Origin of the sequence: Paraburkholderia sp. D15, from assembly GCF_029910215.1 — a bacterium.
Lineage (GTDB): Bacteria > Pseudomonadota > Gammaproteobacteria > Burkholderiales > Burkholderiaceae > Paraburkholderia.
On sequence record NZ_CP110396.1, the window covers coordinates 510,505 to 623,409 of the forward strand.

A 112,905-nucleotide genomic window follows, 5' to 3' on the forward strand; every position below is an offset into this window, starting at 1 on the left:
GCCGCCGTCCCTGCATGATGCCATCTGATCTTTGTCATTTCGGTTCTCATGGATTGAAAGGGTACTGCCCCTTCAATCTACGGGCGGCGAGTGACAACGTGGTGAAGTGCGCGCAAATGGCCGGCGGAATCCGCGCCTTGACTCGACGTAGATATGAAGGTAACCTTCAAAGGTAGCCTTCATAGTTTGAGCATGTGCCTGAACCTGGCTTGAAGCCATATCTGCCTACCCTCCTTCGCATGTCCATTACGTCTTCATTCACGTCATGACCCGGCGCGACACTTCATCCGCCCCCGACACCGACGCCCTGCACGCCATGGCGGAAGACCTGCGCGTGGTGACCGGCAAGCTGCGCCGGCGGCTGCGCGAAGAGGCGCACATCGGCGATTTCACGCCGTCGCAGATTCAGGTGCTGGGCCTGCTGGAACGAGAGGGCTCGGCCACCGTCAGCGAGCTTGCACGTCTGCACGGCATGCGTCCGCAATCCATGGGCGAAAAGCTGTCGGTGCTGAAAGCCGCCGGTCTCGTCAGCGGCGCGCCCGATCCGAACGACGGCCGGCAGACGGTGCTCTCGCTCACGCCCGCTTTCCGCAAGAAGGTCAAGGCCAGCCGCGCGGCACGCGAAGACTGGCTGTTTCGCACCATCCAAAGCCACTTTTCGGCGGCCGAACAGCAGCAGCTCGCGGTCGGCGTCGAACTACTCAAACGCCTCATCGACTCGTAACGCAGGAGAAAACACCATGGCACTCACCACGCTCGACGCGAAGACCGCACTGGTCGTCATCGATCTCCAGCGCGGCATCGTCGCGCTGCCCACCGCGCACTCCACCGCGGAGGTCGTCCAGCGCGCCGCGCAACTGACCGAAGCGTTCCGCCGTCATGGTCTGCCCGTGGTGCTGGTGAACGTGGCCGGCAGCGCGCAGGGCCGCGCGGACCAGACGGGCCCCAAGGGCGATTTCCCGGCCGCCTTCACGGAGCTGATGCCCGAGCTGAACCAGCAGCCGTCGGACCATCTCGTCACCAAACGCACGTGGGGCGCGTTCACCAACACCGATCTGCACGCGCATCTGCAAGCGCAAGGCGTCACGCAGATCGTGCTGCTCGGCGTCGCGACCAGCATCGGCGTCGAATCCACCGCGCGCCACGCGCATGAACTCGGCCTGAACGTCACGCTGGTGGTGGATGCGATGACCGATATGCATCTGGACGCGCACAACAACACGCTCGCGCGCATCTTCCCGCGCATCGGCGAGACCGGCACCACGCAGGAGGTGCTGGACCTGCTCGAACGCACGCACGGCTAATGCACCCACTGCGCACGCATCAGGCGCGCATCACGCACCCATGAGCCAATCCATCGCGCCGCGTGCACGCCGCACGACCGGCGCATCCTTGAGCCACTCTCCCAGGACGACCCCGTGACAGGCACGTTCCGTTCGCTGCGCACGTACAACTACCGGGTCTGGGCGAGCGGTGCGATCGTCTCCAACATCGGCACGTGGATGCAGCGCACGGCGCAGGACTGGCTGGTGCTCACGGGGCTCACGCATCACAATGCGACGGCCGTGGGCATCGTCATGTCGTTGCAGTTCGGCCCGCAGATGCTGCTGTTGCCGCTCACCGGCTACGCGGCCGATCACTTCGACCGCCGCAAGCTGCTGTTCGCCACGCAGGCCTCGATGGGCACGCTCGCGCTGCTGCTCGGACTGCTGACCGTCACTGGTCTCGTGCAGCTCTGGCAGGTGTACGTGTTCGCGGGTTTGCTCGGCTGCGTGACCGCGTTCGACTCGCCCGCGCGTCAAACTTTCGTGTCCGATCTGGTCGGCGAGGCCGACCTCGCCAACGCGGTCGGTCTGAACTCCACGTCGTTCAACGCCGCGCGCATGATCGGCCCGGCTGTCGCGGGCTTGCTGATCGCGTCGGTGGGCACGGGTTGGGTGTTCCTCATCAACGCGCTGTCGTTTATCGCGGTGCTCGGCGCGCTGCGCATGCTGCGGCTCGACCAGCTGTATCTGAAGCCACGCGCGAAACGCGCGCGCGGCAGTTTCGTGGAAGGCTTCAAATATGTATGGCGCCGGCCCGATCTGAAGGCCGCGCTGCTGATGCTGTTCCTGATCGGCACGTTCGGGCTGAACTTCCCGATCTTCATCTCGACCATGTCCGTCACCGCGTTTCATGCGGGCGCGGGCGAATACGGCGTACTGAGTTCGACCATGGCGATCGGCTCGGTGACCGGCGCGCTGCTCGCGGCGCGCCGCTCGAAACCGCGCATGGCGTTGTTGCTCGGCGCGGCGACGGTATTCGGCGTGGGCTGCACGGTGGCCTCGCTGATGCCGAACTACGTGCTGTTCGGCATCGTGCTGATCGCGGTCGGCGTATCGACGCAAACCTTCACCACGTCGACGAACAGCCTCGTGCAACTGACCACCGAACCCGCGATGCGCGGCCGCGTGATCGCGATTTTGCTGGCCATCGCGCTGGGGGGCACGCCGCTCGGCGCGCCGGTGGTCGGCTGGGTCGCGGATCGCTTCGGTCCGCGCTGGGCGCTCGGCGTGGGCGCCGCGTCGGGTTTCGCGGCGGCGCTGGTCGGCTTGCTGTATCTCGTGAAGTACCGGCAGTTGCGCGTGTACGTGGAGAATGGATGGCTGCGCTACAGCATCGACGATCCGCGTCAGGCGCCGCCGCAGGTCAGTCCGGCCATGGCGGTGCAGAACGCGGTGTTGAATGAAGCGGAAGAGGATACGTCGTCGAGCGTTTGATGGTTTGCCTGGAGGTTGTTCAATGAAAAAAATTTTCGGTTTTGCACTGGCATGCGCGCTAGCCTGCTCGATGCCGATCGCGAACGCGAACGCGGCACAACCGGGCGCGTCCGTCCTGGCAAAGCAGCTTGACGACAAAGGCGCAAAAGCCACGGTGAGCGGCATGTCGGAGTCCGAGTGGGACAACGTCCTGACTCGCATCGATGCCGGCAACGCAGCATGGGTTGCGCTCGCGCCGAAGCTGGCCGAAGGAACGGATGGCGGATATTCCGAAGACCTTGGAATTGGACTCGCATTCGCGCTGCCAAAGAATCCCAAGGCGGTACTCAAAGCCATTGATCCCAACAACGGTCCGGTACTTGGCGTTGGTCGAGTTTGCTCTGCACCGTTCATCGAAGATACGGTCAAAGACATTCCGGCCTACATCAAGCGCGCTAAAGCGGCGTTGCATGGCGTACATGACCCGGCGTTGCAAAACGTGAGGGACGCCTGTCTGGCAGAACTGGCGAAGCCATAGACAGAAAAGCTCGCGACGAAGGCCGGCCTGTTGCAGCAGGAACACAAAAAAGCCGCGCCCGACCGGATTCGTTTCCGGCCAGGCGCGGCTTTTTAACTAACGCGCTGAAACTATCGTCCCGGCGTCACTTCGCCACCGGCATCGTAAACTCCGCGCCCTTCGCGATGCTATCGGGCCAGCGCTGCATGATGCTCTTATAGCGCGTATAGAAACGCACGCCCTCTTCGCCGTACGCATGATGGTCGCCGAACAGCGACTTCTTCCAGCCGCCGAATGAGTGCCAGGCCATCGGCACCGGAATCGGCACATTGATGCCGACCATACCCACCTGAATCTGCCGGCCGAACGCGCGCGCGACGCCGCCGTCGGACGTGAACAGCGACACGCCGTTGCCGAACTCGTGCGCGTTGATCAGCGCGACCGCGCTGGCGAAATCGGGCACGCGCACCACCGCCAGCACCGGGCCGAAAATCTCCTCGCGATAGATCTTCATCTCCGTGCCGACATTGTCGAACAGCGTGCCGCCGATGAAGAAGCCCGCCTCGCCCGCCACCGGATGCGCGCGGCCATCGACGATCAGCTTCGCGCCTTCCGCCTCGCCCGACGCGATATACGCCGCCACCTTCGCCTTATGTTCCGCCGTCACCAACGGTCCCATCTCAGCGTCCAGATGCTCGCCGTTCTTGATCACCAGCGACTTCACGCGCGGCACCAGCTTCTCGATCAGCGTATCGGCCACATTGCCCACTGCCACCGCGACCGAGATCGCCATGCAGCGCTCGCCGGCCGAACCGTACGCGGCGCCGATCAACGCATCGACGGCCTGATCGAGATCGGCGTCGGGCATCACCACCAGATGGTTCTTCGCGCCGCCAAGCGCCTGCACGCGCTTGCCGCGCTTCGACGCTTCCGTATGAATGTATTCGGCGATCGGCGTGGAGCCGACGAAGGACAGCGCGGCCACGTCCGGGTGCTCGATCAGCGCATCCACCGCGACCTTGTCGCCGTTCACGACGTTGAACACACCATCCGGCAGACCGGCTTCCTTCAGCAGTTCGGCGATCCGCAGCGACGCCGACGGATCGCGTTCCGACGGCTTCAGCACGAACGTGTTGCCGCATGCGAGCGCGACCGGGAACATCCACATCGGCACCATCACCGGGAAATTGAACGGCGTGATCCCAGCGACCACACCGAGCGGCTGACGCAGATTCCAGTTGTCGATGCCGCCGCCGATCTGATCGGTGAAATCGGTCTTCAGCAGATTCGGAATGCCGCACGCGAACTCGACCACCTCGATGCCGCGCACCACTTCGCCTTGCGCGTCCGTGAACACCTTGCCGTGTTCGCGCGTGATCAGCATCGCAAGTTCGTCGTGATGCCGGTTCAGCAATTCCTTGAACTTGAACAGGATGCGTGCGCGCTTGATCGGCGCGGTCTCGCTCCACGCGGCAAACGCGGCTTTCGCGGCCTGCACCGCCGCGTCCACTTCCGCGACCGACGCCAGCGCAACCGAGCCCGTGACCTCGCCGGTGGCGGGGTTGAACACGTCCTTGAAGCGACCGCTCGACGGCGCGGCCGGCGCGCCGCCGATGTAGTGGCCCAATTGCTGCACCGTCAGCTTCGCTTGTTCGTTCACTGCATTCATGTCCTTACCTCGGGTTCGGGATCGGCCGCGGCGTGGAGAGCCGGGCAAAAAAGATCGGGCTTGCGTCGCGCGGCGCGGGCGGTATCGCATTCGCTCGCCGGGCCGCCAAGACCCGCAGACTGTAGCGACGGCGTCGCGTGGATTCCCGATACAGCGCGGTAGAACCGCGCCTCACTGTATTGTTTTTGGCGCGGAAACTGTATTGGTGAAGCGGGTTCTCAACGCCACAAATCGGTCAGCTCGTTGGCCAGCACCATCTTTTCGCGCACCCGTTCGATGAACGCCGCGTCGCTCACGCCTTGCGCCTTGAGGAATTTCAGCGCGGCGGAGTGCACGGCGCGCATCGCGCGTCCGTCGATCCCGCCGATGCGCGCCGCGCTACGCCGCGTCTCGTCGACCAGGTCGCGCGCGCTGCCGAAGTCGGGCGACAGACCGCATTGCGCCTGGAACGCGGCGCTCAGATTGCCCGCATACTCGCGCGATTGCCCGAGCTGGTCGATGTCGACCAGCAGATCCACGCCATCCGCCATTTTCAACGCGCACAGCATCCACAACGCGACGAACGCGCGGTACGCGTTGCTGCCCTCGACGCTGCGCGCATATTGCTCGCAGGCGAGCGCGTACGCGTCCTCGTTCGAGTTCGGCGCGACCGGCGGCAGCGTCACGCCGCAGACCGCGATCGCTTCCCTCACCAGCGGATCGCTCTGATTCAACCCCAGCACGCGAAACGGCGCCGCGACGAAGAACGCGTTGCTCCATTGCTGGTTGAGCACCCAGCCCGACGCGAACTGCGAGGCCGGATTGCGCAATACGCCGACGTGCATCACCTGCGGGAACGCCTGCTTCAGCCAGGGCAAGCGGCCCGACGACCGGCAAAACTTGAAGACCGGCACCTGTCCATGCTCCAGCGTGCGCTCGCACAGCGTATGCAGATACGCCTGCAACGCGGGAAATTCCGCATCCGGCACCGCAGCGAAACGATCGATGCCGAAGCGCTTCCGGTAGCCATCGACACCGCGTGCGCCGTCCCGCAGAAACGGCCGGTATTCGTCGAAATAGGGCCTGGCGAGCGGCGGATGACCGGAGGTCAGCGTGGGCCGCGACGCATCGACATCGGCGAGACTCAGGTCCGCGAGCACGTTGCTGAGCGGCTCGTAGAAACCGGTGGCGGCGTCGAGCGCGCGCAGACGCGACCAGACCCATGTGCCCGCGCTGCGCCAGCCGGTGTGCAGAAATATCCCTTGTTTTAGGGCTTTTTCGTGCGTGGACGTTTGCGATTGCTGGCTGGATGGGTGGGACATGGCGGGCTTCGACGGGTCGGGTGACAACGTCATGGGACTTTTCTTCCAATGAAAGCGGCAACGATTTCGGTGCGCAACCGAGGCCGCCCGCGCGGCTGCGAAACGGGCAAGGCCGGCGACATCGGCGCGTACTTTAGCGGGTCAAGCTGTCGGCTGCGTTACAGGAACGTCACTTTACCCTGCATCGTCCGCGTGGTTCGCGCAGCGGCGTAATGGCGAACGCAGCGACTCGTCACCGGCGCGCCGGTGGAACCGCGCATCCAAACCCTTTAATCTTCCACACTCGCTTCCACACTCGCTGCCACACTCCCGCCAACCCAGCCGCCACCATGACCGACTCCACCGATATCCGCTTCCTGCTGACCATCCGCGAAAGCGGCAGTCTGATCGCCGCCGCGCGAAAGCTGGGCCTGTCGCCATCGGCGGTCACGCAGCGGCTCCAGCAACTGGAGAAGCGGATCGGCACGCAACTGGTCAACCGCAGCGCGCGCCGCCTGCAATTCACCGAGGAAGGCGCGCTGCTGTGCGAGCGCGGCGCGGAACTCGTCCAGCAGTTCGACGCGCTGTTCGACGACGTGCAGACACGCCGCGGCGGTCTGATCGGCACGTTGAAGATCAATGCGCCGCTGGGTTTCGGACGCCGCCATCTGGCGCCGGCAATCGCCGCGTTCCAGCAGGAAAATCCGGACGTCGACGTCGCGCTCACGCTCTCCGATCAGCCGCTGACCGACCGGATGGACCGCTTCGATATCGTCGTGCATATTGGCGAGGTGCCGGTGTCGAACCTGGTCGGCTACACGATCGCGCCGAACGCGCGCTTCGTCTGCGCGGCGCCTGCGTTGATCCGCCGCGCCGGCATGCCGGAAACGCCGGCGGATCTGGACCGGCTGCCTTGCATCGTGCTGCGCGAAAACAACGAGGACGTCACGCTCTGGCAGTTCAGCAAGGGGCGCACGCGCCAAAGCGTGCGCGTATCGCCGCGACTCAGTTGCAACGACGGCGACGTGATCCGCCAGTGGGCCTGCGAAGGGCGTGGCGTGATCCTGCGTTCCGAGTGGGATGTCGCCGAGGACATCGCGAAAGGCAGACTGGTGCGCGTGCTGCCGGGGTGGAAAACACCGGACGCCAATGTGATCGCGCTCACGCATCAGCGCACCGGACTGCCCGCGCGAACGCGGCATTTCATGCAGTATCTGCAGGCGCGCTTCAAGCCGCAACCGCCATGGCGGCGCTGAATGATCTGTGGAAGAACCGCGGACCATGTACAGCTGGAGGTGACAATCAAGATTCAAAAAAATCGAATCTATGAATCAATCCCGCTAAACGCCGGTGCGAAGCGACAAACCTATAATCGGTTCATCCCCTTCACCACACCGGACCACCCGACGCCGGCCCCATCATGACCGATACGCCATCCGGCGACACCGCCGACGCCTACCCGAAAGCCGTCCTCTTCGACCTGCTGACCGCCCTGCTCGATTCGTGGACGTCGTGGAATCGCGCCGCCGGCTCCGAAGCCGCCGGCCGTGCGTGGCGCGCCGCGTATCTGCGTTTGACCTACGGTTGCGGCCGCTACATTCCGTATGAACAACTGGTGCGCGACGCGGCCCGCGAAGTCGGCCTCGCCGAAGCCGCGCCGCTCGCGCTCGAAGCCGGTTGGTCCAACCTGGCACCGTGGCAAGGCGCCGTCGATGCGTTGCAGGCGCTCGCGCCGCATTGCAAACTCGCCGTGGTCACCAACTGCTCCGCGCATCTCGGCCGGCAGGCGGCCGCATTGCTGCCGGTCCGCTGGGACGCGCTCGTCACCGCCGAGGAAGCCGGCGTCTACAAGCCCGACCCGCTGCCGTATCGTCTCGCGCTCGACAAGCTCGGCGTGGCGCCGCACGAAGCCGCATTCGTCGCCGGCTCCAGTTACGACATGTTCGGCACCGCCGTCGTCGGCTTGCGGACATACTGGCATAACCGCATCGGCCTGCCGCTCGTGAGCGGCGCGCAGGCGCCCGCCATCGAGGCGCCGACGCTCGACCCGCTGGTGCCGTGGCTGCGCCGCTTCGGCCGCCGCTGAACCGCCCTCCCCTCTGGTGAAAGCATGAAACTCGAACACCTGGACACCCCCGCCGCGCTGATCGACGTCGCGCGAATGCAGAAGAACATCGCGCGGATGCAGGGGCATATGAATACGCTCGGCGTCGCGTTCCGGCCGCATGTGAAGACCACCAAATGCATCGACGTGGTACGCGCGCAGATTGCCGCGGGCGCGCGCGGCATCACGGTCTCGACGTTGAAGGAGGCGGAGGCGTTCTTCGCGGCGGGCGTGACCGACATTCTGTACGCGGTCAGCATGGCGCCGGGCAAGCTGCCGCGCGCGCTAGCGTTGCGGCGCCAGGGCTGCGATCTGAAACTGGTGGTGGACAACCCCAGCGCCGCGTCCGCGCTGGCCGGCTTCGGCGCGCAACACGGCGAAACTTTCGAGGTGTGGATCGAGGTCGATACGGACGGCCATCGCTCGGGTATCACGCCCGACCAGGACACGTTGCTCGATGTCGGGCGGATTCTGCACGAGAACGGCGTGCGGGTAGGCGGCGTGATGACTCACGCGGGTTCCAGCTACGAACTCGACACGCCGCAGGCACTCGCCGCGCTCGCCGAGCAGGAGCGCGCGGGTTGCGTGCGCGCCGCGCAACGGCTGCGCGATGCCGGCATTCCGTGCCCGGCGGTCAGCGTGGGTTCGACGCCGACCGCGCTGGCCGCCGCGCAACTGGACGGCGTCACCGAGGTGCGCGCGGGCGTCTATGTGCTGTTCGATCTGGTCATGCACAACGTCGGCGTGTGCGCGCTCGACGATATCGCGCTGAGCGTGCTCGCCACCGTGATCGGCCATCAACCCGACAAAGGCTGGGCGATTCTCGACGCGGGCTGGATGGCATTAAGCCGCGACCGGGGCACGTCGAAGCAGGCGCACGACTTCGGCTACGGCCAGCCTTGTCTGCTGAACGGCACGCTGTTGCCGGGTTATGTGGTGAGCGGCGCGAATCAGGAGCACGGCATTCTGTCGGCGATCGGGCAAGAGGCAAACGCTGACGCTGACGCAAACGCGAACCCAGACACAAACGCTGGCACGCACGCGACGGCATCCCCCCGCGACGACATCACGCAGCGCTTCCCGCTCGGCATGAAGCTGCGCATTCTGCCGAATCACGCGTGCGCAACGGGCGCGCAGTTCCCCGAGTATCACGCGGTGACGCCGGACGGCGACAGCGTGGAATGGCGGCGCTTTCACGGCTGGTAAAGCCGGGGCCGGATCCAGGGCCAAGACGCGGGCTATCACCGCCCGCGCCGCCCTTCACGCGTCCTCTTCCTCCAGTCCGGCCAGCAGATCGTCCACCGCCCGGTACACGCGCTCGACGATCTCCGGCCCGACCTTGCGCTCCAGTTCGCGGTAGTGCGCTTCCAGATCTTTCGAAATCACCCGCACCAGGTCCACGCTGGTGTCGGTCAACGACACCAGCACGCGCCGCTGGTCTTCCGCGAAACGCTCCTTCGTCACCAGCTCCATGCTCTCCATGCGCGCGAGCACGCCCGCCATGCTCGGGCTCGAAATCGTGCAGATGTCGGAAATATGGCGCGGCTCCATCGGACCATGCTCGTTGAGCGCGCGGATCACGCGCCATTGCTGCTCGGTCAGTCCGTGCGCGGTGATCAACGGGCGGAACCGCTCCATCATTTTTTCTCGGGCACGCAACAACAGCATCGGCAGGTTGCGGTGCAAAACTCGGGTGGAAGCAGCGGACATGTTCGGGGAAAAATTAAAGGCAGCCGTCGGAGCTTAAGGGAAAACCCGCGATCGGCCGACATGGCTATTGACCGGGGATGATATCAAGCGCAATACTACTAACATGTTAGTGTTTTCGCCGAGAGACCGCCAGTCCATGTTTGCCCTTGCCGATCATCTGCTGCATCCCGAAGGCGACGCCCTGCCTCGCGACGTGGATGCCGCCACCGCAGCCGCGCTGCTGGCCGGCGGCATGGCGTGCCGCGCGCCCGTCAGCGGCGCCGTTTACGGAACCTTGCTGAACGACCGCGCCGCGCTCGCGGCATTGGGCGACGCGATGCACGCCGCGCCGTACAAGGCGCCGCCGCAAGCGCCGGTGCTGTATCTGAAGCCACGCAACACGTTCGCCGGGCACCGCGCGCGCATCGTCGTGCCGGACGACACGCTCGGCGTGGAAGTCGGCGCATCGCTCGGCATCGTGATCGGCCGCACTGCAACACGCGTTTCCGTGGCGCATGCGCTTGACTACGTGGCGGGCTACACGCTGATCGGCGACCTCAGCGTGCCGCATGCGAGCGTGTACCGTCCCTCGGTGCGGTTCCGCGCACGCGACGGCTTCTGCGCGATCGGCCCGGTCGTCGTTGCAGCGCGTCATGTGGCGACACCGGACGCTTTGCCGATCGCCGTCTCGTTGAACGGCGCAGCCGTGTTCAGCGCAACGACCGCCAGCTCGGTGCGCGGTGTCGCGCAACTGCTCGCCGACGTCACCGATTTCATGACGCTAAGCGCGGGCGACGTGATCACGCTCGGCGTGCCGCACGGCTCGCCGGTCGCGCATATCGGCGACACCGTCACGCTGTCCGTCGGCGGCTTGCCGCCCCTCACCCTGTCGTTCGCCGGCGCAACCTCCGGCGCCGTGCAACCCGTGGGAGAACCGTCATGATGCGCGGCCGTGTAGCGTATGCAGGGGCGATTCACGAATGCTATCCGGACCCGCGCGGCGTGCGTCTCGCCGATGGCCGCGTGCGTCGCGAGGATGAAGTGGTGTGGCTCGCGCCGCTCGAGGTCGGCACGATTTTCGCGCTTGGTCTGAACTACGCCGAGCATGCGAAGGAGTTGCAGTTCAACAAACAGGAAGAGCCGCTCGTGTTTCTCAAGGGACCGGGCACGGTGATCGGTCATCGCGGCGTCACACGCCGTCCGGATGGCGTCGCCTTCATGCACTACGAATGCGAGCTGGCGGTCGTGATCGGCCGCACGGCGCGCGACGTGACGCGCGAACGCGCGCTGGATTACGTGGCCGGCTACACGATCGCCAACGACTACGCGATCCGCGACTACCTGGAAAATTACTACCGCCCCAACCTGCGCGTAAAGAATCGCGACGGCGGCACGGTGCTCGGCCCGTGGTTCGTCGACGCCGCCGACATCCACGACACCGGTGACGTCGTGCACCTCGAACTGCGCACGTTCGTGAACGGCACGCGCCAGCAGCACGGCAATACGCGCGATCTCGTCACCGGCATTCCCGCACTGATCGAATACCTCAGCAGCTTCATGACCCTCGCGCCCGGCGACGTGATCCTGACCGGCACGCCGGAAGGCATCGTCAACGTGAATGCCGGCGACGAAGTGGTCTGCGAAATCGACGGTCTCGGCCGTCTCGTCAACACGATTGCCTCCGACGCGGACTTCGGCCGCGCGTGACCGAACGCTATTCAGGAACAGGACAAGCCATGCGAATCGAGCATCTGATCGACGGTAAAACGAGCGCCGCGCAGGATTACTTCGAAACGGTCAATCCGGCCACCCAGGACGTCCTCGCGGAAGTCGCGCGCGGCGGAGCACAGGAAGTCGACGCCGCGGTAAGCGCCGCCAAACGCGCGTTTCCGGCATGGGCCGCGAAACCCGCCGCCGAACGCGCGAAACTGATTCGCAAGCTCGGCGAGCTGATCGCGAAGAACGTGCCGGAGATCTCCGAGACCGAGACGAAGGACACCGGCCAGACGATCTCGCAAACGCGCAAGCAACTCGTGCCGCGCGCCGCCGACAATTTCAGCTACTTCGCCGAGATGTGCACGCGCGTCGACGGTCACACGTATCCGACCGACACGCATCTGAACTACACGCTGTTCCACCCGGTCGGCGTGTGCGCGCTGATCTCGCCGTGGAACGTGCCGTTCATGACGGCCACGTGGAAGGTCGCGCCCTGCCTCGCGTTCGGCAACACGGCGGTATTGAAGATGAGCGAGCTGTCGCCGCTCACCGCGTCGATGCTCGGCCAGCTCGCGCTCGAAGCCGGCATTCCCGCCGGCGTGCTGAACGTCGTGCACGGTTTTGGCAAGGACACCGGCGAGCCGCTGGTCGCGCATCCGGACGTGCACGCGGTGTCGTTCACGGGCTCCACCGCAACGGGCAACCGCATCGTGCAGACCGCGGGCCTGAAAAAGTTTTCGATGGAACTGGGCGGCAAATCGCCGTTCGTGATTTTCGACGACGCCGACTTCGAACGCGCGCTCGACGCCGCCGTGTTCATGATCTTCTCGAACAACGGCGAACGCTGCACGGCCGGCTCGCGCATTCTCGTGCAGCGCTCGATCTACGCGCGTTTCGCGGAGCGTTTCGTCGAACGTGCGAAGCGGCTGACGGTGGGCGATCCGCTCGCCGACGGCACGATCGTCGGTCCGATGATCAGCCAGGGGCATCTCGCGAAAGTGCGTAGCTATATCGAGCTGGGTCCGAAGGAAGGCGCGACGCTCGCGTGCGGCGGACTCGATACGCCGGATCTGCCGGAAGCGCTGCGCAAGGGCAACTTCGTCACGCCGACCGTATTCGTGGATGTCGACAACCGCATGCGCATCGCGCAGGAAGAGATTTTCGGCCCGGTCGCGTGCCTGATCCCGTTCGACGACGAAGCCGACGCGATCAAGCTCGCCAACGACATCTCGTACGGACTGTCGAGCTATATCTGGACCGAGAGCACCGGCCGCGCGCTGCGCGTCGCGGCGGCTGTCGAGGCCGGCATGTGCTTCGTCAACAGCCAGAACGTGCGCGATCTGCGTCAGCCGTTCGGCGGCACGAAGGCATCCGGCACCGGCCGCGAAGGCGGCACGTGGAGCTACGAAGTGTTCCTCGAACCGAAGAACGTGTGCGTGTCGCTGGGCTCGCATCATATTCCGCGCTGGGGCGTTTAACGAGAGTCGGACGCTAGCGTCGTCTCGCCTCGACAGGCGATACACCAACATTGGAGACCGAGGTGGGCAAACTCGCGTTGGCTGCAAAAGTGACACACGTTCCGTCGTTGTATCTGTCCGAACTCGACGGTCCGCATAAAGGTTGCCGTCAGCCGGCAATCGACGGCCATCATGAAATCGGCCGGCGTTGTCGCGAACTGGGCGTGGATACGATCGTCGTGTTCGACGTGCATTGGCTCGTGAACAGCGAATACCACATCAATTGCGCGCCGGCTTTCGAAGGCGTGTACACCAGCAACGAACTGCCGCACTTCATCAAGAACATGCCGTACGCGTACCCCGGCAATGTCGGGCTCGGCCAGTCGATCGCCGAAGTCGCGAACGAAATGGGCGTGAAAAGCCGCGCGCACAGCGAGACCACGCTCGAACTCGAATACGGCACGCTGGTGCCGATGCGTTACATGAATGGCGACCGGCACTTCAAGACCGTCTCGGTGGCGGGCTGGTGCATGTGGCACGACCTCGCGACCAGCGCACGCTTCGGCCTCGCGGTACGCAAGGCGATCGAGGAACGCTACGACGGTACCGTCGCAATCCTGGCGAGCGGCTCGCTCAGCCATCACTTCGCCGACAACGGCACCGCCGAGCAATACATGCACAAGGTCTGGAATCCGTTTCTCGAACAGATGGACCGCAAGGTGGTCGATCTGTGGGAAGCCGGCGACTGGGCGACCTTCTGCGAGATGCTGCCGCTGTACAACGAGAAATGCTGGGGCGAAGGCGGCATGCACGACACCGCGATGCTGCTCGGCGCGCTCGGCTGGGATCGTTACGACGGCAAGGTCGAAGTCGTCACGCCGTACTTCGGCAGTTCGGGCACCGGCCAGATCAACGCGATCTTCCCGGTCACGCCGCTGCCCGCCTGAATCGGAACAAGGAGCCTGACGTGCCCCATCTGACACTCGAATACAGCGCCAATCTCGCCGACGCGGACAGCCTCGGTCAACTGTGCGGCGCGCTCGCGCAATGCCTCGACGCGCAGCGCGATGGCGAGCAGCGCGTCTATCCGCTCGGCGGTATCCGCGTGCGCGCGTTGCGCTGCGAGCAGTACTGCATCGCCGACGGCCGTCCCGACGCGGCGTTCCTGCACGCGAACCTGAAGATCGGCGCGGGCCGTTCGGACGCCGTCAAGAAGGCCACCGGCGACGCGCTGTTCGCGCTGATCAAACGGCATTTCGCCGACGCGTTCGAGCAGCACGGGCTCGCGTTGTCGCTGGAGATCGGCGAGTTCAGCGAGGCCGGCACGTGGAAGCACAACAACCTGCACGCACGGCTGAAGGGTTGACACGGCAAACCCCACGCGGCGCCAAAGCTTCCTCGCCGGGATTGACAGGCCAGTTTCACAGCCGTACTCCGGCTCATCGAGAACCGACATGCTAGACGAACACACCATCCATGCACTCGCGGCAGAACTCGACCACGCCGAGAAAACCCGCACGCAGGTGCGCCATTTCTCCGCCCGCTACCCGTCCATGACCGTCGCGGACGGTTACGCGATCCAGCGCGAGTGGGTCAAGCTCAAACTCGCCGAAGGACACGTGATCAAGGGCCGCAAGATCGGCCTCACGTCGCGCGCGATGCAGCGCTCGTCGCAGATCGACGAACCCGACTACGCGCCGCTGCTCGACAGCATGTTCATCGAGGCGGGCCAGGACATCCGCGTGGACCGTTTCATCGCGCCGCGCGTGGAAGTGGAACTCGCGTTCGTGTTGAGTAAGCCGCTCAAGGGCCCCGGCGTCACGCTGTTCGACGTGCTCGACGCGACCGCCTACGTGACGCCCGCAGTGGAAATCATCGACGCGCGCATCGAGCAGTTCGATCGCGACACCAAGGCGCCGCGCAAGGTCTACGACACGATCTCGGACTTCGCGGCGAACGCGGGCATCGTGCTGGGTGGGCGTCCGGTGCGTCCGCTCGATGTCGATCTGCGCTGGGTCGGCGCGCTGCTCTACAAGAACGGCGCGGTCGAGGAAAGCGGCCTCGCGGCCGCGGTGCTGAATCATCCGGCGACCGGCGTGGCCTGGCTCGCGAACAAGATCGCGCCGTACGACGAGTCGCTGAACGCCAACGACGTGATTCTCAGCGGCTCGTTCACGACGCCGATTCCCGCGCGCGCCGGCGACACGTTCCACGTCGATTACGGCCCGCTCGGCGGAATCGGCTTGAACTTCGTCTGAGTGCCGCCTGAAAGTTTTATCCGGCTATTCAGGCCCACCACCCTGATTCCTCGCTCAAAGACCACATATCGCCATGTCCCTACCGCACAACGCCTTCAAGCGCGCGATCCGCGAAGGCCAGCCGCAATTCGGCCTGTGGGCCGCGCTCGCCGATGCCTACGTGACCGAAGTGCTCGCCACGGCCGGCTTCGACTGGCTGCTGATCGACAACGAACACGCGCCGAACGACGTGCGCAGCACGCTCGCGCAATTGCAGGCGGTGGCCGCCTATCCGTCGCATCCGGTGGTGCGGCCGGTGCGCAGCGACAGCGCGCTGATCAAGCAGTTGCTCGATATCGGCGCGCAAACGCTGCTGCTGCCGATGATCGATACCGCCGGCCAGGCCGCCGACGCGGTCGCCGCGACCCGTTATCCGCCGCAGGGAATTCGCGGGGTCGGTAGCGCGTTGGCGCGCGCGTCGCGCTGGAATCGCATTCCTGACTATCTGCATGCGGCCGCCGGTGAGTTGTGCGTGCTGGTGCAGGTGGAGAGTCTGCAAGGGCTGGAGAATCTGGCGGCGATCGCGGCGGTGGACGGTGTCGACGGCGTGTTTTTCGGGCCGGCGGATCTGAGCGCGTCGATGGGTTTGCTGGGCCAGCCTGGCCACGCCAGCGTGCGCGACGCGATCCGTCAGGGCATCGACACGGTGCGTCGCGCGGGCAAGGCGGCCGGCGTGCTGGCGCCGGACCCGGCGATCGCGGCCGACTACCTCGCCGCAGGCGCGACCTTCGTCGCAGTCGGCACGGACACCGGCTTGTTGAGCCGCGCGGCGGCGGACCTGGCCGCGTCGTACAAGAACACCGCGAGCGCGGCGGCGCCAGTCAAGGGCGGATATTAAAGTTAAACGCGAGGGGCTTCATGCGCGAAGATTAACCGCGAGGTTTGACCCCGACGGTCAAGCGCAAAGCCAACCGCGAGAGCCAGCGCCGAACACCCGCCGCTCACTCCCCCGCCGGCCACGGCAAGCCCAGCGCCGACCAGTCCAGCTCGACGCCGATCACCGAGCGCTCCGCCGGGAACTGCAACGCCAGCGTCACCGCGATGCACGGCCGGCCGCTCGCGAGCGACAGATAAGGATTGCTCGCCACCGCGACACCCGGCAGCAGCACCGCATTACGGAAATACGGCCGATGGTCCCAGCGCGCGTCGCGCGGATTCGCGACCGGATGCAGCGACGCGCCGTCGCTGCTCCACGCCGGCCCCGGCAACTCATGGCCGATCTGCCGTCCCGAATCGTCGAGAATGAAGCAGCTGATGCAGCGCTCGAAAGTCGACAGCGACGCGAACGCCTGCTCCATCGCGACACCGCCGCGCAGCGCATCCGCGACCTGCCGCAGCGCCTCGCGATACGGCTCGACCTCGGACTCGAACATCGCATGCTGATGCGCGCGGCCTTGCGCGATCACGTCGAACGCGTCGTCGATGCGCCGGTGCACCGAGTCCGGCGGCACGATCTCCGCCGCCGGGCGGCCGAGCAGATAACCCTGCGCGAAATCCACGTTCGATTCCACCGCGAGAATCAGTTCCTCGGTCGTCTCGACTCCTTCGACCACCACCAGCATCCCTGCCTGATGCAGCAGCGACACGAGCTTAGGCAGGATCGGCTGCTCGGTGCCGGGACTGGTCGCGCGAATCAGTTCGCCGTCGAGCTTGACGAGGTCCGGACGGATGCGCAGCAGGCGGTCGAGATTCGACTGCCCCGCGCCGAAATCGTCGACGGCGATCAGGAAGCCGTGCTCGCGATACAGCGCCGCCGCCCGCGACATGTCGTCGACGCTGCCGCCGTGCGATTCGAGAATCTCCAGAATCACGCGCTCGGGCTCCAGCCCGACCGAGCGCACGATCTTCGCGAGCTGGTCCGCGTAGCCGTCCGCGATGAAGGTGGCCGGCAGAATGTTGAGGAACAGCCACGCGTCGCCGGGCAGCGACTTGCGCGCATTGCCCAGATGCACCGCATGACTCGCGCGGTCGAGCGCGCCTTCGTCGCTGGAAGGCTTCGGCGCGAACATCACGACCGGCGGCACCAGCGAGCCGTCGTCCTGCTCGCCGCGCAGCAGCGCCTCGAAACCGACCTGCTTCTGATGCGACAGACTGTAGAGCGGCTGGAAATGCGAAGTCAGGTAATAGTCTTCCCAGCGATGCCGGCGCGCGCCGCCATCCGCCGCGGTCTCGTCGCCGAGTAGCTGCAGCGCTTCGAGCGGCAGCGCGCGTTCGGCGCAGACGCGGTTGCGGCCCGAGTGCTTGGCGCGCAGCAGCGCCTCGTCGGCGCGATCGAGCAACACCATGATGCTTTCGCCGCGCCGGTGCTCGGCCACGCCGAAGCTCGCGGTCAGATGACCGTCCGGCCGCTCGATACCGGCGATCGCGCCGCGCAGCCGCTCGGCCAGATCCAGCGCGCCGCTCAGACCGTCGCGCCGCAGCACCGCGAACTCCTCGCCGCCGATCCGGCTCACGCTGTCGTCCGCCGAGGTCTCTTCCATCAGCACCTGCGCGACCTGGTACAGCGCGTGGTCGCCGACCGCGTGACCGAAGCGGTCGTTCAACGACTTGAAACTGTCGATGTCGAGAAAGATCGCGCTGATCCGTTCGTCGGATGCGTTCATGTCGAGCCGGCGCTCGGCCTGCTTGACGAACGCGCGGCGGTTTTGCAGACCGGTCAGCGGATCGGTCGCCGCGAGTTGCGCGAGCTGGCTTTCGAGCAGGAAGTGGTTACGCCGGAAACGATAGAAACCGAAGTGGAACACCGCCGAGGTCGGCATGCCGATCGCCGCGATCCACATCCACACGACCACGTCGACGTCGTGCGGGCGCGGCGCGCCGGACAGCAGCGCGAAGGCCGCCGCGTAGAACAGCACGGTGCCGGTGAAGTAATGCGTGGGCGTGAGCCACAGCGGCGCCGCGCAGATCGGAATCACCGCCATGGCCGGCAGCACCCACAGCAACGGCGCATCGACTCCCGCGACGTTCAGCGCCATGCCGCCCACCAGCACCTGCAGGTAGACCACGCCGATCACGCCGAACAGCCAGATCGATTTCGCGCGCGGCACCGCCAGCACCAGCAGCGCGAGCACGAGCGCGCACAGAAGCCGGTAGCCGAGCGGCGACGCCGGTCCGCCGACCAGATTGCGCGCGCCGACGAAGCACAGGAACGCGACCACGGTGAACGCCATCGTCACCGTGGAAAGCGGACGCTGATGTTCGAGCGAGCGCCGATGGAAGCGCTCGCGTAATCCGGAATCGGACAGATGTTGCGTGGAGTTGGAAAGCATATCGATAGATATCAGGCTGGTTCCGGTTACTCTGCCACTGGTTATCGGCAAACACCTGATGAATATTTAACCTTTCCACGCACCTTATGCTGTTCATGCGAACGGACGTTCGCTTCGGGTTGTTCCGTCCTTTCTCTTCTTATCCCTTCCCTTCGCGTTTCGGCTCGTTTCGTTTCGCCCTACGCCGTTTCGGTCGCGGCGGCCATCACGCGATTGCGGCCCGCGGCCTTGGCCGCATACAACGCGCCGTCCGCGCGCGCCATCAACTGCGCGAGCGATTCGCCGCGCCGATACTCGTCCACGCCGACGCTGAACGTGTAGCGCAAGCCGCCCGGCAGATCGGCCGCGGCGGTCGCGGCCAGGCTCGCACGCAGCCGGTCCAGTTGCTCGACCGCATCGGCGGCGTCGGTCGCGGGACACAGCACGCCGAATTCCTCGCCGCCCAGGCGCCCGAACAGATCGCCCTCGCGCAGACCGGCCGCGACGAACGCCGCGAAATGGCCGAGCGTGCGGTCGCCCGCCGCATGACCATGACGGTCGTTGACGGCCTTGAACGAATCGATGTCGATGATCGCCGCCGCCAGCGGCGTGCCGTCCTGCCGCGCGGCGTCGAGCAGCGCCTCGCCGCGCGTGATGAACGCGCGGCGCGCGAGCACGCCGGTCAGATCGTCGACGTTCGCGAGCCGTTCGAGCCGCTCGGCAAGCCGGTCGTGCGCGAGCATCACCACGCCGATCGACAGACACGGCGCCGCCAGCACGCCGAGCGCGAGAAAAATGATGTTCGACGGCGTGACCTGCATCAAACTGTTCTGCGACAGATGGCCCAGGCCATACAGCAGACCGCGGAAACTATGGCCGGCGCACAGCAGAACGGACGCTATCGCCACGAAGTAGTAGTTGTAGCGCGGCCGGTCCTTCGGCCGATAGCGCAATATCGTCGCGGCTAGCACGGCGTAGAGCGCCGCATGGAACGCCGACGCCACCACAACGCGGGCGGCGAAATCCGGCACGGCGAAGGTCCAGTAGATCATGCCCACGCAGACGGCGGCCACACCGGAATAGCCCAGCCACGCGCGCGGCGGACGGCCGAGAAAATGCCGGCAGCCCACTACCACCAGCCACAGCGACGCGGCCAGCAGCGTGTTCGACGCGATGAAGGTCAGCCAGCGCGGCCCGATGCCTTGCAGCGAAAACGCGAGCAGCGCGACGATCGCGAGCGCGTTGGCAACGATCCAGTGGCCGACGCCAGGAATGGCAACCCGCCATAGCGAGCCGAGGACGGCCATCGCCATCGCGCTCGATAAAACGGTGACCAGCAGGATACTGAGTGGATTGAGCATTGCAATATGTGGGTCGAACGATGTCGCGATGATGCCGGGCTGCGTTCAGCGCTGCCCCAATCATAGTTTGAGTGCGCATGACGATGGAAAGAATCGGCAAGAATTTCTACATAGACAAAACCCGCATTGCCGTTTAACCAGTTGCTCACTCGCCACGCATTCGCCATTGAAAAGAAAAGCTAAATGCCCGCGCGAAAACGGCCGTTATCACGGATAGGTCGCATGCGAAGCGGGCGGAATTACATCGGGTCGTCATGCAAAGGCGGTATCGCGCTGCAATCAGGAAAAATTACGTAATCGGAATGCATCCGCCGCAATCGATTGCGCGTATAAAAGCAGACGATTGGGAAGTGGATAAAAGTTAATGTCTTAAGTAGACTCCTGCCGAACTGGGTCGGACCCACCTGGCAGACCGGTAAAACTAACCTAAGGTGCGCGCAAACCCCGCTTTCCCGAAACACTTTTGCTTTGCCCGCTCCCCGACTCATTGCCGCCGTCTGAACCGGCAGGCGCAACGGCTCTTTCCGGAAACCATGGTCCCCATTCTCGATTACCTGCTGGAACGTCAAATTTCGCCACAATGGCGCGGCATGCTGAACGCCCTGGCGACCGAATTCGAAGCACAGATCGGCGGCGCCGAATTGCGGCAATTGATGCATCGCGTCGGTACCCGTTTCGCGGCTGCGCATCCGCTGCCCGCCTGCGGCTCGACTGCCGAACTCGAACGCACGTTGAATCTGGCCTGGCACGAGATGGATTGGGGTTACGTCGAACTGGCGGACGAAGCCGAGTCGTTGCGGATCGTCCACTATTGCTCGCCGCTGCTGGCATTCGGCGGCTCCGCTCTGACGTGGACGCCGGCCTTTCTCGAAGGCGTGTATCAGACGTGGTTGAGCGCGCTCGGTGCGCAAGGTTTGTCGGTCGCGCAAACGAGCGGCTATGGCGAGGACACCGCGATCGAATTTCGTCTCGGGCGTCATCCGGTCTGAGCGCGTCCGGCGGTCAGTCATTGATTAAGACGGTGGCACTATGAGTTCATCCAGCGACATCGAAAAACTCTTCGATCATTTCGGCGGCGACGCCAATGCGTACCAGGAAATCGGCCGCGAGAACGAGGCGCGTTCGGCGCGCACCCGCTGGCCGCTGCTGGTGACGCTGGATCTGAGTCAGCCGGCCATTCCCGCGATCGGGCAGCAGCGCGCGGCACGGCCGCAGGCACCGGTCGCTGCAACCCAGGCGGACGATGCGTCGGGCGTCGCTGCGTCCGCCGATACGACGCCCAAGGATGCCGCTTCGGTGACGCGCGCGAAGGCGCCGTTGTTCACGCGCTCGCACCGGCGCGATATTCCGCCGGTGGTGACGCCGGTCGCGCAGCCGGCGACGCCGCGCGGCGCATCGCGTTTCGGCGACTTCGACGCGCTCGATACGCTCGCGAAAATCGACGCGGTGACGCAAGGGATGCCGGCAGCAGCAAGGGGCGACGCGGCGGCGGCTCAATCGGCAAATCAGTCGGCCACTCAACCGGCCGCGCCGGCAGCCGCGCACAACGCAGCATCTTCGCAGCAAGCTGCGGCGCCGATTGCACCGCAACCCGTTCAGGCCACGCCGCCAGCGATTCCTCCGGTGCAACAGGCTGGGCCTGTTGCATCTGTTGCGCCGATTGCGCCGATCGCACCGGTCACGCCCGTTGCGCCAGCCGCGCCCGTTGCCTCGATCGCGCAGCCCGCCGCGCCAGCGTCCGCGTCCGCGTTTGCCGCGCTGGCCCGCGCCCCGGCTAGCGCCGTGCCGCCCGCCGTGCGCGTTCCATTCCACGCAGCGGCCGCGCAACCCGCCCCCCCGGCGCAACCCGCCGCGCAACCGTGGACGCAGCCGCAAACTTCATCCACGACGCCATCATGGCTGCAGGCGCGCGCGCAAACGCCATCGCCGGCACCCGCGCCCGCGGCGCCCGCCGCGCCGGCCTCGATTCTCGGCAAACTGTTCGCCACGCAATCCACGGCGTCACGGCAACCGGCTCCCGCCGCCTCCACCGGTTCGGCGCCGTTGCAATCGGTGTTCGACCGTCTGCGCGGCACGCCCGCCCAGCCGGTTGCCGCGCCGGCCGGCGCTCCGCGCGCCGCCGCGCTCGCCCCCTCCAACTCGTGGCTGGTCAACGGCCCTCGTCGCTCATGAAAGTCATCGCGGTGGTGTCCGCCAAAGGCGGGGTTGGCAAGACCACCCTCGCCGCCAATCTCGCTTCCGTGCTGGCCGCCGGCGGCCGCCGCGTGATCGCGATCGACCTCGATCCGCAGAACGCGCTGCGTCTGCACTTCGGCGTGCCGCTCGACAGCATCGACGGTCTGTCGCGCGCCACGCTGACCGGCGACGCGTGGCAGTCGGTGCTGTTCGACGGCGTCGACGGCGTGACCGTGTTGCCCTATGGCGCGGTGCTGGAAGAAGACCGCCGTCGTTTCGAGGCGCACATCGACCAGGACCCGCGCTGGCTCGCGCAGGCCTTGCAGAACCTGCGGCTCGACGCGTCGGACGTGGTCGTCATCGACACGCCGCCGGGTTCGTCCGCCTACGTGCGCGCCGCGCTGAGCACGGCGACCTTCGCGCTGAACGTGGTGCTCGCCGACGCCGCCTCGTACGCGGCGATTCCGCTGATGGAGCGGCTGATCGACACCTACGCCGCGCCGCGCGCGGAGTTCGGCGGCGAAGGCTACGTGGTCAACCAGATCGACCAGTCGCGCCAGTTGACCAAGGACGTGCTGAAGGTCTTGCGCCAGATGCTCGGCGAGAAGCTGTTCCCCGGCGTGATCCATCTGGACGAAGGCGTAAGCGAAGCGCTCGCCTGCGACACCACGCTGATTCACTACGATCCACTCAGCCAGGCCGCCGCCGATTTCCGCGCGTGCGGCACCTGGCTGATGGCGGCGGTCGATGCGATCGCCGTCTCGCCGAGGAACGTCGCATGAGCACGGCACCGTCGCAGGACCTCGAAGGCGCTGAAAACTCGCGGCTCGAACATTTCGTCGACGCGCGCTTCTGGAACAGCCGCATCGTCACCGGCCTGGTCACGCTGTTCGCGCTGGTCATGCTGTACTTCGTGTTCACGGTGCCGCTCGCGTTCTACGAGCAACTGACCTTCGCGACCTGCTGTTTCATCACCGCGCTGCTGTTCCGCCGCCTGCCGGGCCGTTACGCGACGATGGTGATGATCATGCTGTCGGTGGTCACCTCGGGCCGCTACATGTACTGGCGGCTGACCGCGACCACCTACTGGGAACATCCGCTCGACGCCGCCTGGGGTCTGCTGCTGGTGTCCGCCGAAGTCTATTCGACGCTCGTGCTGATGCTCGGCTACTTCCAGACCGCGTGGCCGCTCAAGCGCAAGCCGATGCCGCTGCCCGCCTCGCGCGACCAGTGGCCGACCGTCGACGTGTTCATTCCGACCTATAACGAGCCGCTGTCGGTGGTGAAGCCGACCATCTACGCGGCGCTCGCGCTGGACTACCCCGCCGAGAAGATCGCGATCCACGTGCTCGACGACGGCCGCCGTCCCGAGTTCAAGGCGTTCTGCGAGGACGTCGGCGTCAACTGGACGATCCGCACGCACAACCGCCACGCGAAGGCCGGCAACATCAACGAAGCGTTGAAGATCACCAGCGGCGAATACCTCGCGATCTTCGACTGCGATCACATTCCGACCCGCTCGTTCCTGCAGATCGGCCTCGGCTGGTTCCTGCGCGACAAGCTGCTGTCGATGCTGCAGACGCCGCACCATTTCTTCTCCGCCGACCCGTTCGAACGCAATCTCGGCACCTTCCGCAAGGTGCCGAACGAAGGCGAACTGTTCTACGGCCTCGTGCAGGACGGCAACGACTTGTGGAACGCGACCTTCTTCTGCGGTTCGTGCGCGCTGCTGCGCCGGAATATGGTGGAAGAGATCGGCGGCATCGCGGTCGAAACCGTCACCGAAGACGCGCATACCGCGCTGAAGCTGCACCGTCTCGGCTACACCACCGCCTATCTGGCGATTCCGCAGGCGGCCGGGCTCGCGACCGAATCGCTGTCGGGCCACATCGGCCAGCGGATTCGCTGGGCGCGCGGCATGACGCAGATCTTCCGGATCGACAATCCGCTCGCCGGCAAGGGCCTGAAAATCGGTCAGCGCTTGTGCTATCTGAACGCGATGATGCACTTCTTCTACGGCATCCCGCGTCTGGTGTTCCTGACCGCGCCGCTGTCGTATCTGTTCTTCGGCGCGCACGTGATCGAAGCCGCCGCCAGCACGATCGCGATCTACGCGCTGCCGCACATGATGCACGCGAGCATCACCAACTCGCGGATGCAGCGCTCGTTCCGCCATTCGTTCTGGGCCGAGGTCTACGAATCGGTGCTGGCCTCGTACATCACCGCGCCGACCCTGCTCGCGCTGATCAACCCCAAGCTCGGCAAGTTCAACGTGACGGCCAAGGGCGGTCAGATCGAGAAGAACTATTTCGACTGGGCGATCTCGCGGCCGTATCTGTTCCTGCTGCTGCTGAACCTGATCGGCTTCTGCGTGGGCATCGTCCATATCTATTTCAACTGGCATCTGCGCAGCGTGGTGCAGACCACCGTGCTGAACCTCGGCTGGACCACCTACAACATGCTGATTCTCGGCGCGAGCGTGGCCGCCGCGAGCGAGCGCCGGCAGATTCGCGCGGTGCACCGCGTGGCGATGCAGATGCCGGTGATGCTGAAGTTCTCGACCGGCCGCACGCTCGCCTGCGAAACCATCGACTACTCCGAAGGCGGCGTCGGCGTCGCGCTGCCCGCCGCGATCCAGGTGCCGATGCACGAACGCGTGACCGTCTCGCTGTTTCGCGGCGACGAGGAATACGCGTTCCCCGCGACGGTCGGTTTCACCGCGCCGGGCCGCGTCGGTTTGCGCTTTTCGCAGTTGACGCGCGAGCAGGAGTACGAATTCGTGAAGACCACCTTCGCCCGCGCCGATGCATGGACCGGCTGGGCCGAGGGGCGTCAGCAGGACACGCCGCTGCGCGGCCTGTCGCATGTGCTGTCGGTCGGCGCGCGCGGCATTCTGGGTCTGTTCGAGCATCTTTACGCCGACCTTCGCAGTTCGATGAAAAGCCGTCCTGTGGACGTCAAGAAGCTAAAAACCAAAGACTGACCTATGCGTAACCGGATGGCGAAGGCACACAACGAACGCTCGCACGACGAGCGCGACGGCAACGAGGCAGCAGCGCGACCGGACGCGCTTCATGGCAGACGTCATGAAGCGGTGCGTGACGCGCTTCATGGCGCGACGCGCGGCGAGACCCGCGGTTTTTCCGGCAGCGTCGGCTCGCGGCGTCTGATGCGCGGGCTCGCCTGCTGGCTCGCGCTGCAGACCGCATTGGCGGCGCCGCTCGCATCGGCGGCGGAAACCATCGCGGCGGCGGCCGGCGGCGCGACGCAAGCCGGCCAGATCGCGCAGATGCCGGCCGGCGCGCAGTCCGCGGCCGGCGCGGCGGCCCTGCCCGCCGCCACCGGCGTCGGCAGCGTGCCGCCGCCGAGCCCCGCCGTGCCCTACGATCCGAACACGCTCGCGCAAGCCGCCCTCGCCACGCCGACGCCCGCGCTCGCCGCGTCGTCGGTGAAGGCGCTGGGCATCAAGACGCCGACCACCGCCGAGCCGGGCACGCTGGTGCCGGGCGGCCGCCGTCAGACGCTGAACTTCGCCGATCTCGGCGCGCTCGATCCGCTGCAATTGCGCGGCACCGACGGCCAGAACGGCGTCGCGTTCTCGGTGCGCAACGACGAAGTGGTGACCGGCGCGATCCTGCATCTGGTGTACAGCTATTCGCCCGCGCTGCTGCCGAATCTCTCGCAACTGAAAGTGCTGGTGAACGGCGAAGTGGCCGCCACCCTGCCCGTGCCGCACGAACAGTCCGGCATGCTGGTGGCGCGCGACGTGTCGATCGATCCGCGCTTCATCACCGAGTTCAACCACCTGAACGTGCAGTTGATCGGCCACTACACGACGCGCTGCGAAGACCCGGCCAACTCGTCGCTGTGGGCCACCGTCAGCAATGCGAGTTCGCTCGACCTGACCTACGCGTCGCTCGCCAGCAAGGCGGATCTGGCCGCGCTGCCGCAGCCGTTCTTCGACCGCCGCGACGTGCGCCGTCTCGAACTGCCGTTCGTGTTCCCGCAGAAACCGGGCGCCGCGACCCTCGAAGCGGGCGGCATCGTCGCGTCGTGGTTCGGCGCGCTCGCCGGCTATCGCGGCGCGGTGTTCCCCGCGCAACTGGACAACGCGCCGCTGTCGGGCAACGCGGTGGTGTTCGCCACCTCGGACCAGCGCCCGGCCGGCGTCGACATTCCGCCCATCTCCGGGCCGACCATCGCCGTGGTGGATCGCGTCGCGCCCGCGCGCGGCCGCCTGCTGCTCGTGCTCGGGCGTACCGAAGCCGAACTGAAGACCGCCGCGAAGGCGCTCGGCATCGGCCAGAACACGCTGACGGGGGCGAGCGCCACCATCACGCAGTTGAACGAACTCGCGCCGCGCGCGCCGTACGACGCGCCGAACTGGCTGCCGACCAACCGTCCGGTGCGCTTCGGCGAACTCGCGGACGCGCGCGACCTGACCGTCTCCGGCTACGACGCCGACGCGGTGCGCGTGAATCTGCGCGTGCCGCCCGATCTGTTCATGTGGCACACCAAGGGCGCGCCGATCGATCTGCGTTACCGCTACACGGTGCGGCCGCACGTCGACCGTTCGTCGCTGAACGTGAGCATGAACAGCGGCTTCGTGCAGTCGCTGCCGATTCCGGCCGAGTCGGCCTCGGTGTTCGATCTGAGCCATTACTTCGCACGCGTGCTGCCGGACAAGACCGCCGAGGCCCGCCGCACCGTCTACATTCCGCCGCTGCTGCTCACGCCGCGCTCGCAGGTGCGTCTGCACTTCTACTACGACATTCCCGACACCGGCGAATGCCACGGCCGCCTGCTCGACAACGTGGTCGGCGCGATCGATCCGAACTCGACCATCGACCTGTCGTCGTTCCCGCACTACATGGCGCTGCCGGATCTGGCCGCGTTCGCCAACAGCGGCTTCCCGTTCACGCGCATGGCGGACCTCTCCGAGACCGCGGTGATCCTGCCGAACGACGCCGATTCGAGCGACTACAGCCTGTATCTGCTGACCATGGGGCGGATGGGCGCCTCGACCGGCTACCCGGTGAACGGCGTGAGCGTCGATACGGCCGATAACGTCGACAAGTTCGCCGACAAGGATCTGCTGATCTTCGGCGCGCCGGGCAAACAGCCGCTGCTGCAACGCTGGGCCAAGTCGATGCCGTTCTCCAGCGACGGCGATTCGCGCACCTTCCAGCTCTCCGACATCGTCTTCAAGCTGGAGGACTGGTGGCACGGCGAACGCGGCGTCGAGCGCACGCCCGCACGCGCCGACCTGACGCTCGTCAGTTCGAACGGCGACGCGCTGCTGACCGGCTTCGAATCGCCGCTGAAGAAGAACCGCAGCGCGGTCGCGCTGGTGAGCGCGGCCGGCCAGTCCGACGCCGATCTCTCCGCCGCCCTGCTCGACGCCGACGTGCTGCCGGAAATTCAAGGCGCGATGGCCGTGATCCACGGCCGCAGCGTGACCATCACGTCGAACGGCGACGCGTACTATGTCGGCCATTTGTCGCCGCAGGAGTATCTGCGCTGGGCGCTGTCGTCGCATCCGCTGCTGTTGATGCTGGGCGGCGTGCTCGCCGCGCTGATCATCGCGGGTCTGTTCTACCGGACGCTGCGCGCGATCGCCGCGCGTCGCCTGAAGGACTGAGGGCTGTTTATGCGGTTTCGAATCAGCAGGAAAACCTGTCTCGCGCTGACGCTCGGCCTCGCCGCGTCGGCGAGCTTCGCCAACATCGTGAAGGTCGCGCAAACCTCTGCCGGACCGGCCGCCTGTGGCGACTGGACCGGCTACCGGACGTTCGTCGAGCGTTTCGTGCAGGCTGACGGCCGCGTGATCGACTACTCGACGCCGACCCAGCAGACCACGTCCGAAGGCCAGTCGTACGGAATGTTCTTCGCGCTGGTCGCGAACGACCGCCCGACCTTCGACCGGCTGCTCGCGTGGACCCGCACCAACCTCGCGGGCAACCAGTTCGACGCGCAGAACATGCGCCTGCCGTCATGGCAATGGGGCCGGAAAGCGGACGGCTCGTACGGCGTGCTCGATCCGAATTCGGCGTCCGACTCCGACCTGTGGATCGCCTACGACCTGCTGCAGGCCGGCCGTCTGTGGAAAGAGCCCAGCTACACGCAACTTGGCCAGGCGCTCGCCACGCAGATCGCGCGCGAGGAAATGACCACGCTGCCGGGCGTCGGCCCGATGCTGCTGCCCGGACCGCAAGGCTTCAAGACCGGCGGCGTGACGCGGCTCAATCCGAGCTATCTACCGCTGCCGGTGATCCGCGCGCTTTCGCACGAGCAGCCGAACGGTCCGTGGGGCAAGCTCGCCGACAGCGCGCTCAAGCTGATCAAGACGACCGCGCCGCAAGGCTTCGCGCCCGACTGGGCGGCGTGGCAGAACGGCCAGTTCGTGGTCGATCCGAAAAACGGCGACACCGGCAGCTACGACGCGATCCGCGTCTATCTGTGGGCCGGCCTGACCTCCGCCGCCGATCCGCTCGCCAAACCGTGGCTCGCGGCACTCGGCGGCATGCGCACGAAGGTCGCGCAAACCGGCATTCCGCCGGAGAAAGTCTCGTCGACCAGCGGCACCGCCAGCGGCGAAGGTCCGCTCAGCTACTGGGGCGCGCTCGCGCCGTACTTCAAGGCGCTCGGCGACGAGCGCGGACTCGGCCTCGCGCGCACGCATCTCGCGGCGCTCGACGCCAGCGTGCCCGGCCGCGAGCCGGTTTACTACGATCGTGTGCTGGGCTTGTTCGGCACGGGGTTTATCGACGGCCGCTACCGCTTCGACGAAGCCGGCCGTCTCGTGCCTGCCTGGAGAAACGCATGCGACTGAGCGCCCTCGCGTTGTCACTGCGCTACGCGCTGAGCGTCACGGCCGTCTGCTATGTGGCGATGGCCGCGCCCGACGCGCTCGCGCAAGCACCGAAAGATCCGTTGAGCGTGCTGATCGATCAGGGCAAGTACTGGCAGTCGCATCAGCGCGGCGACCTCGCCGAGCAGGCGTGGCTGAAAGTGCTGCGCCTCGATCCGAAACAGCCCGACGCGCTCTACGGGATGGGCATGGTGCTCGCCGACCGCAAGGACGGCGCGGGCGCGCAGCAATATCTGGCGCGCCTGAAAGCGGTCGCGCCGAGCTATCCGAATCTGGATGAACTCGGCCGCCGGCTCGGCGAATCGAGTCTGCGCGACCAGACCGTGAACGACGCGCGGCGCCTCGCGCAAAGCGGCCAGAGCGCGAGCGCGGTGCAGGAGTATCAGCGCGCGCTCGCCGGCAAACCGGCCACGCCCGAACTGCAGCTGGAGTACTACCAGGCGCTGTCGGCGACGCCGCAGGGTTGGGACCAGGCGCGCCGCGGCCTCGAACAGCTCGCGCGCGACAACCCCGACGACCCGCGCTATGCCCTCGCCTACGCGCAGCATCTGACCTATCGCGACGTGACGCGGCGCGACGGCATCGCGCGCCTGCAGAAACTGGCGACGGACAACACGGTCGGCGCATCCGCGAAAAAGAGCTGGCGCCAGGCGTTGCTGTGGCTCGACGCGCGTCCTTCGGACTCCGCGCTGTACGAGTCGTATCTGCAAAGCGCCGGCGACGACGCCGCCGTCAAGGCGCGCTTCGATTCGATGGTGCAGCAGGACAAGGCGGCCCGCGAACGCGCGCAGGAAAACGCCGCGACCGACGCGCGCGGCCGCACCATCGCCGACGGCTTCGCCGCGCTCGACAAGGACGACGTCGCGACCGCCCGCGCGAAATTTTCCGCGGTGCTCGCCACCAGTCCGAACGACGCGGACGCGCTCGGCGGCATGGGCGTCGCCGCGCTGAAGCAGGAGCATTTCGCCGAGGCACGCAACTATCTGGAGCGCGCGTCGCGCAGCGGCAATCCCGCGCGCTGGAAAACCGCGCTCGACAGCGCGACCTACTGGACCTACACCAGCGACGCGATCGGCGCGCGCAGCAACGGCGAGTTCGCGAAGGCGAAGTCGCTGTTCGAGCGCGCGATCGCGATGAATCCGTCCGATGTCACCGCCCAGGTGCTGCTCGGCGAGATGCTGCTCGCCAACGGCGACCCGAGCGGCGCCGAACAGGCGTACCGGATGGCGCTGCGCCGTCAGGCCGACAACCCCGACGCGGTGCGCGGACTGGTCGGCGCGCTCGCCGCGCAGGGTCGCGGCGACGAGGCGCTGCAATTCGCCAATCAGTTGAACGCCGAACAGCAGACCAAGGCCGGCGGCATCAACCGTCTGCGTGGCGAAGCGCAGGCGGCCCAGGCGCGCGCCGCCGAAGCGCGCGGCGACCTCGGCAGCGCGCGCAGCCTGTTCGAGGACGCGCTGCTGAATACGCCCGACGACCCGTGGCTGCGTCTCGATCTCGCGCGCATCTACGTGCGCCAGGGCGCGGTCGCGAACGCGCGCAGCATGATGGACGGCCTGCTCGCCGCGCATCCCGACATGACCGACGCGCTGTATGCGAGCGCGTTGCTGTCGGCGGAAACCCAGGACTGGTCGGCGGGTCTTGCGCAGCTCGAACGGATTCCGGCCGCGCAGCGCACCGACGCGATGACGACCTTGCAGCATCGGCTGTGGGTGCATCAGCAGGCCGATCTCGCGACGCGCATGGCGCGCGCCGGCCAGAACCCGCAGGCGCTGGCGACGCTGCATGCGGCCGAACCGGTCGCCGGCAACAGTCCCGAACTGATCGGCGTGATCGCCGCCGCCTACCAGCAGGCCGGCGACCCGAACCGCGCGCTCGGCCTCGTGCGCAGCGCGATGAACGCGGCGCCGGGCAACACCGATCTGTTGCTGCAATACGCGGGCATTCTGTCGGCCACGCATCAGGAAGCCGAACTCGGCTCGGTGATGCGCCGCCTCGCCGCGATGCCATTGACGCCGCAACAGCGCACCGATTTCGGCAATCTGAATCTCGGCATCGTCATCAAGCAGTGCGATACGGTGCGTCAGCGCGGCGACCTCGCCAGCGCGTACGACGTGATCGCGCCGTGGCTCGCGGCCATGCCGGACAACCCCGATCTGCAGGCCGCGCTCGGCCGTCTCTATACCAGCGCGGGCGACGATCGCAACGCGCTCGCCAGCTACCGCGTCGCGTTGCAACGCAAGCCCGACGACCTCGATCTGGTGCAGGCGGCGATTCCCGCCGCGGTCGGCGCGAAGCAGTTCAGCTACGCCGAGACGCTCGCGAATCAGGCGCTGCGCGCGGCGCCCGGCGATCCGGCCGTGCTCGCCACGGTCGGCCGCATGTATCGCGCGGAAGGCAAGCTGTCGCTCGCGCAGACGTATCTGCAACGCTCGCTGGTCGCCGCCAATACGCCGCTGATGGCCAACGCGCCGCGCACGCCGGCGAGCAACGTGCCGCGCGGCTGGGAAGTGGCGATGCGCCGGATCGGCGCGACGCCGCTGCCGGGCACCAATCCGTTCGAAGGCAAAACCGCTACCGTCACCCCGTCCGACGCCGACGCCGCCGCGCTGGCCGGCGGCAATTACTCCGCCGCGCGCGCCGCGCTTCCGTACTCGCAGTCTTCCTTGCCGACACAGACCGTGCCGAACTATCCGCCGCCCACGCAGCCCGCGCCGTACGTCGCGCCTTATTCGGCGCCCGCGCAGCCTTATGCGCCGAACGCCGCGCCCGCCACCCTGCCGTACAACGCCCCGCGTCCCGCCGTGAATTCGGGCGGGTATGGTCAGGACACTTACGGGTCGAGCCAGTCGGGCGCGCCGTTGCAGCCGTATCCGGGACAGGGGGCGGCGCCGGGGGCTTATCAGCAGCAAGCGCCGCAGCAGGCACAGGTGCCGCAGCAGCCGCAGCAGCCGTATAACGCGGGGTATGCGCAGCCGCAGTCCGGTTACGCGCAGCCGCAGCAGCCGTATAACGGCGGCTATGCGCAGCAGCAGCCGTATCCGCAGCAGGCGCCGGACGGCTACGCCGCCACGCCCTGGCCGATGTCGCCGGCTGCGCGCGAAGCGCAGGCCAACGGCGGATCGATGCAGACGCAACCGTATGCGCCGTACGGTTCGACGGCAAAACGCACCACGACTAAAAAGCAGACCACCGCGAAGAACAAACGCGCTTCGACGACATACGCCCAGGCGCCCTACGGGCAACAGCAAGGTTATCCGCAGCAGCAGGGTTATTACGCCCAGCAGCCGTATCCGCAGCAACAACAGGGTTACGCGCAACAGCCGTATCAACCGTACCCGCCGCAGCAGCAAGGCTACGGGCAGCCGTACCAGCCGCAACCGCCGCAGGCCTATCCGAATCAGGGCTACTACGGGCAGCAGCAGCCGTACATTCCGCAGCCGCCGACCGGTTATGCGCAGGCGTACTACCCGCAGCAAGGCGCCGCGGACGGCAGCAACTACGCGCCGTCGAACGTGGCGAACACGCAGACGCTCGGCGTCGCGGAAGAACTCGCGCAGGTCAATCGCGAGCAGTCGAGCAGCGTGTCCGGCGGGATCGTGTTCCGCAACCGCTCCGGCGAGGACGGCCTGTCCACTCTCACCGACATCGAAGCGCCGGTGCAGGGACGCATCAAGGCGGGCAACGGCCACATCGTCGTGACGGCCACGCCCGTCACGCTCGACGCGGGTACGGCGGCCGGCAGCACGTCGACGCTCGCGCGCTTCGGCGCGGGTCTGTCGAACAACACGTCGGCCACCGCGGCGATCGCCGGCAGCAATACGTACGGCAGCCAGACCGCGAGCGGCGTGGGCCTGTCGCTCGGCTACGAGAACCGCAGCGTCAGCGCCGACGTCGGCGTGACGCCGCTCGGCTTCCCGCAGAAGAACATCGTCGGCGGCGCGCAGTACAACGGCGCGATCACCGACAAGGTCACCTACTCGCTCGCGATCGCGCGCCGTGCGGTGACCGACAGTCTGCTGTCGTACGCGGGTGCACGCGATGCGGGCTCGGGCCTCGAATGGGGCGGCGTCACGTCGAACGGCGGCCTCGCGAGCCTCGCGTGGGACGACGGCACGAGCGGGCTGTATGTGAACGCGTCGTTCCAGCACTACATGGGCCAGAACGTCCAGAGCAACAACTCGTACAAGGGCGGCGGCGGCGTTTATACGCGTCTGTTGAAGGACGCCGATCAAACGCTCACGGTCGGCGTGAACACGACGCTGATGACGTACAACAACAACCTGTCGTACTTCACGTACGGGCAAGGCGGTTACTTCAGTCCGCAGCAGTACATGATCCTGAACCTGCCGGTCGAATGGATGGGCCGCAACGGCGCGTTTACTTACGACGTGAAGGGTTCGATCGGCGTGCAGCACTATCGTGAAGATGCATCGAACTACTTCCCGCAGAACCCGGATATGCAACGAAATGCGGCGGGATTCGCGCAACTGGTCGGCTCGACCGTGGACAGCGGCGCGGTTTATCCTGGCCAGAGCAAGACCGGCGTGTCGTATTCGTTGAGCGCCGTCGGCGAGTATCAACTCGCGCCGCAACTGGCGTTCGGCGCGACCGCGTCGCTCGGCAATGCGTATGAATACCGCGAGTGGCTTGCGGCGATTTACGTGCGTTATAGCTTCAGCAAGCAGACCGGCTTGCAGCCGTTCCCGCCGACGCCGCTGACTTCGCCTTATCTGTCGTTGTCGAATTGATGGTGCGGGCGGGTGAAGGGTGAGCGTTAAGGATAAGGACTGAAGACTGCAGGCTGACGCGAGGTTTCGCGCCTCGTGGTTTTCGGGTGGTACGCGGCGGCGGTGTGAGTGGTTTTTCACACCGCCGCCGTTGCGTTTACGGCGGTCTTTTTTTCTGACCGCCTGGTTTCGTCGTTCAGGTATCCCGGCGTTCGGTCGCGTAACGCCGGCAATGTTCCAGATAGCCGGCCGAGTGACTGCTCACCAGTTCGACGATGCTTTTCCAGAGCCAGCCGGGCGCATCCAGGGTCTTCGAGCGATTGCGCCGCAGTTCGGTCAGCCAGGCTTTGCGTTCGACGCTATCCATCTGCCGCGCGTGCGCGTTACCCACTACCAGCGCGAGAAAGCGTGCCGCCTTCATCGCTTCGTCGCGGGTCAGCTGTTCGATGGTCAGCTTCATGTCCTGCGGCAGCAACTCGCGAATCACCACCGCGCGGTCCTGCAGACGCGCCGCCCGCATCCGTTCGCCCAGCGATGGCGACAGATGCCGCGCGCCCTCCACCACCCGCTCGGCGTTATCGCGCGGCATCCGCACGCCGGGATAGCGCGGCGCCGCGGCCTGCGCCGCTTCCTTGATGTCGATCAGGCAGAGGTCGTCGCCCTCCATCGCGGCGCCGTCGATGTCGAGCAGCACCGCGTAACGCAAGCGTCCCAGCGAGCTGCAGCCTTTGACCCAATATGCGGCGTCGAGGACGTCGACGTCGGCATCGTCGCCCGCGCCGCGCAGCATGGTCGCAAGCCGTACCAGCGAGCCTTTCTCGAACAGCTTGCCGATCTCGCGCCGCTCGCTCTTGCCCAGCGGCCAGAAGCGCGCGCCGAGCGGGATGCTCGGTTCGATGTCTTCGATCCGCTCCTCCGCCAGATGACGCCATGAGCGGCGCACCGCCTCCTTCATCACCACGCGCACCGCCTCGGGTTTTTCCGCGTGGATGTCGGCGTCGCCGGCGGCTTCGTCGAACGCGCGCTCGTAGCCGTCCGCGAGCGCTTCCATCATGCGCACCGTCGTTACGCCGGGCAGATCGGAGCCGCGTGCAGCCGTCGCCAGCGAGAGGCCAAGGCGGATCAGATCGTGCGCCGGGTTGCCGATCACGGTCTGATCGAGATCGCGAATCTGGATTTCGACGCGACCTTGCGCATCGGCGACCGGGCCGAGATTGCCGGTGTGGCAATCGCCGCAGATCCAGATCGCGGGGCCCTCCGGCAAGGTGTGACTCTCCATGCCGTCGAGCCATTCGTAGAACTTGCCGGTGTTGCCGCGTACGTAGGCGTGCGCCGAGCGCGCCATGCGTGCGTTGCGGCGCGTGATGAGCAGCGCCTGGCGGGCGTCGGGTTTCGGGAGTTTGCTGCGTGGGGATGTTTTCTTCGGCATCTTCGGGTCCGCTTTTTATTGGTGTTCGAGGTGTGCGTGTTGGGTGTGCGTTGGTGTTTGTCTGTTCTGCGTTTGGTGTGTCTGCTCTGCGCTTTTTTTCGCTTGTTCTGCCTCAGCTTGCGCCCGGCGGCGTGGGCGGGCAAGTGTCCGGAGCAGGAAATGGGCCCGAGGCTTTCGTTTTCAGTTCAGCAGTGCGACGGGCGCTATTGAGCGCTTGAAACGACGGGCGCGATGAGCGAGCGCGATGGGTGACCGCGATGCCGACGTCACAACGTTGTGACCTACAATGATTCGACCCGCCCGGTCGGTGCGCACGCTTTGACACTCGGGACTTCGATCATGGACATCCTCTGCGGCACCGCCGGTTGGACCGATAAGACGCTGATCGCCTGCAAGCGCTTCTACCCGCGCGGCAGTAATAGCGCCGAAGCGCGTCTGCGGTTTTACGCGTCGCAATTCCCGCTGGTCGAAGTCGATTCCGCTTATTACGCGATGCCTTCGGCCAGCAACGCGCAGTTGTGGACCGAGCGCACGCCTGATGGATTCACGTTCAATTTCAAGGCGTTCCGGTTGTTCACCGGACACCAGACCTCGCCGGATGCGCTACCCAAGGACATTGCGATGGCGTTGCCCGCGGGTATCGTCGGCCCCCGCAAAAAGAACGTGTACTACCGCGATCTGCCCGCCGATATCCTCGATGAATTGTGGCGCCGCTATCGCGAAGCGCTTGAACCGTTGCGCTTGAGTGGCCGGCTCGGCGCGGTGCTGTTTCAGTTCGCGCCGTGGATTACGCGCGCGCCAGAGGGTGTTGCGCTTGTCGATGAATGCAGAAGCCGTATGGCGGGCTATCTGATCGCTGCGGAGTTTCGCAATCAGTCATGGTTCGATGCGGAGCATGTGGCATGGTCGCTGGAATTTCTGCGTGAACGCGGCATCGTGCATGTGATCGTCGATGCGCCGCCGGATGTGACGAATCGCGTGCATACGGTGTGGGAAGTGACGCATCCTGAGTTGGCGATGGTGCGATTGCATGGACGCAATACGCAAACGTGGAGCGCGACGGGCGCAGCGAGCGCGGCGGATCGGTTTGATTACGATTACAGCGAGGAGGAGTTGCGTGAGCTTGCGGAGCCGATTCGGGCGATTGCGACGAAGGCCGGAAGGACACATGTGATTTTTAATAACTGCTTTGAGGATCAGGGACAGAGGAATGCGAGAGTGTTGGGGGGGATTTTGGGGGTGCTACGGGGTTGAGCGTGGATCGCGCGACTGTCGGCCACCTTGAGACATTCGGCCTGGTCGCCGCTGCAAAGACATAGATGTTCCGATATAGAATTTCGAATGCTTTCCGAAATCATTTTTCAACGTCCGAACGCTCGTTGCCGCGAATGACACCAGACTACAAATCGAAAAAAATGAGCCGGCTCCCGCTCGCGATGATTGCTTTCGGATTGCTGATATTGATGTTATTCGTCCTGTTGCCGGACTCACCGATCCGGCTGTCTGGAATATGCAAGGTGGGCGAAGATGGGAGCGTTGTACCAACGAAGGTTGCTGAAGGGCTCCTGTCTGGCGCCGATGGTATGTACTCTGTCGAGGAATCCGGCAACAACGTCGTACTTCTGTCTGGCTGTGTGGGCAAAGGGGTCTGCGGTCCTTTTGAGAGCGGCTTATTCGTCGGCCATGAAGGCTCGCCAGTGCGGGCGGAATTCTGTGGAAAACATGCGGTACGGTTATTAATTTCCGGTGTGGAAGTGTTTCGGTTGACGCAGGCTGGGCTTGACGAGCGGGCCGGAGAAGTTCAGGAAAGGATCAAATGGGTTTACTGTGCTGGGGTTCTGTGGTGTTGTTTTTGGTTAGTTTTGCAGGTGATTGCGGTGAGTAGAGCGAGAAGTGAAAGTAAGTAGTGTGCGGTTGCAAAGGCTGTTCTGCACAAGTCGATAAGTTGCTTGATTGAACATCTACTTACTAGAAATGTGAAATTTCGTATCCGGGTCGATACTCGCTGCGATCAGCGATCGATTGAGGTCAGCGTCCGACCGGGTTCGGCCACGAGCGGCCGCTCGACAATGAGCCGTAGATCGTTAACGATCCATCAGGCAGCGCTGGCTACGATTGGAAAACAACCAGTATTTTCTGACATCATTTACTAATGGCAGACAGGTTTGCACTTGTTCGCGCAACCTTAGACGAGGTTGCAACACTGAGGACCGCAGGCTTTCGAGGTGACGAAGAAAATGTTCGTCACCTGCTTGGTGCGTACGGAGAAACCAGCGATTTGGCGGAATTGCTTTGGTCCGACCTGCCGGAGAATTATTGCCTGCAGGATATTGCCGACCTGTTAAACCTATGGGCGTGGCGAACAAACGACAATGGCAAGCGCATCATGTGCACCCTGGAAAAGTGGGTTAGTGATTGCTCGGATTTGAATAAGGTTTGGGTCGCACTGCATCAGGATGCCTGCCCATTCACCGAGCATTCGAGCCGCATTGAGCATCTGCGTAGGGTAATGAGAGTGTTTCCGTCGTTACGCGTTTCGTGCGAGGCAATGATCGAGCAAAGTCAACGATGGATGCGTAAGGCTTGAACGGCTGGGATTGGCCGTTTTGGAGAAATCTGACGGGCTGTTGTGGGTCGGCTAGGTCTGACGCGCGATGCGCTGGCTAAGAATTCATACGTGTGGGCCATTGGGCACAATTCGGCCAGCAGCGGACCTTCGACATCGCGCGGTAGATCGTCAACAATCGAACGGTACCAGGTTCCATGCTGACTTAATCGCAATATCTAATCTCCGAACACATGGAACCTAACCCTGTTCTTTGATGACCATGTATTACAAATTCAATATGACAGACTACACATCGCCTTCCGCAGTTGTAGCCAACTGCGCTGTCGCTTCTGATGGGGGGTCCCTGTGGCTTCAGCTCTCAGTGGATGGCGAGGCGAAAGAGTACGGACTGCACCGCTCGACCGCCTCGCGCGGTACCTCGCGCTTCGAGGAAATCAGTGGAGAATATGGTCCTCTCACGAAAGGCGAACTGCGAGACCTGTTGTCTTTGCTAGATGCCATCGTTGAACATCGGACGTGTGTGGGGATAGTCCGCGAATTTGTGAAGGTGCTGAAAAAATCAGATCTCGTGTGAGTTGAGCGAGAAGCGCGTCGGGCGTGGTGCGGCCACGAGGCGACGCCCGCTAGACGGTGACATATGGCTGAAACGCGGCGCGTATAGGTCATTCGACCCATTTGACGTCGGCTAGCGCCAATCCATGGTCGAACTCTTCCAGAAAATACATGAGTAGGCGTAGGCAGCGGGGGCATTGCACTTACAATTTTCGCGCAGCCTCACTACGGGAGAAACGCATGGAGCAGGCTTACGCGGCGATCGGGCGTGCGGTCATTGCGATGCAGATGTTCGAGGTGGCCTTCGTGTCGATCCACGAGGGCTTCAAGATGATCACTGATCCCGCGTACCTTCAGACGACGGGCGGGATGATCGAAGAGGGGCGGTATAAAAACGCTACGGCGAATGTGGTGAAGGCCCTCTCGCAGCACGGGCAGATCGCGGCAGATCTGGAGGACCAACTCAACACCCTGATTGACCGTCGCAACGAACTCATGCACCGTTGGTTTCTTCGTAACGGCTGGCCCGCGAACGACGACAACGACCCGGCCAGCTATGAGGACGTGATCCGGCTCGCGCAGTGGGTTCGTACCGAGGCGGATGCGATCACGCGCATGATGGCGAGCTACATGCTGAAATACGCCGCCCCCGACCAGCATGCAAGGAACCCCGAAGCGGTCAACCAGGCCGTCGCAGAAATGTTCCATCGGGTTCATGTGCAGGGATAGAAGAACATGCTCGTGACAAAAATCGACGCCGCCCGACGGCAACTCGTCACTGCCATTCGCCTTTTCTTCGATGGCGGCGATCCCGTTTCCGTTTACTCGTTGGCATCGAATGCATGGGAGGTCATCGACGTGCTCTGCACGAGCGCGGGCGTGGAAAGCTTCTCTATGCAGGTCCGCGAAAGCCTTCCAGCCGGACACACCCTGAAGTACCACATTAACGAGCCGTGTCGAAACTTCTTCAAGCACGCCGAGCAAGACCCGAACCCTGATAGCTCGGTCGAACTGCGCGAGGCCAACGTTGTCGCCATCCTGTTTCTGGCAGTGGAGGATTACATACGATTTCGGCAGGGCAGCCCTGTAGAGGCGCAGGTCTTTCAGCTGTGGTTCATCGCCGTCTTCCCGGAGAAGGTCATTGAAGATGATCCTGTGGCGCAATCAAAACTCGAAAGCGCCAAACTCGCGTTTCCCAACATCGTCACACTTTCTTCGTCCGACAAGATGGAGATGGGGCGACAGGTACTGGAGGCCTCGCGCAGGGATGCCGGACTCGCGGCAGACCCGAGAACCGAGCCAAGCCTCTGACACTCTATTAACCTTAGCGCATTCGGGTTGCTTTATACCATTGCGTGAGAGGGCACGCCTTGCAATCTGCGCGCTCGGTCGTCGGGCGCTTGCCGGCCACGACGAGTCATTCGACGGGGACGCCGGAATCGTCGACAATGACGGCACGACCAGAACCGCTGCATGCCTACTTGGATGCCATGCCATCGTCCGATCAAATGTCCTCGAACCCCGACGTTGCGTTTGCCTTGAAGAAAGTAAAACTGGGCATTGGCGTGATGATAGTTGCGTCGCTGTTAGTAGGGTTCGTCGTCTTGTACGTACAAAAACTCGGCGACAAACACGACTATGCGCGGTACACGGCACCGAACGAGGCCGATCTGGTGCATGCACGAGGGCGAATCACCAGGATATCAAACCACATTCCGTACCTCGAAATCCAACTGGACGATGGTCGGGATCTGTTAGCGACGTTCCTGGTCTTCCCGCAGCGCGGCGGCCACGACGTCTATGTGCGAGACACCGGCGCTTTCAATCAAGCAAAACTGTCCTCACTCGCAAGTTGCGGACGGGCCGAATTCGAGTTTTATCCCATGCACGGCTCCATGATCAGCTACTGGATTTATGGTCTGAAATGCGACGGTACCGACGTGCTCAGCTACACAGACACGATGAGTTATCTTGCACTTCGAAAGCCGTGACGCAAATGCGGAAAGTTGTCACGTTCGAATGGCCGCTGCTGGTTAAACCGGGTGACCGCTCCGGGTCGACAGCAATCTATTACTCATCGTCAGCCCCCTCACCACTCTCCACATTCCCCCCCGCCGCCATAGCCTGCGACTTCGTCCTACTCCACGCATAACGCACATGCATCGGATACCTCACATCCCAGTTCAATCCCAGTGACTTAAAAAACTGCCCAACCGGAGGCTCCCAGATCGGCACTCCGTCCTGGTGACTGAACATTACATGCGAATCCCGCCCATATGTCCCGTAGTCATAAAGCGTCGCATGCCCACCCGCATCGTTATACGCCTTGAGATACGCGTGCGGCACGGAGTCAGCCGGCGCCGCTGAACCATAGTCATCGTTATCGCCATACACGAACAACGCAGGCACCGTACTCGTCTTGCCGAACGAAGCAAACGAATCGGTCGCGGGTCCATAACCGTCCTGACAATGCGGCTGCTTTGCCGCCCCAACGAAATTGACGACACCAAGAACACCCGGCACGTTCATCGCCCCCAAGGCGACGCTCGTGAACCCGCCCTGCGAGTGGCCAAGCACGACGATCTTACTGCCGTCCACATTTGGCAAACCGCGGGCATAGTCGATAGCAGCATTCACATCATCGGCCCACTGGCGACCAACTGACGCGTTAAAACAAGCTATACGAATGGAGTTGTCCCCACTGGAATGTGAATAGCCGGGGCGATACGGCACAACGACGACATATCCCCGTTTGACGAACTCCAGTGCCTGCCCACGAAACACTTCCCGCAGATCGGCAGCAGCCGGAAGCGTGAAGTGACCGTGGTTAATAACGACCATCGGAAACTTGCCTTCCGCCTGCGGCGCATAAATCTGTGTTTCGATCTTCGTGCCGAACAGTCCCGACGACTTCTCCACCGTCACGGTATCTTCCCGAAACGGCGGCGTCGCCTGCGCAAGTAGCGGCATAAGTAACGCGGCGACAGAAGTCAGCATCCAACGCTTCATGGTTTGGTCTCTTTTATTGTTGAACGTCTTTTGTTTTTTGCCACCCGCGCATCAGGTCGCCTGAAGCGGCGGCGTCCATCCACGCAATTACGAACTCAACCTGGCAAGCGCCTCGCGACCATCCTCGCGAGCCGCATCCTCCAGCTTGAACGTGTGCTCGCTGAACGCGATCACCTTGAACCCAGTCCCCCGCGCGCGCGAAATCGTGATGCCCCAATGCCAACCGCCCTCCTGCTCGAAGACGTGCAGTACCGGGGAAGCCTGGCACGGTGAAGGCTGAAACGTCGGCATGGTCTGTCCTCCCGTCGTGGTTGGGCTCAGCATGCAAGACCGACCATAACGCAAAGTCCAAGTCTACGGCGGTTTTGCCGCAACGCAGCATTCCACTCCCCGCGCATAACAAAATTTATTATCGTCATAATTTTGACAAATATATTGGCTAGCAATTTTTCTTGTGCGAACATGAATTAACAAATCTTCATCCAGATTGGCAATTCACGGGGGCGCCATGAGTAGGCATACACTCATCTGGGCGGCAGTACCGCACACCAGCGACGGCATTGTGTTTGAACTCGGCCTCGGCCGCGGGCATCAGCGTTTCTACCTATCGCGCGATTTACTCGAAAAAGTCTTCGGTCTCGAGCGTGGTGCATCGGATGCCCGGCAGCTCGAGTGCTTTTATATCCATTCAAGCCGCATTTTCGCTCAGGCATATGAAAAGCGTGTGCGCGGCGGTTCCGACACGGTTCAACTTCAACTTGCCGACTTCAACATGGACGACGACGATCGGCGTCGATCGCGGATGCACGCAACGGTTCGTCACGCCGCATGAAGAATCGAATGGGCGTCGAGCAGGGCACGTCGTCCGGTTCGAGCGAAGCGGACGATGCGCAACGCACCGCCGCTGCTTCCTTCATGTCGTACGCGTCGCCACTGGTCGAGGAAGCCGTTTCGCAGATGGCCGAGCTGGGTGAGAAGGCGGAGGTCGACGCGGAAATCCTGCATCGCCTGCGCGTGGCGTTGCGGCGATTACGAGCGCTTCTATGGGCTTATCGGCCAATGTTGGAACCACAGCACTATGAATCACACCAGGCGCTTTTTAAACAGCTCGCCGACGCGGCCGGCTCGACGCGAGACTGGGACATCGCGATAGAACTTATCGACCGAACGCAAAAAAACGGCGCTACGATCAGCGGCGATCTACTGAATGCCCGCGCCAAAGCACTAGAACTTAGCCGGATCGCCCTCGCATGCGATAGCGCCGGAGCGGCCCTGCGAAATGCACTAGCCGACGCCAATGCAGCGCAACTTGCCCACGACAATAGCGTGTCATTGCAGGAGTTTGCCGACACGCGAATGACTGCCGCCCAACACGTGTTTCGCAAACGAATGCGCAAGGCGAGACGCGCAAAACACCCCGACGACGCGTCGTTGCACGAAATGCGCAAGGCTGCAAAGAAAGTGCGTTATCTGCGTGAGTTCTTCGGACCGCCCCTCTCGACGATCAAGTTAAAAGAATCAAAACGACTCAAGCGGATTCATGAGCGCCTGGGTGCGCTCAACGATGTCGTCGCAAGCGAGACGCTACTCGACGCCAATCGCCAACTCTTCTCCGCTCCGGATTCACTTCGCGATGCCATGCGCGCGTTAAGGAAAGAACGAAAGCGCTGCATGCGATCTGCTGCCGAATTGCTCTGAGCGCGGCACCTTCGTCGCGGGCGATGAAATTAAGCAGCGGATTGCCGATCGCGCTCTGCCTCCTCTTGCGTCCGGGATTGCCCACGTTGAAGGCGCGTGGATCGGCAGCAGTTCGACGATCGGGTCGCGATAACGCAAACGAAGGGTAAAATTCACGGATGATTTAACCCGGAATTCGTCCCAATGTCTTTTGCCTCGCTTGGTCTCATCGCGCCCTTGCTGCGTAATCTGCAGGACCTCAATTACCAGACGCCCACGCCGATCCAGGCCAAGGCGATTCCCGCTGTGCTCAGCGGCAAGGACGTCATGGCCGCGGCACAAACCGGCACCGGCAAAACTGCGGGCTTTGCGCTGCCTTTATTGCAACGGCTGGTGCAACACGGCCCGGCGGTGTCCAGCAATCGCGCGCGTGTTCTGGTGCTGGTACCCACGCGTGAACTGGCCGAACAGGTGCTGCAAAGCTTTATCGAATACGGCAAAGGCCTCGACCTGCGATTTCTGGCCGCTTACGGCGGTGTGAGTATCAACCCGCAGATGATGAAACTGCGCAAAGGCGTCGATGTGCTCGTCGCCACGCCGGGTCGTTTGCTGGATCTGAATCGTCAGAACGCAGTGCAGTTCGACCAAATACAAACGCTGGTGCTGGACGAGGCCGACCGCATGCTGGATCTTGGCTTTGCGCGCGAACTCAACGCCGTCTTTGCCGCCCTGCCCGCGCAACGCCAGACTCTGCTGTTCTCGGCCACCTTCACCGACGATATCCGCGCGATGGCGACCGGCATTCTATGTGACCCGGTCAATATCAGCGTCAGTCCGCCGAATGCCACGGCCAGCAAGATCAAGCAGTGGGTCGTGCCGGTCGACAAAAGGAACAAGCCCGAACTCTTCATGCACCTCGTCGCCGAGAATAACTGGCAGCACGCGCTGGTGTTCGTCAAAACGCGCAATGGCGTGGATTATTTGGCGGCCCTGCTGGACGAAGCGGGCTATGCGGTCGACACCATCCACGGCGACAAACCGCAACCTGCGCGCCTGCGTGCGCTGGAGCGCTTCAAGACGGGCGAAGTGCATATGCTCGTCGCCACCGACGTGGCCGCGCGCGGACTGGATATCGATGACCTGCCGCTGGTGATCAACGTCGATCTGCCTATCGTCGCGCAAGACTATGTGCACCGTATTGGTCGTACTGGACGAGCCGGTGCGAGTGGCGTGGCGGTGTCGCTCGTATGTGCCGACGAAGCGCCGCAACTGGCCGCGATTGAAGCACTCATCCGGCAGACGCTGCCGCGAGAAGAAGAGCCGGGTTTCGAAGCCGAACACCGCGTGCCGGAAACCAGCGCGACGGGCCAGATCATCAAGAAACCCAAAAAACCCAAGAAGCCGAAAGTGCCGCAAGCTTCGCCGGGCGCCGCGCAGGTACTTAATCAGAAAACGCGTCCGCAGAGCGCCCAGAACAAACACAAGCCCGCGACGCAACGCGCAGCGGTTGCAGGCGAAAGCACAAGCTTCACCAGCGGTAGCCCTTTCAGCATGCAAAAACCACGCAGCAAACCTGCGGGTAAATCGACTGCGGGTGCACGCAAGCCTGCCGGCAAAACCGTTGGTGGCCGCGTCAAACGTCAGTCCTGATTCGTCGGCAATGTCGTGAAGCGATATCGAGGAGGAATGCCATGCTGACAGGCGGGTGCTATTGCCGGGCCATCCGGTACGAGATCCACGCGACTCCCTTCGATACGACGCTTTGCCACTGCGCCACGTGCCGGAAGATTTCGGCGGCGCCCGCGGTAGCCTGGTTCAGCGTGGACAGAAGCGGGCTGCGCTGGATACTCGGCCAGCCGAAGACGTTCGAATCCAGCCCTCGCGTTGTTCGCAGCTTCTGCGGGAATTGCGGAACGCCATTGACTTACTCGAACGCCGATTCGCCCCATGTAATCGACGTGTCGAACTGCTCGCTCGACGATCCCGGCACCGTCGCTCCAACGAGTCACACGTGGAGCAAGGAGCGACTGCATTGGGACCGCGCGACCGACGACCTGCCCGACTATCCCGAAGGCGAATAGCGGCGACCGAGCCCATGCATGCGCTGTACGAATCCGCCTGTGGTATCCGCGATCGCGGTGGAAGCCGCCGACACTCAACTGACCATCACTGGATTACCGCGAAAAGCGCAATTGATTTATTGCAGAGCGCGAAACGCTGCCGAATCACACAGCCCGCGCCCTGATCCGAGCGACTGAAACCGCATTCTTCACATCAATAAGCGATACTTTTTAACCCCGATTTTTATGCTATTTCCACTATTGCGTGGAGACCCTTACAGGAAATTGCACACCCCGTTATATTTCGCCGTACATTACGCACCACCCTTTTTGTAACGGCAACCTGAATGACTCCCCCTTCCCGCTACGCCCTGTGCACGCTGGCACTCATCTCCGCAGGTATCGTGGCAACCATCCCCGCTTACGCGCAGGAGCCCACCGCTCAACTCGCCCCGATCACCGTCACCGGAACCACACCCACGGCCAACCCTTCGTATCAGGTCGATCAGGCCGTGGTCGGTCCGTTGGGCAAAAAGACGCTGCTCGATACGCCTTATTCGATCAACGTCATCCCGCAGTCGCTCGCCGAGAATCAGCAACTGCGCAGCGTTCAGGAAGCGTTCATGTTCATTCCATCCGTGCAGGGATGGAATATTCGCCCGCAGACGCGCGGCATGCAGGCCGGCGTAGTCCAGAACACACGCATCGACGGCATGAACATCGCCGCGACGACCGACTATCCGATCGAGCAGTTCGACAACATCCAGGTGCTGAACGGTTTGGCCGGCGCGCTGTACGGTCCCGCGAGCCCCGCAGGCACCTTCAACTACGTACTCAAGCGACCGACCGATCAGCCGCTGCGTGAATTCACCTTCGGCTACGAGTCGAACAGCCTGTTCACCGAGCGCGCGGATCTCAGCGGGCACTTCGGCAACGACGATCGTTTCGGCTACCGGCTCAACCTGCTCAATCAGAATGGCGAGGGCTATGTCTCGGACAGTCGTCTGCGCCGCGAGTTGGCGAGCCTGGCGTTCGACATCCGCTTCACGCCCGACACGAAGCTCGAAACCAACTTCAGCACGTACCACTACCTGGACACCGGCTTTCCCGGAACCTTCGCGCTGGCGAAGAACGTGCTGTTGCCCTCCGCTCCGAATCCGGCGACGGTCGGCTACGGTCAGTCATGGGCCGGCGACGACAACGTCACGAACATGATGAGCGCCACGTTGAAGCACGACTTCAATAAGGATTGGCATTTGAGCGCCGGCGTGCAGCGCGAGACGAGCGACCGGCAATCCACCGTGCCGACACTCACGCTCACCAACAACAAGGGCGCGTATACGGCAACGACGGCAACGACCACGTACAGCCTCGACCAGGTTGTGAGCAATACGATCGCGCTGAATGGCCATGTTGCGCTCGCCGGTCTCACGCACGATGTGTTCGTGTCGACCACGGGCTTCTACTGGAATCGCTACACGCCGTACCAAACGGGTGCGATCACGCTCGGCACCGGAAACCTCGGCAATCCGGCGAATTTCGCCGAGCCTGCATTGCCCGATTTCTCGCATCGCTACCGCTCGGTCAGCACGTTCCAGCAGGCGATCAATGTCGGCGATACGATCGACTTCAATCAGCACTGGTCGATGTTGCTGGCCGCGAGCCAAAGCTGGATTCACGCCGAGAACTACAATTCGAAGGGCGCGATCACGAGCAAGTACACCGCCGACGGCGTCAGTCCGACGGCCAGCCTGATGTACAAGCCGCAGGACAACATGACCGCGTACATCACGTATGCGGACAGCCTGCAGCAAGGCGATATCGCGCCGTCCGGCACCGTCAATGCGGGCAATTCGCTCGCGCCGTACCGCAGCAAGGAGTGGGAACTCGGCTATAAGGTCGACATTGCAAACGCGACGCTCGGCGCCGCGCTGTACCGGATCGAGCGGCCGTACGCGATGGTGGAAGCGAATAACGTGTTTGCCAACGGCGGCCAGCAGGTCAATCGCGGCATCGAATTGACCGCGACCGGCGCGATCACACGCGATCTCAACATCTACACCGGGCTCTCGTTGCTGGACCCGCGTTTGCATGACACCGGCGTTGCCGCCACCGAGGGCACGCAGATTCTCGGCTTGTCGCGCGTGGTGTTCGATGCGCTCGTCGATTACTCCGTACCCAGCGTGGCCGGCCTCGGTTTTAACGTCGACATGAACTACGCGAGCCGCCGCGCCGCCAACTATTCGAACAGCGATTACGCGGACGGCTACACGCTTTTCAATCTCGGCGCGCGTTACCGCACGAAGATCGCCGCCAAAGCGGTGACGCTGCGTTTCGGCGTCGACAACGTCACCAACCGCCACTACTGGGCCAACATCACGCCGGCTGGCCAGAACGGCTATACCGGCACCGATAGCGGCACCGCCACCCTCGGCGCCCCGCGCACGGTTCGCGCGTCAATTCAGATCGATCTGTGAACATGAAAAAAAACCAATCCATCCTGCTGCAAAGCATGTTGTTTTCCACGCTGGCCGCGAGCGCCGGTCTTGCCTCGGCACAACAGGCGCCCGCGGCACCGGCCATCACGATCTATACGGCCGGCAGCATGAGCGGCGCACTCGGCGAGATCACGCGTCAATACACAAGCCAGACCGGTCAGCCGGTGCAACTGGTCAGCGGACCGGCCGGTGCGTTGCTCGACAAGATCGAACACTCGGCCAAGGCGGACATTTTCGTGTCCGCGAATATGGCGCATCCGCAGCGACTCACCGCGGAAGGTAAGGCTTCGTCCAGCGTGGTGTTCGCGAGAAACCGGGTATGCGTGTCGGCGCGACCGGATGTCGGCCTGACGACCGGCAACCTGCTCGACAAACTGCTCGATCCGAACGTCAAGATCGGGACCTCGACGCCAAAGTCGGACCCGGGTGGCGACTACGCGTGGGAGCTGTTTGCCAAAGCCGGCACCGTTCGTTCCGGCGCGACGCAAATACTCGAAGCGAAAGCGCAGCAACTCGTAGGGGGTGCGGTTGCGCCTCAAGTGCCGGGTGGTCAGAATCCGGTGAAGTACTTCATGGAGACGCGGCGTGTCGATGTTTTTATCGGCTATTGCAGCTCGCATTCACCTAAGCCGGATACGACGTTCACGCAAGTCGAGCTGCCGCCTGAACTCGCCATTTCGGCGGACTATGGGATGACGGTGCTCGTTTCGAAGCAGGACGCTGCGACACACGATGCGGCTTATCGGCTTGCGATGTATTTAATGAGTCCGGCGGCGCAGAGGGTGTTGACGAGCTATGGGTTTACGGCGGTGGCACGGCAGTAAGGCATGCTTGCTTACGCGGCGTGAGGTTGTCGGCGTCGTGTTGGGTGTTGAGTATTGGAGCGTTGAGCACCGGACGGTGGCCAGTTCAGTGCGATCGACTGTTCGGTCCAAATCACCGACAATTGAGCTCCCGCCTTACGCTCAATTCACGCGGCACTATGCTTACTTCATTGCAAGCGGAAATCCCCGACACCAGCGCCATTCAGCTGCGCCCACTGTCCGCAGCGCTCGTCGATCGGCGAGCGCTGTTTGCACTCTACAAACTGTCGCTTTACGAGCATATCGATCAGACCTTCGGTTGGGACGAGAACTTCCAGCAACAAAGATTCAGTACGTCCTATCGCGATGATGATTTCATTGCGATAACGCAAGGTCCGCTAATGCTGGGATATGTTGCACTGAAGGATGAAGCGGACGAGATTCATCTATCGCTTCTGCTTGTACAGCCAGAACATCGAAATCGACAAATCGGCCGGCAAGTCATGGAAGCGTTGCTGTCATGGGCGGCTAGATCACAGCGGTCCGTCGCCCTGTCATGCTTTCTATGCAATCGCGCAGCGATGCGTTTCTACGAGCGACTTGGGTTCGGCATCGTGACAAAAGACGAGCATTTTGTGACCTATAGATTCCCGGTCTCCTGACGTGAGTCGCCTGCGATATGCTTGGAGGTCAAAACTCCTTGTCTGTCCAACTCTCCCAAGGCACTTCAGCATGCGAGCCTTACGACGCGTAATTCAATCACTTCCTTTCATTGCCATTTCAGTTTCGATTGCATTGTCGTCCGCCGTCGTGGCCGCCGCGACGAATCGAACCACATTAGCGCCGATCGATCTCGGCACGGCTGGCAAAACAGCGGTACTAGACTTCAATGTTTCATCGTCGTCCGATCTGGCTAACCACAATCCCACCGTTCTAGCGCTTCAAATCGTCGGGCCGGCCAGTGGAGAAGAAGTAAAGCATGCGCAATTCAGCGATCTGATCATGAGCGTGACGGGCACCCCATACGGTTCGCGTACAGAGCAGGAAATTGCCCATCCCAAAGCTCACAGGTCGATCAAACTCCATGTGGTTTGGCACGACAGGCTCAATGACAAAGTCTTGAAGGAAGGCGATGTTTTCACGGGCTCTGACTGGGAAGGAAAAATACACGCGGTTCCTGGTCCCTCGCTCACGCTGGATTCGTTGAAGCTACCTCCGGGGCACTACGATGTGACGGTAACCACGTTATCGGACGACCCTAGATTCGATGGTACGTTCAAGACAGGAATTTGCGCCGGAAAGATTTGGGAGTAATGCTCTCCACGGCCGCACGTCACCGGTAAGGACCAAGCTCGACCGCTAGCTTTTGCGATGCAACACCCAAGACTTCCAGGCGCACTACCTCGTTCATATGAAACGACGAAGGGGACTAGTTCGATACTCCGGCCGCGATATGCGCGGTCATGACACGCATTGCTTCCCGCAGAACCTCGCCACTTGCAGGATCGTTCGCAATGTCGGCCGGGCTGGTATCCTTGCCCAGCAACTGCAACGTGACGCAAGCTCCCTCCACGATCTGCGCGGACATCGTCTCCAGCACCAGTCTCAAGGCCGCTTGAGCCGCAGACGCTCGCGGCGAGGTGTTGAACAGCGTGCCTAACCAAGGACCGCTCAGATTGCCTCGCGCACGGATAGCGAAGCGTTTTCGGCACGGCGTAGTTCAGCCAACAGCGCTTCGCCCGACCACGAAGGACGCACATCGGCTTGCTCCGCTTCCCGCACGAGCTCGCAGAGCCGTTCATTCACCGGCGCGGTCCGCGCAATCGACCGGGCAAGACGCACCACTTCGCCGTTAATCCAGTCGATCTCCGTGGCGCGACGCATCGCCAGATCGTCCGACATCGACGAGCGCGCAAGCGGATCGATCTTCAGCATGCTGCGGCCCAGCCGTTCAAACACGGCGTCAGGTGCGCGAAGCGCAACCGGTATCCACGCAGCGGGCAGCGGCGTCAGCTTCGCTGGCCGTATGCCGGTTCGCTTAAGCAGTGCGAGTGCTTCGTTCTGCGCCATGGCAAGGCAAATCCGGTAAGCACGTTTCGAGAGTTCTTCCTTTAAAGGCCGATTCGCCAGCGCGTTGATCGCATTGTTGAGATTGAGCAGGAGCTTCGCCCATTGCACCGACGACATCTCCGCGCGCTCGATCAGCGGCAACCCCGCTCTGCTGAACTCGTCGACGAAAGCTTGCATGGCCGGCGCGCGTAGCACCTCCAGTTCGCCGGCGGAACCTTGATGAAAAGCGCCCGGACCGCGTTCGACGACGTTGAACGGCACCATGCCCTCCAACACCGTGCACTGCGGCAGCGTGGCGCGCAGCACGTCGGCATTGCCGATGCCGTTCTGGAAACTCACGACGACCGCACCAGGCCGAAGCACGTTGGCCAGTTCGGCGGCAGCCGTAGACGTCGCAGCCGACTTGACGGTGACGAGGACAAGATCGGCCGCTGCTGCGCCGGCGGCATCGATAGATACATCGATCAACTCGGCCGGCACCTGCCAGTGGCGCCCATCGTGTCGAGACAACGCGATGCCATGCGTGCGTAACGGCCCGGCCACACGCGAACGTCCGATGAAGCTGACATCGCTGCCTCCAGCAAGCAGCCTGCCGCCGACATAGCAACCAATCGATCCCGCGCCATACACGACGATTTTTGCCATACCGGCTCTCCGTGGTTTGAACCGTGCGCTGTGCGATACGACACACGATGGGTTCGATGCAAACGCCCATGATGTCCGCGTTCGCGGGAGAAATCTGTCAGGTACCCGACAAGTCAGAACCACCCCTAACCGCGACGACGAATCGCCTCCCGAAGAAACGCCGGAACCGGACTGCCAATCGAAGCCAGATAATCCGCCATCGCACCGGCAACTTTCAGCACTGCTGGGCGAGCGCTCATCCGTTTGCGCCACGCCAGCAGATTAGGCGTCGCTTCTGTCATCGGCACGCCCTTGCGCTCACCGAACAACTGCGCCATGTAGAACGCGATGTCGGCATAGGAATAGGTCGGGGCCAGACAATCCCGATTGCCCAGAACTTCTTCCATGCGCCGATAGTAGCGCGCCCCTTCGATACGCGCCGCCTGCGCGGCCGGGTCATCCGGGGTGTTTTCCAGACTCATCAACCGGATAATGTTGGGGAAGAAAATTTCATCGGCGCAGTGTTCGAGTTGGCGCGCGACGGCACGCGCTTTCGGATCCGCCGGCCATAGGGCAGGATCTGGTTTGACGTCTTCCAGATACTCGAATATCTGCGTGGAGTCGAAGATCTCCAGACCATCGTCCATCAACACCGGCACCTGGCGCTTTGGGTTGATCCGCAATACGTCAGGATGCTTAGGTTCGTAACCACGTTGCGGGTCGAACGGCGTGTGGATCAGCTCGAAGTCGATACCCTTCTCATGCGCCGCGATCTCGACCTTGGCGCCAAACATGCTGAGCGGGCCGGAAATAATTTTCATCTCTGTCTCCAATGATTATCGTGCAGCGCTTTATGCATGAATCGCCGAGCGAGCCGTAGGCACAAGTCGATACTTTTCGATAAACCGCATTGGCCACCATGCCATCCGGGGAGCAACCTCCTGCACCCACAAACTCGAACGACCAAACGCGTCGTAGCTCGCCATGTCCGGAAACAGCGCGATGCTGATCAACACATCACCATCCGTTCGTACCGGCAATCGACAAAAGTCGTTTTCGCTGGGCTCCGTGATGTACCACCCTTGCGCACACACTCCACCACGGTCGAAAACGCCGCTCACGCACTCGCGGCAAAAGCGTAGCAACTGTTCCGATGCCGGCTCTTTCAGATAGTAGATCGTCACGTCGACGAATCCCGAGGGTATGGCTGTGGCGCCATGCCCCGCTCTACGAGCCGGATTCATGGGCAGTTGCGCTCCCGGCCATGCCGGCCGAAGCAACAGAACATTGTCCGAGTCGATCATCGTGGCATTTGCCGTCGAGGCATGGCGTTGCCACACTGATCCGTCGTAAAAGGCAGTCAGACCCGCGTGCCGGGCTTCCATATCCTCGAATCCACGTAGCCAGACGAACCGGTCCGGATTGTCGAGATCGCGAAATTGCCCGATGACCGTCATGCCGACCTCTTCCTGCGTCTCGACAAGCTCGCGGTCGAACAAATCGATCAATACATCGCGTTTGTGGGAATGAAGCGTGTATTGGCGTAGTTCAACGATTCCGGGTTGCTTGTCGTAAGTGCTCTCGTTCATGTTCGACCGTCAGGTGGATTGAGTCGCGTGGAAATAAAAGTGACGTTGAAAATAATAAGTCCCTTAACATGACACCTTATGTCATGTATTGAGTTGAGGAACCGTTGATGAAAGCCAGCCGCCTTTTATCGATCATGATGATGTTGCAGGCGCGTGGACGCATGACCGCACCGGCTCTCGCCGAGGCGCTGGAAGTATCCGAGCGCACTGTCCTGCGCGATATCGATCAGCTTTCCGCGGCTGGCGTGCCCATCTGGGGCGATCGCGGGCGCAACGGCGGATTTCAATTGCGCGAAGGCTGGAGTACCGATCTCACCGGGCTCACCGAAAACGAAGCGCACGCCATGTTTCTGGCCGGGCTGCCCGGCCCGGCGACAGAACTCGGTCTGGACGGTACGGCGACATCGGCGCGGCTCAAGCTCATCGCCAGTCTGCCGCCGGACTCCCGCGAGCATGCAGACCGCGTCGCCAGCCGTCTGCATGTCGATACCATCGACTGGTACCGTGCCCAGGAAACACCCGTCTTTCTGCGTGAAGTTGCCGATGCCGTGTGGAACTCGTACCGCATCGAAGTGAAGTACGAAAGCTGGCGCGGTGTGTCCGGCCGCGAACTCGATCCTTTGGGTCTGGTGCTCAAGGGAGGAACCTGGTACCTGATCGCCAAGGTTGCGGGCAAACCCGCTCCTCTGACTTTCCGGCTGGCCAATATTCTTGAACTGAAGTCGTCCCGCCGTCGTTTCAAACGGCCCGCACGATTCGATCTGGCCGTGCATTGGCGTGACGCATTGAGTAAGTACGAGGCCGACCTTTGTCGGTTGACTGCACATATCGCGGTATCGCCGCGTGGCGAGAAATGGCTGATCAATGCGCGCGTCAAAACTACACCCGTTCCTCCGGACTCTGATCGTGCGGAGACGCCCAAAGGATGGAAACAGTACCTGGTGCCCATTGAATCCATCGAGCACGGTGCGCGCAAGCTCCTGGGATACGGCTCGGAAATAAAAATCGTCGGACCTCGGGAACTCAGGAATAGATTTCGGGAGGAGTTGTCGCAGTTGGTGGCGCTATATCGGGAGTGAACTTGCCGCATTCACGGAACAGGCCGAACTACTCCAGCCTGTTATCCGTACTTTCGTCAAACGCACAGGGTATTGATCGAAGATCGCAAGGCAACGACGCCTTCGATCAAGCCACCTTGATCAGTCCAAGTTGCTGCAGCGCCGTCACGCCGTCGTCGAGCCCGATCTCCTCGACGATTTTTCCGTTCTTCAGTCGAAGCACCGTGGTGCCGGTAAAACGCATCGTCCGTCCTGTCGCGGCAGGCAACGATCCGACGAGAAAATCGCTGAATGCCGGGCCGGTGTGCCTACCGCCGCCTTCCCATCGGCCAACGACGTAGTCGCCCTCGGCGATAAGATCGGCGGCGCCCCAGAAGTTAAGATCCGGGAATGCCTCGCGGAAATCGCTCATGAATGCCTTGATGTCCTCGCGGCCGCGTCTCGGTTCGTGCAGCGAGTAGCGAAGCAGCATGTCGGGTGCGGCAAGTTCGTCGACAACGTCGAGATTGCATGTCTTGCCCCAGAAATCGGTGAACCAGCGTCCTACGATTGCCTTGTTGTCGTCTTCCATGGACATGGTGAATTCCTCATCGAATGAAGTGGGAGGAGAGAAACACATTTGCTTCCCTCTACCTGAACGATAGCGATGCGAGCCACGGCGAGCCCCCCGATTCTTGCTGCAATACTCGGTGGCACGCTGATAACATCGAGCCACGGAGACTCGAATGCGCCAGCCTTCCAAATCATCGCTTTTCGCAGCCGCGACAAACTGGAACCACGCCGCCGTCACGGCGATCGTGGCCGACGCACCCGGCTTGCTTGACGCAAGCGACCCCAAAGGGCGAAACGCACTGCACCTGGCCTGCGCGGTGACACCCGGCGGTGTTCACCTCGGAGAATCTCACGGACTCAAAACGGTAAGCGCGCTGCTAGAAGCCGGAAGTGACCTTGAATGCGTGGTACCCATGGATGAAGACGAAGGCGATTTCCGCGCGACGCCTCTCTGGTACGCAGTCGCCCGCGGTGAGAACCTTGCCCTGGTCAAGTTCCTGATAAAACGCGGAGCGAATGCGAGCTATTCGCTCTGGGCCGCGGTATGGCGCGATGACGAGAACCTGTGCCGGGTCTTGCTCGGCGCACAGCCCGAGCTGGATCTCCGCGCCCATGGCGAAACGCCGCTTTTCTACGCGGCAAGGCTAAAGCGGCTCAAGACGCTCGAACTGTTGATCGAAGCCGGCGCCAATGCGTCCATCACGGACTTCAAGGGACGCGACGCGGTCGACATCGCACGTGCACGACGCTTGCCGAAGCAACTGATTGAACGTTTGGAAAGCCTGAAGGCGACCGGTTCGAGATAAAGCCGGACTCGCGGCCTTACAGCCGGTCGAGCCGGTTTTTGTCCGGTAACCAACCGTTAAGTCTTTCAGATGACTTTCGCGACTCGATACCGCCACAGCTTCCGGCTCCACCATCAAATTCCGAAGATGGCGGGATAAGCGTCAAATAGGGTAAACCTTCGTTGGTGTCGGTCACGCTCCGAACTATTTTCATTAGACATTCGGCAGGCGTATCCATTCATAAAGAAGCGCTTAAAACCGCCCTGCCGACGCAGCTGATCACCGGAAATTCATCGCGGCGTTAAAACGGTTTTCGATTTTCTGCACCTGAATAAACGAATCAATAACCACGGTGGCGGGGAATGAATAAAAGTAAAAAACTCAGGATGTCGAAGCTGTGGCTTCTCTCCGTGGTCGGCGTCTCCGCGTGCTACGCGCCGACGTTTACACCGCACAAACCCGAATCGATGCAGGAAGCCGCCAGCGTTCATGTGGCCGTTCTTTCGGTTGCGCCCTGGAGCGTATATGAACCACTATTGCAACCGAAAATGAGCGTCACCATCGAAAACGCCGAAGCCATGGCGGTTCCTGTGACGTCGGACTACGTGCGCAATGTCTACGACGCATTCAATGGAAAATTTCAGGCAGGCTGGGGAACGGGGAAAACCTCACTGCTACCAACCTGGGCGGTGCGACGACGGACACCCCAGCGTCAGCATCAGGGGCTAGTGACGGCGGTGGGACAGGCGGCGGGACGGGCGGCAAAGGCACGGGTGGCAAAAAACCGGGCGGCGCCAGTGCGCCGAATACCGCCAGCGCACCGAACGCTGCGAGTGCGCCGAACGCTGCGAGTGATGGGAGTGCCAAGACTATTCCTCCCCCTCCTCTGCAAACCAATCCGCTCATGCAGCACGAACTCGCGCTGAGTATTTACCAGGAGTTACAGATCCTGAGTCGATATCTCAAGGATGCAGCATTCAAGAAGGGATGGGAGCCTTACGTTGTGCGTGCCCAGGTCAGCGTCTCGCCTTTCGCGCACTATCAGCCGTTCGACGTCTATGTCGATCTGGGTCTCTTCACGAGCTGCCTGAAGGCAAACAATCACCCCGTCCGGGTAAGGCACGCATGGAATCCGGCCTCGGGCGATTACTCAAGCCAGGCGGGTACTCAGGCCGCCATGGTTATCCCGCTGCTAGTGACGGATGCCATCGAAGCACAGCAAGCATCCAACACCGCCGAGCTTGCCCGGGATCTCGCGTTAGGACTGGGTGGAAATATAGGCGGCGTTGCCTTGCAGGGTTCGATGGAGAAAATCAGCAAGAATATTCAATCGATTCTCGGCACGGACTACAACAGTCTTTACATGATATCGCGCGTGTCGGACAACGTAATGCAAGTGCGGCTCGGCGCGCCGGCCAATGCCATGTCGCAGTACTCCATGTCGACCGTGACGCACAATGTGACGATGGTCGTGCTCGCACCCCCTTGCCCCGCGAGCACAGACCACACGCAACTCGACGTTGCGACTGTCAGCCATTTGCGCGACGCGGTATCCGGGAAGGTTCTCGACGCCGATGCCGGCTACGGCATCCAGCAGGCACGAAAAGTACTGGTCCGCTTCTATCCAGAAGAATTCTCAACGTCCCAGACGAATACGCCTCAAGTAATTCAGAGTTTGCTCGGACCGGTAAAGGACGACAACTATCAGGATTTTCTGAAGGCGCTGGATGCCGCTCATCTCAGCACGGCCACCTCCCTCGCGTTGTGGACCGCATTGGGCGACGTGGGTGGCACCAGCGAATTCAACGTGGCCTATATCGATTTGCCTTCGGTTCGAAAAGGCAGCCTCACACCGTCTGACCAGATGATTTACATCACCGATGATGGCACGACAAGCACCGCCACCATCAATGTCGATCCCGATCTCACGCCGGTGAAGCAATCCGCCCGGCTGCTGCTGGGCAGCAATCCAGGCATCATTCTGCTCGCCAGCGCCGTCAATTCGATCAACGATGGGCGCACCCTGCAAATTCAATTTCCGTCGCTCACTCCGTTGAAGGCTTTGCCGGGCGACATCGTTCCCAAGAAGGCGGGAAACCTCAAAGGCGAACTCATTCTCGAGCCTGCGGTGGAACGATGGAACAACAATGCCAAGTCCGCATCTCAAGCGAATCAAGCTGATGCGTCAAACACACCAGGCTATGCGCCACTCAATGACTACTACGATTTCAAATCTCTGCTCTATATGCCGGCGCCTGCCGTGCCGAAAGGCAACTCGACACCCGTCGCCAATACACCAGGCCGTCATGCCACGATAAAGAAAAAAGTCGTGGTGTCACCGCCACAACCCGTTTCCATCACGCAGGCACCACTGCCAAATCCTGCGCTGAATAACCCGCCCGCCGCAGCGCCTTCGCCCGGTCAGCAGCAACACGAGAACGGCGCGGCGCATCACGGCGGGCAACGAAAACCGGATCAGGCCGCATCGGCCAAATGACGCTGACAGCATAACGCGGCCGTTCGCTTGAATCGACAAACAATCGACCAACGTTTCCGAAGGAGGTCCGTATGGCGAAGCGCGGAAAGCATCACAAATCCGACAAGCAGCGCAAACATGCAAAGGCGCACGGATCGAATCGCGGAGCGTACGATTTCGAACCCCCTCGCACGCTGCCGGCACAATTGCCCCTCGACGCTTCGGGCGATGCGTCCACGGGAGGTTCCGGCTCGCCCTGGCAACCCGGCGGCGGCGCCACACCGACGCTGGCGCCTCCCGATCCGTTCGCGCTGAATACGCAAAGTGACGACGATGACGACGGAGGAACCGGCCAGCCCTTCAATACCGCCGGCGGCAGAACCCCGATGCTCGCCCGTCACCTGCAACCGCCGCAGCGCAAAGGCGCTCATGACAAAGGCAGCCGCGCCATGCCGCCGCTCTTTGCCGTGACGCCCCATCACACGCACGAGCGCAAAATAAAAGGCTTCGGCTGGACGCGCGATATTCCCGATGCTCGCGATCATCTCTACGCCGCGCCGCTTTTTCTCGATCTGCCAACGCGATACAGTCTGCGCGACGATTGCCCGGCGGTATATGACCAACGGCAGTCAGGAAGTTGCGCCGCCAACGCGATTGCGGCAGCCATTCAATTCGAGCGCATGAGACAACGCCTGGCGCACGCGGATCGCGTGCCGTCTCGGCTATTCATCTACTACAACCAGCGCTCGATCGAACACGACGTCTCGCAGGATCGCGGCGCCCAGATACGCGACGGCATCAAATCCGTTGCCGCGCTCGGCACCTGCTTCGAGGGGAGCCGCAAAAACGAATGGCCCTACAACGAAACACTGTTCGCGCAGATGCCACCCAAGCCTTGTTATGCGGAGGCCTTGCATGATCGCTGTATCGCCTACAGCCGGCTTCAACAGCAACTCGATCAGTTGCGCGGCTGCATCGCCTCCGGCTGGCCTTTTGTCTTCGGCTTCACCTGCTACGAGTCGATCGAATCGGCCGGCGTCGCGCATAGCGGCGTGCTATCCCTGCCAAGAAAATCCGAACACGTCGTTGGCGGTCACGCTGCACTGGCTGTCGGATACGACGATGCAAGCGCGACATTCGAAGTTCGCAATTCGTGGGGGACCGATTGGGGCGATGGCGGCTATTTCAGCATGCCGTACAGCTACTTGACGAACCCGAATCTGAGTGGAGATTTCTGGACGATCCGGCTCGTTTCCAAAGGCGATTGAACGGCGCGACCGCGCGTGCGACCGGCCGCCCGAACTCGCCGCCTGCCCCATCTATTCGACTGACGATAAATACCGGTTTCAACATGCCTTCCGGCGCACCATAATCGAAAGCGTGGGGAACGACAGCTCGCGCATGGGAGGGGCTGTTCGTGCCAATCGTCACGCATCGCCACCCGGACAAAGGCCATGATCCGTCAGCCCGCACGGACTCTGTATGTTGCTGTCAGCGCGATGGCAGCTTTGTCGGCCTGCGTGCAAACAGGGCCGACATACACCGTGCACGTGCCCCCACCACAGAGCAGCAGCGAGATCGAATCGCAGTCCGACAGCGCGCTGTCGAAAGCGGTCCGGCAAGCGCTAGCTCAGGCTCCGGGTTTCAATGTGGCAGGCGTGTTCGTTCATGCGCACGACGGCGCCGTGTTTATCAGTGGAACCGTGCATAGCGCCGATCAAATTCGCCAGGCCGAACAGATCGCACGGACCGTCCCGGGTGTGCTCGTCGTGTCGAACAAACTGACGCTGTGGCACGGTGGGAATGGTTAGCGCAAGCGTCACAACAAAAGGAAAGGAGACTGTCACATGCCAACGTATCGAGTCGCAGCCGCAGCGGGCCGCTTGACCGCAACGATGAAACAGGCGATTGCCGCCGGCATCACTCAAGCGCATAGCGAAGTGACCGGCGCCCAATCGTTTTTTGCCCAGGTCATTTTCCAGGACGTTGCCGACGGCAATCACTTTCTCGCGGGACGCCCCCTGCGATCCGACCAGATCTTCGTGCACGGCGACATTCGCGCGGGCCGAACCGCAGAACAGAAACGGACGCTGCTCGAACGTATCGTGCGTGTCGTGGTCGAGTCGGCCGGGACGCCGAGCCGGCACGTCTGGGTTTATCTCACGGAGTTGTCGCCGTCGCACATGGTTGAATTTGGGCAGGTGCTGCCGGAACCGGGACACGAAACGCAGTGGCTTGCCTCCATGTCCAGCGAGGATCGGGATTATCTCGACGGGCTGCGTTGACTCATAAGACATCGATTTAATCGACCGTCACTTTGCTTACCGCATTGCCAAGCGCCCCAGAACTGGTCGCCGGTAACCCGGCGACCTCATCGATCGCTCCCGCCTTGATCGTTACCCACCCACTGGATTATTCGCCAGAGCAGCCCGATACCCTCTTTAATCGAGAATTGGGAATGACAGCGTGACAAATGAGACGGCAATGCGCTTCGCAATTGCGGAAATTGAAACTCATCGTTGCGAACACGGTACTTAATTAGCTACGCCCATTTTTCTAAACTTGATACGCGGCGTATCGAGCGTCCAACTCACCCATGCACGCCCCGTGAGTTGATATCGATCGCCACGAGACAGGCGTACAACGCGCGCCATGCTGAATAGCTAAATGGCTAGAGCGTCATTTGCGCCGCAATTCCAGATCGAACAAAAAATGGAGCGAGTCATGAAATCAACCAGCACATTCATCGCGGCCGTTGCCGCACTCACGCTGTCGGCCGGCGCGTACGCACAGGCCAACAATACGCTGGCAACGCCGTCCACCGTGTCGCCCGCTGCCGCAACAAGCGGTTATGGCACGCCCGGCGCCGCTACCTCCGAAAGCGGGACGGGCGCCGGCGCGGCAAACTCGGCTCAGTCGAAAAGCGCGAGCAATAGCGCTGCGTCGCTCGTGAACCTTCCTGGGAGCCACAACACGCTAGCGACGCCGAGCGTCGTGTCGCCGGCCGCTCAGTAACGACAATCGAGACAATCGAAACAGAAGAAACAACACGCCGATAGACGGCCTGATCAAGACAGCGATGTCTAGATCAGGCCGCTGCAATCGAATTACCGGCGCGCAGCCATCGCGTCATTAAACGCCGCGAATTGCTGCCGATACTTCTGCTGTCCCTGCTCCGCGGCAAACCGCAACGGACGCACACGCTCGACCAGTATTTCCTGATCGTCCGCCCGCGCCGCAAGCAACGCCATGACCTCCGCAATGAATGCATCGAGCGGCATGGCGTGCGGATCGCTGGCCTGATGCTCGCCCATCAATTCGGTTTGCACGTACGGCGGCGCGATCTCGAGGACATCGACATTCGTTTCCCGTAGCTGATAACGCAATGCATCGCCGAACGCGTGCATCGCGGCCTTCGTTGCGCAATAACTCGGCGTGGCAGCCATGGTCAGATAGGCGAGACCGGATGTGACGGTCATGATCGTCGCGCGTGACTGCTTTCTCAATTGCGGGAGCAAAGCCGCCGTCAGTTGTATGGGCGCGAGCAGATTGGTGTGAATCGTGTCGCCCGCTATTTTCGTGTCGACCGTATCCTCCAGCCAGTTCTCGGCTTTCATGATGCCCGCATTGTTGATCAGCACATTGAGCGCCGGATAGTCGCGCGCCGTTGCATCCGCAAAGCGCGCTACCGAAGCCTCATCGTTCACGTCGAGCATAGCGGTCTTCATACCCGGATTCGCGACGGCCACTGACTCGAGCAGATCAACGCGCCGCCCGGCGATGATCACCTGGTTGCCAGCGCGATGAAATGCTTCGGCGAGTCCGCGACCAATCCCCGACCCGCCGCCCGTGATCAAAATCGTATTGCCAGTCATTTCCATGACATCTCTCCTTGAAAGTTAAAGACGGGATAAGGCTGCCGTTTATGCACCGGACGTTTTTGGCGACCCCAGTTTGATCATTTGCCGCAACATGAAACCCGGCGCAACCCGGCTGGCGATTTTCAGCACGTTGCTCACGCCGGGACGGATCTCGGTCTTGCCCGCTTCGATACCGCGAATGGCGTGCTGCACGAGCGTACCGACGTTCATGCCTTTCTCGCCCTTCATTTCCTCGGCAAACTCGCCGCGAAACAACGGCGTTTCGGTACCCGGCGGAGCCAGTTCGACCACCGACACGCCCGCGTCCGCCAATTGCGCTCGCAAACACAGCGTGTATGCGTGAAGGGCCGCCTTCGAGGCGCTGTAGACAGGCGCCGCGGGAAAAGGCACGAACGCCAGTCCCGACGTCACGTTGACGATCAGACTACTGCCTTGTCGCAACAGCAACGGAAGGAACTGTTGCACCATCCACATGGGGCCCGCCAGGTTCCCACCGATTTCAGCAGTCAGATCCGCGAGTTCGCGTGGCTGCATGAGCTTGATGTTGCGCATGGCGCCCGCATTATTCACGAGCGTATCCAACGCGGGAAACTGCTCCGCCACCTTCCGGCTCAAGATCTCGACGCTTTCACGATCGCTGACGTCGCTCTCGAACACGTGGACGCCAGGCACATCGCGCTGCACCGCGTCCAGTTTGCGCAGATCCCGTCCGGTGACGATCACCGTATTGCCGCGCGCGATCAGTTGCCGCGCGAGTTCGAGTCCGATGCCACTCGTGCCGCCCGTAATCAATACGGTTCTTCCGATCATTTTCATCGACTACGCCCCACGTTTTATTGAACTTCGACGTAGTGTGACGGGTACACTATTCAAATGAAAGAAGGCACCGGAAAGTTTGATACTTACCAGAAAGAGAGTGTAGAAATGGCACGCATCCCTGCATTCACACCCGAACAGATTGCCGCCGCCCAGTACTATGCGAGCGTCACGCCACCGGTCGATATCGATCCGCGCATCGCATCGCTGGTCAGGGATCTGATCGGGCGCGTGGCGGACAAGTGGACCATGCTGATCCTCGAAGTACTCGCCGAAAAAGCACCGCTGCGTTTCACACGCCTGAGTGAAATGGTGGAAGGCATCAGTCAGAAAATGCTCACGCAAACACTGCGCACCATGGAACGCGACGGCCTGGTGATTCGCCACGTTTATCCGGTCGTGCCGCCGAAGGTGGAGTACCGGCTCACCGATCTCGGCTTTACGTTGGGCGCGGCCTTTTGCGGCGTGTGGGTCTGGGCCGCCGATAACCTCGACGCGGTGGAAAAGGCGCGCCGGGATTTCGACGAGCGCGCTGATTGAAACGGCGCCGCCGTTTCAATCAAACAACCGTAGGCGAATCCTCACCGCCACCGCGCCATCGCTTCAAACACACCATCGCGCCTCACCAGCGCATGCAGCAGCGCAGCCGCGAGATGCAGCACGATCAGCGCGAAGAAGCACAGCGCCAGCACCCGATGCGCATTCCACAGCAGCGTGTGCAATCCATTGCTATGCGGCAGGATCGCCGGCAAGCGCACACCGAACACCACGACCGGATAGTCCGCCGCCGACAGCATTCCCCACCCGAGCAGCGGCAGCACGATCATCAACACATAGAACGCCAGATGCGAAAGATAGGCCGCGAGCTTCATCACGGCCGGCATCGAAGCAGGCAATGGCGGCGCGCCATGGATCAATCTCACCACGAGCCGGATCAGCGCCAGCACGAGAATCGCGATGCCGAGCGGCTTGTGGATCGACACCAGCGACAGATAATCCGGCCGCACCGTCGACACCATCCCGACGCCGATAAACAACATCGCCAGAATGCAGACCGCCATGACCCAATGCAGCACGCGTTGCAGCGGTGTGAAACGATCGTGGATCGGCGTCATGGCGTGCTCCCTCCCGCCGGATGGCGCGGATAGTCCTTGTCCTCGGCGGTGCGCCGGTCGAACGAGACCGCGTACGCGGCCGAGCGCGCGGCGGGAAACGGATCGTCGGAAACGTGCATGCCGGGCGGCAGCACGGTCGGATCGAAATTGAGGTCGCGGCACGGACCGTCGGCTTCCGGTTCGATCGTGCTCACCACCAGCGTGCCCGCCTCCACCTTGCGCCGGTCCTCAGGCCAGGCCTGGCTCGGGTCCGCCGTCGGATCGCCCGGATTGGCAATGGTGACGACCAGCGTCCAGCGTTGCGGCGCGTCGTGAACGCGCTTCGCGATGTCCGCCGCGAGGAAGTCCGGGTCGCGCGCCTGCAGTTGATCGTGCGGCACGGGCTCGGGTTGCGCGGCCGGCACGAACGACCAGCGCACCGCATGCTGCTCGCCGGACGCGTTGGTGAAGATGAAACTGTTCAGGCTGTTGTAGCGTTCCTGCGCATACGAAGCGGTCCACGGCGCACTGCCCGCCCATGCGCCGAAATGCGCCACTTCGGGATGCGCGGCGACGAACTGCTTCATCGCATCCGGGTCGCTCTTGTTGGCCGAGGCCTTCAGCAAACCGTAGAAGGCTTGCGGTGTCGCCACCGGAAAGAACGGCGCGGAGATCATCGCGGTGCGCCATTCGCTGCCGACCGGCGCGACGATACGCAAGCTCAGGCCGCGGACGCGGACGGTGGCATCCACCGCCTTGGGATCGGGCGTGGCGAGATTGAAGCGGCCCGTGACCGGATAGGCGCCGGCCGCGAGCATCGGCGCCGACGACACACTCGCCGCCGCGCCATTCGACTCGAAGCTGCCCGTAAAGCAGATTCCCTTCGCGTGATTGCGCCGGAAACCGAGCGCCGCGCCGCCTGGCGGCGCCAGCGCATTGACGATCTTGACCGGCGTCAGCCGCCCTGGCGAGAGCCAGCCGGCCGTATAGGCAAAAGCCGCGACCAGCGCGACCACGACGACTGCAATCAGAGCCAGCGAGCGCACGGTGGACGTGCTGGAAGTCGGTCTGTCGGCCATCGATCTCTCCCGATCAATGATTCGGCTGAAATGCGGCTGAACTAGCAATCTAGCAGGCCGGAAGGGATCGTGCCATGTATCGTTGCGCCGGACCCCGTCACGGCGCGGGCCGGCGCAGTGTCGCCCGGTCACGGTATGTCGGCCGCATACCGCGAATCCGCGAGCGCTTCCGGCGCACCGCTATAATCGCGCTCGACTATTGCCAGGGAAGATTCACTCGTGAAAAAGATCGTCAGCTTCGCGCTCGTTGCACTGGTCCTCACCGCGTGCTCGTCGCCCGAAAAAGAAGAGCGCCAGGCCCAGCAGTTCGTCCGCAACGAAACCAGCCTCGCCGAGGCACAGCGCAATGCGACGCTCGCGTGCGCCGCGTCGAACTGCGATGCCGCGTGGGCCCTCACGAAGCGTTATATCGAGCAGCATTCGGAGACCTCCATCACGCGCGCGGATGCCACGGCGATCGACACCGACGTGCCCTCCGGCTCCGGCAACGCGGCCTTCTCCGCGACTCGCGAAGCGAAGGGCACGGGCGCCACGCTGACGCTGTTCGCGCAGTGCCGTGGCATGTACGGTCAGGACAACGAGAAGGGTTCGAACTACGACAAGTGCGCCGGGAAGATCATCAAGACGCAGAACGGCTATGCGGCGTTTCTGCGCTCGCAGTTGTCCGCGCAGTAATGCTGGAACGGCCATGACGGTCATAACGGCCAGAGCGGCCAGAGCGGCACGAACCGTTCGTGCCGCCCGCATCATGTGTTTTTGAATCAGGCGACGCTCGTCGCGTCGAGCTGCAACACCGTCGCCGGCCCGGCCCTGAATGCCGGGCTATGCGCATCCGCCGCGATCATATGCGGCGTGACGTCGTGGGCCGCCAGCGCTTCCTGCGAAGCCCATCGTTCGAGCAGAACAAAGCGGTCCTTGTCGCCGGCCACGGGATGCAGGTCGTATTGCAGACACCCTGTCTCCGCCCGCACGACCGGCGCCAGCTGGCGAAACGCCGCCACCTGCTCCTCCCCGCGCCCCGGTTTCGTTTGAATCGAAATCATCAGCATCACTTCATTGGCCATCTGGTTTTTTTTCCCGTATTCGATTGATTGATTCAATACATCGACATCGATTGACGCGGCGGTCAAGGCGACGCCCCGCTTCCCTGCCTTCCGCGAACGGATCATCTTAATGGATGGCCATTCGAGTAAAGACACTCACGCGTAATAAATTGAAATTATCTTCTCGGCACCGCGGACAGTTCAGTGTCATTCGAATACCGCGTTAGCCGACGCCCGCTCGCGTCCCCCCGATCACTTTCACGGAGACCTTCATGCCGCGTCCGGCATTACGTCACCTCGCATCTGTTGGTCTGATCGCCATCGCCGCCCTGCTCGGCGCATGCGGCGACAGCGTGTCGAGCTCGCCGTCCCCCGTGGCGAAATCCGCGTGCGGCAACGCCGCCATCGCCACCACGCACATGAGCTGCCCGCCGGGCGTCACCTCGCCCGCTTCCTGATCCGTCCGCTCCTCCCGATACCGGCATTAGATTAGAACAAGGTCCTCCGCATGGCTGCCAAAACCCGTCGCGATTTTCTGAAACTGTCCGCCGGCCTCGCCGGCGCGACCGCCGCCACCACGATGTTCCCCGAGTCGATCCGCAAGGCGCTCGCCATCGAGCCGAGCTCGGTCACCGGCACGATTCAGGATGTCCAGCACATCGTCGTGTTCATGCAGGAGAACCGCTCGTTCGACCACTACCTCGGTCACCTGAGCGGCGTGCGCGGCTATAACGACCGCTTCCCCGTCACGTTGCCGAACGGGCAGCCGGTGTGGTTCCAGCCGCGCCAGGAAGATCAGACCAAGGTGATCGCGCCGTTCCGCTACGACACCACGAACCCCGGCGTCAACGCGCAATGTATCGGCGGATTGCCGCATACGTGGGCGACCACGCACGGCGCGATCGACGGCGGCCGCGCCGACAAGTGGGCGGTGCAGAAGACCAACATGACGATGGGCTATCACGTGCGCGCGGACATTCCGTTCCACTACGCGCTGGCCGATGCCTTCACCGTGTGCGACAACTATTTCTGCTCGATTCCGGGCAACACGCACCCGAACCGCATGTACCTGATGACGGGCATGGTCGATCCGCTCGCCACCGGCGGCGGTCCGCTGCTCGACAACACCGATTACATCGACAATCAGTTCGACGCGATCCAGCTGCAGCCCTTCAACTGGACCACCTACCCCGAGCGGCTCGAAAAGGCCGGCATCTCGTGGCAGGTCTATCAGCAGGGCACGGGCTTCGACAATTTCACCGGCAACTACGGCACCAACATGCTGGCCGCGTTCCAGAACTTCGTGAATGCGCCGGCCGGTTCGTCGTTGCAGACGCGCGGCATGAGCACGCGCACGCTGACGCAACTGAAGGCCGACGTGCAGGCCGGCGCGCTGCCGCAGGTGTCGTGGCTGCTGCCGCCCGCCGCCTATTCGGAGCACCCGAAGTTCACGCCGCTCTACGGCGCGAACTACATCTCGACGATTCTCGACGCGTTGACGTCGAACCCGGACGTGTGGAGCAAGACCGTTCTCTTCATCATGTACGACGAGAACGACGGCCTGTTCGATCACGTGGTGCCGCCGCAGGCGCCGACCGTGGCGGGCACCGGCATGAGCACCGTCGACATCACGCTGGAACGCCATAACGTCGTCACCGCGACCCAGGCCGGCACCTATACCGCCGACAACCTGCCGTACGGTCTCGGCCCGCGCGTGCCGATGACGGTGGTCTCGCCGTGGTCGAAGGGCGGCTTCGTGTGCTCGCAGGTGTTCGATCACACGTCGGTGCTGCAATTCATCGAGAAGCGTTTCGGCGTGATGGAAACCAACATCTCGCCGTGGCGTCGCGCGGTTTGCGGCGACCTGACGACGGCGCTCGATTTTTCGAAATCGGATGCGACGCTGCCGTCGCTGCCGAGCACCACGACCTACGTCGCCCAGGCCGACCTGCAATGCGCACGGCCGACCGCGCAAGCCGCACCCGCCAGCACCGCACAGCAACTGGTGGCCGCGCAGGAACCCGGCACGCGTCCGGCGCGGGCGCTGCCGTACGAGCTGCACGTGAACGGCCAGTTGCAGGCGCAAGGCTATGCGGTGACGTTCGCCAACACCGGCACGCAGGGCGCGCACTTCTGGGTCTACACCGGCGACCCGACCGCGACGCCGCGCCACTACACGGTGGAAGCCGGCAAGCAGTTGACCGACACCTGGGCCCTCGATGCGAACGGCCACTACATGGTGAACGTGTACGGACCGAACGGCTATTTCCGCCGCTTCGGCGGCGTCGCGAGCGCGGACGCGGCCGCGAAGCCGGATCTGGTGACCTGCTACGACGTGGCGAACGGCAACGTGTACGTGACGCTGTCCAACGCGGGCACCACGGCGTTGACCGTCACCGCGACCGATGTCGCGTACGGCACGCCGCCGGTGACCTTGAGCGTGCCCGCGGGGAAAAGCGCGGAAGCGCACTGGGATCTGTCGTGCAACAGCCAGTGGTACGACTTTCAGTTCAGCGTCGCGGGGAACGCGGGCTGGGTGCGGCGCATTGCCGGTCACGTGGAGACCGGCAAGCCGAGCATCACCGACCCCGCCGCGACGGCGCCGGTGACGACCGCGATCTAAGCTTTCGGTCGCCTGACCCCGTCGGCTGCGACGGGGTCAGGCCTGCAAAGCGCAAAGCACGCGCCGGTCTGTTACAACCTAGAACGTATAAGCCAGCTTGCCGAACGCCGTGCGGCCCAACGTGGCGTAACCGTACGCGGTCGAGTACTGCCGGTTGAACAGATTCGTCACCGACGCCGACAGCGTCAGATGCGAATTGACCTGATACGCGGCACGCAGCGCCACGGTCGTGTACGACGGCAGGAAGGTCGTGTTGGCCGGGTCGTCGTAAGTCGAGCCGCCATACTGCAGCGTGGCGCCGGTGCTCAGCGCGTGCAGATGAAACTCGTCCCACGTGTGGTCCACGCTCAGACTCACGGTCTGACGCGGACGGCGGTTCAGCCACGTTTGATCGGTCACGTCCTGCGGATTCAGAATGCCGACCGCGAGGCTGACCGGCGTCGACTTGCCGAGCGTGCCCTTGTACGACAGATCGATGCCCTGAATATGCGCGCGGCCCACGTTGACCGGCGCGAAGGTCACCGGGTCGTACGTGATCAGATCGTGAACGCGCGTGTCGTACAGCGCGGCCGTGAAGGTACCGATCGAGGTATTCGCGTCGAACGCCGCCTCGACCGTATCGCTGCGTTCGGGCGACAGGTTCGGATTCGAGAACCCCGGGTAATACAGATCGTTGAACGTCGGCAGACGGAACGCATTGCCGTACGACACGCGCGCGGTATAAACCGGCGTGATCGCGTAAGCCAGCGCGACGTTGCCCGTGTTGACCGACACGCCCTGCACGACCTCGTGCCGGCCCGCGAGGAACAGCGTGAGCGGCCCCAGCACCGCCGACTGATGCAGCGACACCGCCGAGTCGTTACGCGCCGGCACGCCCGACGGAATGTCGATCGGCAGAAACGCCTGCTCGCGCGAGAAGTCGTAGGCGATCTTCGATTCGCCGGACAGCGGCAGGCCGAACAACGTGTGCCCATGTTCCTGATGCGTCAGCGAAGTCGAGGTGCTGAAGCGCGTCGAATCGATTTCGTCGGTGCCGAGCGTGGGATCGTTCGCGTAGAGGAACTGGCGGTCGTACGCGTAGCCGATCGACTGGTCGAACTGCGTATACGGCGTGATGTCCACATGGAACGACACGCCCGTGGTCAGTTGATGATCGAGCTGCTGGTCGTCGCCGCCGGCGTTGTCGTAGGAGAACGTCGACTTGTGATACAGCGCGAAGGTCGATATCGACCAGTTGTCGCGCGCGTAACCGAGCCGCGCGTCCACGTCCTGCGCATGGTACGGATTGCGGCCGGCTTCGTGGCCGTAAGCGAACGGCAAGGTGGCGTCGATGCCGGCCGTGTTGTAGTCGTGCAGACCCAGCGAATACGTCAGCCCCGACAGCGCCGAAAGCGGACCGCTGGACGGAATGCTGCCCGACGTGCGGAATTGCGTATCGAAGGTTTTGTTCGAACCGCCGCCGAACGACACCGTCGTGCGGTTGGGTTGATTCGCCGCGTGGTTCGTGAACAGCTGCACCACGCCGCCCACCGCATCCGCGCCGAACGAGGCCGCCGCCGGACCGGAGATCACTTCCACGCGATCGAACGCCGAGGTCGGCAGATCCGCCCACTCGGCCTGCCCCGTGGTCGAGGAGCCGACGCGAATCCCGTCGATGAACACCGCCACCTGATTGCCGCTCGACCCGCGAATGCTGACCGATGCCGTGGCGCCCGGACCGCCGTTCTGGACCACGGTCACGCCCGGCAAGGTGGCCAGCGCCTGGGTGATGCTGGGGTCGGCCGGCGACAGCCGGTCGAGATCCGCCCGGGTCAATACCTGGGTCGACGCATAACGCTGATCGAACGATTGCGGCAGATGCTGCGTGTCGCCGGTCACCACGATATTCGGCAAGGTGGTTTGCGCGGACGGCTGGCCCGGCGGCAAGCTCGCGTCGTCCGCGGCGTAGGCGGACGAAACGGCTGCGGGAAAAACGATCGGCAATGCGCAGGCGGTCAGCGCGGACGTCATGAGAACATGATGGATTTTCATGGCGTGGCGATACCTGTTACGGAAATGCCGAGGCAAAGACGAATGCAAAGGTGTTGCGCCTCCGACGATGGAGCGCATGGATCAAAACAGAGGGACATGACTGGTCCTGAGGTTGGGCCGTCCTTGCAACGAGCGACCGCATGGGAGCGGTGCCGGCGCATCGGGACACCCCGCCCGATGCGTTTGCGCAGACCTCGGTCGATGGCAGGTCTCCTGGCTCGCGAGTCGTCGTTGCGCGCCGACCTTCCCGGTCACCCAGTGGTCACGTTGGGCGCGAACTCGTCGCTGACAGTTGCGGGGGCAGCCGCAGACTCGGGGCGCGTACGCCCCTCACTGCATTCCCTTTTGATCCCCGTCAGGGGAACCATCAGGGCGCAAGCGTAACGACTCGACGGGCCGCGCGTCAATGATTCGCGGTACCGGTCGGACGTTCGCGCAACACTTTCGCGGCCGGCACCCTGCTGGCGAGCGCGGCCTGCGTCCGCGGCCACCCAATCGATCGAATACCGCACCGTGCGGGAGTCACGCTATGATTCATCAAGCAATATGTTTTGATCATCGTATGAGCCGCCTTCCTATCCGCCTTCCTATCCGTTTTTCCGCCGTTTTCTCTCCCTCATTTGTTCCCCCCTGCATCGAGTCGATCGCCACGCATCCCATGCCGCTGATTCACGCCAACCGGAAATCCGTTTGATGAAAAAAATCCTGATCATAGGAATCGGTGCCGGCGATCCGGACTACCTGACCGTCCAGGCGATCAAAGCGCTCAACCAGGCCGACGTGTTCTTCGTAATGGACAAAGGCGCCGCCAAAGACAAACTGATCGCGCTGCGCAGGCAGATCATCGAACGTTTCGTCGAGGGCGGGCGCTATCGCATCGTCGAAGCGAGCAGCCCCGAACGGCGCCCCGATCACGGCGACTATCGCGGCGCGGTCGACGACCTGAACCGCGACAAGCAGCGCATTTTCGAGCAGCTGATCGCGGGCGAACTGAAAGACGGCGACGTCGGCGCGTTCCTGGTGTGGGGCGACCCGTCGCTGTACGACAGCACGATCCGCATCGTCGAGGCAATCGCGCGGCAAGGCCGTGAGGCGCTCGACTACGAAGTGATTCCCGGCATCAGCAGCGTGCAGGCGCTGGCCGCGCGCCATCGTATTCCGCTGAACCAGATCGGCCGTTCGATCGCGATCACCAACGGCCGCACCATCGCCGACGGCTTTCCGGCGAACGTCGACAGCGTGGTCGTGATGCTCGACGCGCAGAACGCATACCGGCAACTCGCGCACGAGGATCTCGACATCTACTGGGGGGCGTATGTGGGTACGCCGGACGAAATCCTGATCGCCGGCCGGCTGCGCGACGTGATGGATGAGATCGAACGCGTGCGGGCCGACGCGCGGCATCGGCACGGCTGGATCATGGATACCTATCTGCTGCGCCGGCGCGGCGAGGTTTGATCGCCGTAGTCGCCGTCATTGCCGTGATCGACACGATCGCCGCGCGCCGGTGACTGGCCGTAACGAACGGTATTGCGCTTTTTATCCCGCTAGCGCGAATGCGGCTTATATTGGAGTGAGACGTGTCGCCGCGAGCCGTTTCGCGACACGCGCACGCGGCCGGGTATGATGCCGGTCGCACGCCGGGCGAAAACCCTGCCGCTGCTTCATGCCGTCGCTTAATGCCGTCGCTTCATGCCGCTCCCTTTAGCCACGAGAACCACCATGCCTGCCCAACACGACGAAGCCTCGACCGCCGGCGCCACAGCGGGCAAGGCGAAACGCAAGACGCTGCCGGTGCCGGCGCGCAATCTCCTGATGATCGCCGTCGGCGTCGTGGTGTTCGCGATCGTCGCCGGGGTCATACTTTACGGTCCCATTACATATGGCGACGAGATTCCGAACTTCGGCATCATCCTCATGCTTACCGTGCCGGTGATCGCGGGCGTGGCGTTCCGCGTCGGACTGGATGCGTGGCTGGACCGGAACTGAGCGATATCCCGGCGAGATCGATGCCGCGGCGCGCGCGATTGCGCCACGCCGCCTAAAGAAATGCCGACCGCTGCCGATATAAAAAAAAGAAAGGGGCAATCCGATCAGATCACGCCAACGCGCGGATCGAACGGCAACTCGCCCACTCGATAACCAGAAAAACAATCGGCTAGCGTCTCCATGCATCACAAATCATGGGGCATCACTGCTCTCGTCGGGGCCGGCGGGGCGGCGTTGTCCGCATACGTCAATCTGTTCGCTTCCAGCGCCGCAACCGCGGGGCCGGCGCTGTTGATGGCGAAAATCCACATCGGCGCGGCACTGATCGGCTCGCTCCTGTTCGCGCGTTTCATCCAGGGCTCTCCCGACGCCTTGAAGGGTCCCACTCACCCTTCCACGGTCGGCACCAGCATCGTGACCTACCGGGGCGCGGTCCGCGTCCTCGTGCCGGGCAAGAGCGCGTTCTTCTCCGCCATCCGCTGCCTGCTGCTGCTCGGGTTCATGCTGTGCCTGATGATCCAGTTCGTGCAAATCGCACCACCGGACACCGTGCAGCCCTTCGCGCCATCGGCGCCGGTCCGTTCACTGGCAACCTGAATGGCGAGCGTCGATTCCACTGCCGGCGGCCGGCCGGCCTTCCTGTGCACGTTCAAAAATGGCTGACATATCAAGCAAAAAAGGCGTCTTCGGCGCCGTCATCATTCTCGGTATCGCCTCGATCGGTCTGGGCTGCTATTGCCTTATTCAGGCCTTCAATACCTTCGACATCTCGCCGGATTTCCAGGTCTGGTTCGCCCGCGCGGCCACCGCGATCGGCCTGGGCCTGGTGGGGTTGAACATCGGCGGCAACCGGATCGGACTCGACTAGCGCGCCGTGCCGGTCGCTGCCGATGTGCCGGTTGGCGTCGCCGATACCACCGATACCACCGATACCGCCGGTACCGGCAACACCACCCACACCTCCAGCCCGCCTCCCTCGCGCGCGTGAAACTGCAGGCTGCCGTGATGCAGCCGCGCGATCCGCTCGACGATCGCCAGACCGAGCCCGGTGCCGCCGCTGTGCGCGCGTGCATTGGCGCCGCGCTGAAACGGCGCCTTCAGTTGCTCCAGTTCGTGCGCCGACAAGCCCTTGCCGCGATCGCCGACTGCCACGTACACCGCCTCCAGCGTCGCCCAGGTCCGCACCGCGAGTCCGCTGCCGCCATACACGATCGCGTTCTGCATCAGGTTCATCAACAGCCGCATCATGCTGATCGGCCGGAACGCGACAGGCGGCAACGCCGCCAGCGACAACGCGAACTCATGCCCAAGCCCCGCGAAATCGCCGGCCAGCCGTTCGATCAACGCGTTCAGATCGCCGGGCTCGGCGGCCTCGCGCTCGCCGCTGCCCGCGTAATCCATGAATTGCTGAAGGATCGTCTCGATCTGGTCGAGATACGATTCGGCGGCGATCACGAAGCTGCTGTCGCTGCCGTGCGGCATCGCCATCGCCATCGACAGGCGCAGCTTGGTCAACGGCGTGCGGATGTCGTGCGAGATGCCGGCCAGCATCAGCGCGCGGGTCGCCTCGGCCTGTTGCAGCGTCTGCGTCATCTGGTTGAAGGCGTGACTCACGGCGGCGATTTCGGTGGGACCGTCGGTGGGCAGCGGCGCGGGCATCTCGCCGGCGCTCACGCGGCGCGCCGCCCGCGTCAGTTGCTGAAGCGGCTGGTTCAGGTGGCGCTGGATCGCGTAGCCCGTCAGCGCCGCCAGCGCGGCCAGCGCGAGCGACAGCAGGATGGCCGCGTCGAGCCCCTTGCCCTGTGCATCTTCCGGAATCGGCAGCGCGATCCACGACGGCGTGTCCGACGCCTGCGCCGACACGTGCAGACGAATCCACAAGCGCTCACCGCCGACCGCCTGCCAATGCACCGGCATATCGGCGGGAAGATGCGCACGCAGGCTGTCGAGAAACACACCGAGCTGATAGGTGCGGTAGGCGCGCAGCAGATTCGGCGGCGGCCTGATGCCGGCCTCGGCGGGCAGTTGCGCATGCCCGTGGAGGCGCGCCAGCAAAGTCGCGCGCGCGTCGGGCTGGGTGACCGCAAGCAGGTCGTCGAGCGTCATCACGTAGTTGGCGAAGACGGCGGCCGCGCGCTCGACACGCGGCCGCTGCACGTAATGCAGCAGCACGACGATCGCGCAGATCTGGCTCAGCATCACGAGCGCGATCAGCAACGCGATGTTGCGGGCGAGCAGCGTGTGCGGGAACCAGCGCAGCGGCGGGCGCGTCATGATTCGACGTCCGCTGCCAGCATGTAGCCGACACCCCACACCGTCTTGATGAAGCGCGGCTTGGACGGATCGTCCTCGACGATCTGCCGTAGCCGCAGCACCTGCACGTCGATGCTGCGGTCGAGCGCGTCGTGCTCGCGCCCGCGAGCGCGCGCGAGCAGATTGTCGCGGCTCACCGGCCGGTTCGGCGACGAGGCCAGCGCGACCAGCAGCAGCATCTGCGCCGAATGGATCTCCAGCAATTCGTCCCCGCGCGAGAGTTGCTGCTTGCCGACATCGAGCGCGAATGCGCCGAAGCGCACCCGCTGGGAGGTCACCGTGACGTCGCCGGAGGCCATCTTCTGACGGCGCAGCAGCGCATTGATGCGCGCCACCAGTTCGCGCGGCAGAAACGGTTTGGCGAGGTAATCGTCGGCGCCGGTTTCGAGACCCACCACCCGGTCGAGCGGATCGCCCTTCGCGGTCAGCATCAGGATCGGCAAGGTCTGGCCCTGCTCGCGCAAACGCGCGCAGATCTGCAGGCCGTCCTCTTCGCCGATCATCAGATCGAGCACCAGCAGGTCGAAGGGTTCGCGCTCCAGATAGCGGTCGAGCCGTTTGCTGTCTTCCGCGACGCGCACGTCGAAACCGTTGCCGCGCAGAAACCGTTGCAGCATGTTGCGCAGTTCGGCTTCGTCGTCGAGCACGATAATTTTGGCGGGGCGGTCCATGCGAAGGCTCCTCGGTTTACGCGTCGGGCGGCGTGCGGCGCGCCGCATGCCGTTCGGCCACGCGTTGCAGCAGCACGTAGAACGACGGAATGAACAGCACGGCGATGCAGGTCGAGGCGAGCATCCCCGAGAACACCGCGATGCCGAGCGAGCGTCGCGCGCTCGCGCTCGCGCCGGTGGCGATCACCAGCGGCACCACGCCCAGAATAAACGCGAACGACGTCATCATGATCGGCCGGAAGCGCAGCCGCGCCGCCTCCACCGCGGCCTCGGCGATGTCCACGCCCTGCGTGCGCAGATGCCGCGCGAACTCGACGATCAGAATCGCGTTCTTCGCCGACAGCGCGATCAGCAGCACGAGGCCGATCTGCGTGTACAGATTGTTGGCAGCGCCGAGCGCCGCGAGCGTGCCCGCCGTGCCGAGCAGCGCGAGCGGCACGGCCAGCACCACCGCGAGCGGCAGGAGCCAGCTCTCGTATTGCGCGGCCAGCACGCAGAACACCAGCAGCACGCCGACCGCGAACACCCAGTACGCGGAATTGCCGACCAGCTTCTCCTGATACGACATCGCGGTCCATTCGTAGCCGACGCCGGCCGGCAGAATCCGCGCGGCTTCCTGTTCGAATGCCGCGATCGCATCGCCGGTGCTGTAGCCGTTGGCCGGATTGCCGTTGATGGCGGCGGCCGGCTGCAGGTTGTAAAGCGCCGCCACGGCCGGCCCGACGCTCGTGCGCGCGTCGATGAAAGTGCCCAGCTCGACCATGTGGCCGCTGTCGCTGCGGATCTGCAGGCGGCGCAGGTCGTCGGTATCGCGGCGGAACGCGCCATCGGCCTGCACGAAGACCGGGAACGTATGGTTGAACGTGGTGAACTGATTCACGTAGCTCGACCCCACATAGTCCTGCAACAGATCGAACACATTGCCGACCGGCACCTGCAGCGACTCGGCCTTGGCGCGGTCCAGCGTCAGCTCGACCGTCGGCGCCGACGCGCGGAACGGGCTGAACACGCGCTGCAATTCGGGGCGTTTCGATACGCCGGCGATCAGCGCGTCGGTCGCGTCCTGCAGGCGACGGTAGTTTTGCGAGCCGTCGGTCAGCATCACCTGCATCTGCACGCCGCCGCTGTTGCCGAGGCCCTGGATCGGCGGCGGCACGATCACCACGGAACGCACGTCGGGCAGTTTCGCGAGTTCGTCGTTCATGCGCAGATAGAGCGAGCGCAGGTCTTCGCCCTTGCCGCGTTGGCTCCAGTCGTCGAGCGTCACGTAGATCAGCGCGGCGTTCGGCAACGACGCGTTGTTATCCAGCGGCGAAATCCCGCCGATCGACACCACGTGGTTCACGCCGGGAATCGCGCCGATGCGCCGTTCGATCTGCGTGGCCGCCTCGCGCGTGCGGCCGAGCGACGCCGCGTCCGCGAGCTGCGCGGCGATCAGCATGTAACCCTGGTCTTCGAGCGGAATGAAGCTGGTGGGAATGCGCGTCAGCAGAAACGCCGACGCCGCGCCGAGCACGAGCGCCATCGCGAGCGCGAGCCGGCTGCGCGCGACGAACCATGCGACCACTCGCACATAGCCCTGTTCGACCCGCGCATAACCGCGATCGAACACGCGATACACGATGTTCGGTCTGCCCTCTTTGCCGTGCTTGCCGGGCTTACCGGGCTTGTTCGGCCGCAGCCAGCGCGCGCTCTGCACGGGCTTGAGCGTGACTGCGTTGATCGCGCTGATGACCGTGGTGGCGACCACCACCAACGCGAACTGCCGGTACATCTGCCCCGTCACGCCGCCGAGAAACGCCGACGGCAGGAACACCGAGATCAGCACCAGCGTGATGCCGACGATCGGGCCGAGCAGTTCGTGCATCGCGTCGATCGCGGCCTGCTTCGGCGTCTTGCTCTGCTCGATGTGCTGCGTGATGCCTTCGACCACCACGATCGCGTCGTCCACCACGATGCCGATCGCCAGCACGATCGCGAACAGCGTCAGCAGGTTGATCGAGAAACCGAGCAGATAGATCGCGCCGAACGTGCCGACGATCGTCACCGGAATGGTCGTGGCGGGCACCAGCATCGCCCGCCAGTTCTGCAGAAACAGCAGGATCACCGCGAGCACCAGCAAGGCCGCCTCGAACAGCGTCTTGTAGACGTCGAGCACCGACTGGCGCACGAAGGTGGTGGTGTCGAACGGCAGCTGATAGCTGACGCCTTGCGGCATGTTCTTCGCGAGCCGCGCCATGGTCGCCTTCACCGCGTTGCCGACCTCCAGTGCGTTCGCCTCGGGCAATTGATAGATGGCGATGCCCGCCGCCGGTTTGCCGTCGAGATTGAAGAACTGTCCGTAGCTCGACGAGCCGAGTTCGGTATGACCGACGTCGCGGATGCGCACGAAATGACCGCCGTCGTCCGGCGCGGCCTTGACGATGATGTCGTCGAACTCGCGCGGATCGGCGAGCGCGCCTTGCAGGGTCACCGTGAGCTGGAACGCGGCCCCGCCCGCGTTCGGCTCCGAACCCAACTGGCCCGCGCTGACATCGCGGCTCTGGCTCTGGATCGCCTGCATCACGTCGGCGGCGCTCAGGCCGCGTTCGCTGAGTTTCTGCGGATCGAGCCATACACGCATGCTGTACTGGCCGGTGCCGAACACGGTCACGTCGCCGACACCGGGCAAACGCGCGAGCGTATCGCGCAGCGAGATCACCGCGTAGTTGCTGAGAAACAGCGAGTCGTACTTCGGGTTCGGCGATTCCAGCGTGTAGAGCTGCAGGATCGCGGTGGAGCGTTTGCGGACCGTGACGCCCTGCTGCTGCACCGCTTGCGGCAACTGCGCGGTCGCGGCCGACACGCGGTTCTGCACCAGCACCTGCGCCTTGTCGACATCGGTGCCGACGGCGAAGGTGACGGTAAGCGTGTAAGTGCCGTCGTTGGTGCTGGTCGACTGCATGTAGAGCGCGTTCTCCACGCCGTTGACCTGGGTTTCGATCGGCAGCGCCACGCGGTCGATCACCGTCGCCGCGCTCGCGCCGGGAAACCGCGCGACCACCTGCACGGTGGGCGGCGTGATCGGCGGATACTGCGCGATCGGCAGATTGATCAACGCGACGCCGCCGAGCAGCATCACGATCAGCGCGATCACATTGGCAAAGACCGGTCGCTCGACGAAGAAGCGGATCATGAGCGGCCCTGCGCGTCGGCAACGGCCGTGTCCACCTGCACGCGCGTACCGGGCGCGACCGCCAGCGCGCCGCCCGTCACGACCTGGTCGTTCGCATTCAGCCCGGCGGTGACGGCCCGCAGCGATCCATGCAGACCGCCCGTCTGCACCGCGCGTTTCTCGATCACGCCCGCGCCGTTCACGATCAGCACGGACGCGCCGGCCTGCTCGCGCAGCAGCGCGGTATCCGGCACCAGCAGCACATGCTGCGGCGCGCCCGCCGGAATATGCACCTCGACCGACATGCCGGGGATCAGATGCGCGTCCCGATTGGCGATGTCGGCGCGCAGCTTCAGCGCGCCGCTGGCCGGATCGATGCGGGTATCGACGAATTCCAGCGCGGCATCCTCGCCCTGCGCGGCCGGCGCGCCCAGCACATTCACGCGCACCGTGCGGGGCGCTTGCGTGAAAAGCCCGATACGGTTCGCGTCGCGTTCGTTCAGCGTGAAATTCACGTACACCGGCTGGATGCGGTCCAGCGTGGCGAGCTTGGTGGCGTCGCCGCCGCCCACCAGATTGCCGACGTCGAATGCGCGCGCGCCGATGCGGCCCGCGAACGGCGCGCGGATCTCCGTATAGCCGAGGTTGATGCGCGACATGTCGCGTTTGGCGAGCGCCTGATCGCGCGTGGTCTGCGCTTTCTGCAACGACGATTCGGAGGTGGCGTTCTCGGCGGTGAGCTGTTTCTGGCGCGTCAATTCCTGATCGGCATTGACGAGCGCGGCCTGGTCGTAGACGAGTTGCGCGCGGTACGAATCCGGCTCGATACGGAACAGCACCTGGCCTTGCTTGACGAACGCGCCGTCGGTGAAACCGATCTGCTGCAGCACGCCTTGCACGCGCGCGACCAGCGTGACGGTGGCGGACGGCGCGACGGTGCCGCTCAGATCGAGCTGCTCGCGGACTTCGCGCGGCACGGGACGGCTCACGGTGACGTGAGGCAAGGCGGCGTTTGGTGCGCGCTGTGCGTTTTGCGCGGCGGGGGCGTTGCCGTCGCGGCAAGCCGTCGATGCCACCGCGAAGCTCAGCACCAGCATCGGCGTGAAAAGGGCGAGCGGTGCAGGGATAAATCTCGCCGCAAACGACGCACGGCGTGCCCGCGCTTTCGATGTCCCTTTCGACGTCACTTTCGACGTCACTTTCGGCGTCACTTTAAGCTCCCCCTCGCACTCGTTGTCTTCGCATCGATTCGCCATGTCGTTATTTCCCGTTCTCAGGCTGCGTGACGTTCGCCCGCGCTAGCGTGGAATGCGCGGGCGGATTCACCAGATGCCCCCAATCCGTGCGCCGCGCCATCTGCGCGGCAATCTGTTCGCTGACCACCTGCTGACCCTGTGCCACCTCCCACCCGCCGCCCAGCGCGCGATACAGCGACACCGCCGCGAGCGCCGCAAGCCCCTGGTTCTGCGCGAGTGCATCGCCGTCGCGCAGCGCCGAGCGCGACGCGTCCAGCACCGGGTCGTAGGTGATCGAGCCCGCGCGATACTGCGCATTCGCGAGCCGCAGCGCGCGCTGCGATGCATCCGCCGCGCGCACCGACGCGGCCAGCGCATCGAGCGACGTGCGCAGCGCGGCGATTGCGTCTTCCACTTCCTTCTGTGCTTGCAGCACGGTGCTCTGATAGTCGAACACCGCTTCCTGGAAGGCCGCGTCCTGCGCCCGCACCGCGTTCTTCAGTTGCGCGCGATCAAGAATCGGCACCGTGATGCCCGCGGAAAACAGACCGATGGTCTTGCTGCCCCATTGCGTCAACCCGATCCCATGCTGCTCGCCCGACGACAAACCGAACAGGCCCGTCAGCGACAACGACGGATACAGCTTCGCCTTGGCCGCGCCGATCAACGCCGATTGCGCGGCCGCGTTGAGCGCCGCCTGGCGCACGTCGGGACGGCGCCGCAGCAGATCGGCGGGAATGCCCACGTCGATCTGCGTCGGCGCGACCGGAATCGCCGTGCTGCCCTGCAATTGCGCGTCGATATCGGCGGGCCGGTCGGCAAGCAGCACGGCGAGCGTGTCGCGATCCTGCGCGCGCGCCTTCACGAGCGGCGGAATCTGCGCCTCGGTTTCGGCGACCAGGGTGGCCGCCTGCTCGACATCGAGTTGCGTCGCCGCGCCATGCTTGTAGCGCGACTGCGTCAATGCGAGGCTCCGTTGCACCGACTGGAGGTTCTGTTGCGCCACCACGATGCGCTGATCGAGCGTGCGCAGATCGATATAGGCGTTGGCGACATCGCCGAATAGCGACACCAGCGCGTTGTCGTACGCGGCTTCCGACGCGCGCAATTGCGCACGGTCCGATTCGATCTGCCGCCGGTACTTGCCCCAGAAATCGATTTCCCAACCGGCGTTGACCCGCAGATGCTCGGCCCACAGATGCGTCGGCGGCAACGGACCGACGCCGCTCGTGTTGATATGGTCGGCGCCCGCCGACACGCTGCCCGATTGCGGCAGCAGATTGTCCTCGCTGGTCGCGAGTTGCGCGCGCGCCTTGAAGATATGCAAGCCGGCCACCTGCACCGACAGATTGCGCTGAACCGCGCGCGCTTCGAGCGCGCTCAGCACAGGGTCGTCGAACGCGGTCCACCAGGCGGCCTGCGCGGCGGGCGCGCTTTGCGCAGCGCGCGGCAGACTTTCGAGCCATTGGTCTTCGAGCGTCACGTCCGGCTGTCTGAAATCGGGACCGACGCTGGTGCAGGCGCTCAGCGTCACGCAGACCGATACGCCCAGGGCTACGATCCGCGCCACGCTCGCCGCCACGCACATCGCCATGATCGGCGAAGCGCGGCCAACGCTCGGGCGGGGTACGGTGGCGAGTTTCATCGCACGTGGGATTCGTCACGCAACGTCTGAAGGTTCGGCGAAACCGCTGACCCGGCTCAGTGCGCTGCCGCGCGTTGCTGCATGAACGCCTCGATCTGCGGCAGCGTCACGTAGCCCGCTTTCTGCGTATCGATTTCGTCGAAGTGCTGCGCGACGCGCGGCATGCCGGCGGCCGCCTGATCGCGGGTGAGCTTGCCGTCGTGCGTCGTATTGGCGTTCGCGAAACGCGTTTGCAGTTGTTGCTCCATACGCTGCATGCGCTGCGGATTGACACCCTGCGGCGCGGCGGATTGAGCGAACGTGACGGTGGAGGCACAGCACAGCAACACGATGGCGAACAGCTTTTTCATGACCGACTCCTTGAATGGATCATCGAGCGTCGCCTGCCTTGTGCCGCGATCCGTTCAATGACAGGCCGAATTCTTGGGCACGCGTCGCCTGAAGGCAATTTCAGAATCATGTCGAGCTATGTCATGAGCGCTCGAAGCCGCGCCACGCTTCGCTGAGCGGCGATTCGCCGGGTGCGTTGTCGTGGCGTTCGATCCGCTGCGGATCGGCTGAAAAAAGGTCGTTGACTCAGCATAGAACATGCCGGCCGGAAGATTGCCTGGTGAATTCCCGTTGTACTGAGGAATCGCCGGCGATGCGATTTGCGGCCCGACCCGCGGCCCGCGCCGGGGCCGCTTGACTCGAACGTTGTGGCCGCGCAGTTCAAGCGCTTTTCAAGCGGTGCTCAAGCGGTGCTCAAAGCGCCGCGCGAACTCAGCCCAGCAGAATCCGCGCGCCGAGCGCGAGGACCAGCGCGGGCACCATCACCACCACGCCCACTTTCAGAAACTTCATGAAGCCGACGTCCTCGCCTTCGCGGCGAATCGCATTGAGCCAGAGGATCGTCGCGAGCGAACCGGTGATCGACAGATTCGGCCCGAGGTCCACGCCGATCAGCAGCGCATCGATCACGCGCGCGGGACTGTGCGCCTGCATCACCGTCGAACTGGCGATCAGGCCGGCCGGCAGGTTGTTCATCAGATTGCTGCCGAACGCGATCGCCGCGCCGGCCCAGCCCGCCGTCGACAGTTCGTTGCGCAGCGCCGCGTCGCGCGTCAGACGGGCCAGCGTGGTGATCACGCCGGTATGGTCGAGCGTTTCGACCAGCACGAACAGCGCGGCGACCAGCGGCAGCACGCTCCACGAGATCTCGCGGATCATCGGCAGCGGCGATTTGCGCTCCTGGATCAGCACCACCAGCGCCGTCAGCGCGCCGAGTATCGCGGTCGGCAGGCCGAGCGGAACGTCGAACGCGGACACCGTCAACAGCGCGACCGCCGTCACCGCGATGCCGGCCAGCGCCACGCGGCCGCTCGCGGACAGGTCGAGCGGCGCCAGATTAGCCTCGCAGGTGCCGCCCAGCGCGTCACGCTGGCTCCAGCGCAGCATCAGGTAAGTCGCGACGATCGACAGCAGCGACGGCAGCGCGAAGCGCATCAGCCACGCGCCGAGCGCGGGCGTGTGGTTGCCGTACAGCACGATGTTGGCGGGATTCGAGATCGGCAGCACGAAGCTGGCGGCGTTGGCGATAAACGCACACACGAACAGCAACGGCAACGGCTCGGTCTTCGCTTTTTTCGCGGCGGCGAAGACGGCGGGGGTCAGCACCACCGCAGTGGCATCGTTGGAAAGAAACGCGGTGATCACCACGCCGACCAGATAGACCAGCAGGAACAGCTTGCGTGGCGAGCCCTGCGCGTGATTCACCGCCAGCACCGCGACCCAGTCGAACAACCCTTCTCGGCGGCCCACTTCCGAGAGCAGCATCATGCCGAACAGGAACAGATAGACGTCGGTGCCCTTGCCGATCGCGACCAGCGCCAGATTCACCGGCAGCAGGCCCAGCGCGACCAGCAGCACGGCGCCGGTGACAGCCCACACCGCTTCGGGCCATTTGAACGGACGGGTGATGACGCCGGCCGTCGCCACCGCGGCGATACCCCAGGAGAGAAAAACGGAATTCAAAACGGGCGCCTTTTACCTTTTGCCAGGTTTTGTGTTTCGAGCCGCCCCGGTCGTGGATGGCCGGGGCGGTTGGATCGATCGTGTTTTTGGTCTCGCGCCGGGTGCGATCCCCGGCTTGCCGGCGCTGTTCGAGCAAACCTCATGCCCAGGAGACCCGCCGCGGGCCGTTCCGGTCCAGATCATGTCTGGCCGCACGGCGCCGAGCCGCGTTCTACGGATTCACGCGATTGACCGCCGCGATGCAATCGCGCCCGTTGTCCTTGGCCAGGTACAGTTGCGTGTCGACCAGATTCACGAACGCGACCGGGTCGTCCGACTCGCGTGGAATCACCGACCCCACGCCGAAACTCGCGGTCACCGTTTGCCGGAACGGCGAACGCTCGTGCGCGATTTCGGCGGCGCAGAGCCGGTCGCGGCAGCGCTCGGCGACTTGCCGCGCGGCCTCCGAACCCGTATTCGGCAGCACCAGCACGAACTCCTCGCCGCCGAAACGACCGACGAAATCGCCCGGCCGTACCGCTTCGCTCAACACTTCGGCAACCCGCTTCAGACACTCGTCGCCCTGCACGTGACCGTAGTAGTCGTTGTACGACTTGAAGAAATCGATGTCGGCCATGATCAGCGAAACCGGCGAGCCATGCCGTTGCGCGGCTTTCCATTCGCGCTGCAGCACCGCGTCGAATTCGCGGCGATTGCCGACCCCGGTCAGCCCGTCCTTGTACGACAGCGCTTCGAGTTCGCGTTGCAAGGCGGCGAGTTTTTCCTCGGTCTTCTTGCGCTCGCTGATGTCGAACATGAAGCCGACCAGCGCCTCGACCTCGCCGTCCGCGCCGCGCACCACGTGCACCACGTCGCGCAGCCACACGTAGTCGCCGCGGCTCGTCAACGCACGGTAGTCGGCTTCGTGATCGGTGCCCGCCTGCGATTGCGCGACACAGAACGCGACCACCTTGTCGCGATCTTCCGGATGCATGCGCGCCGCCCAGTCCTGCACGGTCTGCCAGCTCGACGGCGCCCAGCCCAGCAGCGCCTCGATCTGCGGCCCGATGTACGCGAAGGTCATGGTGGCCCAGTCGATCTTCCACGGAATCGCCCGGGTCGATTCGAGCAACGTGCGGTAGACGGCGGCATCGTGCTCCATGTACCCTTCGACTCCGGTCGCGGCCGGCGCCATGCGATCCGTTGGCGTTTCCTGGGGTGCCTCGTGCCGCAGAAAATCCGCGCCCAGGCTCGCTTTATTCTGGTCAGTGCTGTTCATCGATCGAATCCTCATCAGCGGTGCAGCCGGCAAATTAACACAGCGCCGCCCCGCCACCCCGCCTGAACGAAATTCGCGCCGTTTTATTCCACGGCCATTAGCGTCACCACGACAACAATCTGTTCCCTCCTACCCGGCTAGTCACGTTTCATTGGCATGCCTACCATCCGCATTCACCTGCAACACGTCACGCGACACGTCGCGTTTATCGAGCCTCCACGAATGAATGCCCGTCCTTCGGATTCCAACCGCTATCACGGCGCCGCCATTGCATTGCACTGGCTTATCGCGGCGCTGATGATCTGCGGTTTCTATATCGGCTGGATCATGACCGACATCCACGGTTTCTCGCCGACCAAGCTCAAGTATTTCTCGTGGCACAAATGGATCGGCGTCACCGTATTCGCGCTCGCGGTGCTGCGCGTGCTGTGGCGCGCCACCCATCGCGCGCCGCCGCTCGACGACGCGACGCCCCTGTGGCAGAAGGCTGCCGCGCATCTGGTGCATGGCCTGCTGTATCTGCTGATGCTGGCGATTCCGCTGTCCGGCTACTTCTACAGCTCGGCCGCGGGCATTCAGGTGGTGTATCTCGGCATCGTGCCGCTGCCTACGTTCATCGGCCCGGACCAGGCGCTCAAGGCAACGCTGCGCACGGTCCATGTGCTGCTCAATTACACGCTGCTGGCGCTCGTCGCGATGCACGTGCTGGCCGCGCTCAAACATCAGTTCGTCGACCGTGACGGACTGCTCGGGCGAATGATTCCGTTCCTCAAGTCATGACCGTGCCGCGATTGGCTACGGCTTGTTGGCAATTTAATTCCCAGCGGTGCGCAATCGACGCACGCGGGTTCGATAGGATGCGTACCACCATGAAAAACGACTTCAATCACTCCGCCACCGGGGCCGCGCTTCGTTCCGCCGCCGTTCGTTCCACCCTGCTGCGCTCCGTGCTCGCCGGCGCCGCTGCCGTGACCATGTTCGGCGCCGGCCTTGCGCAGGCCGATGTCGACACCAGCAAGAGCAGCGTCGTCGCCACCACGAAGCAGATGAACGTGCCGGTCGACGGCAAGTTCAGGAAGTTCTCCGCGCAACTGAATTTCGATCCGGCGAAGCCGACTGCCGGCAGCGCCAACGTGTCGATCGACACCGCCAGCTACGACCTCGGCGCGGACGACTACAACAAGCAGGCGCAAGGCAAGGAGTGGTTCGACAGCGCCACGTATCCGGCCGCGACCTTCGTGTCGAGCGCGATCGCACCGGCCGGCGGCAACCTGTACAAGATCACCGGCAAGCTCACCATCAAGGGCAAATCGCAGATCGTCGTGGTGCCCGTCACGATCGCCGCGCAGGGCGCGACACAAACCTTCGACGGCTCGCTGCCGATCAAGCGCTCGCAGTTCGACGTGGGCACCGGCGAATGGAAAGACACGTCGGTCGTCGCCGACGAAGTCGTCATCAAATTTCACCTCGTCGCTTCGAAGAAGTAATTCACCGACCCGAAGCGCCGCTACTCTTTCAGACACCTGGAGAACACCTTGAAGAAGTCCTTTCTGCTCGCCGCGGGCGCGCTCGCCGCTGCCCTGTCGTTCAACGCGATGGCCGCCGATACGTATCAACTCGATCCGACCCACACGTACCCGAGTTTCGAAACCGACCACTTCGGCGGCATCTCGACGTGGCGCGGCAAGTTCAAGAAGAGCAGCGGCACCGTCGTGCTCGACCGCGCGGCAAAGACCGGCACGGTCGACGTGACGATCGACATGAGCTCGGTGGACATCGGCAACGACAAGCTCGACGCGGAACTGGTCACGGACAAGTTCTTCGACGCCGCGAAGTATCCGAGCGCGACGTACAAGGGCACGCAGATCCGCTTCGACGGCGACAAGCCGGTGGAAGTGATCGGCTCGCTGACGATGCACGGCATCACCAGGCCGGTGAACCTGAAGATCGAGTCGTTCAAGTGCTTCACGAACCCGATGCTCAAGCGTGAAGTCTGCGGCACGGAATCGACCGCCACGTTCAATCGCGACGACTTCGGCATCGACTTCGGCAAGGCTTACGGCTTCAAGATGCAGACCACGCTGCATATCCAGGCCGAAGGCATCAAGCAGTAAGCGGCACACTCGATCGCCGTCGCGGTTGTAGCGGTTGTAGCAGTTGTAGCGGCGCGACAATGCATGCGTTGTTGCACGTGGTTGCATGCTCAACCACCGCGACAAGCGCGCGCGGAAAATCGATTCGTCGTAGGAATAGCCCTGTAAAACAGGGCTATTTTTCTTTTACGACCCCGCTCGACGCCGTGGCGACACCCTTTATAAGGTCATAATTTCCGCTTTCGGCACGCGCTAAAACTTGAGCGCGAAGAGCCGCCACATTTCCCCGCTGTTCACCGATTCAAAACGCATTACCCAACCTTAAAGTCGCCAGCACGGAAATCGAACCTTGTCTGGAGACGTTGGTGAAACAGTTGAAATATGCGGCGCTGGCCGCGACGTGCATGACCCTGGCCGCCGGTGCGGCGCACGGGCAGGAAGTCTACGTGCACGGCGGCACGCTCGGCGCGGGCATCGGCGCGGCGCTGCCGCTGACTTCGTGGGCGGGTGTGCACGCCGAATTCGAAGGTTTCGGCCTGTCGCATTCGTTCAATGTGGACGGCAATCAATACGACGGTCATCTGAAACTGCTGCAAGGCGGCCTGTATGCCGACCTCTTCCCGTTCAAGTCGAGCGGCTTTCGCGTGACGGCCGGCGCGCTGATCAACGACGACGAACTCACGGCCCACGCCGTGCCGAACGCCCAGGGCAACTACAAGATCGGCGACCAGTTCGTGCCGGCGGTCGGCGGCGCGCCGTCCACCACGGTGACGCTGCCGCGCGTGATGCCGTATCTCGGCATCGGCTACGGACACAAACCGGTCTCGAAGGGCTTCGGTCTGACGCTCGATCTGGGCGTCGCTTATGGACGTCCGCGCAGCACCTACAGCGTGCCGGCCATCTATTCGACGGTCGCGACGCAATCGAGCATCGACCAGGAAGAGCAGAACATCAGCAACAAGGTGGAACGCTACAAGCTGTACCCGGTGGTGCAGATCGGTGTGAGCTACCGCTTCAACTAGGCAGGCGCCGCGGGGACGTCCAGCGGGAGCACCCGGCTCGCCCAACCGGCGGGCGCGTTTTGCGGGACGGCAAGGTACCATGACGGATTGACTGACGGCACGTCGCCGTCGCACGACTTTCGTCTCCACCACTCATGATCTCCGCCAGCCGCCGCATCGCGCATCTCGACATGGACGCTTTCTACGCGTCCGTCGAACTGCTGCGCTATCCGGAACTGCGCGGGCACGCGGTGGTGATCGGCGGCGGCCGCAACGCGATACCGGAAACGCTCCCGGACGGCAGCCGCCGCTTCGCGCGGCTGCGCGAATACGCGGGGCGCGGCGTGGTGACGACCTCCACCTACGAAGCGCGCGCGCTCGGCGTGTTCTCCGCGATGGGCATGATGAAGGCCGCCGCGCTCGCGCCGGACGCGTTCCTGCTGCCCACCGACTTCGATTCGTACCGGCGCTACTCGCGCATGTTCAAGGCGGCGGTCGCCACGTTCACCGATCGCATCGAAGATCGCGGCATCGACGAAATCTATATCGACCTCACCGAGCTGCCGGGCGAGCCGCGCGACATCGCCGCGCGCATCAAGGACGCGGTCAATCAGGCCACCGGCCTCACCTGCTCGATCTGCGTCGCGCCGAACAAGCTGCTCGCGAAGATCGGCTCCGAACTCGACAAGCCGAACGGCCTCACGATCCTCACCCCGGCGGACATCGCGTTGCGGGTCTGGCCGCTGCCCGTGCGCAAGGTCAACGGCATCGGCCCGAAGGCCGCCGAAAAACTCACGTCGCTCGGCATCGCGACCGTCGGCGATCTGGCCGCCGCGGATGCGGGTCTATTGCAGGATCATTTCGGGCGCAGCTATTCGGCGTGGCTGATGCAGGTCGCGCAAGGCCACGACGAGCGGCCCGTGGTGGTCGAATCCGAGCCGAAGTCGATGAGCCGCGAGACGACCTTCGAACGCGATCTGCATCCGCGTCACGATCGTCCCGCGCTCTCCAGTTCGTTCACCGGTCTGTGCGTGCGCGTCGCGGAAGATCTGGTGCGCAAGGGCTACGTGGGCAAGACCGTCGGCATCAAACTGCGCTACGACGATTTCCGCACGGTCACGCGCGATCTGACGCTCGACGAACCGACCGCCGACGCCGCCGAGATCCGCCGCGCCGCGACCGAGTGCCTGCGGCGCGTGCAGTTGAACCGCAAGCTGCGGCTGCTCGGCGTGCGCGTGAGCACGTTGACGCCGGCCAGCGAGCAGGCGGCGAAACCGCGCCGGCCGGTTCAGGCGGACTTGCCCTTCACCAGCGACGAATAGGCGGCCGCCTCGGTCACGCCGGTTGTGCTCGTTGCGCTTGTTGCGCTTGATGCATTCGCTACGCTCGCCACGCCGGTTGCCGCCACATTGGCAGGCGGGCGCGGCGCGGGCATCGCCGCATCGACCTGCGACGCCGCAATCGAAAACACGAACGTATTGATGCCGTTCGCGCTTTGCGCCGACACGCTGCCGCGATGCATCTCCGCGATCGCCTTCACGATCGCGAGACCGAGCCCGTGGTTTTCGCGGCTATTCGTGCGCGACGCTTCCGCGCGATAGAAACGGTCGAACAGATGTTCCAGCACATCGGGCGCGATCGGCTCGCCCGGATTCGCGACCGCGATGCTGACCTGATCGTCGTCGCGCGCGATCGTCACGCTGATCTTCGCGCCGGGCTCGCAATGCTGGATCGCGTTCATCAGCAGATTCGTGCACGCGCGGCCGAACAGCGAGCGGTTCACACGCGCGTGGGCATCGCCGCGCAGCTCGGCATGCACGCGTGCTTCCTCCAGCGGAATTTCGAGGAACTCCAGCGTGTGTTCGACCTCCGCCGCGAGCGACACCTCGATCAAGCCGGTCGCGCGTTCGCCCTGATCGGCGCGGGCGAGGAACAGCATGTCGTTGATGATCGCGCGCATCCGCTCGAACTCTTCGAGATTCGATTGCAGCGTGTGGCGCAGATCGTCCACCGAACGGTTGCGCGTCAACGCCACTTCGGTTTGCCCGATCAGGATCGTCACCGGCGTGCGCAGTTCGTGCGCCACGTCCGCGTTGAACGATTCGAGCCGCCCATATGCGCCGTCGAGCCGTTCGAGCGCGCCGTTGAACGAATACGCAAGGTCGTTCAGTTCAAGCGGCAGCGAGGCCGTATTCAAACGCTGCGAGCGATTGTTCGGACTCACCGCGGACGCATCGCGCGTGAGACGCGTGAGCGGCGCGAGGCCCAGCCGCGTGACCGAATAACTGAGCAGCAGCACCGCGAGACTGCCCAGCGCGGACAACGCGGCCAGCGCCGAACCGAACACGCGCATGGTGCGGATATTCGGCGAATAGCTCGCGGCCACCTGCAATTGCAGCGGCGGCCGCGGACCGTTGGCCGGAATGGTCACCGTGGAGGTCAGCATGTCCTGCGGACCGCCCGCCTGTTTCACGCGCGCGTAGCCGCCCGACCAGCTCTTCACGACCGCGCCTTCGACCGGTTTGCCGTACTGGAAATACGGGTCGGCGCTCGACACCGAATACACGGTGCTGCCATCGTGCGGCGTCATGTCGGTGAGTTTTTCGCGGCACATGCGCCACTTTTCCGGCGTCACGGCGTGATAGACGATGATGCGGGCGATCTGCGTGCGGTCGTCGAGCGACTCGCGCAGATGGTGTTCGAGTTGCGTGCGCAATACGAGGAAGAGCCCGGTGCCCACCAGCGTGAACACGGACAGCGCGACCAGCGCGAACATCAGCGCCAGCCGGCGGGCGATCGATCGGTTCATGTCTGCTCCGCCTCCTCGCGCACTTCGAGTACGTAGCCCATGCCGCGCACCGTGTGCAGCAGCTTGGACGGAAACGGCCCGTCGAGCTTCGCGCGCAGCCGCTTGATGGCCGTCTCGACGACATTCGTATGGCTGTCGAAATTGACATCCCACACGAGCTCGGTAATCGCGGTCTTCGACAGAATGTCGCCTTGCCGGCGCGCCAGCACGCTGAGCAGCTGGAACTCCTTCGCGGTCAGGTCGAGGCGCACGCCGTCGCGGGTGGCGCGCCGGCCGATCAGATCGACGAACAGATCGCCGACCGAGATCAGCGTGGACTCCTGCGAGCGCGTGCGGCGCGCAAGCGCATGCAGACGCTCGACCAGTTCGAGGAACGAAAACGGCTTGGTCAGGTAGTCGTCCGCGCCTTCGCGCAAGCCGCGCACGCGGTCGTTCACGTGGTCGCGCGCGGTCAGCATGATGACCGGCGTCGACTTGCGCATGCGCAGCGCCTTGAGCACGCTGAAGCCGTCGCGCTTGGGCAACATCACGTCGAGCACGATCACGTCGTAGTCGAATTCAGTGGCGAGATGCATGCCTTCCTCGCCGTCGAGTGCGACGTCGACGACCCAGCCCTGCTCTGTCAAACCGGAGCGCAGGTAGTCCACGACCTTGTGCTCGTCTTCAACAATCAGCAATTTCATGCGCGTCCCCTTGTCTGTGCATTATACGAAACGCCCTGCATTGCCTGCCCGACCTCTGCCACGTACCGCTCGTTCATGATCTGCCGGGCTCACCGCGCGGGAGCCATGGCCTCCTGTGCGTCTTCGGAATGCGTCGTCGCTGTCGCGGCAGCCGGCGAGGCTGCCCGCGGCATGGCCGGGTCCGGCCGGGCCGGCGTGCCTGCCGGCGCGTCTGTCGCCGTGCTGCCCGCGAGCGGCGCGGCGGCATCCCAACCGCCGCCCAACGCTTTCACCAGGGCCACCGACAGCGTCATCTGCTGCCCACGAATCTGCACGTCCTGACGCTCGCTGGTGAGCAACGACTGCTGCGCGGTGATCACGTCAAGATACGCGACGAGGCCGCCCGAGTAACGGTCGTTGGCGAGCGAGAGCAGATGCTGCGCGTCCGTGACCGCCTCGTGCGACTGCTTCGCCGCGCCGTCCAGCACCGATAGACCGGTGATGCCGTCCTGCACCTGCTGGAACGCGGTCAGCACGGTTTGCCGGTAATTGGCCTCGGTCGCCTTGTAGCCTTCGCTCGCATACTTCACGTTGGCGGCGCGGCGGCCGCCGTCGAACACCACCTGGCCGACGGCCGCGCCGAGCGTCCACATCAGCGTCGGCGCGCTCAGCAGGCTGGCGAACTGGGTCGCCTCCCAGCCGATGCTCGGCGTCAGCGTCAGGCTCGGGAAGAACGCGGCCTTGGCCACGCCGATCTGCGCATTCGCGGCGGCCATCGCGCGTTCGGCCGACGCGATGTCGGGGCGGCGCTGCAACACGTCGCTCGGCAAGCCGAGCGGGATGGCCGGCACCTGCGCGGCGATCACCTTCGGCGCGATCGAGAATTGCGGCGCGGGCACGCCGACCAGCGCGGCGATCGCATGTTCGTATTGCGCGCGCTGATTGAGCAGCAGTTGCGCCTGCACCTTCGTCGAGTCGAGCAGCGACTTCTGCTGCAGCACGTCGAGCCCGGATACCGAGCCGAGATCGTGCTCGGAGCTCACATAGTCGAGCGCTTTCTGTTGCAGCTTGACCGACTGGTTCAGCACGTCGATTTCGGCGTCGAGTTCGCGCAGCGAAAAGTAGTCGGTCGCGAGATCGGTGGTGAGCACGAGCCGCGCGTTCGCCAGATCGTCCGCCGATTGCTGCGCGGACGCCGCGGCGCCTTCCACCTGGCGGCGTATCCGGCCGAATAGATCGGTGTCGTAGTTGATCGTCGGCCCGAGCTGCACGTTGTTCTGCACCGTCGACACGGTCGGCACCGCGTAGTTGGTCAGCGGCCGGTCCTGCGAAATGCGGAAACGCGAGCCGGACGCCGCGAGGTCGACCTCGGGAATCTGCTGCGCGCGCGTGTTCGCGAGCGTGGCTCGCGCCTGCTGGTAATGCGCGCTGGCGGCGATCAGCGTCTGGTTCTGCGCGAGCGCATCGGCTTCCAGCTCGGCGAGCGCCGGGTCGTCGAACGTGCGCCACCAGTCCAGCGCGAGCGGCGCGTGCGACGGCTCGGCCACGCGCCAGTACGAATCGGTCTGCCACGTGGGCGGCACCTCGGCCTGCGGACGACTGTAGTCGGGTCCGACCGTGCACGCGGCCAGCAAGGCCATGCCTGCGGCCGAGGCGATCGCGCGGTATGTGCCCACGTACCTCACGACGCCCCCTTGGCGTTGCCTTGCGACTGCGGCTGCGGTTGCGACTGCGGCTGCGATTGCTGCTGCGTGACCTGGACGTGATCGCCGTCCGCGATCGAATCGCTCGGGTTGATGATCACGCGGTCGTTCGCCTCGATCCCGCTTTCGATTTCGAGCGACTGCCCGAGATCCTGCGCGATCACGATCTTGCGCAACTGCACGTTGCCCTGCGCGTCCACCACCGCGAGCCGCGGGCCCTCGGCGCGGAACAGCAGCGCATTGCCCGGCACCATCAATTGCGCGTGCGCCACCGCCGGCACCGCGACCTGCACGTAGGCGCCGGGGCGCAGCTTGTCGTCGGGATTGGGCAGCGTCACTTCGATCTGCAATGAACGCGTGGGCACGTCGATCGCGCCGGAAATGTGCGTGATCGTGCCGTGGAACGGCTGGCCCGGCAGTTCCGCCTGGGTGACCACCACGTTCTGTCCGACCGACACGTTCTGCGCGTAGGCCTGCGGCAGTTGCACGTAGACCCGCAGCGGGTCCGATTGCGCGAGCGCGAACAGCGCGCGGCTGGTGCCGCTGCCCGCGTCGATCAGGTCGCCGACATCGACGTTGCGTTGCGTGACCACGCCCGTGAACGGCGCGACGATGCGCTTGAACGATTCGAGCTGTTGCAGGCGCTTCACGTTCGCATCGGCGGCGGCGAGATTGGCGAGATCCTGCGTGTAGGTACTCTGCCGCTCGTCGAGTTCCTGTTGCGAAACGGCGTCGCGCTGACGCAATTGCTGCCAGCGGTCCAGCGAGCTTTTCGCGAGGCCGAGGCTCGAACTGGTCTGCTGACGTTGCGCGAGCGCCTGCGCCAGTTCCTGATCGATTTCCGGCGTGTCGAGTTCGGCCAGCAGTTGACCCTGCTTCACCTTCGCGCCGATGTCGGCGTACCAGTGCAGCAGATAGCCGGTGGACCGCGCGTAGATCGGCGACTCCACGTTGCCGCGCAAGGTGCCCGGCAACAGCGTGACGTTGCCGCTGCCCGCGCTCTGCGTGGGCGTCACCACGTTCACGTACTGGGTGGCATTCTGCTTCGTCGTCTCGTCCACCGAGCGGCCTTGCAGCACGTCCGCGATCACCGTGCGCAGCGCGCCGACGGCGAGCAGCGCGAGCACGATCCAGACGGCGAATTTGGCGCGCTTCCATTCGCGATGGCGCGGCGGCAACGCGTGCCCGCCTTCGGTCTCTCGAGCGGGAATCGCTAGCGATGCATGGGTTTTTTCAGTCATGTCAGTCAGCCATCATTGAACTTTACGCGGGCTTCGCAGCGCCGCCGAGATCCGGCGCGGCGCCGTTGCCCTGGTCTTTGCCGTTGCCCTGGTCTTTGCCGTTGCCCTGGTGTTTGCCGTTGTCGTTACCGCCGTCGTGGTCGCGATTGCCTTGATCGCCTCGGTCGTTCGCTTGACCATGGCCCGGGCCGTCACCGCCGTGTCCGTCCGGCTGGTCCGCGCCGCCCTCCGGACCATCGCCGCCGCCGTGGCGCCGCGCGAGCCGGCTGTGGATACCGGCGAACACCACCGGCACGAAGAACAGCGTGGACACGGTCGCGAACAGCAGACCGCCGATCACCGCGCGGCCGAGCGGCGCATTCTGTTCGGCGCCTTCGCCGAGACCGAGCGCCATCGGAATCATGCCGATGATCATCGCGAAGGCCGTCATCAGCACCGGACGGATCCGGCTCGCGCCGGCTTCGAGCGCGGCGGTGAGCGGCGGCGCGCCGGCCGACAGCCGTTGCCGCGCGAACGCCACCATCAGGATACTGTTGGCGGTCGCCACGCCCATCGTCATGATCGCGCCGGTCAGGGCGGGCACGCTCAGATGCGTGCCGGTCAGGAACAGCATCCACACGATGCCGGCCAGCGCCGCGGGCAGCGCGCTGACGATGATCAGCGGATCGACCCACGACTGGAAGTTCACCACGATCAACAGGTACACCAACACGATCGCCATCGCCACGCCAATACCTAGACCGAAGAACGAGCTACGCATGGTCTGCACCTGGCCGCGTACGACGATCTGGCTGCCGCGCGGCAGCGATGCGCGCGCCTGTTCGACCAGCTTGTCGACCTGGCTCGCGACGCTGCCCAGATCGCGCCGCTCGACGCTCACGTACAGATCGATCACGGGGCGGATGTTGTAGTGCGTGACCTCGGCGAATTCGCTTTGCGGCGCGACCCGCACGAGGTTGCCGAGCAGTTGCGTCGGGCCGTTCGCCGAACCCGACACCGGCGTGCGCAACAGCTCGTCGATCGACGACACCTGGTATTGCGGCGTCTGCACCGCGACGCTGTACTCCACGCCGTTGCGGTTGTTGAACCAGAACCCCGGCGACGTCTGCGAGCTGCCCGACAGCGAAATCAGCACGTTCTGCGCGACGTTGCTCGCGCTCAGGTTCAACTGCTGCAAACGCGTGCGATCCATCTGAAGATTGATGGTCGGCTCGTCCAGCTTCTGCTGGATGTGGGTGTCCACGGTGCCCGGAATCATCCGCACCTGCTTGAGCAGTTTGCGCGCGACGTCGAAATTGCCCTGCTGGTCCGCGCCGGAAATCTGTACGTCCACCGCGGCGGGCAAGCCGAAGTTAAGAATCTGCGTGACGATGTCGGCCGGCTGGAAGAAAAACTCCGTGCCCGGAAAACGTTGCGGCAACAACGTCCGCAAGCGGTCCATATAGGTCTGCGACGGTTTGTGGTCTTCGTTCAGCGCGACCTGGATCTCGCCGTCGAGCGTACCGATCGTGCCCGCGTTGCTGTACGACAGGTTGATACCGCTATATGGCAGCCCGAGGTTGTCGAGAATCGTGCCCAGCTCCTTCGCGGGAATGACCTCGCGAATCGTCTTCTCGACCTGGTCCGCGAGACGCGCGGTTTCCTCGATCCGTGTGCCGGTCGGCGCACGCATGTGCAGACGGATGTCGCCCGCGTCGACGCTCGGGAAAAAGTCTTCGCCCAGGACGAACACGAGTCCCATCGAGACCACGCAGAACGCGAGAAACACGCCGCCGAACCGGCCGCGCCGGACCAGCACGCTGCTCAGAATCATGATGTAGCCGGCCCGCATGCGCTCGAAACCCTGATCGAAGCGGTGATAGAGACGCATGAACAGATTCGGTTTCGCGCCCGCTTTCGGCTTGTGCGCATGGCCCATCAACAGCATCGCGAGGGTCGGCACGAGCGTACGCGACAGCACGTACGAGGCCAGCATCGCGAACACCACCGCTTCCGCGAGCGGCACGAACAGATAGCGCGCGACGCCGGTCAGGAAGAACATCGGCACGAACACGATACAGATACACAGCGTGGACACCAGCGCTGGAATCGCGATTTCGCCCGCGCCGTCGAGAATCGCATCGTGCAGATTGGTACCCATGTGCAGATGCCGTTCGATGTTCTCGATCGTCACCGTCGCGTCGTCCACCAGAATCCCGACCGCGAGCGCGAGACCGCCGAGCGTCATGATGTTGATGGTCTGCCCGAGCGCATGCAGCGCGATCAGCGAAGACAGGATCGACAACGGAATCGAGATCGCGATGATGCAGGTGCTGCGCCAGTTGCCGAGAAACAGCAGGATCATCGCGGCGGTCAACGCGGCGGCGACCAGCGCTTCACGCACCACGCCCTGCACCGCCGCCTTCACGAACACCGACTGGTCGAACAGCGCGGTGACGTTCAGATCGGGCGGCAGCGACGCGCGCGCGGTCGGCAACAATCCGCGCAACGTATTGACGATCGATAGCGTCGACGCGCTGCCGTTCTTGAGCACCGAGATCAGCACGCCGCGATGACCGTCCTGCCGCACGATATTGGTCTGCGGCGAGAAGCCGTCGCGTACATGCGCGACCTCGCGCAGATAGGTGGTCGCGCCGTTCAGCGTGCGCACCGGAATGTCGTTCAGCCCCTCCACCGTGGCGGGCGAGCCGTTCATATTGATCGTGTATTCCTTCGGCCCGATCTTGGCCGTGCCGGTCGGCAGAATCAGGTTCTGCGCGTTGAACGCGTTGACCACGTCCGACGGCGTAAGGCCCTTCGCGAGCAACGCGCGCGTATCCAGGTCGACCGAAATCAGCCGCGATTTACCGCCGTATGGATACGGCACGGCCGCGCCCGGAATCGTCACCAGTTGCGGACGCAGGAAATTCAGCGCGGTGTCGTTGAGCGATTGCTCGGAGAGCTTCGGGCTCGACAGGCCGAGCTGGATCACCGGGATACTCGACGCCGAATAGCTGATGACGAGCGGCGGCGTGGCGCCGGGCGGCATCTGCTTTAACTGCGCCTGCTCCACCGCCACGGTCTGCGCAATCGCCGTCTGGATGTTCGCGGTAGGTTGAAGGAAGATCTTCAGAATCGCGATGCCGGCGAGCGACTGCGATTCGATGTGCTCGATATCGTTGACGGTCGTGGTCAGGCTGCGCTCGTTGACCGAGGTAATACGGTTGGCCATGTCTTCGGCCGACAAACCGGTGTAACTCCAGATGATGCTGACCACCGGAATGTTGATCTCCGGCAGCACGTCGACCGGGGTGGTCATCAGCACGAACGGCGTTGCCAGCAAGATCAGAATGGCCATCACGATGAACGTGTATGGCCGTTTAAGCGCAACGTTGACGATCCACATGAAACGCGCCCGAGAAAATGCAGATAAAAGGAGGGATGGTTGAATCCAGCGCTTATGCTAGATCGCTGGCACCAACACCTGCATGGCGCGAAAATGGCGGGATTGTCAGGAAGGCTAATGTAAGGCGAAGCGCGCGATGCGCACCCGCTCGCTTAGCAATAGGCAAACGTTTGATGACTGAAGATAAGCGCCGTTGCGGCAACTTCGTCGAACCGGTCGCGCGGGTGAAACGCGCGACCGGTCTTCATAATAAATCACGCAAAGCAAATACTTAAGCAGGCTTACAGAATACGATCAATGCAGCCTGATCACCGCAGTGTGATCAACGCACCTCGCTCCACTTGCCGTACTTCGCGACCTCACGCTCGTCGAAATCGAAACCGAGACCCGGCGTCTGGTGCAGCACGATGCGGCCATTCCTGTGCCCCAGCTGGCGATCGATCAGGCGGCGGAAGTTGAGCACCTGATCGTCCCAGAAGTATTCGACGTAGCGCGCATTAGGTGTGGACGCAACCAGCGGCGCGTGCACGTCGTGGAACCAGTGCGGGCACATCACCACGCCATGACTTGCGGCCGTCGCCGCGATGCGCCGCCATTCGCTGATGCCGCCGCACACCACCGCATCCGTCTGCAGGATCGCGGCGCCGCCCTTGTCGAGCAGTTCCTTGTGATACCAGCGGCCGTAGCCGATCTCGCCGGTCGCGACCGGCACGCGCGTGAGCCTGGCGAGACGCGCGTGATTGTCGATATCGTCGGGCGAAAACGGCTCTTCGACGAAGTACGGGTCGTACTGCTCGATTCGCCGCAGATGCTGCAGCGCCTGAGTCGTATCGGTCCAGCCGTTGTTGATGTCGATCATCAGTTCGACATCGGGGCCGATCGCCTCGCGCGCGGCGCGCACACGCGCCTCTTCCTCGCGCGGCGACAGACGGCCGCCCTTCATCTTCACCGCCTTGAAACCCATCTCGACGTAGCTCGCCATTTCCTCGCCCAGCATGCCGGCCGATTTGCCTTCGAGGTAATAGCCGCCGCTCGCGTACGCGGGCACGCTGTCCAGTTCCACCGCGCCGAGATACTTGTGCAGCGGCACGTTGTGACTGCGCGCATTCAGATCCCACAGGGCCGTGTCGAGAATGCTGATCGCGCGCATCACCGTCCCCGCGCGGCCTTGCAGCAACGCTTCCTGATACATGGCCTGCCACAAGCCTTCCACCGCGTACGAATCCTGGCCGATCAGCACCGGCGCCAGCAACTGTTCGATGGCCACGCGCAGCAGTTCGCCACCTGCGCTGCCGACATAACAGAAGCCGATCCCCTCGACGCCATCCGTCGAACGCACCTTGACCAGGCCATAGTGACGCGTCGACACCGTGCGGGTCGCGAACGACGTCACGCGATCCAGCGGCACGCCGGCTGCGCACACCGATACCGATTCAATTACTGGCATTTCCACACTCCTCCATGTTTGCGGACCGTCCGCGTCCGATGCGCGTCCGGTGAGATCGCAGTGTGATAGTCGCGGGGCGTCAAAAACAGTATTCTTTGGCTTCTTCAAAAGATAAAAATTCTATTCAATGGACTCGCGCTATCTGCAGAGCTTTGTCTATGTCGTCGAACTCGGTTCGATCGCCGAAGCCGCGCGCCGCCTCGATCTGACGCCCGCGGCCGTCGCGCAGCGCGTGAAGATGCTCGAACAGGAACTCGGCGCGAAGCTGGTGCGCCGCTCGGGCCGCACGGTCGGCACGACGGAGGCCGGCGAACGCATCCTCGCGCGCGCCCGCGCGGTGCTGCACGATATTCGCGACCTCAAGTCCGATCTGAACGACGAGTCGGTGCTGGCCGGTCAATTACGGCTCGGTGGCACGCCGACCATGATGACCAGCGTGATTCCCGACGTGCTGGCCGGCTTGCTCGCGCGGCATCCGCACATCGATATCTATCTGGAGCCGGGCAATTCGGTCGATCTGTACCGCAAGGTGGTGAGCGGCGATCTCGATGCGGCGATGCTGGTGCAGCCGCTGTTCGATCTGCCGAAAAGCTGCGACTGGCGCACCTTCCGCGAGGAACCGCTGGTGCTGCTGACACCCGCGTCGATGCAGGTCGACGATCCGCACGAGGTGCTGCGCCGCGAACCGTTCGTGCGTTACAACCGCAACGTGGTGGGCGGCCAGCTTGCCGACGGCTATCTGCGGCAGCACGGCATTCAGCCGCATCAGCGCTGCGAGCTCGACGGGCTCGACGCGATCGCCGTGATGGTGGATCGCGGGCTCGGCGTCTCGCTGGTGCCGGACTGGCTGATGACGCGTTTCTCCGGGCTCGCGCTCGCCAGATGGCCGCTGCCGCACGCGTTTCCGAAGCGCGTGGTCGGGCTGTTGTGGGGACGTTCGTCGGCGCGCATGCGGCTGGTGCAGGCGTTTCTGAAAACCGCGCAGGAGTTGAATGAGGCGATGCCCGCCCCGGACACAAAAATAATTAACGTTTGAAGCAAGCGGCTCACGCTTCTTCGCTGTTCACGCTCACGCAATACTGCGTCGGCGGCCTGAATGCGGCCGCCATGAACATCGAAGGAGACAACCCCATGAGCACGCCCACACCCGGCCTACGCGGCGTTCTGTCGCCGGTCCTCACGCCGTTCAATGCCGATGGCTCGCCGTCGCGCGAACGCTTCGTCAGGCATTGCCGCTGGCTGCTGGCGCAGGACGTCGGTCTCGCCGTGTTCGGCACCAATTCGGAAGCGAATTCGCTGAGCGTCGACGAAAAACGCGCGTTGCTCGACACGCTGCTCGAAGCAGGTCTGCCGCCCGCGCGGATGATGCCGGGCACCGGCGCATGCGCGTTGCCCGATGCGATCGCGATGACGCGTCACGCAGTCGCGAACGGTTGCGCGGGTGTGCTGATGCTGCCGCCGTTTTTCTACAAGGGGGTGAGCGACGAGGGCCTGTTTCGCGGCTTCGCGGAAGTGATCGACGCCGTGGATGACGATCGTCTGCGCGTCTATCTGTATCACATTCCGCCGGTTTCGCAGGTCGGTCTCGGCTTCGAACTGATCGAGCGATTGCTGACGCGTTATCCGGGCGTCGTCGCGGGCATCAAGGACAGCGGCGGCGACTGGCAGCACACGGCCGCGTTGATCCGCGCTTTTCAGAGCGAGCGTTTCGACGTCTTCGCCGGCACCGAAACGACGCTGCTGCCCACGCTGCAACACGGTGGCGCCGGCTGCATCACGGCGACCGGCAATGTCAACGCGGCGGCCATCGTGCAGCTCGCGCGACATTGGCGCGATCCCGATGCCGCGGATCAGCAGCAACGTCTGAACGACACGCGGGCGATTTTCCAGCGCTATCCGATCATCGCCGCGATGAAGGCCGCGATCGCATGGCAGGCCGGCGACGCGCAATGGTCCGCGATGCGCGCGCCGCTCGTCGAACTCGACGACGCGCAGCAACGCGAACTGCAACTCGCGCTGACGCGTCACGGTTTCGCGATCGAGGATGCCGCGCAACTCGCGGGTGGGGTTGGCGGCGCCGCCAGTGCTACCGGCGTCGCGCAACTCGCGGAGGGCAGCACCGCCTGACGCCATTGGCAGCGCAAGCCGCGACTAGACGGCCCGCCCGTACACTCTCACATCGTTCGCCCGCCACGGCATTCACAATAACCAGTAAGGCGGGCAAGGAGACACATCTTGCTGATTCAAACGTCCTATCCCGCCACGCTCGCCGCGAACCCGGCCGACCAGCTATTCCGGCGCGTAGCCTGGCGTTTCATGCCGCTGCTGTTCGTCGGCTATGTCGTTGCCTATCTGGACCGCGTGAACGTCGGTTTCGCGAAACTGCAGATGCTCAACAGTCTGCATTTCAGCGAAGCGGCCTATGGCCTCGGCGCGGGCTGCTTCTTCATCGGCTACTTCCTGTTCGAGGTGCCGAGCAATCTGCTGCTGCATCGCTTCGGCGCGCGGCGCTGGATCGCCCGCATCATGGTGACGTGGGCGCTGCTTTCCATGATCACCGCATGGGTCCATACGCCGTTGATGTTTTACGTCGTGCGTTTTCTGCTGGGCGTCGCCGAGGCCGGTTTCTTTCCCGGCATGATTCTCTATCTGACGTACTGGTTTCCGGCGCATCGGCGCGGCAGGATGACGGCGTTGCTGATGGCCGGCATTCCCGTTTCCGGTCTGCTCGGCGGCCCGCTCTCCGGCTATCTGATGCACGCGTTCAACGGCACGTGGGGCCTGGAGGGATGGCAGTGGCTGTTCATCGTCGAAGCGTTGCCGTCGATCGTGCTCGGGCTGGTCATCTATCGCTGCCTCGACGATCGCGTGGCCGACGCCACGTGGCTGAGCGACGCGGAAAAACGCGTGATTCAGGACGAGATCGATGCCGATTCCGTCGTGCGCACCCACGCTTCGGTGCGTGGGGTGTTCGCGTCGCCGCGAGTGTGGCTGTTGTGCGTCGTGCTGTTCGGCATCGTGATGGGCTCGTACGCGATCGGCTTCTGGCAACCCACCATCATTCGCGGCACAGGCATCGACGATCCGCTGATGATCGGCCTGCTCACCATGATTCCGTACACCGCCGCGCTGATTTCCATGCTGGTGGTAGGTCGTCATGCCGACCGCACCCGGGAGCGCCGCTGGCATATCGTAGTGCCAGCGCTGGTAGCGGCCAGTGGCTTCTCGCTATGCGCGGCCAACGGCGACAACGCCGTGCTGTCGATGCTCGGCCTCACGCTCGCCGTCTCCGGCGTGGTCACTGCCCTACCGATGTTCTGGGCGCTGCCCACTGCGTTTCTCGGCGGCAGCGGCGCGGCGGCCGGCATCGCGTTGATCAACTGCACGGGGAATCTCGCCGGCTTCATCAGCCCGACGGTGATCGGCTGGCTGAAGGCGTACACGCATACGCTCGCGTCGGGGCTGGTGCTGACCGCGTGCACGTTGACGCTGTCGGCATTGCTGATTCTGGTGTTCATTCCGGCGAAGCTGGTGAACCGGTGAGTGTCTGGTGAGCACGCGATGAGCGCTGAACGGCGGGGCGATGCGCGCAATACGCTGCATCGCACCCGCCTCGCCGTCCCTTCACAACGAGAACTTCGTTGCACGCTCGACAACCTCGCCCCGGTCGAAGCCGAAGCGTTCGCGCAGGCTGTCCAACGTCTCGGCACTCAGATCGTCGTTGGCCAACGCCTTCGCGGGAATGCCGAACACCTGGGACAGCGGCTCGATCAGCCGCGAGCGCCGCTGATGGCGCTCTTCCGCAAGCCAGACGAGCGCACGCACACGACGGCGGTCGAACCGGTTCATATCGACCGTCAGGTGATCGATCAGCACCGCCCTCGTCCAGCCGCACGCCTCGCGAATCCCGACGAGGTTGCGCCCAAAAGCGTTGACCTGCTCCGTCGCCATGCTCCGCTCCTCGTGCAAAAAAACGCCCACCTGACGGCGGGCGCAAACACACACGCGGCGGAAGGGAAAGTTGCCGCGTTTTCTTCGATCTCAGTGACGCAAGGCTTCGTTCGCTCTGGTCCGGCACGCCAGTTCGTCGGCGGCCAGTTGCAGCAGATCGCACATCGCATGGTTGCGCGCGGGTGGCGCGGGCGGGATGGTGGCGTGGGCGCGAAGCAGCCGGATCAGGTTCACGTGCCGGTTCGAACACGACGGACAGAAACGCACCCGCACGTCCATATACCCGGTGAACCGGACCCAGCCCGACGCATGACGCGAGAAATTCGTGACCAGCTTGCCGCACAACGTGCAGGCCATCGGAAAGCGACATTCGTCCATCGTTTCACCTGCTTGCGAGGAGTGTTTCGAAAGCCCGGGCCGCCCGCAGGCCATTCCGGTATCCCTCTATGTACGCCTGCTCGCTCGCGATGCGTCTGCCGGCATGGAATCCGTCCTTGTAACCCTCGCGCTTCGCCGCCAGCAGTTGCGAGAGATTCAGTCGTCGCGGCACGGCTTCGGTGCGTGAACCGCCGGGATCGTCGGCGTTGCTGGGGTTGCTTGCCGGGCTCTCGCACGCTTCCAGCGGGCGCGGCGTGTCCGCGCTTATCGTCGGCCGTTTCATTTGCCCACTCCCGCATGGACCTCGACGGGCTCGCCACGCGGCGGGCAGACAAACGGTTGCGCATTCGCCGGCGTCAAAAGTTGAACGGGCTTGCAGTCGAGAATCCTGGCGAATTTGTCCAGCGTTCTCTTGCGGAGATTCGCCGCTTCCTCGAGCCGGGCGATGTGCTGCGTGTTCGATCCGCAGGCATCGGCGAGTTGATCGATCGTCATGTTCCGGTAGAGACGCCACGCGGTCAGTGCCGATTTACCGTCGAGCAAATGCGCGAGCACGACGCCGGGATAGTCTTCGTTCATCTCCGAAACGGCCTGCTGGATCGACATGCTTTCGCGCGGATCGAATGGACGTGTATCCGAATCGTCCTGCGCGACAAGCTGATCGATCGAGCATGCGTACACGAGTGCGAATCGTTCGAGCGTTTCCATGGCCGGCTTGTGATAGCCGTGCTCGTGACGCCCGATCGTGTAGGTCGTGAGATCCGCGCGATCCGCGGCTTCTTCTCTCGTCAGATTGCGGTACAGCCGCCACGCACGCAGAAAGTAGATGCCCTGCCCGATCAGTCGCTGGACTTCGGCGGGAACCGGTTCGCGGAAGAGGCGCGGAAAATAGACTTGCCGATGTCCTTTTGAAACACTTTGCGGTTCGTCATGCCGGGCATCGCTACCGCCGATGACGGCAGTGCGCGTGCCGTTTTCGGGTGTGGCACTGAAAATCGCTTCCAGGCATTCGCGCGCGGATCGCGAGTCTTTTGAGTCTTTTGAGTCTTTCGTATCCCCGGCATGCAGATTCGCTTCGGAATGCAATGCCGCCCATCTATATTCAAGAAGCATGGAAAATACGCTATACGGAATATCGGCGCGCAATCGGTTGCCATTTTGATCTGTAACAAAACGACAATCACTTAAATCCAGACCGTAAAGCATGGCACACCCCCAAAGAGACTTGTGGGTCAATTCAATCGCAAGCGGGAACTATGGAATTACGTGATATTCAGGAACTGCAAGGCTGTGAACATGCATTTGCGATCAACATTAAACGATTCCAACGCGCGTTTCAAGTCGCGATGAAACGCCAAATCCTTTCCACAATGACTCTACATAGGCAATTGCAAGCCATTCCGTTTTGTAATCACGAAAATTCACCAGTAAATCTCTTGAATAGCCTCAATTTAAAACACGCCATGAAGTCCGGAATCTTTACACCACAAGGGATTGCCGAAGATGTGTCATACGGCGGCAATTCAAAATGAATTGTTTACGCGGGGTCAATGAGAGAGGACTCAAAAAAGCCCAGGGGTTTCCCTGGGCATCGGTAAGCGGGCCTACTTCGCGAACAACGACGACATATCGGCGAAGGCCTTGAACTCCAGCGCATTGCCCGACGGATCGAGAAAGAACATCGTCGCCTGCTCGCCGACCTCGCCCTTGAAACGTACGTGCGGCTCGATGATGAAGTCGATGCCGGCGTTCTGCAGTTTGTCCGCCGCGGCTTGCCATTGCGCCATCGACAGCACCGCGCCGAAGTGACGAACCGGCACCGCGTCGCCGTCGACCTTGCTGGTGTGACGGTGACCGATTTCCTCCGGCGCCAGGTGCGCGACGATCTGGTGGCCGTAGAAATTGAAATCGACCCACGCTTCCGAGCTGCGCCCTTCCGGACAGCCCAGCAGTTCGCCGTAGAACTCGCGGGCGGCGGCAAGGCTATGGACAGGAAACGCCAGGTGGAACGGCGGCAAACGGGTTTCGGCAACGCTCATGACGGAAAGCTCACTGGTTGGTAATGGGGAATGACGCGCGGCGCGCGGCCGCTGCGTGATTTGCAATCGCCTGCCGCGCGACACGGTTGAAGTCAAGTTTAACCATGACCAATTTCGATTCAAAACGATATATATTTGATCTGACCATCACGAAAATCGATTAATCGACTTATCGATCATGCTGAACGAACTCAAGACCTTTATCGCCGTCAGCCAGTACGGCACCTTCTCGGGCGCGGGTGCGCGCATCGGCCTCACGCAGTCCGCGGTCAGCGCGCAGATGCAGCGTCTCGAAGACGAGCTCGGCTTCGCGCTGTTCGACCGCACCGGTCGTTCGGCCACGCTCAACGACGCCGGGCGCGAAACGCTCGCGCTCGCCGAGGAAATGATGACGCTGTACGCGCGGCTCTCGGAACGCGGCGCGGTCGCGGCGGAAAGCGGCATGGTGCGGATCGGCGCGATCGCGTCCGCGCAGGTGTCGTTTCTCGCCGATGCGCTCGCGCGTTTCCGCGACGATCGCTCGGGCTGGCGCATTCGCGTCGTGCCCGGCGTGTCGTTGAGCCTGCTCGCTCAGGTGGACTCCGGCGAACTCGATCTCGCCGTGATCATCAAGCCGCCGTTCGCGCTGCCGGCCGAACTCGAATGGCGCACGCTCGCCACCGAACCTTTCGTACTGCTTGCACCGAAGGCACTGGCTCGCAAGCAGCCGTCCTGGCGCGAGTTGCTCAGGAGCGCGCCGTTTATCCGCTACGATCGCGCGTCGTTCGGCGGCAGGCTGGTCGAGCGTTTTCTGCGACGTGCGCGGCTGAACGTGCAGGACGCGATCGAACTCGACGAATTGCAGGGGATCGTGGAACTCGTCGCGCGCGGCGTCGGCGTGGCGTTGATTCCGGATACCGTGGGGCTTGGTAAATGGCCGGCCACTGTCACCGCGCTCGAACTCGGCGACGCGACGTTTCACCGCGAAATCGGACTGGTGCTACGGCCGCAGCATAGCCGTCAGGCCGTGGCGAGTGCGCTGGCGGATTGCATCGGGACCGCGGCTGGGGCGTGAGTGGCTTGAGCGTATTGGGACGGTAGTGCTCATGCATGTGTCGAATATGAACGGGTGTTCGGCGCGGCCGGGTGGCTAGCGTTGCCTCCTGCGCTGGCCTTGCCCAAGCCCAAACCCAAGCCGCCCAGATTGTGCTGTCGTGCTGACCGGCAACTGTATCTTTGACAAGCGCACCGCCGCCCTCAGAATAGCTGGCCGCGCATCGAATCGTCATTCCCAGCCGCGCTCGCATCGAGCGTGGTGTTTGCTCCGCTACCGAGACCCACCCATGATCGTCAGCAGCTTTGTCACCGCCGATGTCCTGATCGCCTACGGCGCCTATTTCGTCGGTACCGCGAGTCCGGGGCCGAGCAATCTCGCGATCATGTCGCTGGCCATGAGCGCGGGCCGCCGCGCCGCGCTGACTTTCGCACTGGGCGTCGTCTCGGGTTCGTTCTTCTGGGCGCTGCTGGCGTCGCTGGGTTTGTCGGCGGTGCTCGCTTCCTATTCGGAAGCGCTGATCGCGGTGAAGATCGCCGGCGGGCTGTATCTGCTGTGGCTCGGCTTCAAATCCGCGCGCTCCGCGTTCAGCGCCGCCGCGTTGCCTGCCCAAACCGCGCGCGCGGACGAATCGCCGAAGCGGCTTTATCTGCGTGGCCTGCTGTTGCATCTCACCAATCCAAAAGCGATTCTGGTGTGGTTGTCCATCGTGTCGCTGGCGGTCTCGCCGAACGGCGGCGCATCCCATACGGCAGCGGTGGTGCTCGGCTGCATGGTCATCGGCGTGTCGGTGTTCAGCAGCTACGCGGTGCTGTTCTCGACTTCGTCGGCGCGCCGCATCTATCTGTCGATCCGGCGTTGGCTCGACGGCTCGCTCGCCGTGATGTTCGGTATCGCCGGCATCAAGATGCTGACGTCGAAAAGCTGAAAACGCCACACGCGTGATGCGTGTGCTCGACGCGGGAGCACGCCGCCGCTCTGCGATACTGTCGCCACGACTAGCAGAGCGGATCGACGAACACGATGAACGGCAGCAACCAGCCAGACCCCAGCACAACGCGCCTGTCCCCGCGCAAACGCTTTTACATGGCGGGCGCGGCGATACTGATCGTCAGCCTGATCGCCGCGGCCATGCTCTACGCGGTGGCGCCGCCGCCCGATAGTGCCGTCTCCCAGTACAGCATCGCCGACCCGCGTTATCAGATCGAATTGCAGCGGATCGGCGGCAACGCGGAAGTGCTGATGGCGCAACTTCACGACTGGTTCGACGGCCTCTGGCAAGGCACCGCGCTCGCCGGCACGGTGGCCGTGCTGGGTGTCGCGATGGCGGGGGCGTGCTTCTTCATCGGTCATTACTTCATCGACGACGAACCGCGGCGCTAACCCACGCGTTCGCGACATGCGCTCGAGGCGGACGCCTAAGTCGCTTCCTTCACATGCCGGTCCGGTTTCTCCACGCCCGCCGCGCGCAGCGCCTCGTGCAGCGTGCCGAAAATACAACTCGTGTCGATGATCGGCGTGATGCCGTGCCGGTCCATGTCCGAGCGCAGATAGCGGTTCACGCGCGCGAAGATCACGTCGATGCCGCCGCGCTTCAAGGTCTCGCACAACTCCCCCACCGAACGCGCCGCCGAATAATCGAGATCGGTGATCGCGCTCGCGTCGACCACGAACCAGCGCACCTTGCTCGGCGCATGGTCGATCAGGCGGCGCGAATCGTCGACGAAAAAATGGTCGTTGGCGTAGAACAGATCGGCGCCGAAGCGATACACGATCAAGCCCGGCGCGGTCTGCATGCCGGGCGCGGCCGGCACCGGCACCCAGATGCCGTCGTCGCCGGGTGCGAGGATCATCGTGTGGGGACGGTAGCTGTGGCGCACGTGGCGCAGCAGCGAGAGCGCCACCGCCACCAGAATGCCGTGCTCGACACCGATCAGCACCACGGCCAGCGCGGTGAATAGGGCGAGCGTGAATTCGCCCGGGCTCTCGCGGCGAATGGCGAACAGCGTCTGCACGTTCACGAGACCGACCGCGATCGTGAACACGATGCTGGCGAGAATGCAGTGCGGCAGATATTGCAGGAAGCGGCTGAAAAACAGCAACACCACCACGACCACGACCGCGAACACGACCTGCGCGAACTGACTGCGGGTGCCGGCGCGATCGCCCATCGCGGTCTGCGTCGGGCTGCCGTTCACCACGAAGGCGCCGGTGAATGCCGCCGCCGCGTTGGCCGCCGCGATGCCCAGCAGGTCCGCGTTGGTGTCGACGGGTTCGTGATAGCGCTCGGCGAACACGCGGCTCGCGGCGGCGCTCTGCGCGACGATCATCACGAAACAGGAAGCCGCGACCGGCAGTAGATCGAGCATCTGCTGCCACGTCACGGACGGCATGCGCAGCGGCGGCAAGCCGCCTGCCACCGGGCCGAGCACGGAGATGCCATGCGCCGCGAAGCCGTAGATATCGCTCGCGGCGATCCCCGCGACCACCGCGATCAACGGCACCGGCGCGCGCGGCACAAAGCGTTTGCACACCAGAATGGCGGCGACGACCAGCAGCGAGATGGCGAGCGTCGGTGGGCTGATCTGAGCCGCTTCGCGGGCCACCAGCGCCACCTGCGCGATGCTCGTCGACGCATGTCCGGGAATGCCGAGCATGTCGGCGAGCATGGCAATGCCGACCTGCACGCCCACGCCGGCGAGAAAACCGACCAGCACCGTGCGCGACAGGAAGTCGGCGAGAAAGCCGAGCTTGAAGATGCGCGCGATGAGCAGCAGCGCCGCGGTGAGCAACGCCACCATCGCGGCCAGCGTCGCGTATTCGACGCTCGACGCCGGCGCCATGGTGGAGAGCCGGCTCGCGAAGATGGTGGCGGTCGCGGAATCGGCCGCCACCACCAGATGCCGCGACGCGCCGAAGAACGCGAAGGCGAGCAAGGGCAGAAAAACGGTGTACAGCCCCGTTACGGCCGGCATGCCGGCGATCCGCGCGTAGCCGAGCACCTGGGGAATGTCCATCGACGCCAGCTGCACGCCGGCCAGCGCATCGCGCGCCGCGCCGCCGCGCGTCAACGGACGAACGCCTTTCAGCACGCTGACACGTGCGGTAATAGCCGCCAGAAAATCCCGCATACGCGATCCTGCCCCAAACGAAGGTTATCGCGCATCGTGCCGCGAGTCGGCCTGCGAAGGCAAGTTTTCGGCGATCACGGCCGTTGCGGACGACGGCGTCCAGAGTTAGGCCAACGGACAATATGGGTCACTGATCGCTGCGAATGGATGTCCGATACTTCAGTCAAATAATCAAATAATGCCTAACATATCGGACACACGCCTGCTTCGATCCCCAACCTCCCTAGCACCCTGAACGTCCGATACTTTTGACAAATGAGCCATTTTTGCCTAATCTATCGGACATGCCTCGCACCCTTTTCCGCCCTTTTCCATCGGTCGACAAGCAGATGCGCTCGCTCGGCGAACGCCTGAAACTGGCCCGCTTGCGTCGCGCCGTGCCCGCCTCCCTGTTTGCCGAACGCCTGGGCATTTCACGCGACACGCTGCATCGTCTGGAGCGAGGCGACCCCGGCATCTCGCTCGGCACCTATATGCGGGCGTTACGGGTGTTGGGACTCGACAAGGACATGGACACGGTCGCTCGGGACGATGAACTCGGCCGCAAGCTGCAGGATCTCGAGCTCACCGGCGGGCGTAAGACGCGTGCGCACGCGCGCCCACTGAACTTCATCGACACGGTGGAGGAGCGCCCGGCCCGCAAAACCGCACGGAAACCCGATGGCAAGCCATAAACCTCGCGACATCTTCAAGGTTTTTCTCGACGACACCGTATCCGGCGGCATGCAGCAGGTCGGCACGCTGTACCGTCAGACCACGCGCACCGATTTGCCGGCGTCGTTCGCCTATGAGCCGGCGTGGCTCGAAAGCGGCAACGCGTTCATGCTCGACCCGCGCCTCGAATTGTGGACCGACGAGCAATATCCCCCCGCGCGAGCCGCCGCCTTCGGTATCTTCATGGACTCGGCGCCGGACCGCTGGGGCCGCGTGCTGATGGAGCGCCGCGAAGCCGCCGCCGCGGATCGCGAGAACCGTCCCATGCGGCAACTGCAGGAAATCGATTTCCTGCTCGGCGTTCACGATCAGACGCGGGTCGGCGCACTGCGGTTTCAGAACGCAGCAGGCGAGTTTCTCGACAACAGTCCTAACGCCGCGCCGCCAGTCACGGATCTCGCCACGCTCGCGTATGTCAGCCTGCGCATCGAGGAAGACAACGTCGAAAACCTGCCCGAATACGCGCAGTGGCTCGCCATGCTGATCGCGCCCGGCACGTCGCTGGGCGGCGCGCGTCCGAAGGCCAACTTCACGAGCCTCGGCAACGAACTGTGGATCGCCAAGTTCCCCGCGAAGGACGACCGCTACGACATCGGCGCGTGGGAATACGTCGTTCATCGTCTGGCCGCGAAGGCCGGCATCTGGGTGCCCGCGTCCGAACTCAAATACGTGGGCACGCGTTACGGCACCTTCTGCGTCGAGCGTTTCGATCGCGGCGATAACCGCCGCCGCATGTACGCGTCGGCCATGACCCTGCTCGAGCGGCAGGACGGCGATCCGGACGCGAGCTATCTGGACATTGCCGAATATCTCGCGAGCAACGGCGCGCAAGGGCATATCGACAGCGATCTCGCGCAGCTCTTCAAACGCGTGGTGTTCAACGTCGTGGTGGGCAATCGCGACGATCATCTGCGCAATCACGGCTTCATTCACGAGGCGTCCGGCTGGCGGCTGTCGCCCGCGTTCGACATGAATCCGAATCCCGCCAGGCGCGAGCACGCGTTGACATTCGACGGCGCAAGCGCGCTGCCGGATCTCGACGCCGTGGTGGAAACCGCCGACTTCTATCGTCTCGACGCGAAAGAAACACAACGGATCGTCGACGAAGTGCGCGACGCGGTCACGACATGGCGGGACGAGGCCGCCGCCCTGAATCTGTCGCGACCGGAGATACAGCGGATGGAAAACGTCTTCCAGGTTTGAAGACGTTCAGTCAACGCGTGCCTCCGCTTTCGCCGAAGCAGCCCCGATACGTTTGCGGCGCTTGCACCGGCGGGCGCCACCGTAGCCCTTATAATCCGGCATGATCCGAATCCCGCTTACCATGCCCTCCGCTCCGGCCGTCCAAGACCGGCACGCCGTCCATCATCCCAAGGCGGCCGCATGAAAACCCCGAAACGTCTGCTCCCGCTCGTCGAAGAAGGCCTGATCGACGAGGTCATCTCGCAGTTGATGAGCGGCAAGGAAGCCACCGTCTATGTGGTACGCAGCGGCGAGTCGATCCGTTGCGCGAAAGTCTATAAAGACGCCAAACAGCGCAGTTTCCGTCAGGCCGCGTCGTATCGCGAAGGCCGCAAGGTCAAGAACAGCCGCGAGCAGCGCGCGATGGAAAAAGGCAGCCGCTACGGCCGCGAAATGCAGGAACAGGCATGGCAGAACGCCGAAGTCGATGCGCTGTTCCAGCTCGCGAACGCAGGCGTGCGGGTGCCGCAGCCCTATATCTGCACCGACGGCGTGCTGCTGATGGAACTGGTCACGGACGCCGACGACAACGTCGCGCCGCGTCTGAACGACGTGGAGATGACTGAAACGCGCGCGCTCGAACTGCATGCGCTGCTGTTGCAGCAGGTAGTGCGCATGCTGTGTGCCGGCATGATTCACGGCGACCTGTCCGAATACAACATTCTGCTGGCCGCCGACGGCCCGGTCATCATCGATCTGCCGCAAGCGGTGAACGCCGCCGGCAATCTCGAGGCGCCGGCCATGCTCGAACGCGATGTCGACAACCTCGCGGCGTATTTCGGACGTTTCGCGCCGGCCTTGCTCGAAGCCAGCTACGGCAAGGAAATCTGGGCGCTGTACGAAGCGGGCGCATTGCACGTCGATGTGCAGCTCACCGGCCGCGTCGAACTCGACACCACGCCGGTCGACCTCGACGCCGTGTTGCAGGAACTCGAAGACACGCGGCTCGAGGAAGAGGCGCGCCAACGCCACGAGCAGTCGCTGCGCAGCGAAAACTGAACGGGACGACGCGAGCCGTCCCGCGATACCGCTACTCGCTACGGCTCAAACTCGCCGAACCTTTGCGCGCCGAAGCACCCGATCCCGGCACCGGCCCCACCGACTTACGCATCGTCACGCTCACCGGAAACTCGCGGAAGATTTCCGACGTGGTGCGATAGCACTGGTTGAGCAGCCAGCGCACCGCGTTCTGCGTGAGATCCGCCGTGGGAATACATACCGACGTGAGTCCCGGCGGCGCATACGCAGCAGAGTAATCGTCGTCGTAACCGATCACCGAGACTTCGTCGGGCACCGCGATTCCCATCTCGTGCAGATGCGCGAGCGCGCTCACCGCCATCGTGTCGTTCGCGCAGAACAGGCCGGTAAAACGCCGCGTGGTCTTCAGCAGTTTCTGCGCGGCCGCGTAGCCGCCCTCCGGCGAAAAGTCCGACTCGATCAGCGTGACGTCGTCCCGTGCGATACCCGCGCGCGCCAGCTCCGCGAAAAACCCTTCCAGCCGCGACTGGTTATCCGATGCGGTGAACGGCCCGGAAATCACCGCGATCTCGCGATGCCCGTGATCGAGCAACGTGCGCGCAGCCAGTTCGCCGCCGTGCCGATGGTCGGCGCAAAACGACGCCTCCGGC

108 protein-coding genes and 1 riboswitch (2 of these 109 cut by a window edge) are annotated in these 112,905 nt (G+C 63.7%); of the genes, 67 read left to right on the forward strand and 41 right to left on the reverse strand.

Annotated features, from left to right (window positions below; genetic code table 11):
* Nucleotides 1-38, reverse strand: partial view of a hypothetical protein gene (locus tag LFL96_RS22005; RefSeq protein ID WP_281002814.1) — the beginning only. 832 nt of this gene lie to the left of the window's left edge; 38 of the gene's 870 nt are visible here — the first part of the coding sequence; it begins with the start codon at nt 36-38; the stop codon falls past the left edge of the window.
* Between the two features lie 227 nt (nt 39-265).
* On the opposite strand from LFL96_RS22005, the gene LFL96_RS22010 reads away from it, so the two are divergent.
* The 4 genes from LFL96_RS22010 to LFL96_RS22025 all read left to right on the forward strand — a co-directional run bounded on the left by LFL96_RS22010 (nt 266) and on the right by LFL96_RS22025 (nt 3,276).
* Entirely contained in the window at nt 266-724 is a 459-nt protein-coding gene (locus LFL96_RS22010) for a MarR family transcriptional regulator (RefSeq protein WP_281002815.1), read from the forward strand.
* Between the two features lie 16 nt (nt 725-740).
* Entirely contained in the window at nt 741-1,304 is a 564-nt protein-coding gene (locus tag LFL96_RS22015; RefSeq protein ID WP_281002816.1) for an isochorismatase family protein, read from the forward strand.
* 114 nt (nt 1,305-1,418) lie between these two features.
* Nucleotides 1,419-2,759: an MFS transporter gene (locus LFL96_RS22020; RefSeq protein WP_281002817.1), complete on the forward strand. Its 1,341-nt coding sequence runs from the start codon at nt 1,419-1,421 to the stop codon at nt 2,757-2,759.
* A gap of 22 nt (nt 2,760-2,781) precedes the next feature.
* Nucleotides 2,782-3,276, forward strand: a complete 495-nt coding sequence (locus LFL96_RS22025; protein ID WP_281002818.1) for a hypothetical protein — start codon at nt 2,782-2,784, stop codon at nt 3,274-3,276.
* Between the two features lie 124 nt (nt 3,277-3,400).
* Here LFL96_RS22025 and LFL96_RS22030 read toward each other — a convergent pair whose 3' ends face one another.
* Nucleotides 3,401-4,924, reverse strand: coding sequence for a CoA-acylating methylmalonate-semialdehyde dehydrogenase (locus tag LFL96_RS22030; protein WP_281002819.1), 1,524 nt, complete (start codon nt 4,922-4,924; stop codon nt 3,401-3,403).
* 218 nt (nt 4,925-5,142) lie between these two features.
* Nucleotides 5,143-6,225, reverse strand: a complete 1,083-nt coding sequence (locus tag LFL96_RS22035) for a hypothetical protein (protein WP_281002820.1) — start codon at nt 6,223-6,225, stop codon at nt 5,143-5,145.
* Nucleotides 6,226-6,554: 329 nt separating this feature from the next.
* Between LFL96_RS22035 and LFL96_RS22040 the strand changes: the two genes are divergently transcribed.
* The 3 genes from LFL96_RS22040 to LFL96_RS22050 all read left to right on the forward strand — a co-directional run bounded on the left by LFL96_RS22040 (nt 6,555) and on the right by LFL96_RS22050 (nt 9,514).
* Nucleotides 6,555-7,460: a LysR family transcriptional regulator gene (locus LFL96_RS22040; protein WP_281002821.1), complete on the forward strand. Its 906-nt coding sequence runs from the start codon at nt 6,555-6,557 to the stop codon at nt 7,458-7,460.
* Between the two features lie 164 nt (nt 7,461-7,624).
* Nucleotides 7,625-8,290, forward strand: a complete 666-nt coding sequence (locus LFL96_RS22045) for an HAD-IA family hydrolase (RefSeq protein ID WP_281002822.1) — start codon at nt 7,625-7,627, stop codon at nt 8,288-8,290.
* Between the two features lie 24 nt (nt 8,291-8,314).
* Nucleotides 8,315-9,514, forward strand: coding sequence for a DSD1 family PLP-dependent enzyme (locus LFL96_RS22050; RefSeq protein ID WP_281002823.1), 1,200 nt, complete (start codon nt 8,315-8,317; stop codon nt 9,512-9,514).
* A 54-nt stretch (nt 9,515-9,568) separates the two neighbouring features.
* Here the strand turns inward: LFL96_RS22050 and hpaR are convergent, their stop codons facing one another.
* On the reverse strand, nt 9,569-9,976 hold the full coding sequence (gene hpaR, locus LFL96_RS22055; RefSeq protein ID WP_281002824.1) for a homoprotocatechuate degradation operon regulator HpaR: 408 nt from the start codon (nt 9,974-9,976) through the stop codon (nt 9,569-9,571).
* A gap of 178 nt (nt 9,977-10,154) precedes the next feature.
* Here hpaR and LFL96_RS22060 point away from each other — a divergent pair, with 178 nt between their 5' ends.
* The 7 genes from LFL96_RS22060 to hpaI all read left to right on the forward strand — a co-directional run bounded on the left by LFL96_RS22060 (nt 10,155) and on the right by hpaI (nt 16,305).
* Nucleotides 10,155-10,940: a fumarylacetoacetate hydrolase family protein gene (locus LFL96_RS22060; RefSeq protein ID WP_281002825.1), complete on the forward strand. Its 786-nt coding sequence runs from the start codon at nt 10,155-10,157 to the stop codon at nt 10,938-10,940.
* Nucleotides 10,937-11,704 carry a fumarylacetoacetate hydrolase family protein gene (locus LFL96_RS22065; protein ID WP_281002826.1) on the forward strand — a complete coding sequence of 256 codons (768 nt, stop codon included), beginning with the start codon at nt 10,937-10,939 and terminating at the stop codon, nt 11,702-11,704. The genes LFL96_RS22060 and LFL96_RS22065 overlap by 4 nt, the downstream gene beginning before the upstream one ends.
* 29 nt (nt 11,705-11,733) lie before the next feature.
* The gene (gene hpaE, locus LFL96_RS22070; protein ID WP_281002827.1) at nt 11,734-13,191 is read left to right on the forward strand and encodes a 5-carboxymethyl-2-hydroxymuconate semialdehyde dehydrogenase; all 1,458 of its coding nucleotides are present in this window, start codon (nt 11,734-11,736) and stop codon (nt 13,189-13,191) included.
* 62 nt (nt 13,192-13,253) lie between these two features.
* Nucleotides 13,254-14,117: a 3,4-dihydroxyphenylacetate 2,3-dioxygenase gene (gene hpaD / locus LFL96_RS22075; protein WP_281002828.1), complete on the forward strand. Its 864-nt coding sequence runs from the start codon at nt 13,254-13,256 to the stop codon at nt 14,115-14,117.
* A 20-nt stretch (nt 14,118-14,137) separates the two neighbouring features.
* The gene (locus LFL96_RS22080; protein WP_281002829.1) at nt 14,138-14,536 is read left to right on the forward strand and encodes a 5-carboxymethyl-2-hydroxymuconate Delta-isomerase; all 399 of its coding nucleotides are present in this window, start codon (nt 14,138-14,140) and stop codon (nt 14,534-14,536) included.
* A gap of 88 nt (nt 14,537-14,624) precedes the next feature.
* Complete coding sequence (gene hpaH, locus LFL96_RS22085) at nt 14,625-15,428, forward strand: 2-oxo-hept-4-ene-1,7-dioate hydratase (RefSeq protein ID WP_281002830.1); 804 nt, start codon at nt 14,625-14,627, stop codon at nt 15,426-15,428.
* 73 nt (nt 15,429-15,501) lie between these two features.
* Nucleotides 15,502-16,305: a 4-hydroxy-2-oxoheptanedioate aldolase gene (gene hpaI, locus LFL96_RS22090; RefSeq protein WP_281002831.1), complete on the forward strand. Its 804-nt coding sequence runs from the start codon at nt 15,502-15,504 to the stop codon at nt 16,303-16,305.
* Nucleotides 16,306-16,408: 103 nt separating this feature from the next.
* Here the strand turns inward: hpaI and LFL96_RS22095 are convergent, their stop codons facing one another.
* Both LFL96_RS22095 and LFL96_RS22100 read right to left on the reverse strand, forming a co-directional pair.
* On the reverse strand, nt 16,409-18,736 hold the full coding sequence (locus tag LFL96_RS22095; protein WP_281002832.1) for a bifunctional diguanylate cyclase/phosphodiesterase: 2,328 nt from the start codon (nt 18,734-18,736) through the stop codon (nt 16,409-16,411).
* Nucleotides 18,737-18,915: 179 nt separating this feature from the next.
* Nucleotides 18,916-20,076: a GGDEF domain-containing protein gene (locus tag LFL96_RS22100; RefSeq protein WP_281002833.1), complete on the reverse strand. Its 1,161-nt coding sequence runs from the start codon at nt 20,074-20,076 to the stop codon at nt 18,916-18,918.
* Nucleotides 20,077-20,609: 533 nt separating this feature from the next.
* On the opposite strand from LFL96_RS22100, the gene bcsD reads away from it, so the two are divergent.
* The 7 genes from bcsD to LFL96_RS22135 are packed head-to-tail and all read left to right on the forward strand — an operon-like array spanning nt 20,610 to nt 33,873.
* A complete protein-coding gene (gene bcsD, locus LFL96_RS22105) occupies nt 20,610-21,065 on the forward strand; it encodes a cellulose biosynthesis protein BcsD (RefSeq protein ID WP_281002834.1) in 456 nt (151 codons plus the stop codon).
* 40 nt (nt 21,066-21,105) lie between these two features.
* Nucleotides 21,106-22,248, forward strand: coding sequence for a cellulose biosynthesis protein BcsP (gene bcsP / locus LFL96_RS22110; RefSeq protein ID WP_281002835.1), 1,143 nt, complete (start codon nt 21,106-21,108; stop codon nt 22,246-22,248).
* Nucleotides 22,245-23,033, forward strand: a complete 789-nt coding sequence (bcsQ, locus tag LFL96_RS22115; protein WP_281002836.1) for a cellulose biosynthesis protein BcsQ — start codon at nt 22,245-22,247, stop codon at nt 23,031-23,033. The genes bcsP and bcsQ overlap by 4 nt, the downstream gene beginning before the upstream one ends.
* The gene (gene bcsA / locus LFL96_RS22120; protein WP_281002837.1) at nt 23,030-25,234 is read left to right on the forward strand and encodes a UDP-forming cellulose synthase catalytic subunit; all 2,205 of its coding nucleotides are present in this window, start codon (nt 23,030-23,032) and stop codon (nt 25,232-25,234) included. Before bcsQ ends, bcsA begins: the two co-directional genes overlap by 4 nt.
* A 3-nt stretch (nt 25,235-25,237) precedes the next feature.
* Nucleotides 25,238-27,892: a cellulose biosynthesis cyclic di-GMP-binding regulatory protein BcsB gene (gene bcsB, locus LFL96_RS22125; RefSeq protein ID WP_281002838.1), complete on the forward strand. Its 2,655-nt coding sequence runs from the start codon at nt 25,238-25,240 to the stop codon at nt 27,890-27,892.
* Between the two features lie 9 nt (nt 27,893-27,901).
* Entirely contained in the window at nt 27,902-29,083 is a 1,182-nt protein-coding gene (gene bcsZ / locus LFL96_RS22130; protein ID WP_281002839.1) for a cellulose synthase complex periplasmic endoglucanase BcsZ, read from the forward strand.
* Nucleotides 29,074-33,873 (forward strand): cellulose synthase subunit BcsC-related outer membrane protein, encoded by a 4,800-nt coding sequence (locus LFL96_RS22135; RefSeq protein WP_281002840.1) that lies wholly within the window; start codon nt 29,074-29,076, stop codon nt 33,871-33,873. Before bcsZ ends, LFL96_RS22135 begins: the two co-directional genes overlap by 10 nt.
* 175 nt (nt 33,874-34,048) lie before the next feature.
* Here the strand turns inward: LFL96_RS22135 and LFL96_RS22140 are convergent, their stop codons facing one another.
* A complete protein-coding gene (locus tag LFL96_RS22140; protein ID WP_281002841.1) occupies nt 34,049-35,281 on the reverse strand; it encodes a DUF2252 domain-containing protein in 1,233 nt (410 codons plus the stop codon).
* Nucleotides 35,282-35,620: 339 nt separating this feature from the next.
* Between LFL96_RS22140 and LFL96_RS22145 the strand changes: the two genes are divergently transcribed.
* The 7 genes from LFL96_RS22145 (at nt 35,621) to LFL96_RS22175 (ending at nt 40,393) form a co-directional block, all read left to right on the forward strand.
* Nucleotides 35,621-36,535, forward strand: coding sequence for a DUF72 domain-containing protein (locus LFL96_RS22145; protein ID WP_281003830.1), 915 nt, complete (start codon nt 35,621-35,623; stop codon nt 36,533-36,535).
* Between the two features lie 134 nt (nt 36,536-36,669).
* On the forward strand, nt 36,670-37,188 hold the full coding sequence (locus LFL96_RS22150) for a hypothetical protein (RefSeq protein ID WP_281002842.1): 519 nt from the start codon (nt 36,670-36,672) through the stop codon (nt 37,186-37,188).
* Nucleotides 37,189-37,433: 245 nt separating this feature from the next.
* Nucleotides 37,434-37,868 (forward strand): hypothetical protein, encoded by a 435-nt coding sequence (locus LFL96_RS22155; RefSeq protein WP_281002843.1) that lies wholly within the window; start codon nt 37,434-37,436, stop codon nt 37,866-37,868.
* 241 nt (nt 37,869-38,109) lie between these two features.
* Nucleotides 38,110-38,424 (forward strand): hypothetical protein, encoded by a 315-nt coding sequence (locus tag LFL96_RS22160; RefSeq protein ID WP_281002844.1) that lies wholly within the window; start codon nt 38,110-38,112, stop codon nt 38,422-38,424.
* Nucleotides 38,425-38,642: 218 nt separating this feature from the next.
* Nucleotides 38,643-39,131, forward strand: coding sequence for a hypothetical protein (locus LFL96_RS22165; protein WP_281002845.1), 489 nt, complete (start codon nt 38,643-38,645; stop codon nt 39,129-39,131).
* A gap of 6 nt (nt 39,132-39,137) precedes the next feature.
* A complete protein-coding gene (locus tag LFL96_RS22170; protein ID WP_281002846.1) occupies nt 39,138-39,713 on the forward strand; it encodes a hypothetical protein in 576 nt (191 codons plus the stop codon).
* A 137-nt stretch (nt 39,714-39,850) separates the two neighbouring features.
* Complete coding sequence (locus LFL96_RS22175) at nt 39,851-40,393, forward strand: hypothetical protein (protein ID WP_281002847.1); 543 nt, start codon at nt 39,851-39,853, stop codon at nt 40,391-40,393.
* Nucleotides 40,394-40,472: 79 nt separating this feature from the next.
* Here the strand turns inward: LFL96_RS22175 and LFL96_RS22180 are convergent, their stop codons facing one another.
* Nucleotides 40,473-41,411 (reverse strand): CocE/NonD family hydrolase, encoded by a 939-nt coding sequence (locus tag LFL96_RS22180; RefSeq protein ID WP_281002848.1) that lies wholly within the window; start codon nt 41,409-41,411, stop codon nt 40,473-40,475.
* Between the two features lie 87 nt (nt 41,412-41,498).
* Nucleotides 41,499-41,702 carry a hypothetical protein gene (locus LFL96_RS22185; protein WP_281002849.1) on the reverse strand — a complete coding sequence of 68 codons (204 nt, stop codon included), beginning with the start codon at nt 41,700-41,702 and terminating at the stop codon, nt 41,499-41,501.
* Nucleotides 41,703-41,919: 217 nt separating this feature from the next.
* Between LFL96_RS22185 and LFL96_RS22190 the strand changes: the two genes are divergently transcribed.
* The 8 genes from LFL96_RS22190 to LFL96_RS22225 all read left to right on the forward strand — a co-directional run bounded on the left by LFL96_RS22190 (nt 41,920) and on the right by LFL96_RS22225 (nt 49,763).
* Nucleotides 41,920-42,243, forward strand: coding sequence for a hypothetical protein (locus LFL96_RS22190; RefSeq protein ID WP_281002850.1), 324 nt, complete (start codon nt 41,920-41,922; stop codon nt 42,241-42,243).
* Nucleotides 42,244-42,251: 8 nt separating this feature from the next.
* On the forward strand, nt 42,252-43,109 hold the full coding sequence (locus LFL96_RS22195; protein ID WP_281002851.1) for a CHAD domain-containing protein: 858 nt from the start codon (nt 42,252-42,254) through the stop codon (nt 43,107-43,109).
* Between the two features lie 183 nt (nt 43,110-43,292).
* Nucleotides 43,293-44,738: a DEAD/DEAH box helicase gene (locus LFL96_RS22200; protein ID WP_281002852.1), complete on the forward strand. Its 1,446-nt coding sequence runs from the start codon at nt 43,293-43,295 to the stop codon at nt 44,736-44,738.
* Nucleotides 44,739-44,779: 41 nt separating this feature from the next.
* Nucleotides 44,780-45,169 (forward strand): GFA family protein, encoded by a 390-nt coding sequence (locus LFL96_RS22205; RefSeq protein WP_281002853.1) that lies wholly within the window; start codon nt 44,780-44,782, stop codon nt 45,167-45,169.
* 326 nt (nt 45,170-45,495) lie between these two features.
* A complete protein-coding gene (locus LFL96_RS22210; protein ID WP_281002854.1) occupies nt 45,496-47,625 on the forward strand; it encodes a TonB-dependent siderophore receptor in 2,130 nt (709 codons plus the stop codon).
* Between the two features lie 2 nt (nt 47,626-47,627).
* On the forward strand, nt 47,628-48,470 hold the full coding sequence (gene modA, locus LFL96_RS22215) for a molybdate ABC transporter substrate-binding protein (protein ID WP_281002855.1): 843 nt from the start codon (nt 47,628-47,630) through the stop codon (nt 48,468-48,470).
* Nucleotides 48,471-48,628: 158 nt separating this feature from the next.
* Complete coding sequence (locus tag LFL96_RS22220) at nt 48,629-49,111, forward strand: GNAT family N-acetyltransferase (protein ID WP_281002856.1); 483 nt, start codon at nt 48,629-48,631, stop codon at nt 49,109-49,111.
* A 70-nt stretch (nt 49,112-49,181) separates the two neighbouring features.
* Nucleotides 49,182-49,763, forward strand: a complete 582-nt coding sequence (locus LFL96_RS22225; protein WP_281002857.1) for a DUF5625 family protein — start codon at nt 49,182-49,184, stop codon at nt 49,761-49,763.
* A gap of 115 nt (nt 49,764-49,878) precedes the next feature.
* On the opposite strand, the gene LFL96_RS22230 is transcribed toward LFL96_RS22225, so the two are convergent.
* The 4 genes from LFL96_RS22230 to LFL96_RS22245 form a co-directional block, all read right to left on the reverse strand.
* Complete coding sequence (locus LFL96_RS22230; RefSeq protein WP_281002858.1) at nt 49,879-50,037, reverse strand: hypothetical protein; 159 nt, start codon at nt 50,035-50,037, stop codon at nt 49,879-49,881.
* A gap of 83 nt (nt 50,038-50,120) precedes the next feature.
* Nucleotides 50,121-51,164 carry a 2-dehydropantoate 2-reductase gene (locus LFL96_RS22235; RefSeq protein ID WP_281002859.1) on the reverse strand — a complete coding sequence of 348 codons (1,044 nt, stop codon included), beginning with the start codon at nt 51,162-51,164 and terminating at the stop codon, nt 50,121-50,123.
* A gap of 125 nt (nt 51,165-51,289) precedes the next feature.
* Nucleotides 51,290-51,964: a glutathione S-transferase family protein gene (locus LFL96_RS22240; protein WP_281002860.1), complete on the reverse strand. Its 675-nt coding sequence runs from the start codon at nt 51,962-51,964 to the stop codon at nt 51,290-51,292.
* A 30-nt stretch (nt 51,965-51,994) separates the two neighbouring features.
* Nucleotides 51,995-52,732 (reverse strand): NIPSNAP family protein, encoded by a 738-nt coding sequence (locus LFL96_RS22245; RefSeq protein ID WP_281002861.1) that lies wholly within the window; start codon nt 52,730-52,732, stop codon nt 51,995-51,997.
* 107 nt (nt 52,733-52,839) lie between these two features.
* On the opposite strand from LFL96_RS22245, the gene LFL96_RS22250 reads away from it, so the two are divergent.
* Nucleotides 52,840-53,811 carry a YafY family protein gene (locus LFL96_RS22250; protein WP_281002862.1) on the forward strand — a complete coding sequence of 324 codons (972 nt, stop codon included), beginning with the start codon at nt 52,840-52,842 and terminating at the stop codon, nt 53,809-53,811.
* Nucleotides 53,812-53,917: 106 nt separating this feature from the next.
* Here the strand turns inward: LFL96_RS22250 and LFL96_RS22255 are convergent, their stop codons facing one another.
* The gene (locus LFL96_RS22255; protein ID WP_281002863.1) at nt 53,918-54,367 is read right to left on the reverse strand and encodes an ester cyclase; all 450 of its coding nucleotides are present in this window, start codon (nt 54,365-54,367) and stop codon (nt 53,918-53,920) included.
* 148 nt (nt 54,368-54,515) lie between these two features.
* On the opposite strand from LFL96_RS22255, the gene LFL96_RS22260 reads away from it, so the two are divergent.
* The 7 genes from LFL96_RS22260 (at nt 54,516) to LFL96_RS22290 (ending at nt 60,618) form a co-directional block, all read left to right on the forward strand.
* Nucleotides 54,516-55,148, forward strand: a complete 633-nt coding sequence (locus LFL96_RS22260) for an ankyrin repeat domain-containing protein (RefSeq protein WP_281002864.1) — start codon at nt 54,516-54,518, stop codon at nt 55,146-55,148.
* A gap of 341 nt (nt 55,149-55,489) precedes the next feature.
* On the forward strand, nt 55,490-56,053 hold the full coding sequence (locus LFL96_RS22265) for a hypothetical protein (RefSeq protein WP_281002865.1): 564 nt from the start codon (nt 55,490-55,492) through the stop codon (nt 56,051-56,053).
* Nucleotides 56,032-57,624, forward strand: coding sequence for a hypothetical protein (locus LFL96_RS22270; RefSeq protein WP_281002866.1), 1,593 nt, complete (start codon nt 56,032-56,034; stop codon nt 57,622-57,624). The genes LFL96_RS22265 and LFL96_RS22270 overlap by 22 nt, the downstream gene beginning before the upstream one ends.
* Nucleotides 57,625-57,695: 71 nt before the next feature.
* Nucleotides 57,696-58,871, forward strand: a complete 1,176-nt coding sequence (locus tag LFL96_RS22275; protein ID WP_281002867.1) for a C1 family peptidase — start codon at nt 57,696-57,698, stop codon at nt 58,869-58,871.
* A gap of 186 nt (nt 58,872-59,057) precedes the next feature.
* Nucleotides 59,058-59,414, forward strand: coding sequence for a BON domain-containing protein (locus LFL96_RS22280; RefSeq protein WP_281002868.1), 357 nt, complete (start codon nt 59,058-59,060; stop codon nt 59,412-59,414).
* 36 nt (nt 59,415-59,450) lie between these two features.
* Nucleotides 59,451-59,888 carry a tautomerase family protein gene (locus LFL96_RS22285; protein WP_281002869.1) on the forward strand — a complete coding sequence of 146 codons (438 nt, stop codon included), beginning with the start codon at nt 59,451-59,453 and terminating at the stop codon, nt 59,886-59,888.
* Between the two features lie 439 nt (nt 59,889-60,327).
* The gene (locus LFL96_RS22290; RefSeq protein WP_281002870.1) at nt 60,328-60,618 is read left to right on the forward strand and encodes a hypothetical protein; all 291 of its coding nucleotides are present in this window, start codon (nt 60,328-60,330) and stop codon (nt 60,616-60,618) included.
* Nucleotides 60,619-60,710: 92 nt separating this feature from the next.
* On the opposite strand, the gene LFL96_RS22295 is transcribed toward LFL96_RS22290, so the two are convergent.
* Both LFL96_RS22295 and LFL96_RS22300 read right to left on the reverse strand, forming a co-directional pair.
* Nucleotides 60,711-61,484 (reverse strand): SDR family NAD(P)-dependent oxidoreductase, encoded by a 774-nt coding sequence (locus LFL96_RS22295; RefSeq protein WP_281002871.1) that lies wholly within the window; start codon nt 61,482-61,484, stop codon nt 60,711-60,713.
* 42 nt (nt 61,485-61,526) lie between these two features.
* Nucleotides 61,527-62,294, reverse strand: coding sequence for an SDR family NAD(P)-dependent oxidoreductase (locus tag LFL96_RS22300; RefSeq protein ID WP_281002872.1), 768 nt, complete (start codon nt 62,292-62,294; stop codon nt 61,527-61,529).
* A 63-nt stretch (nt 62,295-62,357) separates the two neighbouring features.
* On the opposite strand from LFL96_RS22300, the gene LFL96_RS22305 reads away from it, so the two are divergent.
* Nucleotides 62,358-62,840, forward strand: coding sequence for a helix-turn-helix domain-containing protein (locus LFL96_RS22305; RefSeq protein WP_281002873.1), 483 nt, complete (start codon nt 62,358-62,360; stop codon nt 62,838-62,840).
* A gap of 41 nt (nt 62,841-62,881) precedes the next feature.
* Here the strand turns inward: LFL96_RS22305 and LFL96_RS22310 are convergent, their stop codons facing one another.
* The gene (locus LFL96_RS22310) at nt 62,882-63,415 is read right to left on the reverse strand and encodes a cytochrome b/b6 domain-containing protein (protein ID WP_281002874.1); all 534 of its coding nucleotides are present in this window, start codon (nt 63,413-63,415) and stop codon (nt 62,882-62,884) included.
* Nucleotides 63,412-64,473, reverse strand: a complete 1,062-nt coding sequence (locus LFL96_RS22315) for a catalase family peroxidase (RefSeq protein ID WP_281002875.1) — start codon at nt 64,471-64,473, stop codon at nt 63,412-63,414. The genes LFL96_RS22310 and LFL96_RS22315 overlap by 4 nt, the downstream gene beginning before the upstream one ends.
* Before the next feature lie 219 nt (nt 64,474-64,692).
* Here LFL96_RS22315 and LFL96_RS22320 point away from each other — a divergent pair, with 219 nt between their 5' ends.
* The gene (locus tag LFL96_RS22320; RefSeq protein WP_281002876.1) at nt 64,693-65,148 is read left to right on the forward strand and encodes a hypothetical protein; all 456 of its coding nucleotides are present in this window, start codon (nt 64,693-64,695) and stop codon (nt 65,146-65,148) included.
* A gap of 86 nt (nt 65,149-65,234) precedes the next feature.
* Here LFL96_RS22320 and LFL96_RS22325 read toward each other — a convergent pair whose 3' ends face one another.
* A complete protein-coding gene (locus tag LFL96_RS22325) occupies nt 65,235-65,672 on the reverse strand; it encodes a putative quinol monooxygenase (RefSeq protein ID WP_281002877.1) in 438 nt (145 codons plus the stop codon).
* Nucleotides 65,673-65,788: 116 nt separating this feature from the next.
* On the opposite strand from LFL96_RS22325, the gene LFL96_RS22330 reads away from it, so the two are divergent.
* Together LFL96_RS22330 and LFL96_RS22335 are read left to right on the forward strand one after the other, a co-directional pair.
* Nucleotides 65,789-65,974 carry a hypothetical protein gene (locus LFL96_RS22330; RefSeq protein WP_281002878.1) on the forward strand — a complete coding sequence of 62 codons (186 nt, stop codon included), beginning with the start codon at nt 65,789-65,791 and terminating at the stop codon, nt 65,972-65,974.
* Between the two features lie 50 nt (nt 65,975-66,024).
* Nucleotides 66,025-68,139: a phospholipase C, phosphocholine-specific gene (locus LFL96_RS22335; RefSeq protein WP_281002879.1), complete on the forward strand. Its 2,115-nt coding sequence runs from the start codon at nt 66,025-66,027 to the stop codon at nt 68,137-68,139.
* A gap of 78 nt (nt 68,140-68,217) precedes the next feature.
* On the opposite strand, the gene LFL96_RS22340 is transcribed toward LFL96_RS22335, so the two are convergent.
* Nucleotides 68,218-70,170 (reverse strand): TonB-dependent receptor, encoded by a 1,953-nt coding sequence (locus tag LFL96_RS22340; protein WP_281002880.1) that lies wholly within the window; start codon nt 70,168-70,170, stop codon nt 68,218-68,220.
* Between the two features lie 185 nt (nt 70,171-70,355).
* Nucleotides 70,356-70,554, reverse strand: a riboswitch (cobalamin riboswitch).
* Between the two features lie 309 nt (nt 70,555-70,863).
* Between LFL96_RS22340 and cobF the strand changes: the two genes are divergently transcribed.
* The 4 genes from cobF to LFL96_RS22360 all read left to right on the forward strand — a co-directional run bounded on the left by cobF (nt 70,864) and on the right by LFL96_RS22360 (nt 73,027).
* A complete protein-coding gene (gene cobF / locus LFL96_RS22345) occupies nt 70,864-71,628 on the forward strand; it encodes a precorrin-6A synthase (deacetylating) (RefSeq protein ID WP_281002881.1) in 765 nt (254 codons plus the stop codon).
* A gap of 264 nt (nt 71,629-71,892) precedes the next feature.
* A complete protein-coding gene (locus tag LFL96_RS22350; protein ID WP_281002882.1) occupies nt 71,893-72,159 on the forward strand; it encodes a hypothetical protein in 267 nt (88 codons plus the stop codon).
* Between the two features lie 180 nt (nt 72,160-72,339).
* Nucleotides 72,340-72,756 carry a hypothetical protein gene (locus tag LFL96_RS22355; protein WP_281002883.1) on the forward strand — a complete coding sequence of 139 codons (417 nt, stop codon included), beginning with the start codon at nt 72,340-72,342 and terminating at the stop codon, nt 72,754-72,756.
* A gap of 58 nt (nt 72,757-72,814) precedes the next feature.
* Nucleotides 72,815-73,027 (forward strand): hypothetical protein, encoded by a 213-nt coding sequence (locus LFL96_RS22360; protein WP_281002884.1) that lies wholly within the window; start codon nt 72,815-72,817, stop codon nt 73,025-73,027.
* Here LFL96_RS22360 and LFL96_RS22365 read toward each other — a convergent pair.
* The 8 genes from LFL96_RS22365 to LFL96_RS22400 form a co-directional block, all read right to left on the reverse strand.
* Nucleotides 73,024-74,433 carry an ATP-binding protein gene (locus LFL96_RS22365; RefSeq protein WP_281002885.1) on the reverse strand — a complete coding sequence of 470 codons (1,410 nt, stop codon included), beginning with the start codon at nt 74,431-74,433 and terminating at the stop codon, nt 73,024-73,026. The two genes, LFL96_RS22360 and LFL96_RS22365, sit on opposite strands and share 4 nt — an antisense overlap.
* Nucleotides 74,430-75,143: a response regulator gene (locus tag LFL96_RS22370; protein WP_281002886.1), complete on the reverse strand. Its 714-nt coding sequence runs from the start codon at nt 75,141-75,143 to the stop codon at nt 74,430-74,432. The genes LFL96_RS22365 and LFL96_RS22370 overlap by 4 nt, the downstream gene beginning before the upstream one ends.
* A gap of 16 nt (nt 75,144-75,159) precedes the next feature.
* Nucleotides 75,160-78,318, reverse strand: coding sequence for an efflux RND transporter permease subunit (locus LFL96_RS22375; RefSeq protein WP_281002887.1), 3,159 nt, complete (start codon nt 78,316-78,318; stop codon nt 75,160-75,162).
* Nucleotides 78,315-79,508, reverse strand: a complete 1,194-nt coding sequence (locus tag LFL96_RS22380; protein WP_281002888.1) for an efflux RND transporter periplasmic adaptor subunit — start codon at nt 79,506-79,508, stop codon at nt 78,315-78,317. The genes LFL96_RS22375 and LFL96_RS22380 overlap by 4 nt, the downstream gene beginning before the upstream one ends.
* Before the next feature lie 49 nt (nt 79,509-79,557).
* A complete protein-coding gene (locus tag LFL96_RS22385) occupies nt 79,558-81,177 on the reverse strand; it encodes an efflux transporter outer membrane subunit (RefSeq protein ID WP_281002889.1) in 1,620 nt (539 codons plus the stop codon).
* 56 nt (nt 81,178-81,233) lie between these two features.
* Nucleotides 81,234-81,527 carry an EF-hand domain-containing protein gene (locus LFL96_RS22390; protein WP_281002891.1) on the reverse strand — a complete coding sequence of 98 codons (294 nt, stop codon included), beginning with the start codon at nt 81,525-81,527 and terminating at the stop codon, nt 81,234-81,236.
* 412 nt (nt 81,528-81,939) lie between these two features.
* Entirely contained in the window at nt 81,940-83,190 is a 1,251-nt protein-coding gene (locus LFL96_RS22395) for an arsenic transporter (protein WP_281002892.1), read from the reverse strand.
* Between the two features lie 211 nt (nt 83,191-83,401).
* Nucleotides 83,402-84,448: a sensor domain-containing diguanylate cyclase gene (locus LFL96_RS22400; RefSeq protein WP_281002893.1), complete on the reverse strand. Its 1,047-nt coding sequence runs from the start codon at nt 84,446-84,448 to the stop codon at nt 83,402-83,404.
* 222 nt (nt 84,449-84,670) lie between these two features.
* Here LFL96_RS22400 and LFL96_RS22405 point away from each other — a divergent pair, with 222 nt between their 5' ends.
* The 5 genes from LFL96_RS22405 to dinB all read left to right on the forward strand — a co-directional run bounded on the left by LFL96_RS22405 (nt 84,671) and on the right by dinB (nt 88,864).
* Entirely contained in the window at nt 84,671-85,228 is a 558-nt protein-coding gene (locus LFL96_RS22405; RefSeq protein WP_281002894.1) for a cytochrome b, read from the forward strand.
* Between the two features lie 194 nt (nt 85,229-85,422).
* Nucleotides 85,423-85,935 carry a YceI family protein gene (locus tag LFL96_RS22410; RefSeq protein WP_281003831.1) on the forward strand — a complete coding sequence of 171 codons (513 nt, stop codon included), beginning with the start codon at nt 85,423-85,425 and terminating at the stop codon, nt 85,933-85,935.
* 48 nt (nt 85,936-85,983) lie between these two features.
* Complete coding sequence (locus tag LFL96_RS22415; protein WP_281002895.1) at nt 85,984-86,562, forward strand: YceI family protein; 579 nt, start codon at nt 85,984-85,986, stop codon at nt 86,560-86,562.
* Between the two features lie 383 nt (nt 86,563-86,945).
* Nucleotides 86,946-87,563, forward strand: coding sequence for a hypothetical protein (locus LFL96_RS22420; protein ID WP_281003832.1), 618 nt, complete (start codon nt 86,946-86,948; stop codon nt 87,561-87,563).
* A gap of 134 nt (nt 87,564-87,697) precedes the next feature.
* Nucleotides 87,698-88,864 (forward strand): DNA polymerase IV, encoded by a 1,167-nt coding sequence (gene dinB / locus LFL96_RS22425; RefSeq protein WP_281002896.1) that lies wholly within the window; start codon nt 87,698-87,700, stop codon nt 88,862-88,864.
* Here the strand turns inward: dinB and LFL96_RS22430 are convergent.
* The 6 genes from LFL96_RS22430 to LFL96_RS22455 form a co-directional block, all read right to left on the reverse strand.
* Nucleotides 88,831-90,351: a heavy metal sensor histidine kinase gene (locus LFL96_RS22430; protein WP_281002897.1), complete on the reverse strand. Its 1,521-nt coding sequence runs from the start codon at nt 90,349-90,351 to the stop codon at nt 88,831-88,833. The two genes, dinB and LFL96_RS22430, sit on opposite strands and share 34 nt — an antisense overlap.
* Nucleotides 90,348-91,034, reverse strand: coding sequence for a heavy metal response regulator transcription factor (locus tag LFL96_RS22435; RefSeq protein ID WP_028200263.1), 687 nt, complete (start codon nt 91,032-91,034; stop codon nt 90,348-90,350). The genes LFL96_RS22430 and LFL96_RS22435 overlap by 4 nt, the downstream gene beginning before the upstream one ends.
* 89 nt (nt 91,035-91,123) lie before the next feature.
* Nucleotides 91,124-92,653 (reverse strand): efflux transporter outer membrane subunit, encoded by a 1,530-nt coding sequence (locus tag LFL96_RS22440; protein ID WP_281003833.1) that lies wholly within the window; start codon nt 92,651-92,653, stop codon nt 91,124-91,126.
* 41 nt (nt 92,654-92,694) lie between these two features.
* Nucleotides 92,695-93,957: an efflux RND transporter periplasmic adaptor subunit gene (locus tag LFL96_RS22445; RefSeq protein ID WP_281002898.1), complete on the reverse strand. Its 1,263-nt coding sequence runs from the start codon at nt 93,955-93,957 to the stop codon at nt 92,695-92,697.
* Nucleotides 93,958-93,979: 22 nt separating this feature from the next.
* Nucleotides 93,980-97,342 carry an efflux RND transporter permease subunit gene (locus LFL96_RS22450; protein ID WP_281002899.1) on the reverse strand — a complete coding sequence of 1,121 codons (3,363 nt, stop codon included), beginning with the start codon at nt 97,340-97,342 and terminating at the stop codon, nt 93,980-93,982.
* Between the two features lie 322 nt (nt 97,343-97,664).
* On the reverse strand, nt 97,665-98,789 hold the full coding sequence (locus LFL96_RS22455) for a mandelate racemase/muconate lactonizing enzyme family protein (protein ID WP_281002900.1): 1,125 nt from the start codon (nt 98,787-98,789) through the stop codon (nt 97,665-97,667).
* Between the two features lie 127 nt (nt 98,790-98,916).
* On the opposite strand from LFL96_RS22455, the gene LFL96_RS22460 reads away from it, so the two are divergent.
* The 3 genes from LFL96_RS22460 to LFL96_RS22470 all read left to right on the forward strand — a co-directional run bounded on the left by LFL96_RS22460 (nt 98,917) and on the right by LFL96_RS22470 (nt 102,332).
* Complete coding sequence (locus tag LFL96_RS22460; RefSeq protein WP_281002901.1) at nt 98,917-99,825, forward strand: LysR family transcriptional regulator; 909 nt, start codon at nt 98,917-98,919, stop codon at nt 99,823-99,825.
* Nucleotides 99,826-99,920: 95 nt separating this feature from the next.
* Nucleotides 99,921-100,916: a dihydrodipicolinate synthase family protein gene (locus LFL96_RS22465; protein WP_281002902.1), complete on the forward strand. Its 996-nt coding sequence runs from the start codon at nt 99,921-99,923 to the stop codon at nt 100,914-100,916.
* Nucleotides 100,917-101,024: 108 nt separating this feature from the next.
* Nucleotides 101,025-102,332, forward strand: coding sequence for an MFS transporter (locus tag LFL96_RS22470; RefSeq protein ID WP_281002903.1), 1,308 nt, complete (start codon nt 101,025-101,027; stop codon nt 102,330-102,332).
* Nucleotides 102,333-102,413: 81 nt separating this feature from the next.
* Here LFL96_RS22470 and LFL96_RS22475 read toward each other — a convergent pair whose 3' ends face one another.
* The 4 genes from LFL96_RS22475 to LFL96_RS22490 form a co-directional block, all read right to left on the reverse strand.
* Nucleotides 102,414-102,740 (reverse strand): hypothetical protein, encoded by a 327-nt coding sequence (locus LFL96_RS22475; RefSeq protein WP_281002904.1) that lies wholly within the window; start codon nt 102,738-102,740, stop codon nt 102,414-102,416.
* A gap of 90 nt (nt 102,741-102,830) precedes the next feature.
* Nucleotides 102,831-103,118: a hypothetical protein gene (locus LFL96_RS22480; protein ID WP_281002905.1), complete on the reverse strand. Its 288-nt coding sequence runs from the start codon at nt 103,116-103,118 to the stop codon at nt 102,831-102,833.
* A gap of 4 nt (nt 103,119-103,122) precedes the next feature.
* On the reverse strand, nt 103,123-103,401 hold the full coding sequence (locus LFL96_RS22485; RefSeq protein WP_281002906.1) for a hypothetical protein: 279 nt from the start codon (nt 103,399-103,401) through the stop codon (nt 103,123-103,125).
* Complete coding sequence (locus LFL96_RS22490; protein ID WP_281002907.1) at nt 103,398-104,324, reverse strand: helix-turn-helix domain-containing protein; 927 nt, start codon at nt 104,322-104,324, stop codon at nt 103,398-103,400. Before LFL96_RS22490 ends, LFL96_RS22485 begins: the two co-directional genes overlap by 4 nt.
* A gap of 50 nt (nt 104,325-104,374) precedes the next feature.
* Here LFL96_RS22490 and LFL96_RS22495 point away from each other — a divergent pair, with 50 nt between their 5' ends.
* Entirely contained in the window at nt 104,375-104,650 is a 276-nt protein-coding gene (locus LFL96_RS22495; protein ID WP_281002908.1) for a hypothetical protein, read from the forward strand.
* Between the two features lie 72 nt (nt 104,651-104,722).
* Here LFL96_RS22495 and LFL96_RS22500 read toward each other — a convergent pair whose 3' ends face one another.
* On the reverse strand, nt 104,723-105,157 hold the full coding sequence (locus tag LFL96_RS22500) for a VOC family protein (RefSeq protein WP_281002909.1): 435 nt from the start codon (nt 105,155-105,157) through the stop codon (nt 104,723-104,725).
* Nucleotides 105,158-105,335: 178 nt separating this feature from the next.
* Here LFL96_RS22500 and LFL96_RS22505 point away from each other — a divergent pair, with 178 nt between their 5' ends.
* The 3 genes from LFL96_RS22505 (at nt 105,336) to LFL96_RS22515 (ending at nt 107,573) form a co-directional block, all read left to right on the forward strand.
* On the forward strand, nt 105,336-106,211 hold the full coding sequence (locus tag LFL96_RS22505) for a LysR family transcriptional regulator (RefSeq protein WP_281002910.1): 876 nt from the start codon (nt 105,336-105,338) through the stop codon (nt 106,209-106,211).
* Between the two features lie 268 nt (nt 106,212-106,479).
* The gene (locus tag LFL96_RS22510; RefSeq protein WP_281002911.1) at nt 106,480-107,118 is read left to right on the forward strand and encodes a LysE family translocator; all 639 of its coding nucleotides are present in this window, start codon (nt 106,480-106,482) and stop codon (nt 107,116-107,118) included.
* Nucleotides 107,119-107,213: 95 nt separating this feature from the next.
* Nucleotides 107,214-107,573, forward strand: coding sequence for a hypothetical protein (locus tag LFL96_RS22515; RefSeq protein WP_281002912.1), 360 nt, complete (start codon nt 107,214-107,216; stop codon nt 107,571-107,573).
* A 35-nt stretch (nt 107,574-107,608) separates the two neighbouring features.
* Here LFL96_RS22515 and LFL96_RS22520 read toward each other — a convergent pair whose 3' ends face one another.
* The gene (locus LFL96_RS22520; protein ID WP_281002913.1) at nt 107,609-109,321 is read right to left on the reverse strand and encodes a SulP family inorganic anion transporter; all 1,713 of its coding nucleotides are present in this window, start codon (nt 109,319-109,321) and stop codon (nt 107,609-107,611) included.
* 284 nt (nt 109,322-109,605) lie between these two features.
* Here LFL96_RS22520 and LFL96_RS22525 point away from each other — a divergent pair, with 284 nt between their 5' ends.
* From LFL96_RS22525 to LFL96_RS22535, 3 genes are all read left to right on the forward strand, one after another.
* The gene (locus LFL96_RS22525) at nt 109,606-109,995 is read left to right on the forward strand and encodes a helix-turn-helix transcriptional regulator (protein ID WP_281002914.1); all 390 of its coding nucleotides are present in this window, start codon (nt 109,606-109,608) and stop codon (nt 109,993-109,995) included.
* On the forward strand, nt 109,982-111,238 hold the full coding sequence (locus LFL96_RS22530; protein ID WP_281002915.1) for a type II toxin-antitoxin system HipA family toxin: 1,257 nt from the start codon (nt 109,982-109,984) through the stop codon (nt 111,236-111,238). The genes LFL96_RS22525 and LFL96_RS22530 overlap by 14 nt, the downstream gene beginning before the upstream one ends.
* A gap of 180 nt (nt 111,239-111,418) precedes the next feature.
* Nucleotides 111,419-112,276: a PA4780 family RIO1-like protein kinase gene (locus LFL96_RS22535; protein ID WP_281002916.1), complete on the forward strand. Its 858-nt coding sequence runs from the start codon at nt 111,419-111,421 to the stop codon at nt 112,274-112,276.
* A 31-nt stretch (nt 112,277-112,307) separates the two neighbouring features.
* Here LFL96_RS22535 and LFL96_RS22540 read toward each other — a convergent pair whose 3' ends face one another.
* Nucleotides 112,308-112,905, reverse strand: partial view of a substrate-binding domain-containing protein gene (locus LFL96_RS22540; protein ID WP_281002917.1) — the 3' portion only. The gene runs 461 nt beyond the window's last position; only the last 598 of its 1,059 coding nucleotides appear in the window; its start codon lies beyond the right edge, outside the window; the stop codon is at nt 112,308-112,310.

What these genes read in the sequence shown, in the direction of transcription:
- LFL96_RS22190 (WP_281002850.1), top strand. Translation starts at nt 41,920, where the DNA reads ATGAGTAGGCATACACTCATCTGGGCGGCAGTACCGCACACCAGCGAC.
- LFL96_RS22390 (WP_281002891.1), bottom strand. Translation starts at nt 81,527, where the DNA reads ATGAAAAAGCTGTTCGCCATCGTGTTGCTGTGCTGTGCCTCCACCGTC.
- LFL96_RS22155 (WP_281002843.1), top strand. Translation starts at nt 37,434, where the DNA reads ATGGCAGACAGGTTTGCACTTGTTCGCGCAACCTTAGACGAGGTTGCA.
- LFL96_RS22025 (WP_281002818.1), top strand. Translation starts at nt 2,782, where the DNA reads ATGAAAAAAATTTTCGGTTTTGCACTGGCATGCGCGCTAGCCTGCTCG.
- LFL96_RS22405 (WP_281002894.1), top strand. Translation starts at nt 84,671, where the DNA reads ATGAATGCCCGTCCTTCGGATTCCAACCGCTATCACGGCGCCGCCATT.
- LFL96_RS22230 (WP_281002858.1), bottom strand. Translation starts at nt 50,037, where the DNA reads ATGTCCGCGCAGATCGTGGAGGGAGCTTGCGTCACGTTGCAGTTGCTG.
- LFL96_RS22100 (WP_281002833.1), bottom strand. Translation starts at nt 20,076, where the DNA reads ATGCTCAATCCACTCAGTATCCTGCTGGTCACCGTTTTATCGAGCGCG.
- hpaH (WP_281002830.1), top strand. Translation starts at nt 14,625, where the DNA reads ATGCTAGACGAACACACCATCCATGCACTCGCGGCAGAACTCGACCAC.
- LFL96_RS22445 (WP_281002898.1), bottom strand. Translation starts at nt 93,957, where the DNA reads ATGACTGAAAAAACCCATGCATCGCTAGCGATTCCCGCTCGAGAGACC.
- LFL96_RS22290 (WP_281002870.1), top strand. Translation starts at nt 60,328, where the DNA reads ATGAAATCAACCAGCACATTCATCGCGGCCGTTGCCGCACTCACGCTG.
- LFL96_RS22040 (WP_281002821.1), top strand. Translation starts at nt 6,555, where the DNA reads ATGACCGACTCCACCGATATCCGCTTCCTGCTGACCATCCGCGAAAGC.
- LFL96_RS22235 (WP_281002859.1), bottom strand. Translation starts at nt 51,164, where the DNA reads ATGGCAAAAATCGTCGTGTATGGCGCGGGATCGATTGGTTGCTATGTC.
- LFL96_RS22220 (WP_281002856.1), top strand. Translation starts at nt 48,629, where the DNA reads ATGCTTACTTCATTGCAAGCGGAAATCCCCGACACCAGCGCCATTCAG.
- LFL96_RS22430 (WP_281002897.1), bottom strand. Translation starts at nt 90,351, where the DNA reads ATGAACCGATCGATCGCCCGCCGGCTGGCGCTGATGTTCGCGCTGGTC.
- LFL96_RS22225 (WP_281002857.1), top strand. Translation starts at nt 49,182, where the DNA reads ATGCGAGCCTTACGACGCGTAATTCAATCACTTCCTTTCATTGCCATT.
- cobF (WP_281002881.1), top strand. Translation starts at nt 70,864, where the DNA reads ATGAAAAAAATCCTGATCATAGGAATCGGTGCCGGCGATCCGGACTAC.
- LFL96_RS22520 (WP_281002913.1), bottom strand. Translation starts at nt 109,321, where the DNA reads ATGCGGGATTTTCTGGCGGCTATTACCGCACGTGTCAGCGTGCTGAAA.
- LFL96_RS22260 (WP_281002864.1), top strand. Translation starts at nt 54,516, where the DNA reads ATGCGCCAGCCTTCCAAATCATCGCTTTTCGCAGCCGCGACAAACTGG.
- LFL96_RS22295 (WP_281002871.1), bottom strand. Translation starts at nt 61,484, where the DNA reads ATGGAAATGACTGGCAATACGATTTTGATCACGGGCGGCGGGTCGGGG.
- LFL96_RS22300 (WP_281002872.1), bottom strand. Translation starts at nt 62,294, where the DNA reads ATGATCGGAAGAACCGTATTGATTACGGGCGGCACGAGTGGCATCGGA.
- LFL96_RS22145 (WP_281003830.1), top strand. Translation starts at nt 35,621, where the DNA reads ATGGACATCCTCTGCGGCACCGCCGGTTGGACCGATAAGACGCTGATC.
- hpaR (WP_281002824.1), bottom strand. Translation starts at nt 9,976, where the DNA reads ATGCTGTTGTTGCGTGCCCGAGAAAAAATGATGGAGCGGTTCCGCCCG.
- LFL96_RS22095 (WP_281002832.1), bottom strand. Translation starts at nt 18,736, where the DNA reads ATGCTTTCCAACTCCACGCAACATCTGTCCGATTCCGGATTACGCGAG.
- bcsB (WP_281002838.1), top strand. Translation starts at nt 25,238, where the DNA reads ATGCGTAACCGGATGGCGAAGGCACACAACGAACGCTCGCACGACGAG.
- LFL96_RS22355 (WP_281002883.1), top strand. Translation starts at nt 72,340, where the DNA reads ATGCATCACAAATCATGGGGCATCACTGCTCTCGTCGGGGCCGGCGGG.
- bcsP (WP_281002835.1), top strand. Translation starts at nt 21,106, where the DNA reads ATGAGTTCATCCAGCGACATCGAAAAACTCTTCGATCATTTCGGCGGC.
- LFL96_RS22510 (WP_281002911.1), top strand. Translation starts at nt 106,480, where the DNA reads ATGATCGTCAGCAGCTTTGTCACCGCCGATGTCCTGATCGCCTACGGC.
- LFL96_RS22535 (WP_281002916.1), top strand. Translation starts at nt 111,419, where the DNA reads ATGAAAACCCCGAAACGTCTGCTCCCGCTCGTCGAAGAAGGCCTGATC.
- LFL96_RS22185 (WP_281002849.1), bottom strand. Translation starts at nt 41,702, where the DNA reads ATGCCGACGTTTCAGCCTTCACCGTGCCAGGCTTCCCCGGTACTGCAC.
- LFL96_RS22450 (WP_281002899.1), bottom strand. Translation starts at nt 97,342, where the DNA reads ATGTGGATCGTCAACGTTGCGCTTAAACGGCCATACACGTTCATCGTG.
- LFL96_RS22375 (WP_281002887.1), bottom strand. Translation starts at nt 78,318, where the DNA reads ATGATCCGCTTCTTCGTCGAGCGACCGGTCTTTGCCAATGTGATCGCG.
- LFL96_RS22150 (WP_281002842.1), top strand. Translation starts at nt 36,670, where the DNA reads ATGACACCAGACTACAAATCGAAAAAAATGAGCCGGCTCCCGCTCGCG.
- LFL96_RS22010 (WP_281002815.1), top strand. Translation starts at nt 266, where the DNA reads ATGACCCGGCGCGACACTTCATCCGCCCCCGACACCGACGCCCTGCAC.
- LFL96_RS22360 (WP_281002884.1), top strand. Translation starts at nt 72,815, where the DNA reads ATGGCTGACATATCAAGCAAAAAAGGCGTCTTCGGCGCCGTCATCATT.
- bcsQ (WP_281002836.1), top strand. Translation starts at nt 22,245, where the DNA reads ATGAAAGTCATCGCGGTGGTGTCCGCCAAAGGCGGGGTTGGCAAGACC.
- LFL96_RS22200 (WP_281002852.1), top strand. Translation starts at nt 43,293, where the DNA reads ATGTCTTTTGCCTCGCTTGGTCTCATCGCGCCCTTGCTGCGTAATCTG.
- LFL96_RS22500 (WP_281002909.1), bottom strand. Translation starts at nt 105,157, where the DNA reads ATGAGCGTTGCCGAAACCCGTTTGCCGCCGTTCCACCTGGCGTTTCCT.
- LFL96_RS22335 (WP_281002879.1), top strand. Translation starts at nt 66,025, where the DNA reads ATGGCTGCCAAAACCCGTCGCGATTTTCTGAAACTGTCCGCCGGCCTC.
- LFL96_RS22175 (WP_281002847.1), top strand. Translation starts at nt 39,851, where the DNA reads ATGACGGCACGACCAGAACCGCTGCATGCCTACTTGGATGCCATGCCA.
- LFL96_RS22350 (WP_281002882.1), top strand. Translation starts at nt 71,893, where the DNA reads ATGCCTGCCCAACACGACGAAGCCTCGACCGCCGGCGCCACAGCGGGC.
- LFL96_RS22465 (WP_281002902.1), top strand. Translation starts at nt 99,921, where the DNA reads ATGAGCACGCCCACACCCGGCCTACGCGGCGTTCTGTCGCCGGTCCTC.
- LFL96_RS22135 (WP_281002840.1), top strand. Translation starts at nt 29,074, where the DNA reads ATGCGACTGAGCGCCCTCGCGTTGTCACTGCGCTACGCGCTGAGCGTC.
- LFL96_RS22370 (WP_281002886.1), bottom strand. Translation starts at nt 75,143, where the DNA reads ATGGACCGCCCCGCCAAAATTATCGTGCTCGACGACGAAGCCGAACTG.
- LFL96_RS22505 (WP_281002910.1), top strand. Translation starts at nt 105,336, where the DNA reads ATGCTGAACGAACTCAAGACCTTTATCGCCGTCAGCCAGTACGGCACC.
- LFL96_RS22315 (WP_281002875.1), bottom strand. Translation starts at nt 64,473, where the DNA reads ATGGCCGACAGACCGACTTCCAGCACGTCCACCGTGCGCTCGCTGGCT.
- LFL96_RS22030 (WP_281002819.1), bottom strand. Translation starts at nt 4,924, where the DNA reads ATGAATGCAGTGAACGAACAAGCGAAGCTGACGGTGCAGCAATTGGGC.
- LFL96_RS22515 (WP_281002912.1), top strand. Translation starts at nt 107,214, where the DNA reads ATGAACGGCAGCAACCAGCCAGACCCCAGCACAACGCGCCTGTCCCCG.
- dinB (WP_281002896.1), top strand. Translation starts at nt 87,698, where the DNA reads ATGATCTCCGCCAGCCGCCGCATCGCGCATCTCGACATGGACGCTTTC.
- LFL96_RS22195 (WP_281002851.1), top strand. Translation starts at nt 42,252, where the DNA reads ATGGGCGTCGAGCAGGGCACGTCGTCCGGTTCGAGCGAAGCGGACGAT.
- LFL96_RS22440 (WP_281003833.1), bottom strand. Translation starts at nt 92,653, where the DNA reads ATGGCCTTGCTGGCCGCGTGCACGGTCGGACCCGACTACAGTCGTCCG.
- LFL96_RS22205 (WP_281002853.1), top strand. Translation starts at nt 44,780, where the DNA reads ATGCTGACAGGCGGGTGCTATTGCCGGGCCATCCGGTACGAGATCCAC.
- LFL96_RS22310 (WP_281002874.1), bottom strand. Translation starts at nt 63,415, where the DNA reads ATGACGCCGATCCACGATCGTTTCACACCGCTGCAACGCGTGCTGCAT.
- LFL96_RS22265 (WP_281002865.1), top strand. Translation starts at nt 55,490, where the DNA reads ATGAATAAAAGTAAAAAACTCAGGATGTCGAAGCTGTGGCTTCTCTCC.
- LFL96_RS22305 (WP_281002873.1), top strand. Translation starts at nt 62,358, where the DNA reads ATGAAAGAAGGCACCGGAAAGTTTGATACTTACCAGAAAGAGAGTGTA.
- LFL96_RS22385 (WP_281002889.1), bottom strand. Translation starts at nt 81,177, where the DNA reads ATGAAACTCGCCACCGTACCCCGCCCGAGCGTTGGCCGCGCTTCGCCG.
- LFL96_RS22060 (WP_281002825.1), top strand. Translation starts at nt 10,155, where the DNA reads ATGTTTGCCCTTGCCGATCATCTGCTGCATCCCGAAGGCGACGCCCTG.
- LFL96_RS22045 (WP_281002822.1), top strand. Translation starts at nt 7,625, where the DNA reads ATGACCGATACGCCATCCGGCGACACCGCCGACGCCTACCCGAAAGCC.
- LFL96_RS22485 (WP_281002906.1), bottom strand. Translation starts at nt 103,401, where the DNA reads ATGAAACGGCCGACGATAAGCGCGGACACGCCGCGCCCGCTGGAAGCG.
- bcsA (WP_281002837.1), top strand. Translation starts at nt 23,030, where the DNA reads ATGAGCACGGCACCGTCGCAGGACCTCGAAGGCGCTGAAAACTCGCGG.
- LFL96_RS22270 (WP_281002866.1), top strand. Translation starts at nt 56,032, where the DNA reads ATGCAGCACGAACTCGCGCTGAGTATTTACCAGGAGTTACAGATCCTG.
- LFL96_RS22065 (WP_281002826.1), top strand. Translation starts at nt 10,937, where the DNA reads ATGATGCGCGGCCGTGTAGCGTATGCAGGGGCGATTCACGAATGCTAT.
- LFL96_RS22210 (WP_281002854.1), top strand. Translation starts at nt 45,496, where the DNA reads ATGACTCCCCCTTCCCGCTACGCCCTGTGCACGCTGGCACTCATCTCC.
- LFL96_RS22435 (WP_028200263.1), bottom strand. Translation starts at nt 91,034, where the DNA reads ATGAAATTGCTGATTGTTGAAGACGAGCACAAGGTCGTGGACTACCTG.
- LFL96_RS22365 (WP_281002885.1), bottom strand. Translation starts at nt 74,433, where the DNA reads ATGACGCGCCCGCCGCTGCGCTGGTTCCCGCACACGCTGCTCGCCCGC.
- LFL96_RS22250 (WP_281002862.1), top strand. Translation starts at nt 52,840, where the DNA reads ATGAAAGCCAGCCGCCTTTTATCGATCATGATGATGTTGCAGGCGCGT.
- LFL96_RS22525 (WP_281002914.1), top strand. Translation starts at nt 109,606, where the DNA reads ATGCCTCGCACCCTTTTCCGCCCTTTTCCATCGGTCGACAAGCAGATG.
- LFL96_RS22165 (WP_281002845.1), top strand. Translation starts at nt 38,643, where the DNA reads ATGGAGCAGGCTTACGCGGCGATCGGGCGTGCGGTCATTGCGATGCAG.
- bcsD (WP_281002834.1), top strand. Translation starts at nt 20,610, where the DNA reads ATGGTCCCCATTCTCGATTACCTGCTGGAACGTCAAATTTCGCCACAA.
- LFL96_RS22170 (WP_281002846.1), top strand. Translation starts at nt 39,138, where the DNA reads ATGCTCGTGACAAAAATCGACGCCGCCCGACGGCAACTCGTCACTGCC.
- LFL96_RS22280 (WP_281002868.1), top strand. Translation starts at nt 59,058, where the DNA reads ATGATCCGTCAGCCCGCACGGACTCTGTATGTTGCTGTCAGCGCGATG.
- LFL96_RS22460 (WP_281002901.1), top strand. Translation starts at nt 98,917, where the DNA reads ATGGACTCGCGCTATCTGCAGAGCTTTGTCTATGTCGTCGAACTCGGT.
- LFL96_RS22400 (WP_281002893.1), bottom strand. Translation starts at nt 84,448, where the DNA reads ATGAACAGCACTGACCAGAATAAAGCGAGCCTGGGCGCGGATTTTCTG.
- LFL96_RS22240 (WP_281002860.1), bottom strand. Translation starts at nt 51,964, where the DNA reads ATGAAAATTATTTCCGGCCCGCTCAGCATGTTTGGCGCCAAGGTCGAG.
- LFL96_RS22255 (WP_281002863.1), bottom strand. Translation starts at nt 54,367, where the DNA reads ATGTCCATGGAAGACGACAACAAGGCAATCGTAGGACGCTGGTTCACC.
- LFL96_RS22140 (WP_281002841.1), bottom strand. Translation starts at nt 35,281, where the DNA reads ATGCCGAAGAAAACATCCCCACGCAGCAAACTCCCGAAACCCGACGCC.
- LFL96_RS22420 (WP_281003832.1), top strand. Translation starts at nt 86,946, where the DNA reads ATGACCCTGGCCGCCGGTGCGGCGCACGGGCAGGAAGTCTACGTGCAC.
- modA (WP_281002855.1), top strand. Translation starts at nt 47,628, where the DNA reads ATGAAAAAAAACCAATCCATCCTGCTGCAAAGCATGTTGTTTTCCACG.
- LFL96_RS22180 (WP_281002848.1), bottom strand. Translation starts at nt 41,411, where the DNA reads ATGAAGCGTTGGATGCTGACTTCTGTCGCCGCGTTACTTATGCCGCTA.
- LFL96_RS22530 (WP_281002915.1), top strand. Translation starts at nt 109,982, where the DNA reads ATGGCAAGCCATAAACCTCGCGACATCTTCAAGGTTTTTCTCGACGAC.
- LFL96_RS22035 (WP_281002820.1), bottom strand. Translation starts at nt 6,225, where the DNA reads ATGTCCCACCCATCCAGCCAGCAATCGCAAACGTCCACGCACGAAAAA.
- LFL96_RS22285 (WP_281002869.1), top strand. Translation starts at nt 59,451, where the DNA reads ATGCCAACGTATCGAGTCGCAGCCGCAGCGGGCCGCTTGACCGCAACG.
- hpaE (WP_281002827.1), top strand. Translation starts at nt 11,734, where the DNA reads ATGCGAATCGAGCATCTGATCGACGGTAAAACGAGCGCCGCGCAGGAT.
- LFL96_RS22410 (WP_281003831.1), top strand. Translation starts at nt 85,423, where the DNA reads ATGTTCGGCGCCGGCCTTGCGCAGGCCGATGTCGACACCAGCAAGAGC.
- LFL96_RS22480 (WP_281002905.1), bottom strand. Translation starts at nt 103,118, where the DNA reads ATGGACGAATGTCGCTTTCCGATGGCCTGCACGTTGTGCGGCAAGCTG.
- LFL96_RS22050 (WP_281002823.1), top strand. Translation starts at nt 8,315, where the DNA reads ATGAAACTCGAACACCTGGACACCCCCGCCGCGCTGATCGACGTCGCG.
- LFL96_RS22475 (WP_281002904.1), bottom strand. Translation starts at nt 102,740, where the DNA reads ATGGCGACGGAGCAGGTCAACGCTTTTGGGCGCAACCTCGTCGGGATT.
- LFL96_RS22455 (WP_281002900.1), bottom strand. Translation starts at nt 98,789, where the DNA reads ATGCCAGTAATTGAATCGGTATCGGTGTGCGCAGCCGGCGTGCCGCTG.
- hpaI (WP_281002831.1), top strand. Translation starts at nt 15,502, where the DNA reads ATGTCCCTACCGCACAACGCCTTCAAGCGCGCGATCCGCGAAGGCCAG.
- LFL96_RS22340 (WP_281002880.1), bottom strand. Translation starts at nt 70,170, where the DNA reads ATGAAAATCCATCATGTTCTCATGACGTCCGCGCTGACCGCCTGCGCA.
- LFL96_RS22275 (WP_281002867.1), top strand. Translation starts at nt 57,696, where the DNA reads ATGGCGAAGCGCGGAAAGCATCACAAATCCGACAAGCAGCGCAAACAT.
- LFL96_RS22490 (WP_281002907.1), bottom strand. Translation starts at nt 104,324, where the DNA reads ATGCTTTACGGTCTGGATTTAAGTGATTGTCGTTTTGTTACAGATCAA.
- LFL96_RS22160 (WP_281002844.1), top strand. Translation starts at nt 38,110, where the DNA reads ATGTATTACAAATTCAATATGACAGACTACACATCGCCTTCCGCAGTT.
- LFL96_RS22015 (WP_281002816.1), top strand. Translation starts at nt 741, where the DNA reads ATGGCACTCACCACGCTCGACGCGAAGACCGCACTGGTCGTCATCGAT.
- bcsZ (WP_281002839.1), top strand. Translation starts at nt 27,902, where the DNA reads ATGCGGTTTCGAATCAGCAGGAAAACCTGTCTCGCGCTGACGCTCGGC.
- LFL96_RS22495 (WP_281002908.1), top strand. Translation starts at nt 104,375, where the DNA reads ATGGAATTACGTGATATTCAGGAACTGCAAGGCTGTGAACATGCATTT.
- LFL96_RS22245 (WP_281002861.1), bottom strand. Translation starts at nt 52,732, where the DNA reads ATGAACGAGAGCACTTACGACAAGCAACCCGGAATCGTTGAACTACGC.
- LFL96_RS22330 (WP_281002878.1), top strand. Translation starts at nt 65,789, where the DNA reads ATGCCGCGTCCGGCATTACGTCACCTCGCATCTGTTGGTCTGATCGCC.